97 protein-coding genes and 2 pseudogenes (1 of these 99 cut by a window edge) are annotated in these 114,289 nt (G+C 64.1%); 35 read left to right on the top strand and 64 right to left on the bottom strand.

Annotated features, from left to right (window positions below):
* The 5 genes and pseudogenes from DNK89_RS24790 to DNK89_RS16145 form a co-directional block, all read left to right on the top strand.
* Positions 1-134 (top strand): annotated as a pseudogene (locus tag DNK89_RS24790) (electron transfer flavoprotein subunit alpha/FixB family protein); the annotation flags it as partial.
* A gap of 76 nt (positions 135-210) precedes the next feature.
* Positions 211-2,001, top strand: coding sequence for an acyl-CoA dehydrogenase (locus DNK89_RS16130; protein WP_110960960.1), 1,791 nt, complete (start codon positions 211-213; stop codon positions 1,999-2,001).
* A gap of 134 nt (positions 2,002-2,135) precedes the next feature.
* On the top strand, positions 2,136-3,089 hold the full coding sequence (locus DNK89_RS16135; protein WP_015015116.1) for a nitronate monooxygenase family protein: 954 nt from the start codon (positions 2,136-2,138) through the stop codon (positions 3,087-3,089).
* 283 nt (positions 3,090-3,372) lie between these two features.
* Positions 3,373-4,503 (top strand): ABC transporter substrate-binding protein, encoded by a 1,131-nt coding sequence (locus DNK89_RS16140; RefSeq protein WP_110960961.1) that lies wholly within the window; start codon positions 3,373-3,375, stop codon positions 4,501-4,503.
* Positions 4,504-4,745: 242 nt separating this feature from the next.
* Positions 4,746-5,864: an acyltransferase gene (locus DNK89_RS16145; protein ID WP_110960962.1), complete on the top strand. Its 1,119-nt coding sequence runs from the start codon at positions 4,746-4,748 to the stop codon at positions 5,862-5,864.
* A gap of 78 nt (positions 5,865-5,942) precedes the next feature.
* On the opposite strand, the gene DNK89_RS16150 is transcribed toward DNK89_RS16145, so the two are convergent.
* The 8 genes from DNK89_RS16150 to DNK89_RS16185 all read right to left on the bottom strand — a co-directional run bounded on the left by DNK89_RS16150 (position 5,943) and on the right by DNK89_RS16185 (position 14,673).
* Positions 5,943-6,323 carry a hypothetical protein gene (locus DNK89_RS16150; RefSeq protein WP_110961301.1) on the bottom strand — a complete coding sequence of 127 codons (381 nt, stop codon included), beginning with the start codon at positions 6,321-6,323 and terminating at the stop codon, positions 5,943-5,945.
* 438 nt (positions 6,324-6,761) lie between these two features.
* Positions 6,762-7,196 (bottom strand): type IV pilin protein, encoded by a 435-nt coding sequence (locus tag DNK89_RS16155; RefSeq protein WP_110960963.1) that lies wholly within the window; start codon positions 7,194-7,196, stop codon positions 6,762-6,764.
* 11 nt (positions 7,197-7,207) lie between these two features.
* Positions 7,208-10,933 carry a pilus assembly protein gene (locus tag DNK89_RS16160; protein ID WP_110961302.1) on the bottom strand — a complete coding sequence of 1,242 codons (3,726 nt, stop codon included), beginning with the start codon at positions 10,931-10,933 and terminating at the stop codon, positions 7,208-7,210.
* A 108-nt stretch (positions 10,934-11,041) separates the two neighbouring features.
* Positions 11,042-11,875 (bottom strand): PilX N-terminal domain-containing pilus assembly protein, encoded by an 834-nt coding sequence (locus tag DNK89_RS16165; protein WP_110960964.1) that lies wholly within the window; start codon positions 11,873-11,875, stop codon positions 11,042-11,044.
* A 36-nt stretch (positions 11,876-11,911) separates the two neighbouring features.
* A complete protein-coding gene (locus DNK89_RS16170) occupies positions 11,912-12,802 on the bottom strand; it encodes a PilW family protein (RefSeq protein ID WP_110960965.1) in 891 nt (296 codons plus the stop codon).
* Between the two features lie 60 nt (positions 12,803-12,862).
* Positions 12,863-13,540 (bottom strand): type IV pilus modification protein PilV, encoded by a 678-nt coding sequence (gene pilV / locus DNK89_RS16175; RefSeq protein WP_203422310.1) that lies wholly within the window; start codon positions 13,538-13,540, stop codon positions 12,863-12,865.
* Positions 13,528-14,103, bottom strand: coding sequence for a GspH/FimT family pseudopilin (locus DNK89_RS16180; protein WP_110960966.1), 576 nt, complete (start codon positions 14,101-14,103; stop codon positions 13,528-13,530). Before DNK89_RS16180 ends, pilV begins: the two co-directional genes overlap by 13 nt.
* A 15-nt stretch (positions 14,104-14,118) precedes the next feature.
* Positions 14,119-14,673: a GspH/FimT family protein gene (locus DNK89_RS16185; protein ID WP_110960967.1), complete on the bottom strand. Its 555-nt coding sequence runs from the start codon at positions 14,671-14,673 to the stop codon at positions 14,119-14,121.
* Between the two features lie 464 nt (positions 14,674-15,137).
* On the opposite strand from DNK89_RS16185, the gene clpB reads away from it, so the two are divergent.
* The 3 genes from clpB (at position 15,138) to DNK89_RS16200 (ending at position 19,758) form a co-directional block, all read left to right on the top strand.
* Positions 15,138-17,744 carry an ATP-dependent chaperone ClpB gene (gene clpB / locus DNK89_RS16190; protein ID WP_110960968.1) on the top strand — a complete coding sequence of 869 codons (2,607 nt, stop codon included), beginning with the start codon at positions 15,138-15,140 and terminating at the stop codon, positions 17,742-17,744.
* Between the two features lie 74 nt (positions 17,745-17,818).
* On the top strand, positions 17,819-18,172 hold the full coding sequence (locus DNK89_RS16195; protein ID WP_015015102.1) for a hypothetical protein: 354 nt from the start codon (positions 17,819-17,821) through the stop codon (positions 18,170-18,172).
* Between the two features lie 146 nt (positions 18,173-18,318).
* Complete coding sequence (locus DNK89_RS16200; protein ID WP_110960969.1) at positions 18,319-19,758, top strand: coniferyl aldehyde dehydrogenase; 1,440 nt, start codon at positions 18,319-18,321, stop codon at positions 19,756-19,758.
* Here the strand turns inward: DNK89_RS16200 and DNK89_RS16205 are convergent.
* Entirely contained in the window at positions 19,730-21,628 is a 1,899-nt protein-coding gene (locus DNK89_RS16205; RefSeq protein WP_110960970.1) for a hybrid sensor histidine kinase/response regulator, read from the bottom strand. The genes DNK89_RS16200 and DNK89_RS16205 overlap by 29 nt on opposite strands.
* Positions 21,615-22,250 (bottom strand): response regulator transcription factor, encoded by a 636-nt coding sequence (locus DNK89_RS16210; protein ID WP_060986041.1) that lies wholly within the window; start codon positions 22,248-22,250, stop codon positions 21,615-21,617. Before DNK89_RS16210 ends, DNK89_RS16205 begins: the two co-directional genes overlap by 14 nt.
* A 163-nt stretch (positions 22,251-22,413) precedes the next feature.
* Between DNK89_RS16210 and DNK89_RS16215 the strand changes: the two genes are divergently transcribed.
* From DNK89_RS16215 to DNK89_RS16225, 3 genes are all read left to right on the top strand, one after another.
* Positions 22,414-23,001 carry a hypothetical protein gene (locus DNK89_RS16215; protein WP_110960971.1) on the top strand — a complete coding sequence of 196 codons (588 nt, stop codon included), beginning with the start codon at positions 22,414-22,416 and terminating at the stop codon, positions 22,999-23,001.
* 167 nt (positions 23,002-23,168) lie between these two features.
* On the top strand, positions 23,169-23,693 hold the full coding sequence (locus DNK89_RS16220) for a GNAT family N-acetyltransferase (protein ID WP_015015097.1): 525 nt from the start codon (positions 23,169-23,171) through the stop codon (positions 23,691-23,693).
* A 75-nt stretch (positions 23,694-23,768) separates the two neighbouring features.
* Positions 23,769-24,935, top strand: coding sequence for a class I SAM-dependent methyltransferase (locus DNK89_RS16225; RefSeq protein ID WP_110960972.1), 1,167 nt, complete (start codon positions 23,769-23,771; stop codon positions 24,933-24,935).
* A gap of 16 nt (positions 24,936-24,951) precedes the next feature.
* Here the strand turns inward: DNK89_RS16225 and DNK89_RS16230 are convergent, their stop codons facing one another.
* Positions 24,952-25,494, bottom strand: coding sequence for a hypothetical protein (locus DNK89_RS16230; RefSeq protein WP_110960973.1), 543 nt, complete (start codon positions 25,492-25,494; stop codon positions 24,952-24,954).
* Between the two features lie 260 nt (positions 25,495-25,754).
* Between DNK89_RS16230 and DNK89_RS16235 the strand changes: the two genes are divergently transcribed.
* Positions 25,755-26,732 carry a tRNA-dihydrouridine synthase gene (locus DNK89_RS16235; protein ID WP_110960974.1) on the top strand — a complete coding sequence of 326 codons (978 nt, stop codon included), beginning with the start codon at positions 25,755-25,757 and terminating at the stop codon, positions 26,730-26,732.
* Positions 26,733-26,737: 5 nt separating this feature from the next.
* Here the strand turns inward: DNK89_RS16235 and DNK89_RS16240 are convergent, their stop codons facing one another.
* Together DNK89_RS16240 and DNK89_RS16245 are read right to left on the bottom strand one after the other, a co-directional pair.
* Complete coding sequence (locus DNK89_RS16240; protein WP_110960975.1) at positions 26,738-28,642, bottom strand: phospholipase D family protein; 1,905 nt, start codon at positions 28,640-28,642, stop codon at positions 26,738-26,740.
* A gap of 160 nt (positions 28,643-28,802) precedes the next feature.
* Positions 28,803-30,005, bottom strand: coding sequence for an ammonium transporter (locus tag DNK89_RS16245; protein WP_110960976.1), 1,203 nt, complete (start codon positions 30,003-30,005; stop codon positions 28,803-28,805).
* Positions 30,006-30,211: 206 nt separating this feature from the next.
* On the opposite strand from DNK89_RS16245, the gene DNK89_RS16250 reads away from it, so the two are divergent.
* From DNK89_RS16250 to DNK89_RS16285, 7 genes and pseudogenes are all read left to right on the top strand, one after another.
* The gene (locus DNK89_RS16250) at positions 30,212-31,465 is read left to right on the top strand and encodes a PA0069 family radical SAM protein (RefSeq protein WP_110960977.1); all 1,254 of its coding nucleotides are present in this window, start codon (positions 30,212-30,214) and stop codon (positions 31,463-31,465) included.
* Positions 31,466-31,733: 268 nt separating this feature from the next.
* Complete coding sequence (locus tag DNK89_RS16255; RefSeq protein WP_110960978.1) at positions 31,734-32,327, top strand: TetR/AcrR family transcriptional regulator; 594 nt, start codon at positions 31,734-31,736, stop codon at positions 32,325-32,327.
* A 292-nt stretch (positions 32,328-32,619) separates the two neighbouring features.
* A complete protein-coding gene (locus tag DNK89_RS16260; RefSeq protein ID WP_110960979.1) occupies positions 32,620-32,913 on the top strand; it encodes a hypothetical protein in 294 nt (97 codons plus the stop codon).
* A gap of 287 nt (positions 32,914-33,200) precedes the next feature.
* Positions 33,201-34,202 carry an NADP-dependent oxidoreductase gene (locus tag DNK89_RS16265; RefSeq protein WP_110960980.1) on the top strand — a complete coding sequence of 334 codons (1,002 nt, stop codon included), beginning with the start codon at positions 33,201-33,203 and terminating at the stop codon, positions 34,200-34,202.
* A gap of 128 nt (positions 34,203-34,330) precedes the next feature.
* Positions 34,331-35,035 (top strand): SDR family oxidoreductase, encoded by a 705-nt coding sequence (locus tag DNK89_RS16270; protein WP_110960981.1) that lies wholly within the window; start codon positions 34,331-34,333, stop codon positions 35,033-35,035.
* 301 nt (positions 35,036-35,336) lie between these two features.
* Positions 35,337-35,562 (top strand): annotated as a pseudogene (locus DNK89_RS25040) (alpha/beta fold hydrolase); the annotation flags it as partial.
* A gap of 256 nt (positions 35,563-35,818) precedes the next feature.
* Positions 35,819-36,316, top strand: coding sequence for an alpha/beta hydrolase (locus DNK89_RS16285; protein WP_370220930.1), 498 nt, complete (start codon positions 35,819-35,821; stop codon positions 36,314-36,316).
* 43 nt (positions 36,317-36,359) lie between these two features.
* Here DNK89_RS16285 and DNK89_RS16290 read toward each other — a convergent pair whose 3' ends face one another.
* Both DNK89_RS16290 and DNK89_RS16295 read right to left on the bottom strand, forming a co-directional pair.
* Positions 36,360-36,647, bottom strand: coding sequence for a GNAT family N-acetyltransferase (locus DNK89_RS16290; RefSeq protein ID WP_110960983.1), 288 nt, complete (start codon positions 36,645-36,647; stop codon positions 36,360-36,362).
* A 113-nt stretch (positions 36,648-36,760) separates the two neighbouring features.
* Positions 36,761-37,630, bottom strand: a complete 870-nt coding sequence (locus tag DNK89_RS16295; RefSeq protein ID WP_110960984.1) for a LysR family transcriptional regulator — start codon at positions 37,628-37,630, stop codon at positions 36,761-36,763.
* 137 nt (positions 37,631-37,767) lie between these two features.
* Here DNK89_RS16295 and DNK89_RS16300 point away from each other — a divergent pair, with 137 nt between their 5' ends.
* Positions 37,768-38,802: an NAD(P)H-quinone oxidoreductase gene (locus DNK89_RS16300; protein WP_238990840.1), complete on the top strand. Its 1,035-nt coding sequence runs from the start codon at positions 37,768-37,770 to the stop codon at positions 38,800-38,802.
* 49 nt (positions 38,803-38,851) lie between these two features.
* Here the strand turns inward: DNK89_RS16300 and DNK89_RS16305 are convergent, their stop codons facing one another.
* The 15 genes from DNK89_RS16305 to DNK89_RS16380 all read right to left on the bottom strand — a co-directional run bounded on the left by DNK89_RS16305 (position 38,852) and on the right by DNK89_RS16380 (position 56,289).
* The gene (locus DNK89_RS16305; RefSeq protein ID WP_110960986.1) at positions 38,852-40,570 is read right to left on the bottom strand and encodes a phosphoethanolamine--lipid A transferase; all 1,719 of its coding nucleotides are present in this window, start codon (positions 40,568-40,570) and stop codon (positions 38,852-38,854) included.
* Positions 40,571-40,805: 235 nt separating this feature from the next.
* Positions 40,806-42,188 (bottom strand): HD domain-containing phosphohydrolase, encoded by a 1,383-nt coding sequence (locus tag DNK89_RS16310; RefSeq protein WP_110961304.1) that lies wholly within the window; start codon positions 42,186-42,188, stop codon positions 40,806-40,808.
* 69 nt (positions 42,189-42,257) lie between these two features.
* The gene (locus tag DNK89_RS24970; protein ID WP_110960987.1) at positions 42,258-43,274 is read right to left on the bottom strand and encodes an ATP-binding protein; all 1,017 of its coding nucleotides are present in this window, start codon (positions 43,272-43,274) and stop codon (positions 42,258-42,260) included.
* Complete coding sequence (locus DNK89_RS16320) at positions 43,271-44,140, bottom strand: HDOD domain-containing protein (protein ID WP_161958946.1); 870 nt, start codon at positions 44,138-44,140, stop codon at positions 43,271-43,273. The genes DNK89_RS24970 and DNK89_RS16320 overlap by 4 nt, the downstream gene beginning before the upstream one ends.
* Before the next feature lie 241 nt (positions 44,141-44,381).
* Positions 44,382-47,216, bottom strand: coding sequence for an EAL domain-containing protein (locus DNK89_RS16330; protein WP_161958947.1), 2,835 nt, complete (start codon positions 47,214-47,216; stop codon positions 44,382-44,384).
* Between the two features lie 318 nt (positions 47,217-47,534).
* The gene (gene fghA / locus DNK89_RS16335) at positions 47,535-48,395 is read right to left on the bottom strand and encodes an S-formylglutathione hydrolase (protein WP_110960991.1); all 861 of its coding nucleotides are present in this window, start codon (positions 48,393-48,395) and stop codon (positions 47,535-47,537) included.
* 173 nt (positions 48,396-48,568) lie between these two features.
* Positions 48,569-49,684, bottom strand: coding sequence for an S-(hydroxymethyl)glutathione dehydrogenase/class III alcohol dehydrogenase (locus tag DNK89_RS16340; RefSeq protein WP_015015063.1), 1,116 nt, complete (start codon positions 49,682-49,684; stop codon positions 48,569-48,571).
* A gap of 47 nt (positions 49,685-49,731) precedes the next feature.
* On the bottom strand, positions 49,732-49,998 hold the full coding sequence (locus tag DNK89_RS16345) for a metal/formaldehyde-sensitive transcriptional repressor (RefSeq protein ID WP_110960992.1): 267 nt from the start codon (positions 49,996-49,998) through the stop codon (positions 49,732-49,734).
* 218 nt (positions 49,999-50,216) lie between these two features.
* A complete protein-coding gene (locus tag DNK89_RS16350) occupies positions 50,217-51,527 on the bottom strand; it encodes a citrate synthase (protein WP_056064903.1) in 1,311 nt (436 codons plus the stop codon).
* A gap of 59 nt (positions 51,528-51,586) precedes the next feature.
* Positions 51,587-51,913, bottom strand: coding sequence for a succinate dehydrogenase assembly factor 2 (locus DNK89_RS16355; RefSeq protein WP_056747015.1), 327 nt, complete (start codon positions 51,911-51,913; stop codon positions 51,587-51,589).
* Between the two features lie 33 nt (positions 51,914-51,946).
* Positions 51,947-52,651: a succinate dehydrogenase iron-sulfur subunit gene (locus DNK89_RS16360; RefSeq protein ID WP_015015057.1), complete on the bottom strand. Its 705-nt coding sequence runs from the start codon at positions 52,649-52,651 to the stop codon at positions 51,947-51,949.
* A gap of 21 nt (positions 52,652-52,672) precedes the next feature.
* A complete protein-coding gene (sdhA, locus tag DNK89_RS16365; RefSeq protein WP_015015056.1) occupies positions 52,673-54,481 on the bottom strand; it encodes a succinate dehydrogenase flavoprotein subunit in 1,809 nt (602 codons plus the stop codon).
* Positions 54,482-54,503: 22 nt separating this feature from the next.
* Positions 54,504-54,869, bottom strand: coding sequence for a succinate dehydrogenase, hydrophobic membrane anchor protein (gene sdhD, locus DNK89_RS16370; protein ID WP_015015055.1), 366 nt, complete (start codon positions 54,867-54,869; stop codon positions 54,504-54,506).
* Positions 54,870-54,932: 63 nt separating this feature from the next.
* The gene (gene sdhC, locus DNK89_RS16375) at positions 54,933-55,367 is read right to left on the bottom strand and encodes a succinate dehydrogenase, cytochrome b556 subunit (RefSeq protein WP_056064896.1); all 435 of its coding nucleotides are present in this window, start codon (positions 55,365-55,367) and stop codon (positions 54,933-54,935) included.
* A gap of 133 nt (positions 55,368-55,500) precedes the next feature.
* The gene (locus tag DNK89_RS16380; RefSeq protein ID WP_110961305.1) at positions 55,501-56,289 is read right to left on the bottom strand and encodes a GntR family transcriptional regulator; all 789 of its coding nucleotides are present in this window, start codon (positions 56,287-56,289) and stop codon (positions 55,501-55,503) included.
* Between the two features lie 235 nt (positions 56,290-56,524).
* On the opposite strand from DNK89_RS16380, the gene DNK89_RS16385 reads away from it, so the two are divergent.
* From DNK89_RS16385 to sbmA, 6 genes are all read left to right on the top strand, one after another.
* Entirely contained in the window at positions 56,525-57,511 is a 987-nt protein-coding gene (locus DNK89_RS16385) for a malate dehydrogenase (RefSeq protein ID WP_015015052.1), read from the top strand.
* A gap of 20 nt (positions 57,512-57,531) precedes the next feature.
* Entirely contained in the window at positions 57,532-58,599 is a 1,068-nt protein-coding gene (locus tag DNK89_RS16390; protein ID WP_238990842.1) for a CoA ester lyase, read from the top strand.
* A gap of 32 nt (positions 58,600-58,631) precedes the next feature.
* Positions 58,632-59,267: a hypothetical protein gene (locus tag DNK89_RS16395; RefSeq protein WP_015015050.1), complete on the top strand. Its 636-nt coding sequence runs from the start codon at positions 58,632-58,634 to the stop codon at positions 59,265-59,267.
* An 89-nt stretch (positions 59,268-59,356) separates the two neighbouring features.
* A complete protein-coding gene (acnB, locus tag DNK89_RS16400) occupies positions 59,357-61,948 on the top strand; it encodes a bifunctional aconitate hydratase 2/2-methylisocitrate dehydratase (RefSeq protein WP_060984690.1) in 2,592 nt (863 codons plus the stop codon).
* 144 nt (positions 61,949-62,092) lie between these two features.
* Positions 62,093-64,648, top strand: a complete 2,556-nt coding sequence (locus DNK89_RS16405; RefSeq protein WP_110960993.1) for an ankyrin repeat domain-containing protein — start codon at positions 62,093-62,095, stop codon at positions 64,646-64,648.
* A 150-nt stretch (positions 64,649-64,798) separates the two neighbouring features.
* Complete coding sequence (gene sbmA, locus DNK89_RS16410; protein ID WP_110960994.1) at positions 64,799-65,794, top strand: peptide antibiotic transporter SbmA; 996 nt, start codon at positions 64,799-64,801, stop codon at positions 65,792-65,794.
* Positions 65,795-65,916: 122 nt separating this feature from the next.
* On the opposite strand, the gene DNK89_RS16415 is transcribed toward sbmA, so the two are convergent.
* From DNK89_RS16415 to cyoA, 7 genes are read right to left on the bottom strand one after another with little or no spacing between them, the layout of a single operon-like run.
* Positions 65,917-66,462 carry a response regulator transcription factor gene (locus DNK89_RS16415; RefSeq protein WP_060984687.1) on the bottom strand — a complete coding sequence of 182 codons (546 nt, stop codon included), beginning with the start codon at positions 66,460-66,462 and terminating at the stop codon, positions 65,917-65,919.
* Between the two features lie 19 nt (positions 66,463-66,481).
* Positions 66,482-67,813, bottom strand: a complete 1,332-nt coding sequence (locus DNK89_RS16420) for an ATP-binding protein (RefSeq protein ID WP_110960995.1) — start codon at positions 67,811-67,813, stop codon at positions 66,482-66,484.
* On the bottom strand, positions 67,788-68,606 hold the full coding sequence (locus DNK89_RS16425) for an SURF1 family protein (protein WP_110960996.1): 819 nt from the start codon (positions 68,604-68,606) through the stop codon (positions 67,788-67,790). Before DNK89_RS16425 ends, DNK89_RS16420 begins: the two co-directional genes overlap by 26 nt.
* Positions 68,606-69,037 (bottom strand): cytochrome o ubiquinol oxidase subunit IV, encoded by a 432-nt coding sequence (cyoD, locus tag DNK89_RS16430; RefSeq protein ID WP_110960997.1) that lies wholly within the window; start codon positions 69,035-69,037, stop codon positions 68,606-68,608. The genes DNK89_RS16425 and cyoD overlap by 1 nt, the downstream gene beginning before the upstream one ends.
* On the bottom strand, positions 69,038-69,673 hold the full coding sequence (gene cyoC, locus DNK89_RS16435; protein WP_015015041.1) for a cytochrome o ubiquinol oxidase subunit III: 636 nt from the start codon (positions 69,671-69,673) through the stop codon (positions 69,038-69,040).
* A complete protein-coding gene (gene cyoB, locus DNK89_RS16440; RefSeq protein ID WP_110960998.1) occupies positions 69,666-71,669 on the bottom strand; it encodes a cytochrome o ubiquinol oxidase subunit I in 2,004 nt (667 codons plus the stop codon). The genes cyoC and cyoB overlap by 8 nt, the downstream gene beginning before the upstream one ends.
* 8 nt (positions 71,670-71,677) lie before the next feature.
* The gene (cyoA, locus tag DNK89_RS16445) at positions 71,678-72,736 is read right to left on the bottom strand and encodes a ubiquinol oxidase subunit II (RefSeq protein WP_060984683.1); all 1,059 of its coding nucleotides are present in this window, start codon (positions 72,734-72,736) and stop codon (positions 71,678-71,680) included.
* A gap of 261 nt (positions 72,737-72,997) precedes the next feature.
* Between cyoA and DNK89_RS16450 the strand changes: the two genes are divergently transcribed.
* Positions 72,998-74,338 carry an MFS transporter gene (locus DNK89_RS16450; RefSeq protein WP_110961307.1) on the top strand — a complete coding sequence of 447 codons (1,341 nt, stop codon included), beginning with the start codon at positions 72,998-73,000 and terminating at the stop codon, positions 74,336-74,338.
* Between the two features lie 273 nt (positions 74,339-74,611).
* Here the strand turns inward: DNK89_RS16450 and tolA are convergent, their stop codons facing one another.
* The 11 genes from tolA to DNK89_RS16505 form a co-directional block, all read right to left on the bottom strand.
* Positions 74,612-75,583 (bottom strand): cell envelope integrity protein TolA, encoded by a 972-nt coding sequence (gene tolA, locus DNK89_RS16455; protein ID WP_110960999.1) that lies wholly within the window; start codon positions 75,581-75,583, stop codon positions 74,612-74,614.
* Positions 75,584-75,614: 31 nt separating this feature from the next.
* Entirely contained in the window at positions 75,615-76,037 is a 423-nt protein-coding gene (locus DNK89_RS16460; protein WP_110961000.1) for a biopolymer transporter ExbD, read from the bottom strand.
* 15 nt (positions 76,038-76,052) lie between these two features.
* Complete coding sequence (tolQ, locus tag DNK89_RS16465; protein WP_015015035.1) at positions 76,053-76,766, bottom strand: protein TolQ; 714 nt, start codon at positions 76,764-76,766, stop codon at positions 76,053-76,055.
* Positions 76,763-77,182: a tol-pal system-associated acyl-CoA thioesterase gene (ybgC, locus tag DNK89_RS16470; RefSeq protein ID WP_110961308.1), complete on the bottom strand. Its 420-nt coding sequence runs from the start codon at positions 77,180-77,182 to the stop codon at positions 76,763-76,765. Before ybgC ends, tolQ begins: the two co-directional genes overlap by 4 nt.
* Before the next feature lie 20 nt (positions 77,183-77,202).
* On the bottom strand, positions 77,203-78,387 hold the full coding sequence (locus tag DNK89_RS16475) for a pyridoxal phosphate-dependent aminotransferase (protein WP_110961001.1): 1,185 nt from the start codon (positions 78,385-78,387) through the stop codon (positions 77,203-77,205).
* 118 nt (positions 78,388-78,505) lie between these two features.
* A complete protein-coding gene (gene nusB / locus DNK89_RS16480) occupies positions 78,506-79,045 on the bottom strand; it encodes a transcription antitermination factor NusB (RefSeq protein WP_110961002.1) in 540 nt (179 codons plus the stop codon).
* The gene (gene ribH, locus DNK89_RS16485; protein WP_015015031.1) at positions 79,042-79,506 is read right to left on the bottom strand and encodes a 6,7-dimethyl-8-ribityllumazine synthase; all 465 of its coding nucleotides are present in this window, start codon (positions 79,504-79,506) and stop codon (positions 79,042-79,044) included. The genes nusB and ribH overlap by 4 nt, the downstream gene beginning before the upstream one ends.
* Before the next feature lie 19 nt (positions 79,507-79,525).
* Positions 79,526-80,647 carry a bifunctional 3,4-dihydroxy-2-butanone-4-phosphate synthase/GTP cyclohydrolase II gene (gene ribBA, locus DNK89_RS16490; RefSeq protein WP_110961003.1) on the bottom strand — a complete coding sequence of 374 codons (1,122 nt, stop codon included), beginning with the start codon at positions 80,645-80,647 and terminating at the stop codon, positions 79,526-79,528.
* A gap of 386 nt (positions 80,648-81,033) precedes the next feature.
* Positions 81,034-81,330, bottom strand: coding sequence for a 2Fe-2S iron-sulfur cluster-binding protein (locus DNK89_RS16495; protein ID WP_056064834.1), 297 nt, complete (start codon positions 81,328-81,330; stop codon positions 81,034-81,036).
* A 12-nt stretch (positions 81,331-81,342) separates the two neighbouring features.
* Positions 81,343-81,981 (bottom strand): DUF938 domain-containing protein, encoded by a 639-nt coding sequence (locus tag DNK89_RS16500; RefSeq protein ID WP_110961004.1) that lies wholly within the window; start codon positions 81,979-81,981, stop codon positions 81,343-81,345.
* Between the two features lie 563 nt (positions 81,982-82,544).
* Positions 82,545-82,826: a DUF427 domain-containing protein gene (locus tag DNK89_RS16505; RefSeq protein WP_015015027.1), complete on the bottom strand. Its 282-nt coding sequence runs from the start codon at positions 82,824-82,826 to the stop codon at positions 82,545-82,547.
* A gap of 315 nt (positions 82,827-83,141) precedes the next feature.
* On the opposite strand from DNK89_RS16505, the gene DNK89_RS16510 reads away from it, so the two are divergent.
* Entirely contained in the window at positions 83,142-84,050 is a 909-nt protein-coding gene (locus DNK89_RS16510) for an SDR family oxidoreductase (RefSeq protein ID WP_060983969.1), read from the top strand.
* 71 nt (positions 84,051-84,121) lie between these two features.
* Positions 84,122-85,648 (top strand): glutamate--cysteine ligase, encoded by a 1,527-nt coding sequence (gene gshA, locus DNK89_RS16515; protein WP_110961005.1) that lies wholly within the window; start codon positions 84,122-84,124, stop codon positions 85,646-85,648.
* A 95-nt stretch (positions 85,649-85,743) separates the two neighbouring features.
* Here gshA and DNK89_RS16520 read toward each other — a convergent pair whose 3' ends face one another.
* Together DNK89_RS16520 and DNK89_RS16525 are read right to left on the bottom strand one after the other, a co-directional pair.
* Positions 85,744-85,914, bottom strand: coding sequence for an oxidoreductase-like domain-containing protein (locus DNK89_RS16520; RefSeq protein ID WP_051022734.1), 171 nt, complete (start codon positions 85,912-85,914; stop codon positions 85,744-85,746).
* A gap of 56 nt (positions 85,915-85,970) precedes the next feature.
* Positions 85,971-86,222, bottom strand: coding sequence for a hypothetical protein (locus tag DNK89_RS16525; RefSeq protein ID WP_110961006.1), 252 nt, complete (start codon positions 86,220-86,222; stop codon positions 85,971-85,973).
* A gap of 92 nt (positions 86,223-86,314) precedes the next feature.
* On the opposite strand from DNK89_RS16525, the gene ylqF reads away from it, so the two are divergent.
* Positions 86,315-87,286 carry a ribosome biogenesis GTPase YlqF gene (gene ylqF, locus DNK89_RS16530; RefSeq protein WP_110961007.1) on the top strand — a complete coding sequence of 324 codons (972 nt, stop codon included), beginning with the start codon at positions 86,315-86,317 and terminating at the stop codon, positions 87,284-87,286.
* Positions 87,287-87,498: 212 nt separating this feature from the next.
* Positions 87,499-89,775 (top strand): bifunctional diguanylate cyclase/phosphodiesterase, encoded by a 2,277-nt coding sequence (locus DNK89_RS16535; RefSeq protein ID WP_203422319.1) that lies wholly within the window; start codon positions 87,499-87,501, stop codon positions 89,773-89,775.
* 371 nt (positions 89,776-90,146) lie between these two features.
* On the opposite strand, the gene DNK89_RS16540 is transcribed toward DNK89_RS16535, so the two are convergent.
* Together DNK89_RS16540 and DNK89_RS16550 are read right to left on the bottom strand one after the other, a co-directional pair.
* On the bottom strand, positions 90,147-91,436 hold the full coding sequence (locus tag DNK89_RS16540; RefSeq protein ID WP_110961009.1) for an MFS transporter: 1,290 nt from the start codon (positions 91,434-91,436) through the stop codon (positions 90,147-90,149).
* Between the two features lie 1,203 nt (positions 91,437-92,639).
* On the bottom strand, positions 92,640-95,783 hold the full coding sequence (locus tag DNK89_RS16550) for a WD40 repeat domain-containing protein (RefSeq protein WP_110961011.1): 3,144 nt from the start codon (positions 95,781-95,783) through the stop codon (positions 92,640-92,642).
* 105 nt (positions 95,784-95,888) lie between these two features.
* On the opposite strand from DNK89_RS16550, the gene DNK89_RS16555 reads away from it, so the two are divergent.
* A complete protein-coding gene (locus DNK89_RS16555) occupies positions 95,889-96,824 on the top strand; it encodes a succinylglutamate desuccinylase/aspartoacylase family protein (protein ID WP_110961012.1) in 936 nt (311 codons plus the stop codon).
* A 69-nt stretch (positions 96,825-96,893) separates the two neighbouring features.
* On the opposite strand, the gene DNK89_RS16560 is transcribed toward DNK89_RS16555, so the two are convergent.
* From DNK89_RS16560 to DNK89_RS16585, 6 genes are all read right to left on the bottom strand, one after another.
* On the bottom strand, positions 96,894-97,766 hold the full coding sequence (locus tag DNK89_RS16560) for a DMT family transporter (RefSeq protein WP_110961013.1): 873 nt from the start codon (positions 97,764-97,766) through the stop codon (positions 96,894-96,896).
* A gap of 286 nt (positions 97,767-98,052) precedes the next feature.
* Entirely contained in the window at positions 98,053-101,706 is a 3,654-nt protein-coding gene (locus DNK89_RS16565) for a response regulator (RefSeq protein WP_110961014.1), read from the bottom strand.
* Positions 101,707-101,730: 24 nt separating this feature from the next.
* Entirely contained in the window at positions 101,731-102,438 is a 708-nt protein-coding gene (locus DNK89_RS16570; RefSeq protein WP_110961015.1) for a histidine phosphatase family protein, read from the bottom strand.
* Between the two features lie 3 nt (positions 102,439-102,441).
* Entirely contained in the window at positions 102,442-103,620 is a 1,179-nt protein-coding gene (locus DNK89_RS16575; protein WP_110961016.1) for a two-component system response regulator, read from the bottom strand.
* 161 nt (positions 103,621-103,781) lie between these two features.
* Positions 103,782-104,732 (bottom strand): nitronate monooxygenase family protein, encoded by a 951-nt coding sequence (locus DNK89_RS16580; RefSeq protein ID WP_060986119.1) that lies wholly within the window; start codon positions 104,730-104,732, stop codon positions 103,782-103,784.
* 69 nt (positions 104,733-104,801) lie between these two features.
* Positions 104,802-105,593 (bottom strand): pseudouridine synthase, encoded by a 792-nt coding sequence (locus tag DNK89_RS16585; protein WP_110961017.1) that lies wholly within the window; start codon positions 105,591-105,593, stop codon positions 104,802-104,804.
* 271 nt (positions 105,594-105,864) lie between these two features.
* Between DNK89_RS16585 and DNK89_RS16590 the strand changes: the two genes are divergently transcribed.
* Positions 105,865-106,200 (top strand): ankyrin repeat domain-containing protein, encoded by a 336-nt coding sequence (locus DNK89_RS16590; protein WP_015015009.1) that lies wholly within the window; start codon positions 105,865-105,867, stop codon positions 106,198-106,200.
* A gap of 111 nt (positions 106,201-106,311) precedes the next feature.
* On the opposite strand, the gene DNK89_RS16595 is transcribed toward DNK89_RS16590, so the two are convergent.
* Positions 106,312-106,776, bottom strand: a complete 465-nt coding sequence (locus DNK89_RS16595) for a TerB family tellurite resistance protein (protein ID WP_110961018.1) — start codon at positions 106,774-106,776, stop codon at positions 106,312-106,314.
* A gap of 138 nt (positions 106,777-106,914) precedes the next feature.
* On the opposite strand from DNK89_RS16595, the gene DNK89_RS16600 reads away from it, so the two are divergent.
* On the top strand, positions 106,915-107,832 hold the full coding sequence (locus tag DNK89_RS16600; protein ID WP_110961019.1) for a DHH family phosphoesterase: 918 nt from the start codon (positions 106,915-106,917) through the stop codon (positions 107,830-107,832).
* 98 nt (positions 107,833-107,930) lie between these two features.
* Here the strand turns inward: DNK89_RS16600 and DNK89_RS16605 are convergent, their stop codons facing one another.
* From DNK89_RS16605 to DNK89_RS16620, 4 genes are all read right to left on the bottom strand, one after another.
* On the bottom strand, positions 107,931-109,157 hold the full coding sequence (locus DNK89_RS16605) for a DUF1501 domain-containing protein (protein WP_238990843.1): 1,227 nt from the start codon (positions 109,155-109,157) through the stop codon (positions 107,931-107,933).
* An 11-nt stretch (positions 109,158-109,168) separates the two neighbouring features.
* Positions 109,169-110,773 carry a DUF1800 domain-containing protein gene (locus tag DNK89_RS16610; RefSeq protein ID WP_110961020.1) on the bottom strand — a complete coding sequence of 535 codons (1,605 nt, stop codon included), beginning with the start codon at positions 110,771-110,773 and terminating at the stop codon, positions 109,169-109,171.
* A gap of 151 nt (positions 110,774-110,924) precedes the next feature.
* A complete protein-coding gene (locus DNK89_RS16615) occupies positions 110,925-112,247 on the bottom strand; it encodes an MFS transporter (RefSeq protein ID WP_370220931.1) in 1,323 nt (440 codons plus the stop codon).
* A 125-nt stretch (positions 112,248-112,372) separates the two neighbouring features.
* Complete coding sequence (locus DNK89_RS16620) at positions 112,373-112,810, bottom strand: thermonuclease family protein (protein ID WP_110961022.1); 438 nt, start codon at positions 112,808-112,810, stop codon at positions 112,373-112,375.
* Between the two features lie 666 nt (positions 112,811-113,476).
* Between DNK89_RS16620 and DNK89_RS16630 the strand changes: the two genes are divergently transcribed.
* Positions 113,477-113,971: a DUF2242 domain-containing protein gene (locus DNK89_RS16630; RefSeq protein WP_110961310.1), complete on the top strand. Its 495-nt coding sequence runs from the start codon at positions 113,477-113,479 to the stop codon at positions 113,969-113,971.
* A gap of 36 nt (positions 113,972-114,007) precedes the next feature.
* Here the strand turns inward: DNK89_RS16630 and DNK89_RS16635 are convergent, their stop codons facing one another.
* A protein-coding gene (locus tag DNK89_RS16635) for a dihydrofolate reductase family protein (protein WP_110961024.1) crosses the window boundary here: on the bottom strand, positions 114,008-114,289 show its 3' portion. The gene runs 273 nt beyond the window's last position; 282 of the gene's 555 nt are visible here — the last part of the coding sequence; its start codon lies off the right edge, out of view; it ends in the stop codon at positions 114,008-114,010.

The following is a 114,289-nucleotide window of genomic DNA, read 5'->3' on the forward strand; positions in this document are numbered from 1 at the left end:
TGGCTGGGATGAAGGACTCCAAGGTGATCGTGGCGATCAACAAGGATCCTGAGGCACCGATCTTCAGCGTGGCTGACTATGGGCTGGAAGCGGATCTGTTCACGGCTGTGCCGGAACTGGTCAAGGCCCTGTAAGAACGCCCCTGTGCACACAAAGGCATCGCTCGCGATGCCTTTTTTTTGACGAAATTTTGCTTTCCCGGAGACACCCATGAGCTACACCGCCCCCGTCAAGGACATGCTGTTCGCCATCGAGCACCTGGCCAACATTGAACAGATCGCGCAGATTCCCGGTTTTGAAGACGCCGGGCTGGACACGGCCTCTGCCGTGCTGGAAGAGTGCGCCAAGTTCAATGAGGGCGTGCTGGCTCCGCTCAACTGGGAAGGCGACAAGAACCCATCGAGCTGGAAAGACGGCGTGGTCACCACTACCCCGGGCTTCAAGGAAGCCTTCCGCCAGTACGCCGACGGCGGCTGGCAAGGCCTGCAGCACCCTGCCGACTTCGGCGGCCAGGGCCTGCCCAAGACGATTGGCGCCGCCTGCATCGAGATGACCAACAGCGCCAACATGAGCTTCGCGCTGTGCCCGCTACTGACGGATGGCGCCATCGAGGCCCTGCTGACAGCAGGCAGCGATGAGCTCAAGGCCACCTATCTGGAGAAACTGGTGACCGGCCAATGGACCGGCACCATGAACCTGACCGAACCCCAGGCGGGCTCGGACCTGGCCCTGGTGCGCACCCGCGCCGAGCCGCAGCCCGATGGCACCTACAAAATCTTCGGCACCAAGATCTTCATCACCTACGGTGAGCACGACATGGCCGAAAACATCGTGCACCTGGTGCTGGCCCGCGTGCAAGGCGCGCCCGAGGGCGTGAAGGGCATCAGCCTGTTCGTGGTGCCAAAGTTCATGGTCAACAAGGACGGTACGCTGGGTGCACGCAACGACGCGCACTGCGTGAGCATTGAGCACAAGCTGGGCATCAAGGCATCGCCCACGGCCGTGCTGCAGTTTGGCGACCATGGTGGCGCTGTGGGCTACCTGGTGGGCGAAGAAAACCGTGGCCTCGAATACATGTTCATCATGATGAACGCGGCCCGCTACGCCGTGGGCATGCAGGGCATTGCGATCTCCGAGCGCGCCTACCAAAAGGCCGTGCAGTACGCCAAAGACCGCGTGCAAAGCCGCCCTGTGGATGGCAGCATCGCCGCCAGCGCGCCCATCATCCATCACCCCGATGTGAAGCGCATGCTGATGACGATGCGCGCCACCGTTGAGGGTTGCCGAGCCATGGCCACCGTGGCGGCGGCGGCGTTTGACGCCGCGCACCACCACCCCGATGCCGACACGCGCAAGCAGAACCAGGCGTTCTATGAATTCATGGTGCCGCTGGTCAAGGGCTACAGCACCGAGACCAGCCTGGAGGTGACCAGCCTGGGCGTGCAGGTGCACGGCGGCATGGGTTTCATTGAAGAAACTGGCGCGGCCCAGTACTACCGCGACGCCAAGATCCTCACCATCTACGAAGGCACTACCGCCATTCAGGCCAACGACCTCGTGGGCCGCAAGACAGCCCGCGATGGCGGCCAGGTGGCCAAGGGCATTGCTGCGCAGATCGAGAAGACCGAGGCCGATCTGCTGGCCAGCGGCACCCCTGCCGCGCTGGCCGTGGCCAAACGCCTCACGGCGGCGCGCAAGGCGCTGCTCGACGTGATCGACTTCGTGGCCGGTGGCACCAAGGCCCAGCCCAACGCCGTGTTTGCAGGTAGCGTGCCTTACCTGATGCTGGCAGGCAATGTGGTGGCTGGCTGGCAACTGGCCCGCAGCCTGCTGGTGGCGCAAGACCTGTTGCAAAAGGGACAGGACGAAGCCTTCATGCGCGCAAAAATCACCACGGCCCAGTTCTACGCCGACCACATCCTGGTGAAGGCCCCGGGCCTGCGCGACAGCATTGTGGAAGGCGCGACCAGCGTGACCGAGCTGGCGCTGGAAGCCTTCTGAAGGACTGGCGTGCTGTGAGGAGACAGGCCACCTGCAGGGCAGGGGCCTTGATATAAAAATGATAGCTACGGGCGCATGATCCACTAGCGCGTCCGGCCTATTCCATCCCTATTCTTGTTCTGGAAGTTGTAGCCATGTCCAAACTGCCTCCCGTGTTGCAAAACCTGTCGCTGCCCGTCATCGGGTCGCCGCTGTTCATCATCAGCAACCCCAAGCTCGTGATCGAGCAGTGCAAGGCCGGTGTGGTGGGCTCCATGCCCGCCCTGAACGCCCGCCCTGCCGAACTGCTGGACGAATGGCTGGCCGAGATCACCGAGACCCTGGCGGCCTACAACAAGGCCAACCCCGACAAGCCCGCCGCCCCCTTCGCCATCAACCAGATCGTGCACAAGAGCAACGACCGCCTGGAGCACGACATGCAGGTCTGCGCCAAGTACAAGGTGCCAATCATCATCACGTCCTTGGGGGCGCGCGAGGATGTGAACCAGGCCGTGCATGCCTGGGGCGGCGTGGTGCTGCACGACATCATCAACAACAAGTTCGCCCACAAGGCGATCGAGAAGGGAGCCGACGGCCTGATCGCCGTGGCGGCCGGTGCCGGTGGCCATGCGGGCACCAAGAGCCCGTTTGCGCTGATCCAGGAAATCCGCCAGTGGTTCGACGGCCCGCTGGCGCTCAGCGGCTCCATTGCCAGTGGCGGAGCGGTGCTGGCGGCCCAGGCCATGGGGGCGGACTTTGGCTACATCGGTTCGGCCTTCATCGCCACGCATGAGGCGCGCGCCAGCGAGGCCTACAAGCAGGCCATCGTGGATGGCAACTCGGACGACATCGTCTATAGCAACTTGTTCACGGGTGTGCACGGCAACTACCTGGCACCCTCGATCCGTGCCGCAGGCATGGACCCGGACAACCTTCCCGAGTCCGACCCCAGCAAGATGAACTTTGGCGGCGACGCCAAGAAGGCCTGGAAGGACATCTGGGGCTGCGGCCAGGGCATCGGTGCCATCAACGCCGTGACCAGCACTGCCGAGCTGGTCGCCAAGCTGCGCAGCGAATACGAGGCAGCCCGCGCTCGCCTCAAGCTCTGACGCTGCGCTCTGCGTGAGGGGGCTGGGGCTTTTTGCCTCCGGCGCCATGCAGTCATCCCCGTACTTCACCCTGACGCCCGTTTCGCCCGCCATGTGTGCCCACACATGGCGGGCGATTGTCTTTGTGAGGGGACTTCCGCCCCTGTTCGTGCGACGGTTTAACCCAAGGGGAAACCCGAGTAGGGAGCACAAGCTCTCTACAGATAATGGTGATAAAAAATAATCAATCAAGGTCGGTGCAGTGTTCGCCGGCCTTGTCACCATGTTGCGAGGGAGATGCCCGATGTTCCGTGCTTTTGTGTGCCTGCTGGCCGTGTGCGCCACCGCCCTGGTTCATGCCCGCAATGAAGGTGTGACGGCCGATGAAATTCGGCTGGGTGCGTCGGTGGTGCTGTCGGGGCCGCTGGGGCCGCAGACGGCACAGTACGGGGAGGGCTCGCGACTGCTGTTCGACGCGGTGAACGCGCAGGGCGGGGTGCATGGCCGCATGATCCGGTACACCACGCTCGACGATGCTTTCGACCCGCAAAAGGCCGTCGAGAACACCCGTCAGCTGTTGGAAAACGACAAGGTGTTCATGATCTTCCACAGCACCGGCACGGCGCAGACGGCGGCCATCCTGCCGCTGATCAAGGAGCAGCGCACCCTGTTGTTTGGCCCCGTCACGGGCGCCTCGGTGTTCCGTGAGACGTTCAATCCCTATGTGTTCCATGTGCGTGCGGGTTATGCGAACGAGGCCAGCAAGATCGTGTCGCAACTGCGCCAGCAAGGCATGACCCGTGTAGCCGTGTTCTTTCAGGACGATGGCCTGGGCAAGACACTGGCGGGCGAGCTCAAGAAAGCGTCGGAAGAGGAGAAGCTGCCCTTCCTGGCCGAGATCAAGGTGGACCCCAAACAGCCCGACTTTGCCGCTGCCGCGCAAGCAACCGAAAAAGCCCAGCCCCAGGCGGTGATCGTGGCCACGGGCGGCACCACCTTCACCAGCTACATCAAGGCCGTGCAGGCCACGGCAGCGCGGCCTGCCTACTACGGGTTCTCGGTGGCCAGCATGGACGTGATCCAGCGCGAACTCAAGGACAAGGCGCGGGGCATCATCCTGGCGCAGATCATGCCTTCCCTGCGCAACACCACCATCCCGGTGGTGGCCGAATATCTGAGCCTGCTGCGCGCCAAGTCGCCGGGCGCACAACCGTCGGCCTCCCAGTTCGAAGGCTTTGTCCACGCACGCTTGCTGGTGGAAGGGCTGCGTCGCACGGGGCGCAACCTGACCACCGAGTCGTTCTCCAAAACGATGGAAGACGCGGGGGAAATTGCCTTTGGCCGCTTCAACGTGAAGTATTCGCCGCGCAACCACAATGGCTCGACCTACGTCGAGCTGGCCATTGTGGATGCCGAGGGCAGCCTGCGCTATTGACGGCCGTTTGGGTTGGGCCACGCAGAGGGGGGATTGGCGGTCTGCCGACCCACGCTGCGGAGGGGCGACCCGGGCGCGACAGCAGGTCGGTGCAAAAAATCCTCTAACCGAGGACAATAGAGGGTTTTGTTGCTCCGCCCCTTGTTCCGTTCGTCTCGCTGCCTGGCAGGGTAGATAACGCGGTAGGGGTGGCTACGGATGTCTGGCGGTGTTCTGTCCGCTGGAGTTCACGAACACACCCTATGTCCTCGTCCACATCCCGAACGCCGTTGATCGACATGATCAAGGGCATGGCTTGCGCCACCATCGTGTGGCACCACCTGGCTTTCTATGGCCCGATGTCCGACATCGCTCACCCTTTGGCTCCAGCCCTCATGGCCTGGCTGTACGACTACGGACGCATGGCGGTGCAGGTGTTTTTGGTGCTGGGAGGGTATCTGGCTGCTGCGAGTCTTGCGCCCCAGGGCGTTGCCCGCTTTGACCATGCTGGTACCGCTATTGCCAAGCGTTTCGTGCGCTTGGTAGTGCCTTACGCCGTGGCGCTGGTGCTGGCGGTGCTGGTGTCTGCCCTGGTTCGGCCTTGGATGGACCACCACTCCGTGCCCGACCAGCCCACTTTCTCGCAGCTGCTGGCGAACGCATTGCTGCTGCAGGACATTGTGGGTGCAGGCGCGTTGTCGGCGGGCGTCTGGTACGTGGCCATCGACTTCCAGCTCTTTGCCCTGACCGTGCTCATGCTCGCCGGGGTGCGTGCGCTGCCAATGCGCCAGTTACGGCATCAGGCGGCAGCCGTGTCGCAAGGATTGGTGTTGCTGATGGCGGGCGCCTCATTGTGGCTGTTCAACCGCATGGCGGGGCTGGACATGTGGGCGCTGTACTTTTTTGGTGCTTACGGCCTTGGCATGCTGGCCTACTGGGCGACCCGCGCTCCCCAGGCGCAGGGGTGGATGACGATGATGGCGTTGTTGGCAGGCGTGGCACTGGCCGTGGACTTTCGCGCGCGCATTGCCGTGGCTGCAGTCACGGCGCTGTGCCTTGTGGTGGCCATGCGCTCCGATCGCGTGCGCAGTTTTACCGGCGTATCACCGCTCGTTCAGCTCGGTCAGATGTCGTATTCGGTCTTCCTGGTGCACTTTGCTGTGTGCTTGCTGGTCAACGCGGTGGTCAGCCACCTCTGGCCCACTTCGCCCGTGTTGAACGCCTTGGGCATGCTGCTGGCCTTCGCTCTGTCGCTGGTCGCAGGCCGCCTGCTGTATCTGCGGGTGGAGCGCCACGTACCGTCGTGGTCCACGGCGCTGCGCTGGCAGCTGGGGCTGGTGGGGGCAGGCATGCTGGTGGTCATTACCAGCAACTGGGCGTAGCCTTTGAGTTGAAACCGCCTGGGCGAACTGACGGGGCTGCCTTTTTGAGCACGCTCCGCCCTTTCGCCGCGTGCAGTGCTATCGCAAAAGCTTGCGCTCCCGCCGCTTGCGTTGCTTGTCCAGAAACCAGGCCATGAAGGGCAGCAGCACCATCGAGCCCGGGATCACCCAGATGAAGAGATACGGACTGACCGAAGAGGCGGACCGCATCACATCGCGCAGGTGGGCCCGCTCCTCTGCACTCCAGGTGCCCTGTCGGCGTTGCTGAACCAGCCAGACCACTGAGCCTTTCATCGTGGCTATCTCTCTGCGTAAACGGCTCTTTTCCCGGCTGTTGCCGGCCAAAAAGGAGCAGAACCATTCTGGGGCTCGCTCCATGCGACGCTGGAATGCTAGCGTCGAATCCGGGTCAAACGGATCGTCGGAGCTAGGATGGGCGGAGGTGTGGTGAGGGTCCATGGCGTACGCCATTTTGTGAGCAGACCCGAGGAATGCCAAACAGGTTATGCGTCAGGCACAGCTTAAACCCATGGGGAGTAGTCTTTAGCGGTGCCTTGATGCTGTCCCCGCTTGTTGGTCGATGATCTCTGCGTATTCGCTCCTTACTTTTCTGCAAGTCACAATTGCCGGCCAAAAACTCCTCCAAGATAGGCTGGGCAGGTCTCTATTCGCCCCCGCAATAATCAATCCATAGACGGACTGCGTCACTGCCTCCGCCGTTAAAAGGGAGCGCGGTCCTCATTTCTTGTTCGAGGCGTGCGGTGATCTAGTGCCGCGCTGCCGTGCGCCACCGTTAGCTGATCGTGGTACGTGTACTCAGACGCAAAACTCTATAAAAAAAGCGCTTGGTGTAGTCCAAGCGCTCGATGAATGAGTGAGATAGCGGAGCAGCCGTGTTTATTTGTTCCAGCACTCTTCAACTGTTGTTCCACTTGAATAATTCAATGCCCCACGCACACCAGTGTTGGTAATCGTGAAATCTCCGCATTTGTCTTTAGCTTGAGCTCCTCCGGCCTTCCGGGTAGCAACCAAGGTAAATGCGGAGTTGGTATTGCCAGCTGCCAACCCTATGGTGTAGCGCTTGGTGTTGTCCGTAGCCCAAGTCAAGTTGGCAGGCAATGCGGTTGGGTACACGCCTGTGGCAGTTGCGGCACGCTCAAGCCACTGTTGCGCTTGTAGCAGTCCAGCTCGGGCATCGGCTCGGTGGCCGCGAGCTACGTATTCCATGTAGCTAGGGTATGCGATGGCAGAAAGAATGCTCACGATGACCACTACGATCATCACTTCGATGAGCGTGAAGCCGCGTTGTACTCGCTGCGATTGTCGGATCATTGTGCGGTCTCTCACTTTAATTGGCGCCAGCTGGGACGCATGGATTGTTCGGGCATGCGGTTCAAGGTGTCACGCGCACCACCACCGCCCGTCAAGTCCTGAATGCGGTCCCGCTTCGTAATCAGAATTGGAGTACCTGTCTTCACAGCCACTCGGGCTACCTTTTTATCCGCAGTGGCGTTGTAAATGCCGTTGTTGTCGGTGTCTACCAGCTGAACTGTCGGAATTTTGCCATCCATGATGTTGACAAACGTGCGGAATTGACTACCGGCGCTGGTGTCAACCTTCACAGGCACACAGCTTTCATTGATGTTATCGCTCTCGCTGTTCTTGGTGCCCGAGGGCGATTCGCTGTAGACCGCAAGAATGTTGCTGCCATCAAAGAACTGCATGGGCTTGAGCAGACGTTCCCCACCGAACGGCAGGTCCAAGTACCAGCCTTTGTAGTCCTTCCAAGTCTCCTTCTTCAGTTCTTGAGTTGCGGTCACGGTGGCGTCATCGCCAGACACGGTTGTAATGGTTTGCTTGGCCAGTGGTGCCCCGCTATTCGCAATGGTTCCCACTTGTGCCGGGGCGGGCACGCAGGTTGTAGGCGCGGTAGCACAGTCGCCTGCGCCCGGATGCACTTCAAGCGAACTCTTGTCCGTCTTCATGCGGTAGCGCGTGTTGTCGAGTACCGAATACAGTGTTTGGATGGGCTGCGTAATGTCCGTGCGACGATCGTTGGCAGTGAGGTTCCGACCTGTGCCAAAGGCAACCATCATGCCGCCGACAGGTACCGTCTTGGCGGTGGGGCCGGATCCCACTGTCATGCTTCGGTCGTTAGGACGCACGATCGGAGGCGCTGTGATCGGTTGTACCTGGTCTCGCGTGGTACTGGCCATGGTGGCTGGGCCACGTGCAGTGAACAACGGCTTGTTGTTACCAAAGGCCACCTGCCATTCGCTTTCGGTGGCACTGGTCAGATCGAATTTCCAAAGGTTGCCCAGATTGTCGCCCGCATAGACGATATCGGTCTTGCCATCACCGTCCAGGTCGACCAGTGTGGGCGATGCCAAGCCGTTGTCTTTTGCGTTTCCTGTGCCCGTGGCATCGGTGGTGGCCTGAATACGTACGAGCTTTTTGTCGGTGCCGTCAAGGTACTGCACCAGCAACACAGGGCGTTGGTTAGTGCTGTTGTAGCCATTGCCCATCACTACCGCCCACCTGCCATTGTTCAGGCGCGTGATCTGCGTAGCTTCTTGCTTGTTGGCAGGATTTCGCCCTGGCTGCGCTGTGATGTTGCCCAGATCCCGCATGTCAGCCACGTTGGTGTCGCATGCGATTTTTGCTGTACCGGACAGTGCGCTGCAGTTGGGTTCAGCTTCGCTTTTTGCGCGGGTGCGGTCCATCACTACCAGATCGGCCGCACTGGTCGTACCAAAGTTGCCGGGGTTGGTAACGTCCAGCACAAAATACCCTTTCCCCCCCGCACCCAGAGAGCCCACCAGCAGGGTTTTCCAATTACTGCCGTCCTTGATATCACCGGTCATCGGCGACCCATCGACGTAGTAGCGGTGCTGGTAGTCTTTGTCAGTCAGCTCTTTCAACCCACTGACCACGCCACGCGGCACGTAGGCGATCAACTCTTTGCCATTGGTTGCTGAGAACCCATGCAGCATGCCATCGTTACCACCCACGTAGAGAACAGGTGTGCGGCTTTTCTGGGCGGAAACGAAACTCGAGTAACCCATTGCGTAGTTGCTACTCGGGCGTCCGGTGTACCAGATTTCAGAGTTGACCACATCACCCTGACGGCTGAAACGCTCGCGCAGTGGCTTCGCGGGGGTCGTGCCCTCCAGCCTGCGGTCACCTCGGATGTAATCAACGATATTGATGCCGCTGGTCTTCAAGGGATCGGTTGTGGTGTCACCCGAGGTAACACCCAGCAATGCCCATTTCTGTTCTGTGCTGTAACTGATAGGAGTGGTGGAAGACCATTTAAAGGGAATACCACTATTGGTTGAGTCACTCCAGCTTAAAACAAGGCGACTATCTACCGCACCATCAATAGGCCAAGCTTCGTCGAGTCGATCTGCTGTTGATTTACCTTGCCAACCAGTGACGGTGTCTGGAAAGCGGATACATTTGAGATCAGGGTCTGTTGGAGTGGGGCAAGCATATTCCTCCGGCTCAACGGCTCGCGTGGCAGTAATAGAACCACTCCAGCCTCTTTTTGGGCTGTAAGTCGATGCAAAAATGCCTGCATTACTCTGTGAAACGTTATATCCGCTGGTGCTGCCACCGCCGGCTATTTCATCAGGTAACGGAGCGCTTTCCTCGTTAATTTTGCCAATGATTTCGGTAAAAGCCTTAGCCAAGTCTTGCGGCTCTTCTACGGCATAAAAGCGACCACGGCCATTTATTGCCGAATGCCAAAGATCTAATGCCCGATCAGAATTTGAGTCGCTCGTATGGTGTGTGTTGGATAGGAGGTCGGGCCATTGTGTCCAACCAGTAATCAAGTCGATAAATCCATCAGTGTAACCGAATGGAACTATCTCACTGGGTGCAACAATATCGGGGCTTAGTTTCCATTGGGTTGCTTGTGCACTGAATCCAATGGTGTAGGTCACCATGTGTGGCCAAGTGGCTGGATTATATTTTGGATTCCAGTATTTTTCCAGATTTACTGACTTGGTTTGTGTGACACTAGTTTTGCACACATTGTTGCCATCGATTTTAACCCAGTCGCCGGATTTTGCTGTGCATGCCGATTTGGTAATATTTTCAATTACATCGACTGTTTTTGTTCTGGAAAAAGTTTCTGTTGCTGGAGCCTCCTCGTAAACCTTGGATGGCTTGAGTTTGTCCGCATCCTTCAGCTTAGTGGGATCTTGTAACGGATCCATCCAGCTTTTGAAGGCCCAATCGGCCACCATATTCGCATAGCCATCACGATAGATGCGCGTTTGATCGGATGTAGTGCTGTAGGCTTTTCGATCAGCCGCGAGCGTAGTGGTGGCCCAATTCTTTCCATCTTGTTCACCGCTTTTATCGGCATCTGGTAGGCTGTTCCAGACACCATCGGTCATCATAATATGATAATTTCGGCGGCAGCCAAGATACTCATCAGCTTTGCTGCCGGTGCCTCCAGGGTCAGTGGACCATGGGCCGTTCTTATTGGGCACTGCTCGCCTCATGTAAGCATCAGCTTTTCGGAACATCTCGTGAGATGGCGTCCCATTGTTAGCGTCTAATTTGCTAACAAAATCGAGAAAATTGTCTCGATGTTTTACGGAAGTAGTCACGGCGGCGTCAATAGGACGCATGGAGTTGGTATTCAAGTTAGGGCTATCAACGCTCCCTGCTCCGCTCGATCCACCATTGTTGTGCATCGCCTGCCATGCAATGCGAAGCTTATTTTCTGGTATTAGCTCTTTGTTGCTAAAAACAGTTTTTAATGAATATTTGAGAATATTAATGCGTCTGGCATCGTTGGCCCATGTGCCATTATCGTACGGTTGTGTATAGCCTTTTCCTGTGTTTGAAGACCCATTGCTGGTGGTTTTTATGCCCCAATCCATACTCCCCGAGTCATCAATTGAAATAATGACGTTAGGCGCCACGAAAGCCGATTTAGAGGTGGGAAGAGGAGGTTCCTGTACAAGATCCAGCGCCCAGGCGGGGGTCAAAATTGCACCTATAGCAATGGCCAGCAGGTTCTTCTGAAAGGGGATACGGTTGGCTCGGGGCATGGCGTGCTCCTTCATGAATGGGATCAGCAAACGAAATGAAACAAGCCTATAGCGATTGCGCTGTAAGCATTGGTAGCTATTGGATTTGTAGTGACTGAGTCCATGGCTTCAATCTTTTGTCCGTTGTCGCGCGTATGTTTCTTGCAATACGACAGTGGTTTCAGGCTTGCGCCCCTTGGCGAGGGCGGTAATGCGGAAGACCACATACACGTCGAGGTTCAGCGGCAACTGGCTGGTGCTGGAATCGACGATCAGATTGGCGCTTTTGGCTGCATCGCTGTATCGCATGATTTCTATCCAGTACCAGCCTCCCAAGCCTGCGCCAGTTTCGGTGAGGATCGGGTTAAGGCTGTCAGTGCCATCATTTTTAGTGGGTTTTTTATTGATCGCCCCTGTAAACTGGCCGTATCGGGCGCCGACATTCATGAGATCCGAGAGCGGTACTTCTCCCAGGGCCGCGTCGGCACCGGGTGTGATCGGAGTCGTGTCTGTGGCGTAATTCCAAAAATCTTGCCGTCCGACGCGGCGCGTGCATAAACCATCCTTGCAGCGTTTAGTTTCTGCCTCCAGCGAGGTAATCAGAGGATTGATTTCATTGGTGTCGCCCGGAAACTGCATCGCTCCGCTCGTGTAGGCGCGACAAGGAGGGCCGGCACATGGGCTGCCGTCAGCCATTTCGCCACGGATGTCCAGCTCGGCGTCTTGCAGCAGTGCTTGGGCTGCTTCCAGGGCACGTTGGTAATCTGCGTCGTTGCCCACTACCATTTCGTTGAAAAGGGAGGTTCGTGAGGCCCAGAGCGCAAGCAGCATGGAGAGCATGACGAAAACGATGACCACAAACAGTGCTACGCCGCGTTGGCGAGTAGCAATGGACCGGTCGGGTTCCCTGTGGCCAACACGGTCGACTAGATAGAGAGCGTCATGGCGCTGTGGGTTTTGCATAGTGGCTGCTTTGCGATGTTCTACAAGGGGCGCACGTCAAATCAGCCCTTGGCTGCGCAATTGAAAGGTGTTACGGAACACCAGATGCATGCGGTTTTTGCGAGTGCCAGTGAGTGTGGTCATGTCGACACTGGTGCCTGAGCAGTCGGTGTAAGTGCTACCTGCGGGCATATCGATGGGCTCGCTACCGTAAAGTACCAGGCACACTTGTATGCCTTGTACGCGTCTCCAGGTTGGATCGGTTGCGGCCGTTGGCATGTCGCTTCCCTTGGTGTACTGCACTTTGGACCCGGTGGCATCGGTAGTTTGGACCACGTAAAGGGCCTGGAATTGCGCGACGTTTTGCACGATGGCTTGTGCAGTGGCGCCGTTCCCTGCGCATTGCAGTTCATTCTTGGCGCTGTCGAATGTGAAAATACTCTCGACCAACTGATCTGTGCTGCTGTTGCCTGGGGCGCCAATGCAGTTACGCGCCAGATAGTCGGTACCGAAAGCGGCTGGCGTGGATGCAGTGGCTGCAGTGCCTGCGACCATGAAAACATTGTCCGCGTAGCGACGGAAGCCGGTGGTGACCGTAGCGCTGGCGCCCGCAAGGGTGCCTTCTTGCGCAAAGCTATTACCACCGCTCACTGAGTCTGCTTTGATTTCAAAGGCCACAGGGCTGAGCACATCGGTGTTGCTGCCTCCGGTCGGGTTAGGGTTCAGGTACAGGGAACCGGTTTGGCGAAGTTGCTGGCCAATAACCCGCATCACGTACGCTCCTTGCTGCTGTATGCCGCTGGCGTCGCTCACGGTGCCAGAGATACCACGTGACACCATCAGAGCCCCCATGGCCACCGCTACGACGAGCAGGCCTATGACTATGCCGACCATCAATTCGATCAGTGTCACACCACGTTGCTGAAGTGGGGAGGGCGAAATTTTCATGGTTTAAGGCTCTTCAAATAGGCACCAGATGCTATGGTTTTTATAAATTGCAAACCAAAACTACGAGCAATAAAGCGTCTTGGTGCCGCTTCCGTCGTCATAGGGGGCGCAACGCGCCGCCACAGTGATGTATTGCAAGTGGCAAGTTTTATCGGCGGGACAGGCATTGGCCGAGTCGGTTCCTGCGGTGAGGGCCCCTGCGGTGCCGTCATTGGTAGTGGCTCGGAATTTAGTCGCGTCGATATCGTCCTTGTAGGCTGCGGCTGTATCGCGCTCGTTCTCGCGCCAAGCAATCATGATTCCCAGTTGACGGCGGTTGGCTTCGACGGTTTCTCCGGGGGCAAGAAAGATGCTGGCTTGCCCTCCTGGGAGGGATTGCTCCACCGTAGTTTTCCACTGTTTCAGGTCATAGGCTGCCTGCTCTGCTGGGGTGCAGGTGGCGCTATCGCAATTGGATGCAGTCAAATCGCTGGATTTTTTGCTATATCCAGATTCATAGCTTTTAATACTTAACAATGCGTTAGGGCTGACCTTCATGCGCTCGCTCAGGTCCTCAATCAATCGGATGGCCTGAGCGCGTCGTACCGTGGTAGACGTGTCTGTCAAGGTCCGCATCTGAACGCCCAGTATTCCTAGGATACCTAGCGCCATCACTACGATGGCCACCAACGACTCGATCAGGCTGATGCCTTGCTGGCGCCGACATGCAGCAGGGTTGATAGTTGTCAGCTGGTACATGGAATGGCCTCTGGGAGAATGGTGCGTATGCGTCCACCTGAACTCATGCAGACACCGCGAGCGCCTGGGTGCATGGTGGACTTGTCTAGGGGAACTAAACTGAAACCGAGCCAAGTGCCATCCACCAGACCCCAGCGGTTCAGCTTGATGGCGGCTCCGCCGCCCGTGCGTGTAACTTGCACTTTGGATGGTATTTCTACACGCTGAAGTACTGGCTCACTGGCATTGCAGGACCCATTGCCATTAATGTCGTGGCAGATGATCCATCCGCAGTCCCAGTCGCGAGTGCTTGTAGCTGTAGTGCATCCATTGGTGTTATTTGGCAATTTTTGCATTGCCACCAAACCCCCGCGCTTGATAGCCTCAGAACGTGCCATTTGGAGTGACGAGCGAAGCGACTCTGTGGCATTACGAACGCGCCAGCTCTCGATCATTAGGGCGAAAGAGGGGCTTGCTAAACCCGCAAGCACCGCCAGAAGAGCGATTACCACCATCAACTCGATAGCAGTAAATCCACCAGCATAGGGTCCGAGGTTCGCGGATGAATACTTGTCAAGCGTCATGGCTAGACCTACATGTCATGCCGGGCAGGTACCACCGCGTGGTACTTGGACGATTCGGCCGCCCATGCCAGCACAAAGCCGTATGGCTGCGTTGTCGGTCTGGGATTTACCTTCGGGGTAGAGCAAAAAATTCATAGCGACGGCTACGCCTCCGCTACTTTCTGTCAGCATTCCCCAGCGATCTACATAAAGAGCTGTTTTACTGTTGCTATGGGAAATAGAAACCCTTGAGGGAGCGGCATTGACTTTGATGTCTGTGCTGACTCCATTTTGGGTATGGATCAATTTCCAGCCCGTATTCCAGCCGCCCGTTGCGTCGATGGTCACGCCTCCGCCGCGTTTGATGGCCTCTGAGCGCGCCAAATACAAGCTGGAGGTCAAGGATTCGGCTGCATCGCGAACACGCCAACGCTCAATCAAGAGGGTAAAACTAGGACCAGCTAGTGCTGCAAGGACAGCGATGATTGCTACAACGACCAGCAGCTCAATGGCGGTGAAGCCATTAGGGCCCGTAAGGGGGGGAGTCGCCGCCAACTTATTGTTCGCGTGGCAGGAGATCGATGCATACATAACGAGATCCTATAAAAGGCGACATTGTCTTGCCAAGAGGCTAGGGACAGATGGTCTAAGGGTCGCGACAAGCGGTGTCAACTTGTGGGCAACTTCCACAATGAGGCCAGCTTTCGCTTGTATTTCTGCTTGTCTCCACGGCGCGGCGGCGCTTGGCCGATGCCGTTCTTTCTGTGAGGCTTGTTCCAAGAAGACGTGCGGCGGTATTTTGGTTGAGAGATGCCGATTTCCAGCGAATGCCTATTTTCGGATGGCGGCCTATGTAGTTATTTCGGTGATGGTATGCAGTCAAACGATACAACGCAATTTCTCTTCGTTGACTCGTGGGTTGTTCGGAAATGGACATGCGGAATCTCAGTGCAGAGGAGGCTCTTGGTTGGGGTATGTCAATTTGTCTGCTTGGCATTGCCTTGAAATCAGGCACCCCTTGCCTCAAGTTCAGAGCAATTCGGAGGACATAGACCATGCGTCTCGACAAATTCACCACCAAGTTTCAGGAAGCCCTGAGTGACGCCCAGAGCATTGCGCTGGGCAATGACCACGCCTATATCGAGCCCGTGCACGTGCTGCAGGCCATGCTGCAACAGGAGGACGGCCCCAGGGCTTTGCTGCAACGTGCAGGCGCCAATGTGCCTGGGCTGCTGGCAGCGGCAGAGGCCGCCGTCAAGCGGCTGCCTCAGGTGCAAGGCAATGACCAAGTACAGGGCGGGCCCGAGTTGGGCCGTGTTCTGCAAGCCACTGAGAAAGAAGCCATCAAGCGCGGTGACCAGTTCATTGCCAGTGAGCTGTTTCTGCTGGCTGTGATCGACAGCAAGGGCGATGCTGCCAAGATCGCCAAGGACAACGGTCTCACGCGCAAGAGTCTGGAGGCTGCGATTGAAGCCGTGCGCGGCGGCCAGAAGATGGACAGCGCCGAGGCGGAGGGGCAGCGTGGCGCTTTGGCCAAGTACTGCCTGGACCTCACCGAACGCGCTCGCCTGGGCAAGCTCGACCCGGTGATTGGCCGTGACGACGAGATCCGTCGCGCCATTCAGGTGCTGCAGCGGCGTACCAAGAACAACCCTGTGCTGATCGGTGAGCCCGGTGTGGGCAAGACGGCCATCGTTGAGGGCTTGGCCCAGCGCATCGTGGCGGGCGAGGTGCCCGAGAGCCTGAAGAACAAGCGCGTGCTCAGTCTCGACATGGCAGCGCTCCTCGCCGGTGCCAAGTACCGCGGCGAGTTTGAGGAACGCCTGAAAAGTGTCCTCAACGAGCTGGCCAAGGATGAAGGCCAGACCATTGTCTTTATTGATGAGTTGCACACCATGGTGGGCGCCGGCAAGGGCGAGGGCGCGATGGATGCGGGCAACATGCTCAAGCCCGCGCTGGCGCGCGGCGAGCTGCACTGCGTGGGGGCCACCACCCTCGACGAATACCGCAAGTACATCGAAAAGGATGCGGCGCTGGAGCGTCGCTTCCAGAAAATCCTCGTGGGCGAACCTACCGTCGAGGCGACCATTGCCATCCTGCGCGGCCTGCAGGAGAAGTACGAGGTGCACCACGGCGTGGACATTACCGACCCGGCAATCGTCGCAGCGGCCGAGCTGAGCAATCGCTACATCACGGATCGCTTCTTGCCGGACAAGGCGATTGACCTGATCGACGAGGCTGCGTCCAAGATCAAGATCGAGATGGACTCCAAGCCTGAGGTGATGGACAAGCTCGACCGCCGCCTGATCCAGTTGCAGATCGAGCGCGAAGCCGTCCGCAAGGAAAAAGACGAGTCCTCTCAAAAGCGCTTTGCGCTGATCGAGGAAGAGATCACCCGGCTGCAAAAGGAAATCGCCGACTACGACGAAATCTGGCAGTCTGAAAAGGCCCAGGCGCAGGGCAGCGCCCACGTGCGCGAGGCCATCGACAAGCTCAAGTTCCAGATCGAAGAGTTCACCCGCAAGGGCGACTTCAACAAGGTGGCCGAGCTGCAATACGGCAAGCTGCCCGAGCTGGAAAAGCAGCTCAAGGAAGCCCAGGCGCAAGAAGCTGGCAAGGACGGTGCGCCCGCTACGCGCCGACTATTGCGCACACAGGTGGGCGCCGAGGAAATCGCTGAAGTGGTAAGCCGTGCCACGGGCATCCCGGTCGCCAAGATGATGCAGGGCGAGAAAGACAAGCTCTTGCAGATGGAAGCCAAGCTGCACGAACGTGTGGTGGGGCAAAACGAGGCGATTGCTGCAGTGGCCAACGCCATCCGTCGTTCGCGCTCGGGCCTGAGCGATCCCAACCGTCCCACGGGCTCCTTCCTGTTCCTGGGCCCCACGGGCGTGGGCAAGACCGAGCTGTGCAAGGCACTGGCAGGCTTCTTGTTCGACAGCGAAGACCACCTGATCCGCATCGACATGAGCGAGTTCATGGAGAAGCATTCGGTGGCCCGCCTGATCGGCGCACCACCCGGTTATGTGGGCTATGAGGAGGGCGGCTACCTGACCGAAGCCGTGCGCCGCAAGCCCTACAGCGTACTGCTGCTCGACGAGGTGGAAAAGGCCCATCCCGATGTGTTCAACGTGCTGCTTCAGGTGCTGGACGACGGCCGCCTGACGGATGGCCAGGGCCGCACCGTGGACTTCAAGAACACGGTGATCGTGATGACCAGCAACATCGGCTCGCACCTGATCCAGGCGATGGTGGGACAGGACTCGGACGACATCAAGGAAGCGGTGTGGGGCGAACTCAAAAACCACTTCCGGCCCGAGTTTTTGAACCGCATTGATGAGACTGTGGTGTTCCACGCGCTGGATGCACAGCACATTGCCTCGATCGCCAAGATCCAGCTGCAGCTGCTGCAATCCCGGTTGGCCAAGATGGATTTGGAATTGCAGGTGTCCGACGCAGCCTTGGCAGAATTGGCCAAGGTGGGGTTTGACCCGGTGTTCGGTGCACGGCCGCTCAAGCGGGCAATTCAGCAGCGCATCGAGAACCCGCTGTCCAAGCTGTTGCTCGAAGGGCGATTCGCGCCCAAGAGTGTGATTCCGGTCACCGTGAACCCTGTGCTGGAGCCTGGTGTGTTCCAGTTCGGAGTGGCTCCGCAGGAGTGATGCGGGGTCGGTATGCGATTGCGGTGTGATTCGGCACCGCAATCGCATCCCAAGTTGTGAAGGAGAGGTGTCGTTTGAATGATTTTGTTGCGGGTGTCGTCAGCCTGCTGCTGCGTGTGATCGTGATTGCCATGGGGCTGGTCTTGTTTGCCAGCCTTCTGGTCGCGGCCATGTTGCTGGCGCTGGTGTGGGTGCTGCGTGCAGGTTGGGCCCGCCTGACCGGTCGGCCAGTGACGCCGTGGGTGATGGGTGTGGACCCGCGCACAGGCTTCAGCAAAGTCTTTCGGTCCACGGAGCGGTGGTCTGCGGGCCGCCGTGGCAGCAGGGCGCCGGAAGCTACCGGTGAGGACGCTGCAGCGTCGCGCCGGGGTGGCATCCTGCCGGGGGCGGCGCAGGTCACGGACGTGGAAGCGCGCGAAGTGCGTTGATAGGGTGGTGGCGGCCGCTGCACTACGGCGGCAATCAGCGCCCTCCCAAGAAAGTCCTGCTGCGCGGGCGCAAGCCAACGGTCATCAACCCTGGCGCGCATGTCTTTTTGTGACGCGCCCACCGGGGTGTCTCCTATCATCTGACCATGACACCCACCGATATCCGCGCCCATTTCGATCTTCAGTTCCAGGCCAGCCGTGCGCATGTGGATGTGCCGCTGCTCGTGCGCCGGGAGCGATTGCTGCGCCTTCGCAAATTGCTCGATGAGAATGGGCCTGTGCTGGCGGCGGCCGTGCAGGCCGACTTTGGCATGCGGTCCCCCCACCTCACGGAGGTGGCCGACTTCTTTGTGTTGCGCACCCTGCTGTCGCACACGCTGCGCCACTTGGCCAAGTGGGTCAAGCCTCGCAAGGTTCGCACGCCTATTTACCTGCAACCGGCCCACGCCTTCATCCAGCGCCAGCCCATGGGGGTGGTGGGCGTGATTGCGCCGTGGAACTACCCGGTGCAACTGGCCTTGGCGCCCGCCATCACGGCACTGGCGGCGGGCAACCGCGTGATGCTCAAACCCAGCGAGTTGACGCCCCATACCTCTGCCCAACTGGCACTGCTGGTGGCGCAGTTCTTCGCTCCCGACGAATTCTGTGTGGTGCAGGGAGATGCCAACCTGTCCGCCTTGTTCGCCTCGTTGCCTTTTGATCACCTCGTGTTCACGGGCTCCACGGCGGTGGGCCGCAAGGTGGCGCAGGCGGCGGCGCAGAACCTGACGCCAACTACGCTGGAACTGGGGGGCAAGTCGCCCTGCATCATCGACGGCCATTGCGACATGCAGGACGCAGCGCTCAAGATTGCGCACGGCAAGCTGCTCAACGCTGGGCAGACCTGCATCGCTCCCGACTACGTGCTGTTGCCGCGCGGCCGTGAGGGCGAATTTGCGCAGGCTTACCGGGCTGCGGTGTTGCGCCTGTTTCCCACCATCGAGGGCAACGCCGATTACGCTTCGATCATCACGCCACGCCACCATGCCCGCCTGCGCACGATGCTGCAGCAGGCGCAAACACAAGGGGCAGAGGTGCACACCATTGACCCTACCGATGGCAAGCAGGTGGCTCCCACGGTAGGTACGCTGGGTGACGGTGCCAGCCGCCAGATGCTGCCCACACTGGTGTTTGGCGCCACGTCGCAGATGCAGCTCATGCAGGAAGAGATATTCGGCCCCATCCTGCCGGTGATCTCGTACGAGCGGCTGGACGACGCCATCGCCCACATCAATAGCGGGCCCCGCCCGCTGGCGCTGTACTGGTTTGGCCAGAGCGAGGCCGTGCGCGACGATGTGCTGCGCCGTACCGTCAGCGGCGGTGTGACGGTGAACGACACGCTGATGCACATTGCGCACGACAACCTGCCGTTTGGCGGCGTGGGCGACAGTGGCTGGGGCGCCTACCACGGCGAGCAGGGATTCCTGCGCTTTTGCCACCAGAAGTCGGTGCTGGTGCAGTCGCGCTGGGCCATGGGCTCGCTGTTCTATCCGCCCTATGGGGCCAAGTTCGACCAGGTCATGGGGCTGCTGCGCCGCTGGTTGTAGCGCTTTGTGTGAGTTGCCCGGGTGTTGTCTGACTGTCTTCCGGTTCGTCGTCCACCATGGCCGCAGGGAGCGGCGGCTGGGTGATGAGCTGCACCATCGCATCGCGCAGCTGGCCGGTGGACACTGGTTTGTGTAGCAGCAACGCGGAGGTGGACTGCGCGTCGCGCAGGCGCTGGGGCGAGGTGTCGCCCGTCATGATGATCGCGGGTACATTGGTTCCCAGGTAGGCACGCAGCGCCTGCAGCACCTGTTTGCCGGTTTCTTCATGGCGCAGGCGGAAGTCGGTGATGATGATGTCGGGCGTCACGTCCTCCAGGACTTCCAGGGCATCCGCGCTGGATTCTGCGGTCATGCACTGACAGCCCCAGCTTTGCAGCAGTGACTGCATGCCCAGGCGCACGGTCTCGTCATCGTCGATGGCCAGCACCTTCAGGCCCATCAGGCTACGGCCGTCCTGGGGTGTGGTGGCATCGTCTTCCAGCGCACCCTGCCAGCGGTCCAGCCACAGCCTGAAGACCGATCCTTTGCCAGGCTGCGAGCGCAGCTCTACGGAGGTCCTCATCTCGCGCGCCAGGCGCTGCACGATGGCCAGGCCTAAGCCCAGGCCCTTGCGGCGGTCGCGCTCTGGGTTGCCGAGCTGGTGGAACTCCTTGAAGATGTTTTCCCACTGGTGCTCGGGGATGCCGGCTCCGGTGTCCCACACCTCCAGCGCCAGCCGTTTGCCGCGCGTGCGGCAGGCAATCAGCACACCGCCGTGGGCGGTATAGCGCAGGGCGTTGGAGATGAAGTTGTGCATCACCAGGCCGACCAGAGAGCGGTCGGCAAACGCAGCGGCTGAGGTCTCGCGGGTGCGGTACACCAGCCCGGCTGTGTCGGCCTGCACGCCAAACTCCTGCTCCAGCGCGGTGAGCAGGGGCTGCACCGCAAAAGCGGCTGGCCGTACCTTGACCACGCCCGCTTCCAGCCGGGAGTAGTCGAGCAGGGTGGTGAGCATCTCGGCCGCAGCGCCTGATGCCGCATGGGCGTGCTTGAGTACGGTGCGCTGATGGTCGTTGAGCGGGCTGCGGTGCAGCGATTCCAGAAACAGGCCCATGGCATGCAAGGGCTGGCGCAGGTCATGGCTGGCCGCTGCCAGAAAACGGGATTTGTCGCGGTCGGCCTGCTCGGCGGCCTCTTGCGCCGCCAGGGCCCGCTGCGACTCGGCCCGCAGCTGGCTGACCAGGCGCTCGTTTTCCAGCTTGAGCGCAATGCTGCGCCGCGTGGCACGGTCGGCCGTGCGAGCCTGCAGGCAGGTCAGCGCGTAGTACACCCCCGTGAGGAACAGCGCAGGCCACATCACGGGCCCCCCGGCCAGTGCCACCGACATCATCACACCGCCGATGGCGCTGGTGAGGTAGGTGACGTAGGCGCGGTACAGCGGTGCGCCCAGCCCTAGCGCCCCTGAAGAGACCGTGCTGATGATGCCGATGGCGTAGATGACGCTGTCGGAGTTGCCCCAGTACAGCACCACATAGCCCAGGCTGCCCCAGCTCAGGCCCATGGCCGCCATGCAGGCGATGAGCTTGCGCGCAGCCTGCGGCGCCGGGTCTACAAAGGGTGCAATGCTGCGCAGCGTGAGGTACACCCCAGCCACCACCAGCGTGTGCGAGACCAGCCACACCGTGATGGCCTGTGTGTCTGCCACCCGGGCCATGACCCAGAGCGTGCCCAGGGCCGTGGCCAGCGACGCCAGAAGCGTCATCGGAAAGTTCTGCCGCAGCAGGGCCACCTGTTCGCGCAGCACCTCGTCGCGCTCCCACACCGGCCAGCCCCAGCGTGTGGGCGGAATCACCGGTTCGAGGGGGAGCGGACTGGTCTCAGAGGGGGTCATGGAGCTGCGGGGTGGACAGGCCCAGGCGCTGGGCTGCCAGCAGCGCAGCGCTGCGGCTGTTGACGCCCAGCTGCGCAAAGATGGCCGCCACATGCACACGCACCGTGTTCTCGCTCAGCCCCAGGTCGCGGGCGATCACCTTGTTGGGTCGGCCGGTGCACAGCAGCGACAGCACATCCAGCTGCCGCGCCGTGAGCGACGGCGTGTCGGGTCCGCGCACCGTGGCGCTGTTGCCGCTGTTGATCGGAAAACACGGCTGGCCGGACAGCGCACAGCTGATGGCCTCCAGGATGTCCTCGGCGCTCGCAGATTTGGGCAGAAAGCCATCCGCCCCGCGCGCACGCGCTTCGTGAATCGCATCGGGCGCCACGCTGGCGGACACCAGCACGATGCGCGCCTTGGGGCAGGCCTGCCGCAGCAGCCGCAGCCCGTCCAGTCCGCTCATGCCCGGCAACTGGATGTCCAGCAGCACCAGGTCCGTGTCGGCCTGCTGCAGTGCGCAGGCATCGGCGATCGAGCCGGCCTCGGCAATGCTGCCCACGCTGGGATGGTCTTGCACGATCAGGCGCAGCCCCGTGCGGAACAAGGTGTGGTCATCCACGAGCAAAAGACGGGCAGTCATACAGGCAAGTATTGCGCACAACCGGGTGTTGCGGGCTAGTCCATTTGTGCGATGGACGCCTCTATGTGCACTTTCTAGACTTTCCGTCAAGCATTGAAAAGCACTTTGGGTGCGCACCAATGCGCAAACCTTAGTAACCACATTCCGTTTTCAAAGGGTTCCCATGACGATCAATGCACACACCCATGGCGCCGGCACCTCCGAAGCAGGCCTGCACCGCAGCGAACGACGACCGGCCGCCGACGCTGGCACAGGCCTGGGAGGCAACAGCGTGGCGCACATCGTGCAGGAGCATTGCCCCGATATGCTGGCCGCAGCAGGCGTGGTGATCGAGCACCTTGACGCCCAGGCGGGCACGTGGCAATTCTCGGCCGATGCGGGGCAGACCTGGCGCGCCATCCGCACCGACCTCATCAACCGTCCCGGCAATCTGGGCCTGGCGCTGGACCGCGATGCCCGCCTGCGGGTGCTGCCCTTCGGCGGGCACCGTGTGACGGGCGCCCGGGTGGCATTCCACACGGTGCAGCGCAGCCACGGCCAGGGCAACGGCAGCTACCGTGCCTATGCCAGCGAGGACCGCGACGGGGGCTCGCGCACTGTCACCCTGGTGCTCAGCCTGGCGGCCATCAATGGGGCCCCGCCCGCCGTGCATGTGCCCCGCCCACGCAACAAGCGCGCGATGGTGCAACGCGCGGCTGCGGCCACTGCCGCCGCGGGCAGCGCCCTGTCGGGCGCCATGGCCATGGCCTGAGGGCGTTGCCAGGGCCCTCGTTGGGAGGGGCTGAAGGGGGCGAAAAGCCGGGTGGGAAAACATGGCCTTCAGGGCCGTACTAACCGCCTGTCAGGGTGGAAAAACCGTTTGCGGCGACAATGCCGGTCCTTTTGTTTTTTCATTCCCCGTTTTCGTTCGGTTTTTTCATGTCAAGTATCCAGGTTCGTCCCGCTACGCTTCGCGATGCCAAAGCCATTGCCCAGATCCACACTGTCTCTGCCCAAGAGGCTTACAAAGGACTGGTGCCAGACGAGCAGTTGAAATCCATGTCTTCGGTCGAAAAGCGCCAGGCCTACTGGCGCGAGGCCATTGAATATTGCGAGCCCCAGGTTCAGGTGGCGGTCGACGGCGAGAAGATCGTCGGCTTTGTGGGCTACGACCGCTCGCGCGATGAAAAGTCCCGCCCCACCACCGGTGAGATCTGGGCCATCTACGCCGCCCCCACCCATTGGAACCAGGGCGTAGGCCTGGCCCTGTGGGACGCCGCCCGCGACGGCCTGCAAGAAGAAGGCTGCACCAATGTCACCGCCTGGGTGCCGTTGCGCAACGAGCGCGCACTGCGCTTTCACGAGCTGGCCGGCTTCAAGCGCGAGCTGTCCACAGCCAAGACGGCCGTGATCGGTGGCGTGAAGATTGAAGAAGTCCGCCTGAAGCGCCCGATCAACGCATAAGGTGCCACGACACCCCGCCGCGTCGCCGCGCCCCTTTCCAACCCTTCGGACTGTGCGCGGCACTGTCAGTCGCTGATGCCCACAACTCCTTCCACCATCCACTGGACCCACCAGGGCCAGCCCCGGCAAGCCCTGTGGCGCTCCGAAAGTGGCGCTGCGGCGCCGCGCAGGGTGGAGACGGCCGACGACACGTTGGCCGCCGACACCGCTTACCGCATGGCCTGCGAGGGCACGGGGTTGTTGTGGCAGGGCGATTTTCAGAACGCGCGGCACCTGCTGCAGGCGCTGATGCGCCGGGCTGACAAGAAGCCGCGCAAGGCGGCTGCCAAGGCGTCCCAGAAGCTCGCTGCGGCGACCCCAGCCGAGGCGTTTCACCTGCACCGCCAGGCGCAGGCGCAGCGCGCGCGGGTGCTGGCGTCGGTGCTGATCCCGCTCGAAGGCGACTACAGCATTGCGCTGCGCCGCGCCCCGGACTGGCGCCAGGCCTGCACCGAGGCCTGGGGGCCAGCGACCGGCGAGCGCTCGGTAGCCACGCTGCGTGAGCTGCTGGGGCTGGTGGGCGCGCACGAGTGGCGCAAGAAAGGGGTCGAAATCCCTGCGCTGGGTGCCCCGCCGCTCAACCGCATTCACCCGCACTATGGGGTGTTCTCTCCGGTGCGGGGCGAATACGTGGGCTTGGTGGCCGCAGCCCCGCTGCCCAGCAAGGCGCTGGCGTTCGACATTGGCGTGGGCACGGGGGTGTTGTCTGCCGTGCTGGCGCGCCGGGGTGTGCAACGGGTGGTCGCGACTGACCAGGACCCGCGTGCTTTGGCCTGTGCGCGCGAAAATCTGCAACGACTGCAGCTGCTGGACCGTGTGGAGCTTGTGCAAGCGGACCTGTTTCCGCCGGGCCGTGCGCCGCTGGTGGTGTGCAACCCCCCGTGGGTGCCAGCGCGCGCCAACTCCCCCATCGAACACGCCGTGTACGACGAAGGCAGCCGCATGCTCAAGGGCTTTCTGGCAGGTTTGTCGGCCCACCTGGAGCCCGGCGGCGAGGGCTGGTTGATCCTGTCGGACCTGGCAGAACACCTGGGCCTGCGCCCGCGCGAGCAACTGCTGGCGTGGATTGCCGAGGCGGGCTTGGTGGTGCGTGGCCGCCATGACGTCAAGCCGGGGCATGCCAAGGCCGCCGACGCCCAGGATGCTCTGCACGCTGCGCGTGCGGCCGAGGTCACGTCCCTGTGGCGGTTGGCTGCGGCCTGAATCCGAACTGAACGGCTCAATCCAGCAGCGCAGGCTGCGTAGCGGCAAAGTTTTCAGCCACCGGGCTGGTGGGCAGCAACTGATCCAGCCGCTCGCGCAGGCTGGCGGCGCGTTCGGCACCCGCTGCAAGAGCGACTTCCTCGAACATGGCCTCGCCCACATCCAGCATGCTGGTGCGATCCTTGGCGGCGCGCAGCGCCTCCCGAAAGTGCTGCGCCAGCACTGGGTCTCGGCGCGCAAACAGGCGCTCGCAGGTGTCAAACAGGTACATGCGCGCCCCGGCCAGCGACCGCAGGGATTCGCCAGGCGCGGGGCGCTCGATGGAGGGCGTGGGCACGGCGGTGGGCTCTGGTGCGGGCGGCAGGTCTGCCGGCCCGGTCAGGTAGCCCTGGCGCATCAGGTTCTCGACGATCTGCGCGCCGATGCCGTTGTACATGGCTTGCAGGTCTGACAGCGGCTTGCCGTCGGCCAGCAACAGCAAAGAGCGTTCGCGCAGGCTGAGGGTGCGCACACCGGGCGAGAGTTCCAGGCGGGCTTTCTCGGTTTTTTGCAGCAGCATGGGTGGCTCCGTGGCGGTCTGAGGCGGGCATTGCACCAGCCGGGCGTGACGCCGTGATGACCCCTTGGGTGTCCTGCATCACAATCACGGGCTGACCGGCGCTGCGTTGGGCGCCACGTGTCCATACATTTGCTCCTTATTTGATAGCTGCCAGCGCATATTGCACTAGCGCTTGAAGCTGTTTTTGTTTGATTTTTGCTGCTGAGTGCCTGTGGAGGCCCTCTTTCCGAGAGGGCCCATCGAGCCAGCAGCCCCCTGAGATGACCTTGCTGCTCGCCCCGATGGAGGGGCTTCTGGACTTTGTGCTGCGTGATGTGCTGACCCGTGTGGGGGGCGTGGACCGCTGCGTGTCCGAGTTCATCCGCATCACCGGCACCCTGCTGCCCGACAAGGTGTTCCTGCGCTATGTGCCTGAGCTGCGCAATCGCAGCCGCACCCTGGCCGGTGTGCCCGTGCGGGCGCAGTTGCTGGGCTCCGACCCCGTCAGCATGGCCGAGAACGCTGCACGCCTGGCAGCACTGGGCCCGGAGGGTATCGACCTGAACTTTGGCTGCCCGGCCAAGGTGGTCAACCGCCACGGCGGGGGCGCTGCGCTGTTGCAGGAGCCCGAGCGCATCGCGGCCGTGGTGGGGGCCGTGCGCCGCGCTGTGCCCGCGCACCTGCCGGTGTCGGCCAAGATGCGCCTGGGCTTTAACGATACGGGGTTGATGCGCGAATGTGCCCAGGCCATGCAGGCGGGCGGCGCGGCTGAGTTGGTGGTGCACGCGCGCACCAAGGCCGACGGCTACCGCCCGCCGGCGTATTGGGAACACATCCCCACCATCCGCGCGGCGGTCTCCATTCCGGTGGTGGCCAATGGCGAGATCTGGACGGTGGCCGACGCGCAGCGCTGCCGTGAGGTGTCGGGCTGCGACGCGCTGATGCTCGGGCGCGGCATTGTGGCGGACCCCGGCCTGGCACGCGCCATTCGGGCGGCCGATGCAGGGCGTCCGGACTCGGACACCGTGGTGTGGGCCGATCTGGTGCCACACCTGGCCGCCTTTTGGCAGCTGGTGTGTGACGACCTGGAGCCGCGCCAGCGCGCAGGGCGTCTCAAGCAATGGCTCAACCTGCTGCGCCGCCGGTTTGCCGAGGCAGAGGTGGCCTACCAGCATGTGCGCACCATGACGGACCAGCGGGCCATCACCGTGTGGGTGGCAGAGCTGCAGGCCCGGGCTGGCTGCGCCCAAGGGGCTTAAACCGGCTACAGCAGGTGGTCCGGGGCCAGCGGTCCCAGCAGCTGCAGCATCAGCCGCAGGGGGGCGCTGGCGTCGGGCTCGGTGGTGGCGTCGGGCAGCCCGCTGCCCTCAGGAGCACGCCAGCGCAGGCCCTGGTCGGTGGCTTGCACCTGCCAGGCGGACTCTTTCAGTGCCGCGTCAATCTGCGTGGTGGCCCGGCGAGACAGCTCCGTGCTGCGAATCAGCAGCGCCACCTCGGTGTTCTGCCGCTGTGAGCGCATGTCCAGATTCATTGACCCCACGACCAGCAAGCGGCCGTCCACGATCAGCAGCTTGGAGTGCAGCATGGCGCGCGAGCCGCCTTGCGAACCCACGACGCCCGCGCTGTGGTTGCCCATGCTGCCCGACACGCCCAGCGCCCCCCGCAGCACGCCGGGCAACTCGCTGTGCATCTCGTACAGCTCCACCCCCATGGCCAGCAGCTGCGGCCGGTGGCGAGCGTAGCCGGCGTGTGCAATGGGCGCGTCGTTGGAGGCCAGCGAGTTGGTCAGCACCCGCACCCGCACGCCGCGTGCGCGCGCAGCGGCGAAGGCGGCCTCCATGTCCGGCCCGGGCACGAAGTAGGGCGAGATGATGAGCAGGTCGCGCCGCGCCTGGGCCATGAGCTGCAGAAGGCCATCCACCACCGTATCGGTCTGCGCCTCGTTGGTCTCCGTGCCGGCGCGGGGCAGGGGGCTCGGTGGACTGTCTGCCGCCGCTACTTTGCGGGAGCCCGACACCAGCGCGGCGGCAGCGGCCTTAGGACTGCTGGGGCTGCTCAGGTTGCCGGGTACCCCTGCCGGGGTGCTCGCGGCAGGACTGGGTGGCGCTGGGGACACTGCAGGGGCGGCCCCATTGGGCACGCTGCCCGCCGCTGCGCTGTCGGCCGGAATCTTGGCGGGCTGGTCTACCAGGACCGCTGCTGCTGCCCAGACAAAGGGCGTGCGCTCCAGGTCCATGGGCTCGTAGTTCCAGATGCGCGCCCGCTGCGCAGCGGTGGTGCCGGGCCCCATGTCGGGCGGTGAGCGGTCGGGCGCCGTGGTGCCACCCTGGCCTGCGACACGGCGCCTCCGCCCTTCGTCGGCCACTCGGATGCTGTCGCGCAAGTGGTCGAGTTCGCTCTGGGTGATAAGCGACTGCACGGGGTAGGCGCGTTCGTTGTTCCAGTAGCTGTCAAAGCTGCGCGAGAGGTCCTGCACGATGGGGCCTGCGGCCAGCACGTCCAGGTCCACAAAGTTGCCCGAATCGGCGTTGCCGAAGTAGGCATCGCCCAGGTTGCGTCCCCCGGTGACGGCCATGGCGTTGTCGGCAATGAACAGCTTGTTGTGCATGCGCTGCTGCACGCGCGAGAAGTCGCCCAGCAGGCTCAGCATGCGGCCGATGGGCGACCCCCGGGCACCCGTCACGGGGTTGAACATGCGCATCTCGATGTTGGGCACGAACGCCAGCCGCATCACCTGCGCGTCGCGCCCGGTGCTGTGAAAGTCGTCCAGCAACACGCGCACCCGCACACCACGCTGGGCTGCGGCCATCACGCTGAGCAGCAGGCGCTCGCTGCTCGCGTCTGCGTGGATGGTGTAGTACTGCAGGTCCAGGGTTTTCTGGGCGGAGTCGACCAGGGCCAGGCGGCTGCTGTAGGCAGCCTGTGGGCCGCTGAGCAGTGCAAACCCTGAGGCATGCCGTGCCCCCTCGGCGGCCCTGCGTGCTGCGACGAGCTGCCCCAGCGGGGTATCGCCGGGGGCAGCCAGAGCAACCGACACCGGGCGGTCCACCTCCTTGGGCAAGCCCGCGCAGCCCGCGAGGGCCATGGCGACCAGCAGCACGACCCAGCGCGGCCAGCCGGGGCGGGTTGACTGGGGCGGGGTGAGGGACAAGGGGGGCGAAGACAGCATGGCGCGATTGTGACCGTGGAGCCGCTGGGGCGCAGGGCTCAGGTATAGCTGCGCGCCGGTCCATCCGCTGTCAGACAGCGCGCCAAGGCGAAGGCTTGGGCCCGCATCTGGCCCCACGCCGGGTCCCGCGCCGGTCTCAGGCCGTCGCCAGTGGGCTGGACTACCAGCTCACTTCGCGGTCGGGTGTGGCGCTGATCTTGTGGATGCTCAGGTCGGCGCCGTCGAACTCTTCTTCCTGCGTCAGCCGGATGCCCACCGTCTGCTTGAGGATGCCGTATACCACCACGCCGCCGATCAGGGCCCACACCACGCCCAGGCCCGTGCCGATGAGCTGGGCCGACAGGCTCACCCCGCCCAGACCGCCCAATGTCTTGCTGCCAAAGAGGCCCGCAGCCAGCCCGCCCCAGGTGCCACACAGCCCGTGCAGCGGCCATACGCCGAGCACGTCGTCGATCTTCCATTTGTTCTGGGTCAGGGTGAACATCAGCACAAAGATGGCCCCGGCCACTGCGCCCACCACCAGCGCACCCAGCGGGTGCATGAGGTCCGAGCCCGCACACACGGCCACCAGACCGGCCAGGGGGCCGTTGTGCACAAAGCCGGGGTCGTTCTTGCCCAGCACCAGGGCGGCGAGCGTGCCGCCCACCATGGCCATCAGCGAGTTCACGGCGACCAGGCCCGAGAGCTTGTCCACGGACTGCGCGCTCATTACATTGAAGCCGAACCAGCCCACCACCAAGATCCAGGCGCCCAGCGCCAGGAAGGGAATGTTCGATGGCGGGTGGGCCGAGATCGCGCCATCCTTGCGGTAGCGGTTGGCGCGGGAGCCTAGCAGGATCACCGCTGGCAGGGCAATCCAGCCGCCCATGGCGTGCACCACCACCGAGCCCGCAAAGTCGTGAAACTCCTCCCCCGTCACGGCCTTGATCCAGCCCTGCACACCAAAATGCTGGTTCCAGGCGATGCCCTCAAAAAACGGATAGAAAAAGCCCACGATGACCGCCGTTGCCATCAGTTGCGGCCAGAACTTGGCGCGCTCTGCGATGCCGCCCGACACGATGGCCGGAATGGCGGCTGCGAACGTGAGCAGGAAGAAGAACTTGACCAGCGCATACCCGCTGAGCTGTACCAGCGACTCTGCGCCGACGAAAAAATGCGTGCCGTAGGCCACGGTGTAACCGACGACGAAATAGACGACCGTGGACACCGAAAAGTCCACCAGGATCTTGACCAGCGCATTCACCTGGTTCTTTTTGCGGACCGTGCCCAACTCCAGAAACGCAAACCCGGCGTGCATGGCCAACACCATGATCGCCCCGAGCAAGATGAACAAGGCATCTGTGCCCTGTTTGAGTGCTTCCATAACGTCCTCGCGATAGTGATTGATCGACTCTGGTGCGTTTTCGGGATACGCCACAGATTTGCACCAAGTTGAAGCAAGAAGCGCGCCAAGAGTTGGTGCAAGGTTTTGCACTGATTTGGGGCTTGATGGCGTGAGGAAAAAATGGGTGTTCAAAATACTGTATAAATGAACAGCTTTTTTGGCGCCAAATCCACCCCCTGCTCGCTATGGGCCTCCTACCCACTCCCGAAGACGACCTTCCCGAAGAGCCGCAGGAAATCCGCGTCCCGCTGCAAGCCATTCACGGTCGAGGGGCGGCGACGGCCATGGCGCACCGGTTTGCCAAAGACCAGCGCGAGCCCGCATATGACGGGTGGAGCCCTGTCAGGGCAACTGGCAATGCGGACGGCTTGGCCCCGGGCCATGGATGCCAGGAGGGCGAAGATGAATGGGACACAGGGGCGCCGGGCGGGCCTGCTGCGTGCGACGAGAGCGATGGCGAGATCCGTCCGTCCCCCGCCACCCGCGTGCACTTCGAGACCGCGCGCAGTGCCCTGTGCGCCAACGACTCGCCCGATATCTTCTTTGAGCTATCGGTCAATCCCTACCGGGGCTGTGAGCACGGCTGCATCTACTGCTACGCGCGGCCCACGCACAGTTACCTCAATTTTTCCCCCGGGCTCGACTTTGAGACGCAGATCGTGGCCAAGCACAACATTGCGCAGGTGCTGCGCCAGGAGCTTGCACAGCCGCGCTATGTGCCGCGCCTGCTCAATATCGGCTCGGCCACCGACTGCTACCAGCCTGTGGAGCGCGACCTGAAGCTCACGCGCAGCGTGATCGAAGTGATGCGCGAGGCGCGCCACCCGTTTTCGCTGATCACCAAATCCAGCGGAGTGGAGCGCGACTTGGACCTGCTCGCCCCGCTGGCCGCGCAGCGACTGGCGGCGGTGTACGTCACCATCACCACGCTAGACGCCACACTGGCCCGCCGCATGGAGCCCCGTGCTGCCGCGCCCCACAGGCGGCTGCGCACCATACGTGCCTTGGCCGACGCCGGTGTGCCGGTGGGCGTGAGTGTGGCGCCGCAGATTCCCTTCATCACTGAAGACATGGAGCAGGTACTGGAGGCCGCGCGGGACGCCGGTGCGCGCACCGCGTTCTACACCGTGCTGCGCCTGCCGTGGGAGCTGGATGCGTTGTTTCGCGAATGGCTCACGGTGCACTACCCGCAGCGCGCGGCGCGCGTCATGGCGCGGGTGCAAGACCTGCACCACCTCACCGATGCGCAGCGCGCTGCCGGCAAGACATATGACAGCGACTTCGCCACCCGCATGAAGGGCTGTGGGCTGTGGGCCGATTTGCTGCGCCAGCGCTTTGCCAACACCTGCCGTCGGTTGGGGCTCAACCGCGAGCGTGAGGGCCTGGACCTGGGCGAGTTCAGGCCTGGGCTGTTGCGCGGGCAGGGCAGCTTGTTCTGAAGTGCGCGCCAAGTGCGCGATGGCTGCATGCACTGCTCGGTCTGTCTGCACGCCTCTCTTTCGTTGCCGGTAGCTGCAAGCGGATGCCTGCTGAAGCGTGCTGCGACAGTAGTCCCCTCCTGACTGAATTGCATGCAGCGATGGGCGAGGCATGGGGGCGTCGTGAGGCGGCGGCCCCAGGTATCGGGCGGTTGTGCAGACAAGCTTCATGAAAAGCGCTGATTGAAGAAAATATGATGTTCGTAATAATTTTTGCTACAATGCGCTTGTGCGAAATTCCACCCCTTCCCGCAAAGAGCTGAGCCATGAGCGCATCGTCGCAGCAGCAGCGCGTGCGATCCGCCGCAATGGCTTTGGCGGAGCAGGGGTTGCAGAGATCATGAAAGACGCCGGTCTCACGCATGGCGGCTTTTACGCACACTTCCCGTCTCGGGAAGCGATGCTCGCAGAAGCCGCTGACAGGGCCGGCGCAGAAACAGTGGATTTGGCCGAGTCTGCGGCCGCGTCGGCCCCCGCCGAGCAAGCGCTGGAAGCCATGCTGGGCGCCTATTTGTCCGAGCAGCATGTCAAGAACCCGGAAGCCGGCTGCCCCCTGGCGGCCCTGAGTTCGGAGCTCTCCCGCCAGGCGCCTGAGGTGCGGCATGCCGCCACCCGGCGCATGAAGGAAATGATCGACGTGGTCGCGCGGCAGTTGCCGGGCTGGGGTACCCCGGATGCCCACGAGCGCGCGCTTTTTCTGGTCGCCACCATGGTGGGGGCGGTTTCGCTGGCTCGCGCGGTGGACGATCCTTCGCTGGCCGAGAGACTTTGCAAGGCGGCTTTCAAGTACGCCCGTTCCAGCGGCGACGAGCCTTCCCAATAGCTTTTTTTTTGGGTATTTTTATGATGAGTGTCATATTATTGACGGGCGCAGCAAGTACCGATCACTCGAATCCCCGTCGAGGGCCACAGGGGACTGGTGCATCAGATTTTTGTTTGGGGTTTGAATATGACGACCATCATTTTTAGGTGGCGAATCAGGCGACAGAAGTTTCTTTTGAAGGCAATCACAACCAAGTCTTCTGCCTTCGATCCCCGCTGAGTGTTTCGCCCCAAGGCTTGACGCTCAGCATTTTTCGAGGCGCTTGAGCCTCATTTCTTTGGAGATATTCATCATGACCACTTTCACACGCCTTTTTTCTGCAGCTGCGCTGGCCGTAGTGGCGGCGACCGGTGCCCACGCCGCCGACCTGGATCCGGCGCAATTTGCGACCAAGTTTGAAGGCAATCGCACCCGTGCCGAAGTGGCCGCAGAAGCCGCGCAAGTGCCCATGACCCGAAGCCAGATTCCGTCCGGCTCCAAGCCAGAGGCGTACAAGTCCGTGGCTGACCGCGCGCTGATCCGCTCCCAGGCCGCCGACGCGGTGCGCACAGGCCAGATCTCCTCGGGCGAGACCGGCACGCGCTGAGGCGGCTTTGCAGGATGCGGTTGTTGGTTTGATTGGAAATATGACAAAAATCATATATCCAGAGAAAGTTGGCAGACCTGAGGTGCTCTTAGGCCCGTCGGGACTCCCAACCGCCTCCACGGATGCCCTATGGCCCGGCGCTCCCCGCGCAAAGGCAAGGCCCATCCCCACCCAGTCCACCGCTGGGCGGGTGGCAAGAGCGCCTGCATTCGGCGCACGGGGTGCATCGGCCTACCCGCCTGGCACCGTGTGCAGACCCTGGATACGCCAGGAATAAGGAAAGAAGCATGAAGGCATTTGTTCTGGATCGATACGGGAAGAAAGCGCCTCTGCGGATGGCGGAGTTGCCAACCCCGGAGTTGCGCGATGACGAGGTGCTGGTCCAGGTCCACGCTGCAGGCGTGAACCTGCTGGACGCCAAGGTGCGGGACGGTGAGTTCAAGCTCATCCTGCCCTATCGCTTGCCCCTGATCCTCGGCCACGATGTGGCGGGCGTGGTCACCCGGGTCGGCCCTCGCGTGCGGCAGTTCCAGGTGGGCGATGAGGTCTACGCGCGGCCCGACGACTTCCGCATCGGTACGTTCGCCGAATTCGTCCCGGTGAAGGAAGCCTCCTTGGCGCACAAGCCGAAGAACATCACGATGGAAGAGGCAGCGTCCCTGCCCCTGGTGGCGCTGACCGCGTGGCAGGCATTGGTCGAGAAAGCCCAGCTCAGAAAAGGCCAGAAGCTTTTCATTCAGGCCGGCTCTGGCGGCGTGGGGACCTTTGCCATCCAGCTGGCCAAACACCTGGGTGCCACCGTGGCAACCACCACCAGCGCCACCAACACGGCGCTGGTGAAGGGCCTCGGGGCGGACGTGGTGGTTGATTACAGGACACAGGCTTTTGAAGACGTCTTGCGCGACTACGACGTGGTGCTGCACAGCCAGGACAGCAAGGCCCTCGAAAAATCGCTGCAGGTGCTCAAAGCTGGCGGAAAGCTCGTGTCCATCTCTGGCCCGCCCGATCCGGACTTTGCCAGGCAGATCAACGCACCGTGGTTCCTGCATGTGCTGATACAGCTGCTGAGTGCGGGTGTCCGGCGCCGGGCACGTGCCCGGCGGGTCGGCTTCTCGTTCCTCTTCATGCGGGCCAGCGGTAGCCAACTGCGCGAGGTCACACGGCTGGTAGAGGCCGGCGCGATCCGCCCGGTGGTGGACCGGGTGTTCTCCTTCGAGTCCACCAATGACGCACTCGCCTATGTCGAGTCCGGGCGTGCCAAAGGCAAGGTCGTCATCAAGGTGCGATAGCCCCCTAACAACGCGAATCCCAACAAACCACCGCAGGGCACAACACGAGGCGAGTGGCGTGGCCGCAAACCAGCCGAAGCCCGCCCTTCGCAGCCCTGCACAGACACCCCTTTTTTACTGGAGCCCTTATGAAAATCGAAAACTCTGTAGCCCTTGTCACGGGCGCCAACCGTGGCATTGGCCTTGCCTTTGCGCGTGAACTCTTGAACCGCGGCGCGCGCAAGGTCTATACCGCAGCCAGAGACCCTGCGTCGATCACCCTGCCGGGGGTCCATGCGCTGCGTCTGGACGTGAATCGGCCTGAGGAGGTCGCGAGCGCCGTGGCGCAGGCCGGGGATGTGACCCTGCTCATCAACAACGCCGGAATTGCCCAGCCCGGCGGATTTCTGGCAGACGACAGCGAAGAGGTGGCGCGCCGCATTTTCGAGACCAACTTCTTCTCGATGCTGCGCATGAGCAAGGCGTTTGCGCCGGTTCTGAAGGGCAACGGCGGTGGTGCGCTACTGAATGTTCTGTCGGTCGCGTCGTGGGTGAACGGCGGAGAGTTGGCGGCCTATTCCGCCAGCAAATCTGCCGCATGGTCGCTCACCAATTCGCTGCGCAATGAGTTGCTGGCCCAGCAGACTCAGGTTCTGGGCCTGCACATGGCGTATGTGGATACCGACCTCACCCGGGGATTCGACGTGCCCAAGACCAGCCCGGAAAAGATCGTTCAGCGTGCGCTCGATGGCCTGGAAGCGGGCCATGACGAAGTGCTTGCGGACGAGCTCACCGTGATGGTCAAAAACGGCATGACGGCAGCCCGGCCCAGCTACCTGCAGCCCCTGGGCTGAGCGCGGCGGCCCCCATGTGTTTGGCTTTGCGAGAGTTCGCATGAATCCAAGACTGAAAAAAGTGACCACTACAGCGCTCGCGCTGCTGGGTCTTGGGGTGGGCCCCATCGCCCATGCCCAGCCGACCGTGCCCGACGTTGCGCCAAGCACCACTGCTGCCGCACGTGCGGAGCGATCAACATGGGCCAACGCGCCCACGCAGACCCTGTCGGCGGGTGGGGTGGAGTTTGCCTATCGCGAGCTGGGCCAACACCACGGCGGGCCGCCGCTGGTGCTGCTGACCCACCTGGCGGCGGTTCTGGACAACTGGGACCCTCGCGTGGTGGACGGCTTGGCGGCGCAGCGCCACGTGATCGCATTCGACAACCGGGGTGTGGGGGCTTCCAGCGGATCACCCGCTAAAACCATCGAACAGATGGCCGACGACGCGATCATGTTCCTCCGCGCCCAGGGGCACGCGCAGGTGGACCTGTTTGGCTTCTCGATGGGTGGAATGATCGCCCAGGAGATGGCGTTGAAGGAGACAGAACCTGTTCAAAGTCTTTTTGGAGATTGCATTGGAGTGCAATCGGGATGAGTGGATGCTTCGGATGCGCCGCATGGGCTCGTGCCCATGCAAGCGGCAGGGGCGTCCTATCGCCCGATTTCACTCCAACCCTTCGGGCAAGTGCCTTGCCGGGCGGTCTGCGGCGTTGCGGCGCTTGTGGATAGCCGAGCTATCCACTGCGCACCGCGCCTTGCATCCCATCCCGGCAAGGGACCTGTGCAACGCCAAAAAGGACTTTGAACAGGTTCTCGGCCCTGGTCCGCAAGCTCATCCTTGCCGGTACGGGGCCGGCCGGTGGCGAGGGCATCAGCGCCGTGGCAGGGGTAGCGAATGTGGACCTTCTGCACGGTTTCTTCACGGGCCAGAATCCCAAGCAGTTCCTGTTCTTCACCCGCACGCCCAACGGCATCGAGGCCGGTAAAGCGTTCCTGCAGCGGCTGTCAGAGCGTTCGGGGCACCGGGACAAGGACATCACCCTGAGGGCCTACGTGGCCCAGCTGCAGGCCTTGAATGCCTGGGGCAAAAAGGCGCCTGCAGACCTCTCCTACATCCACCAGCCTGTGCTCGTGGTCAACGGCGACAGCGACAGGATGGTCCCCACCTGCAACTCCCTGGACCTGGCGCACAGGCTCCCGAACAGCACGCTGGTCATTTACCCCGATGCGGGCCATGGGGGCGTGTTCCAGTTCCACACCCGCTTCGTCTCCCAGGCGCTGGAATTTCTCGCGCGGTGAGCAGGGCGTAGAGTGCTGGCGGGGAGTGCTGCCCACCGGCCCGTCAGGCCAGCACGTCGCGGATAGACGCGTCCTTGCCGAACTGTGCCTTGGCAAACGGGCACAGCGGGACCACCTTGGTGCCGGTTGTCCGTGCCCACTCCACCAGCGCCCCGAGCAGCGCGCGCCCCACGCCCTGGCCGCTGAGCGACGGGTCCACCTCCGTGTGGTCCACGATGATCATCGTGGCGTTGGTGCGGCTGTAGGTCATCTTGGCCAGGCGCTGGCCGTCGTGCGAGATGTAGAACGCGCCTTTGGCGTCCTGCTCCTGGTGGTGAATGGTGTGTGACATGGTGCGTTGCAGTGCAAGGATGTGCGCCAGAGTATGGAGCATGGGGTGCCGCAGCCCCGCTGGACGCAGCCCGCAGGCCAACACGCGAAGGGCTGACTCCCTCGGTGAGGGAGCTACCCGACCTGGAACGCCTCGGAGAGAAACTCTGCGGTGGCGCGCACCCGGGCGGTGCGTTGCAGGTCGGGGTGCATCACCTGCCAGACCTCGTAGTCGTTCGCCCGGCGGCGCTCGGGCCAGATACGCACCAGGCCTTCGCGTTCGCCCATCCACACCGGCATTTCGCCAAGGCCAATGCCCGCCGCCACGCCCTTGCGCACCAGCAGGCTGGAGCGTACGGCCAGCGCAATCCGGGCCTGGCGCGCAGGCACGCCCGCCATGGTCAGAAACGCGTTGTGCTCCAGGTAGGGCGCGTATGCCACCAGGTGGTGGCCGCGCAGCTCGTCCTCGGGCACGGGCATGCCAAAACGCTCGACATAGCCTGCACTGGCAAACAGGCCCACGGGCCACGACGCCACGCGGCGCACCACCAGGTCGGGGGCCTCGGGCCGCACGTTGCGGAACGCGATGTCCACCTGCCGGCGGCTGAGGCTGAGCAACTGGGTGGACACCTCCAGGTCCACGCGGATGTGGGGCCAATGATGCTGCAGGCGTTCGATGGCGGGCATGAGCAGATCGATGGCGATGGAGTCGGTGCTGGTCACACGCACCAGGCCGCCCGGGCTGGTGTCCTGACCCTCGATGCGGGTGCGCAGGTCCAGGGCCGCGCTTTCCATGCGGCGGGCGGCGGCAAGCGCTGTCTCGCCTGCAGCGGTGAGCAGGTAGCCGTCCTTGGCACGCAGAAACAGCTTGGCGCCCAGTTCGGCCTCCAGCGCGTTCAGCCTCCGCCCGACGGTGGCCTGGTCCACGCCCAGGCTGCGCGCGGCGGCGCGCAAGGAGGGCGCGCGGGTCAGGGCAAGAAAGATGCGGGTGTCGTCCCAGTTCATGGCCGTATGGAGGTTGCGGATGAGGGGTGAGTGTGATGCAAATTTGCATCGCTATAGAGCGAAATTGCTGCGTTTAAATCACTGCGTGGCGCTCTATCCTTGAAGGCACTGAAACCATTGCTTGAGGAGTAACACCCATGTCCACACCAGCGGCCGAACAACCTGCAAACCCACAACCCACCATGCAAGCCATCGTGTTCGATGACTTCGGCGGCCCGGAAGTGCTGGTGGCGCGCGAGATCCCTGTCCCCGAGGTGCGCCCGCACGACCTGCTGGTGCGCAACGCCGCCATCGGCGTCAACCGGGCCGACCTGCTGCACCGCAAAGGGGCCTATGGCCGCGCCTACTTTGGCGATGCCGACACCATGGGGCTGGAGATTGCGGGCACTGTGGTCGCCATGGGGCCCGAGGTGCAAGGCTTTGCCGTGGGCGACCGCGTGATGGGCATCGTGGGCGGCGGTGCCTACGCCGAGCTCTCGCGCATCGACTACCGCATGGCCATGCCGGTGCCTGCGGGCATGGACCTGGTGGCCGCTGGCGCCGTGGCCGAGGTGTTTGTGACGGCGCACGAGGCGCTGTTCCACCTGGCGCGCCTGCACGCGGGCGAGTCGGTGCTGATCCATGCCGCAGCGGGCGGCGTGGGTTCAGCCGCGGTGCAACTGGCCCATGCGGCAGGAGCGCGCGTGTTCGCCACGGCAGGGGGCGACAAGCGCGGCGCTGTGCTGGGCTGCGGGGCCGATGTGTTCATCGACTACCGCAGCGAAGACTTTCAGGCGGTGGTGGCGCAGGCCACGCAGGGCCGGGGCGTGGATGTGGTGATCGACTTCATCGGGGCTCCGTACCTGCAGAGCAACGTGCGGTCGCTGGCCGACGGCGGGCGCCTGGTGTCGGTGGGGCTGCTGGGTGGTGCGCAGGGGGCGGAACTGCCCATGGACGTGGTGCTGTACCGCCACCTGCAGATCTTTGGCACCGTGATGAAGTCCCGCCCGCCCGAGGTCAAGCAGGCCATGGTCCAGCGGTTTGCCCAGCAGTGGCTGCCAGCCCTGGCCGCCGGGGTGATCCGGCCTGTGATCGACAGCACGTTTGCACTGGCCGACGCCGCGCAGGCCCATCGGCGCATGGAGTCTGGCGCCAGCATCGGCAAGATCCTGTTGCTGCCCGAGGCGCGCTGAGCGGGCAGGGCGTAGCGCCCATCGCCCAGTACCCAGCTTTAGGCCCACCTCAGCCCGCTGCGGCCGGCTTGCGGCACGCGGCAAACATGTCCAGCTCGGTGTTGTACGCCTCGGTCTTCACATCCATCAGGCCCAGCACCGAGTGGAAGTAGTGGTCGTGCGTGATGCGACGCTCGCCCAGGTCTTGCTGCAGGCAGCCCGTGGTGAGGTGGGTGCGGGCTTGCATGGCGGGTGACAGCCAGGTGATCCAGGGCACGTGTTTTTGCACGTCGGGCGCAATGGAGTAGGGCAGGCCGTGCAGGTAGATGTTGTTCTCCCCCAGCGACTCACCATGGTCTGCTACGTAAATCATAGCTGTCTGGGCATGTAGTTCCTGCGCTCCCAGCCACTGGAGCACTGAATCGAGGAAATGGTCGGTCTCGACGATGCTGTTGTCGTAGGCGTTGACCACCTGCTCGCGCTGGCATTCCTGCAGCGCGGTGGAGGTGCATTCGGGGCCAAACTTCTTGTTCTCGGGCGCGGAGCGCTTGTAGTACGCGGGGCCGTGGCTGCCCATCTGGTGCATCACCACCACGGTGCCACGCTGGCGCTGCTCGGCAGGCAGGGCGGCGATCTGGGCGTCCAGGTCCTTGAGCATCACGCGGTCCAGGCACTCGCCGCCAGCGCACAGCGCCGGGTCTTTCTGTGTGCTGATGCTGGTTTCACCCACGCGGTCGCACACGCCCTTGCAGCCCGACTGGTTGTCCACCCACAGCACGGCCAGGCCGGCTTGGTGCAGCACGTCGATCAGGCTTTCGTAGTTGGCCGAGCGGCCCTCGTAGCCCGTGCGGCCCAGGTGCGAATACATGCAGGGCACCGATGCGGCGGTGCTGGTGCCGCAGGACCAGGCATTGCGTGCGCTCACCAGGTCCTTGCGGGCCGACAGGCGGGGGGTGGTGTCGCGCTCATAGCCGTTCAGACCAAAGTTGCCGCTGCGGCCCGTCTCGCCCAGCACCAGCACCAGCAGCGGGGGCTTGGCTTGGCTGGCGTAGCTTGCGCCCAGCTGGGCGTCACGGCCCAGGGGCAGGATCTTGCTGGTGTCCATGCGCAGGGGCTTGGTGGCAATGTTGCCCAGCGCGTACACGCTGTTGAGCGGGTTGATCAGGTAGCGCAGCTTGGTGTGGTTGCGCATGGTCGATGCAAAGTCCTGGAACACCAGCAGCAGGCACACCACGATGACAGCGATGGAGCCCACCAGCAGCAGCCCGTTGTGCGCCACATGGCGCAGGGCCGTGAGGCGCTGCACGGGGCGGCGGTACAGCCACAGCAGCGGCGGCGCCGCCAGGATCAGCACCGTGCCCAGCATGCGCAGGTTGAGCAGGTCGCCAGCCTCCTTCACGTCGGTCTGCATCACGTTGACCAGCATGCTGGCGTCGATGGCGATGCCGTAGGCCAGCATGAAGTACGCACCAAACGCAGCCATCAGCACCAGCACCAGCACGGCGGGCTTGAGCGTCCAGCGCCAGGCCAGCAGGCTCAGCAGCGCCGCGTTGCCCGCTGCGACGATGAGCGCAAACGCCAGCGCAAAGCCCCAGCCGCGCAGGCTGCCCTGACCGGGCAACTGGGCCACTTCTTGCCACAGCGGCACGTTGCAGGCCGTGGCCAGCCAGGTGCTGACCAGCACCACCACCCAGGCGGGGTGCATGGGGCGGGGGGCGGTGGGTGTGGCGGGTGGCTTACCGAGGGCAGCCGAAGAAAAAGGCAGGTATTGCCGTAGAGACCAGGACATGGGGCGTAGTTTGCCCTTGGAGGCTTAAGACTGCGTTAATGCGCAACGCAATACCTACAGGCCGACGGGGATCAGCGTCCCCGCGTCCTGCCTCTGGCATGCGCCGGACGTTACCAACTCTCGCGGTGGCAGAGAGAGCCGTCCACCTTGGTGTTGCATATGCCTTGTATTGGTGTTTCCGATGGATCGACCGTCGCAAAGCTGGATGGTCGAGGCGCGCCGTCCTCTTGAATTATCACGGTTTGATTGCGGTGGCGGGAACCGCCGCCGACGCAGCATCGGGACGAATGTCCAACTTGAGAGCCAAGCCTTCGACCTTTGCATATCGCTTGATGCGTCCGATCAATTCGGCCGTCAGCACATGGCCTGCCGACAGCAGCAGGACACCTTCCTGTGAAAAAAGGTCCTTGCCCAAGGCCATGCCAGGCTCCAATTGCGCCGCAGCCACCGAAAGAAGTCGCTCGGGCGCGCGTGGCGACTCTTTTTGCATGATGTGCAAAAACAGATCGATGGCCTCGGCATCGAACTGCGTGCCACGGCCCCTTTGCAACACGGTGCGTGCTTCAGTATCGGTCAGCGGAGTGCCGGTCAAGTGCCCATGCGTGAGGTCGTCAAAGGTATCAACGACAGCCAGGATTCGTGCGCCGATCGGAATTTGCGCTCCCTCCAGCCGGTCCGGAAACCCGCTGCCGTCCCACCGTTCGTGGTGCGAGCGGATGATGGCGGCTACGGGTTGGTGTTCATCCAATGCCATGAACGCCTGGGCGCCAAGCACGGGATGGCGTTGGTAGCTGATCATCTCCTCGGCATTGAGCCGGCCAACCGGTTTGTTCAGGATGCTGTCGGGAAGTGCCATGAGTCCCATGTCGTGCAGCAGCCCTGCCACGAAAACATCTTGCAGGCTACTGTCCGAAAGCCCCATGGCTTGCGCAACCTTGCGTGCCTGACTGGCGGTGCGCTTTCCGTGCCCGACGAGCAAGCCACTGCGCAGCTCCATGAGGTTGGAGAAGATTTTGATGCTGGTCAGGTAGTTGCGTCGCAGTTGATCGTTGGCATGCTGAAGTTCGGTCGTTCGCTCCTGGACGCGGTCCTCCAGACCTGCATTGAGCGTGCGCAGTTCTTCATTCTGCTCTGCTGTCAGGGCCTGCAGACGCGCGCGGTCACGCTGTAGCAAACGGTGCTCTGCAGCTTGGCGCACGGTCAGGCGCAGCTCGGCTTCGTCCCAGGGTTTGTGGATGTACCGGTAAATCTGCCCGTCGTTGATGGCCGCGATGGTGGCGTTCATGTCGGCATAGCCAGTCAGCAAAATGCGGGCGGTGTCCGGCCAGCGTGCTCTGACATGTCCGAGGAACGCAGCTCCGTCCATGCCAGGCATGCGCATGTCGCTCACCACCACATCGACGATATGCGTTTCCATCAGTTGTAGGGCTTCGGTGCCGCCCGTTGCTTGCAGCACCTGGCAGTCTTCGGCGCGCAGCACGCGCTTGAGCGCAGACAGGATGCCTGGCTCATCGTCGACGCACAGCACTGTCCAAGGCTGCGCGGATGCGTCCAAAGGATGTGGTGACGGGGCGAGCCCTTGTGCCGCCGCCAGGCTGCCGTGAGGGCGGGGCGACATGGTGGAGAGGTCCGTCGGGGTCATCTTGCGTCGTACTCCATCGCTGTGGCTGAGTGAGTGGCCGCTGGGTCATGCTTGCGGCGGTGCCATACCGTTGCGCTGCACCGGCACAGTGACGCGGAAGGTGGTCCCGTGGCCTATCTCGCTGCTCACCTCAAGGCGGCCCCCGTGTTTTTGCACGATGCCATAGGACAAGGAAAGCCCAAGGCCTGTGCCTTGGCCCACCGGCTTGGTGGTGAAGAAGGGGTCGAAAATCCTTTGCAGGTTTTCTGGGGCGATGCCTGCGCCGTCATCGGAGACTTCCACCCAGGCGTCGCTGCCCTGCGTTCCAGTGCGGATGGTGATCGTTCCGCGTTCCTTGGTGATGGCGTGGGCGGCATTGACCAGCAGGTTCATGAACACCTGGTTCAGTTCGGATGGCAGGCACTGCACCTCTGGCACGTCGCCGTACTGCTTCACCACGTCAGCCTTGTACTTGATCTCGTTGTTCACGATGTTCAGCGTGGAGTCGATGCCCTGGTGCAGATTGACGCTCTCCCATTCCTGGCGAGCGTCGACGCGCGAGAAGTCCTTGAGGTCTTGCACGATCTTGCGCACGCGCTGAATCCCGTCGCGCGATTCACGCATCAGGTTGGGAATATCTTCCTTGAGGTAGTCGATATCCAGGTCCTCACGCAGTTGCCGCACGCGTCCGAGAGCCTCAGCATCCTGCAGGCTGTTCTCGGTGTCCTCGTAGGCGGACAGCATGCGGAACAGGTCCTGCAGATATTGTTCAAGCGTGCCGAAGTTGGAAAAAATGAAACCGATGGGGTTGTTGATCTCGTGGGCCACACCTGCAGCGAGCTGTCCGATAGATGCCAGCTTTTCCGACTGGATGAGCTTGTTCCTGGCGTCTGAGAGTTTGGAGTTCAGAACCTTCAATTCCTTGTTGGCTTGGAGCAACTCGCCAACGATCGCCCGGATCTGTTCATCGGACATCTCTGCAAGCGTCATCTCCGTGGGCTGATCGATAGTGCACAGGGATGGACTGCCATCGGTCGACTCTGTTGGCGCAGCCGTATTGGCGTCTTGGGCTGTTGCAATCATGGTGTTTCCTTTCGGGGGCGAAGCACGGACTCCAGTTGCTGAAACTCTTCTTCAATGCCACGCAGGAGCACGCCTGTGCGCTGCTCCGTCAGTGCAAGCCGCTGCCATACGCTGCGGTGGATCCCGGGCACGGCTTCGCTGGCCAGTTCTGCCAAGTCCAGCGCGTGTGCCAGAGCGTCGGCCACTTGGACCACGTCGGCCAACATGGCCTTGGGCGCGCTACCTGGCTGGTGGTGGCCCGCGATGGCCTCGGTGATCTCGGGAGCAAAGTGCCAGTGTTGGCATACCCACTGTCCCAGTTCGGCGTGGTGGACGCCCGTGAGCGCCTGTTCGGCCTCGAAGTACGGCAGGTCCTGGGAGTCCGCCCATTCCATGATGACGGCGGCCTCCTCGGGATAGTGGCTGTCCACAACGAGCCGACCTACGTCATGGAGCAGGCCGGCTGTGAAGGCCGCTGCCTCGTTCATGCCATGCAGCCGTGCGATGTGCCGTGCTGCCACTGCGCACGCGATGGAGTGCCGCCAGAACGCGTCGATGTGCAGGGCCTTGCCATGCAGTTTTTCGAATTGCACGGTGAGAGCCGCCGCTAGCACCAGCGTACCCAGCTGCCGCAAGCCCAGGACATTGATGGCGTCACGCACCGAGCCGATGCGATTGGACAGACCATAGAAGGGAGAGTTGGCCAGCTGCAGCACCTTGACCGACAGGGCTTGGTCGAGCTGCAAGGTATTGGCGAAGCTGTCTATCGATGCATCGTTTTGCATCATGAGGGCTTGCAGCTGCACGACCACGTTGGGAAGGGATGGCAGCGAGCGGATGTCGTCTGCCAGCGCTTGTCGGTCCAGTGTGATGCGAGGAGGAGGCATCGAGGAGACGGGCGGGGCATTCATAAGGGGACCCCGCGGTATTGGTACAGCGCCCGCCGCAGCTCCACAGGCACATCTTCGGCGGCAATCCGCCGGAAAAGGTATTCAAGCCGGGCCGCCACGGCGTGATCGGAGAGCGCGACAGAGGCCGCCGGACTGGCTATGGACCGTGGCTGATCCAGTACGCCACCTTCAATAGCGCTGGCCGGTGGCTCGGGTGGTGGTATGGCGGTGGGTGAGGTCATGATTGCGCCTGTTGGGAAACGTTGGGGATCAGTGTCAGAACCACTCCACGCGATGCGGCGTGGTCCAGCGCACGCACCCAGGCCTGCCAGTTGCGGCCGCCCAGCGATAGCGTGACCATGCGCATGGGCTGGCCGTCAGACGTGCTGGCTGCTGCAATCAGCGTTTCGTAGTCCTGCCCCAGCGCCTGGGCTGCCGTTGCTCCCAGCATGGGGGTGTCGGTGCCCAGCACACGCTGGAGTTCCAGGTTGGTCAGAACGATGGTGCCGTGGGAGTCCACCCCCAGCAATGCAACAGGCAGTGCGTCCAGCAGGTCGCGTGCGGTGTTGGCGCGGGCAGCCTCCAGATCAATCTGCCGCTGTTGGTTGCCCAGCACCTGCTCCAGCCGTTCATTGGCACGCGTGAGGGCCTCGCTCGCGCTGACCACCTCGGTCGCCAGTCGCTTGTTTTCGTCTGCCATCTCTTTGTGGGCAAATGCCTCGCGAACATGTTCGAGAAGGCGCTCGTCGTCCCAGGGCTTGGTCAGGAAGCGATAGATGGCGCCTTCGTTCACCGCATCGGTGATGGACTGGAGTTCGGTATAGCCCGAAAGCACAAGCCGGACGGTGTCAGGGTAGAGGTCCTTGGCGCGGCGCAGGAATTCGACGCCTGTCATGCCCGGCATACGCTGGTCCGAGAGCACCACGTCCACTTCATATTCCGTCATGCGCTGCAGTCCTTCTGCCCCGCCGCTGGCAGTGACGATGCGATAGCCGTCTCGGCGGAACAGTCGCTTGAGCGACGAAACGATGCTCGGCTCGTCATCCACCAACAGCAACGTGCGTTCGCGACGGCGGGAGAGCATGCTGTCGGGCAAGCGCTTGCGTTGCGACAACATCTGGATGAATGTTTCACCATTTACGGGCGAGGCCAATACGGGACCCTGCATCCGGTCACAACCACTGGCAATCAGCAAGGTGAGTTGGCCCGTGGTTTCCACCCCCTCTGCCATGACCTGCATTTGCAGACTGTGGCCCATGTTGATGATGGCCCGCGTGAGGGAGACCGCACCCACCGCCGCTGTCACATCGGGTACGCATGAGCGATCAATCTTGATCACATCCACCGGCAGACTGCGAAGCAGCGCCAGATTGGTGAAGTTCGCGCCGAAGTCCCCCAGGGTGATTTCCACACCCAATGCCTTGAGCTGGGAGAGCGTGGGCGCCAGCCCGTCGCCACCTTCGACCAGTGCGCGCTCGCTGATCTCCACTCCCAGGCTTTGGGGTGAAAGACCGTACTGCTTCATGGTGTGCCGCACCTTTTCGAACACGTCGTGCTGCTGAAGCTCCAGCGTGCTGATCCTTGTGCTCATGCGGGGCACCCGCACCTTCGTTTGCTCCCAGATCTGCAATTGGGCGCACAGCGCATTGCGCTTCCAGTCGCCAAGGCTGACGACCAGGCCCGACTGCAGTGCCACAGGCATGAACTCTTCCACTGGCACCGGGCCCAGTTCGGCACTCGTCCATTCAAGCACTGCCTGGGCTCCAATGACTTCGCCGCTCCCCAGGTCCGCCTGCAATTGGTAGGAGAGCGTTAACTCTCCGCGTTCGGCTGCATGGCGCAAACCCGACTCGATCGCCAGACGGCGCAGGGCCATCGCCCGGGTTTCCGGCGTGAATACCGCCACTTGCTCCCCTTGTGCATCGATGCGCATGCGCGCCATCTGTGCGGCCTCCAGCAGTTCGCCGGCGGCCTCAGCATCTTGCGGAAAACGGGCGACGCCCACGCAGGCGCTGGGCACGATTTCTGATACGCCCACCCGCTCGGCATGCGACAGTGCCTGCACCACGGCCCTGGCGTGGATATGGCCCGTGGCATCCAGACGGCTGCTTTGCGGCGACACCATGATGGCGAACTCGCCACCGTCAATGCGCGCCACGATATCGCCCGGCTCCGCCAGTGCTTTCAGTCGCTCGGCCACGGCCTGCGCCATGCTGTCTCCCGCGCCGTAGCCCATCGCCTGCTTGAGCTGGTCCACCTTGTCGACCTGAATCGACAAAACCAGGAAGGTGCTCGGGTCCCACCGTGCGTGGTTCACTGCTGCATCGATCTGGTCCAGCAAAAATGTCCGGTTGCTGAGCCCGGTGATCCCATCCTGGTGGGCCAATTGTTGAATGCGTTGTTCTGCCTCGCGCTGTGCCGTGATGTCCTGCACGATCAAGTACCCGTGCAAGCGCCCGGCAGCGTCTGCCTCAACCATGCCACGCTGGAGCACCTCCATGCGGGTACCGTCCTGGGCGATCAGCCGGTGCTGAAATTCGAACGGCTCGTCGGTGATAGCGCCTTGCCAGATCGCAGCGATGTACCCACGTTCTTCTACCGGTACCCATCGCAAGAAGCTTGCGCCACGCCGGGGCTGCGGACTGAAAGGCGTGCCAAGCAGCTGGTGCAGCCCTTTGGACGCGACCATCCGGCCCGTGGCCATGTCGATTTCAGCCGAGCCGCTGCGGCCGATGGTTTCGGCCTGCTCCAGCATGCGTGCGCGCCAAGTGGCTGAAAAGCCTGGGCCTTCACGCCGGGTGTCGTCCACCAGTGTCACCACCTCGGTGCCATCCAGCAGCTTGTGGAGCGACCGGGTGTAAGCCCGGCCTACCAGCAGACTGCCGTCTGCCCGTCTGCAATGCACTGCGCGAGTTTCACTACCGATGTGCTGCAGTTGGGGCCACAGGTCGGGCCATCGCTGCTCCAGGTGCGCAGCCGCTGCGTGCGTGTCGCTGTCATCGCCACCCAGCGTGCGAGCCATATGGCGGTTGATGAACAAAGGCCGCCCGTGCTGCATGACACACAGGCCCATCGGTGTGGAGTCGAACAGCTGGGCCTTCAGCCAATCCCTGGCTATCCCGCCAGCCAGGGATCGTGACAATGGGGCTTGCGATCCTGGTGGAGCGCCATCCGCAGGAAGGCGGGGTGAGGGGGCTGTTTCGGTGGTGATCATGCTGTCCTCTACAGGCAGGCCGCGATGAAATCGGCAGCCTGAGGGACATTATCATTTTAAAATATGATAATTGAAAGCATATTTATCAAATATTTTATATTTTGAGCGCAAATCTTTCTGCCCGGACCTCGCCACGGGGTGGGGATCTGATTTTTCCCCTCGGCCCGTGGCTGAGTATCAAAGTTGCGCAGCGTGGTGCTTCAAATGATCGCCGACAAAGCTCTGCACAAAGTAGTAGCCGTGGTCGTAGTCCGCGTGCCGGCGCAGCGTGAGCGGCTGGCCGATGGCCTGGCACGCGGCCTCGAACAGGTGGGGATGCAGCTGGTCGGCCAGGAATTTGTCGTCCAGCCCCTGGTCGATGAGGATGCCTGCCGGGTAGGGCGCGATGGGCTGGTGCTGCATCAGCACCGTGGCGTCGTGTTCCAGCCAGGTGGTGCGGTCGGGGCCCAGGTAGCCGGTGAAGGCCTTTTCTCCCCAGGGGCACTGGGTGGGCGCGCAGATGGGCGCAAAGGCCGACACCGTCTTGAACCGGCCGGGGTGGCGCAAGGCGAGTGTGAGCGCGCCGTGGCCGCCCATGCTGTGGCCGAAGATGCCCAGGCGCTGCCCGTCGATGGGCAGGTGCTGGCCCACCAGGGGCAGCAGCTCTTGCAGCAGGTAGCTCTCCATGCGCCAGTGGGTGTTCCAGGGGCTCTGCGTGGCGTCGAGGTAAAACCCTGCGCCCACGCCAAAGTCCCAGCTGGCCGTGGCGCCGGGCAGGGCCGACACGGCCTCGCCGCGCGGGCTGGTGTCGGGGGCGATCAGTGCCAGGCCCAGTTCGGCGGCCAGGCGTTGGGCACCGGCCTTGATCGCAAAGGTCTCTTCGGTGCAGGTCAGCCCTGCCAGGTACAGCACGGCGGGCACAGGGCCCTGCTGTGCCTGGGGCGGCAGGTACACCGAGAACTTCATCGGCAAGCCGATGGTGGTGGAGGCGTGCTGGTAAAAGCGCTGCTCGCCGCCAAAGCAGGCGTGGCTGCTGAGCAGGTCCAGAGGAGTGGTCATGGTGATTGCTCTTGAATTGATAGCTGCTCAGGCAATAACTCGTAGCGCTTGAGGCAGTTTTCGCTTGTAGGGGCCTTAAAAGACGGCTCCAGGCCGTTTGTCATGGCCCGCCGGGGTCGGCACCCAGAATGCCCGGTTGTCTCAGGGGCTGTGGGTGCTGGCGAGTAGCCAAGTTACGCGGCGTACTTGACGACCGAGCGGATTGACTTGCCTTCGTGCATCAGGTCAAAGGCTTCGTTGATGTCCTTCAGGCCCATGGTGTGGGTGACGAACGGGGCAAGCTGGATCTTGCCGGCCATTGCGTCTTCGACCATGCCGGGCAGCTCGCTGCGGCCCTTGACGCCGCCAAACGCCGTGCCTAACCACTTGCGGCCGGTGACGAGCTGGAAGGGGCGGGTGCTGATCTCTTGCCCCGCACCGGCCACGCCGATGATGACCGACTGGCCCCAGCCCCGGTGCGCGCATTCGAGTGCGGCGCGCATCACGTTGACGTTGCCGATGCACTCAAAGCTGTGGTCCACGCCCCAGGTCGTCATCTCCACGATGACCTGCTGGATCGGCTTATCGAAGTCCTTGGGATTCACGCAGTCGGTGGCGCCAAAGGTGCGGGCCAGGTCGAACTTGGAGGGGTTGGTGTCGATGGCGATGATGCGCCCGGCCTTGGCCAACTTGGCGCCCTGGATCACGGCCAGACCAATGCCGCCCAGGCCGAACACGGCCACGGTGTCGCCTTCTTGCACCTTGGCGGTGTTTTTGACGGCGCCCAGGCCCGTGGTCACGCCGCAGCCCAGCAGGCAGACCTGCTCGGGGTTGGCGTTGGGGTTGACCTTGGCGAGCGACACCTCGGCGACCACGGTGTATTCGCTGAAGGTGCTGCAGCCCATGTAGTGGTAGATGGGTTGGCCGTTGTAGCTGAAGCGCGTGGTGCCATCGGGCATCACACCCTTGCCCTGCGTGGCGCGCACGCTCACGCACAGGTTGGTCTTGCCGCTCTTGCAGAACAGGCATTCGCCGCATTCGGCGGTGTAGAGCGGGATCACATGGTCGCCGGGCTTCACGCTGGTCACGCCTTCGCCCACTTCCACCACGATGCCCGCGCCTTCATGGCCCAGCACTACGGGGAACAAGCCCTCAGGGTCGTCACCGCTCAGGGTGAAGGCGTCGGTGTGGCACACGCCGGTGTCGGTGATCTTGATGAGCACTTCGCCCTTTTTGGGCGGGGCGACGTCGATCTCGACGATCTGCAGAGGTTCTCCGGCTTTGAAGGCTACGGCGGCGCGGGATTTCATGGGGTGGTCCTTTCGGTCAATCGGGTAGGGAATGGGTGGGGTGTGGGCTATTTGAGGTACGAGCGAAGCAACGCCAGCGTTTCGTCAATGGCTTGCTGCGACGGCGCCGGTTTTTCAGCCATCGTCTCGCGCACATGGCTGTCGAGCAGGTCAGCCATCAGTCCGTGCACAGCGCCACGCATGGCCGCCAGCTGCTGCAGGATGGGGGCGCAGTCGCTGCCCGCCTCCACCGCGCGCTCCAGCGCCTCGGCCTGGCCCTTGATACGGCGCAGGCGTGTGATGGCGCGTTGTTTGTCCTCGGTAGTGTGGGGCATGGGCAGGCGGCTGGCTGGTCGTTCATTAGGGTGTACTGGGCGGCAGTATAAAAGACAAGCGCATATGCTGATTGCGCTACAGGTATTAAAAGGGCTATTACTCAGGGGGAGTATTCAGAAATTGGCAGTGAACCCCTCTCGATGAGTCATTAAAAAAGCCCGCAGGCACTGCCTGCGGGCTTTGTGGGGTGCGGGAGCGGCGCAGTGCGCCGCTCCGATCAGCGGCTGGCCAGGGGAGGCACGTCGCGGCGCACGGAGCCGGTGAACAGCTGGCGGGGGCGGCCGATCTTGTACTCGGGGTCGCCGATCATTTCGTTCAGCTGGGCGATCCAGCCCACGGTGCGGGCCAAGCTGAAGATGCCGGTGAACAGGTTCACCGGGATGCCGATGGCACGCTGCACGATGCCGGAGTAGAAGTCCACGTTCGGGTAGAGCTTGCGCTGCACGAAGTAGTCGTCTTCCAAGGCGATCTTTTCCAGTTCCTTGGCCAGCTTGAACAGCGGGTCGTTTTCCAGGCCCAGCTCGGCCAGCACTTCATTGCAAGTCTCTTGCATGAGCTTGGCGCGGGGGTCGTAGTTCTTGTACACCCGGTGGCCAAAGCCCATCAGCTTGACGCCGGAGTTCTTGTCCTTGACCTGCTTGATGAAGTCGCCGATCTTTTCCACGCCGCCTTGGGCCTGGATGTCGTACAGCATGTTCAGTGCAGCTTCATTGGCGCCGCCGTGGGCAGGGCCCCACAGGCAGGCCACGCCAGCGGCGATGGCCGCAAACGGGTTGGTGCCCGACGAACCGCACAGGCGCACGGTGGAGGTCGAAGCGTTCTGCTCGTGGTCAGCGTGCAGGATGAAGATGCGGTCCAGCGCGCGTTCCAGCACGGGGTTGACCTTGTACTCTTCGCAGGGCGTGCCGAACATCATGCGCAGGAAGTTGCCTGCGTAGCTCAGGTGGTTCTGCGGGTACATGTAAGGCTGGCCCATGCCGTACTTATAGGCCATGGCGACCAGCGTAGGCATCTTGGCGATCAGGCGGATCGCGGCGATCTCACGGTGCTGCGGGTTGTTGATGTCCGTGCTGTCGTGGTAGAAGGCCGACAGGGCGCCCACCAGACCGGTCAGCACAGCCATGGGGTGCGCGTCGCGGCGGAAGCCACGCAGGAAGAACTGCATCTGCTCGTTGACCATGGTGTGGTTGGTCACGCGGCTGGTGAAGTCGGTCTTTTGTGCGGCGTTGGGCAGGTCACCGTACAGCAGCAGGTGGCAGGTTTCCAGGAAGTCGCAGTTTTCGGCCAGCTGCTCAATGGGGTAGCCGCGGTACAGCAATTCGCCCTTGTCACCATCGATGTAGGTGATGGCCGACTGGGTGGCTGCTGTGGACAGGAAGCCCGGGTCATAGGTGAACATGCCCGTCTGCGCATACAGCTTGCGGATGTCGATGACGTCCGGGCCGATGCTGCCCTGATAGACCGGCAGGTCCACGCTGGGGCTGCCGTTACTGAACGACAGGGTGGCTTTGTTGTCAGCTAGCTTCATTGTTACTTTCCTTGGGTAGGTTGCCGATACGAATCCGGTCTTGGTGCGAGGGCCGGGTGTCAGGCATGCACTGCCGTGGCGCCACCGCTTTGTCTCAGCATGCCGAGCACTTCACGCGCTTCTTGTGTGTCTTGGTCGCCCGAGGGCTCTCGCCGCCGCAGCAGCAGGTCCAGCAGGTCGTTGTCCGCCAGATCCATCAACGCGTTGAGGCCTTGCGCATGGCGCTGCGTCAGCGTCGATTCGAAGCGGTGGAAGAACTTCTCGATGAACAAGTCGTTCTCCAGCAAGCCGCGCCGGCAGCGCCAGTGCAGCTTGCTCAGCTCGCGTTCGTCCAGCAGCGGCGAGGCCGCCTCTGGCGCGATGGATGGGGTGGATAGCGTTTGCATGGACCGGTGTGTAGGACGATGAACGGGCCGCGCTCAGATGGCGCGGCGCACCATCAATTCCTTGATCTTGCCGATGGCCCGGGTGGGGTTCAGACCCTTGGGGCACACGTCCACGCAGTTCATGATGGTGTGGCAGCGGAACAGGCGGTACGGGTCTTCCAGGTTGTCCAGGCGCTCCGTGGTGGCTTCGTCGCGGCTGTCGGCGATGAAGCGGTAGGCCTGCAGCAGGCCAGCGGGGCCCACGAACTTGTCGGGGTTCCACCAGAAACTGGGGCAGCTGGTGGAGCAGCTGGCGCACAGAATGCACTCGTACAGGCCGTTCAGCTCTTCGCGCTCTTCCGGCGACTGCAGGCGCTCGGTTTCGGGCGGCACGTTGTCGTTGACGAGGTACGGCTTGATGGAGTTGTACTGCTTGAAGAACTGCGTCATGTCCACGATCAGGTCGCGGATGACGGGCAGGCCGGGCAGGGGCTTCAGGACCACGGTGCCGGGCAGCGTGTTCATGTTGGTCAGGCAGGCCAGGCCGTTCTTGCCGTTGATGTTCATGGCGTCCGAGCCACAAACACCTTCGCGGCAGGAGCGACGGAACGACAGGGTGGGGTCTTGCGCCTTGAGCTTCATCAGGGCGTCCAGCAGCATGCGTTCGCTGCCGTCGAGCTCGACTTCGACGGTCTGCATGTAGGGCTTGGCGTCCTTGTCAGGATCGTAGCGGTAGATTTGGAAGGTGCGTTTTGCCATGGTGGGTGCTCCTGTATCCGTTTAGAACGTGCGAACCTTGGGCGGAACTGAGTCCACGGTCAGGGGTTTGAGTTTGACGGGCTTGTAGGTCAGGCTGTTGCTCTCGCTGTGCCACAGGGTGTGCTTCATCCAGTTGGCATCGTCGCGGCCCAGGGGTGCCACTGGGTCGTCTGCGGGGCGCTCGTAGTCGCTCACGGTGTGGGCGCCCCGGCATTCCTTGCGTGCAGCGGCAGACACCATGGTGGCTTGCGCAGCTTCGATCAGGTTCTCGACTTCCAGCGCTTCGATGCGGGCGGTGTTGAACACCTTGGAGTGGTCCTTCAGGCCCACGCTGTTCACGCGGTTGCGCAGCTCGGCAATCTTCTTGACGCCTTCGTCCATGCTCGCTTGCGTGCGGAACACGCCGGCGTGCAGCTGCATGCTGGCGCGGATGTCATTGGCCACGTCTTGGGCGTATTCGCCGCTGCTGGCGCCTTGCAGGCGGTTGAGGCGCTCCAGGGTGCGGTCGGCCGCGTCCTTGGGCAGGGGCTTGTGGTTCTTGTTCTTGTCGTTGAACTCGACGATGTGGTTGCCGGCTGCGCGGCCGAAGACCAGCAGGTCCAGCAGCGAGTTGGTGCCCAGACGGTTGGCGCCGTGCACCGATACGCACGAGCATTCGCCCACTGCGTACAGACCGTTGACCACCAAATTGTCGTTGCCGCCTTGCTGCACCACGACCTGGCCGTTGATGTTGGTGGGGATACCACCCATCTGGTAGTGGATGGTGGGCACCACAGGAATCGGTTCCTTGGTGATGTCCACGTTGGCGAAGTTGACGCCGATTTCGTACACCGAGGGCAGGCGCTTGTGGATGGTGTCTGCACCCAGGTGGTCGAGCTTGAGCAGCACGTAGTCCTTGTTAGGACCACAGCCACGGCCTTCCTTGATTTCCTGGTCCATCGAGCGGGACACGAAGTCGCGCGGTGCCAGGTCCTTCAGCGTGGGCGCATAGCGCTCCATGAAGCGCTCGCCATTGCTGTTGAGCAAGATGGCGCCTTCGCCACGGCAGCCTTCGGTCAGCAGCACGCCCGCGCCGGCCACGCCGGTAGGGTGGAACTGCCAGAACTCCATGTCCTCCAGCGGAATGCCGGCGCGTGCGGCCATGCCCAGGCCATCACCGGTGTTGATGAAGGCGTTGGTCGAGGCTGCAAAGATACGGCCTGCGCCACCGGTGGCCAGCAGGGTGGTCTTGGCTTCGAGGATGTGCAGGTCGCCGGTTTCCATTTCCAGCGCCGTCACGCCCACCACGTCGCCGTCGGCGTCGCGGATCAGGTCCAGGGCCATCCACTCCACGAAGAAGTTGGTGCGGGCCTTCACGTTTTGCTGGTACAGCGTGTGCAGCATGGCGTGGCCGGTGCGGTCGGCCGCAGCGCAAGCGCGTTGCACGGGCTTTTCGCCGTAGTTGGCGGTGTGGCCGCCGAAGGGGCGCTGGTAGATCGTGCCGTCGGTGTTGCGGTCAAACGGCATGCCCATGTGTTCCAGGTCGTACACGACCTTGGGGGCTTCGCGGCACATGAACTCGATCGCATCCTGGTCACCGAGCCAGTCGGAGCCCTTGATGGTGTCGTAGAAGTGGTAGTGCCAGTTGTCCTCGGACATGTTGCCCAGCGAAGCGCCGATGCCGCCCTGGGCCGCCACAGTGTGCGAACGGGTGGGGAAGACCTTGGAGAGAACCGCAACGTTCAGGCCCGCGCGGGCCAGTTGCAGGGATGCCCGCATGCCGGAGCCGCCGGCCCCGATGATGATGACGTCAAACTTGCGCTTGGTGATGTTGGCTTGTGTGTAGCTCATTGTGTACCTTCAATCGCGGGAATCAGAGACGCCACAGAACCTGGATGCCCCAGCCGGCGCAGCTGACCAGCCAGACGATGCTGAACACTTGCAGTGCCAGGCGCAGGCCCACGGGCTTGATGTAGTCCATCAGGACTTCGCGCAGGCCGACCCATGCATGCCAGGCAATCGCGACGATCACGGAGAAGGTCAGCACCTTCATCCACTGGGCCGAGAAGATACCCGCCCATTTGTCGTAGCCGATGGGGCCTTTGGAAAAGATGACCTGGGCCAGCAGGGCCAGGGTGAACAGCGCCATCAGGACTGCCGTGACGCGCTGGCTGAGCCAGTCGCGCAGACCATAGTGGGCGCCGACGACGACGCGCTTGGAACCGTAATTGACGGACATGGAAATTTCCTCTCGTTCTTCAACAGGCGCTGACTTACAGCGGCCGCCGTTTTTGTGGGTTGATCAGTACAGGCCGAACAGCTTGGCGCCCAGCACCAGGGCCAGCCCGATGCTGATGACCAGAACGGTCAGTGCGGAGCTCTTGCCAAATTGCTTGTTCACGGCGCTGTGGCTCACGTCCATCCACAGGTGGCGCAGGCCGGCCGTGAAGTGGTGCAGGTAGGCCCAGATCAGCGCCAGAGCGACCAGCTTGATGAACCAGCCGGGCACAAAGCCGATGCCGATGTTGAAGGCCGCCGAGAATTTGGCGAACGAGATTTCGGAAGACACCGAGGTGTCGAACATCCAGATGATGAAAGGCAGCAGCAGGAACATGATCAGTCCGCTGGCGCGGTGCAAGATCGAAACCCACGCAGCAGGCGTCATGCGGTAGGTCGTCAAGTCCTTGAAGGCATTGATGTTGCGGAATTCAGGCCGTTTTTTGGCTAGTTCTGTCATTTCTGGTGCTTTCGTGGATGTAACTGCTTTGTAATTTGAAGATGCAAAGAACGCAAAATTCTATTGCAACGCAACACAAGGGTTTAGCCGGGCTTGAAATTTTCGACGTTAATGCTCGGGTGCCAGCCTGCTGTCAGCTCAATTCATTACGGTAGTGGTGGGTATCGGTGCGATACAGCCCCCGGCGTAACTCCATGGGAACATCGTTATAGGTGTAAGCGATGCGCTCGACGCTCAGCAGCGGCGTCACGGGTGTGATTTGCAGCAACTGGGCCTGTTCATCGTCGGGCAGCACGGCGCGGATTTTTTCTTCGGCCCGCACCATGCGCACGCCAAAGTCGAGTTCAAACATGGCGTAAGTCGGCCCTTGGTAATTGGCCAGCTGCTCGGCTGTGAGGCCCTTGAAGGCCTGGCCGGGCAGCCAGATGTCTTCCAAAATGGTGGGCACTCCCGCAAAAGACAGGATGCGCCGGGCCTGCATGACGGCATCGCCACTGCGCAAGGCTAGAGCACGGGCCACATCGGCGTTGGCGCGCACGCGGCGGCAATCGATCACGCGGCGCTGCGCGGGGCCCTCCACACGGGCGTCTCCGGTGTCGGGCAGCAGCTTCAGAAAGCGGTACTGCACATGCTGTTCGGCGTGGGTGGCCACAAAGGTGCCTTTGCCTTGCCGGCGCATCACCAAGTTTTCGGCGGCCAGTTCGTCAATGGCCTTGCGCACCGTGCCCTGGCTCACGCGAAAGCGCGCGGCCAGCTCCATTTCGCTTGGGATGGCCTCGCCGGGCTTCCATTCACCCTGTTGCAGGCTCTGCAGGATCAGTCCCTTGATCTGCTGGTACAGCGGGCTGAACGCTGGCGTGGCGACGCCCGCAGCGCCTTGCGGAGCGGCGGGGTTGTCGGCTGCGAACGGAAGCGATGACATGGTGTGGGTGTGTAGGTTGTGCGTGTGCTGTGGTGCGGCAGTGCGGTTGCCCCATGACAATCGGACGACAAATAGGTTGCAATCATATCTTATATAAGACATAAGACAAATTGACCGAGGTGTCCAATCGGGGGTAAACTCCAATGCTGTTTTGCGGGGCACGGGCTACTGGTGACAGGCGCTGGTGCTTGCGTTGCACTCACACCTGTTTTCCTCACTTCCTGGAGTTTTCACCATGAGCAAGAAGCCCGTTCGCGTCGCTGTCACCGGCGCCGCCGGTCAAATCGGTTACGCCCTGCTGTTCCGTATCGCCTCCGGCGAAATGCTGGGCAAGGACCAGCCGGTCATCCTGCAATTGCTCGAAGTGCCTGTCGAAGGTCCTCAAAAAGCGCTCAAGGGCGTGATGATGGAGCTGGACGACTGCGCCTTCCCGCTGCTCGTCGAAATGACCGCCCACAGCGACCCCATGACCGCCTTCAAGGACGCTGACTACGCACTGCTGGTCGGTTCGCGCCCCCGTGGCCCTGGCATGGAGCGTGCCGAGCTGCTGGCTGTCAACGGCGCCATCTTCACGGCGCAGGGCAAGGCCCTGAATGCAGTGGCATCGCGTGACGTGAAGGTGCTGGTGGTGGGCAACCCCGCCAACACCAACGCCTACATCGCCATGAAGTCGGCCCCCGACCTGCCACGCAAGAACTTCACCGCCATGCTGCGCCTGGACCACAACCGTGCTGCCAGCCAGATCGCTGCCAAGACCGGCAAGGCCGTGGCTGACATCGAGAAGCTGACCGTGTGGGGCAACCACTCGCCCACAATGTACGCCGACTACCGCTTTGCCACCATCAAGGGCGAAAGCGTGGCCAAGATGATCAACGACCAGGAGTGGAACGCCAACACGTTCCTGCCCACCGTCGGCAAGCGTGGCGCAGCCATCATCGAAGCCCGGGGTCTGTCGTCGGCAGCGTCTGCAGCCAATGCGGCCATCGACCACATGCGCGACTGGGCTCTGGGCACCAACGGCAAGTGGGTCACCATGGGTGTTCCATCCAATGGCGAATACGGCATTCCCAAGGACGTGATGTTTGGTTTCCCCGTGACCTGCGAAAACGGCGAGTACAAGATCGTTGAAGGTCTGGACATCGACGCGTTCTCGCAAGAGCGCATCAACATCACGCTGGCCGAACTGCAAGGCGAGCAAGACGGCGTCAAGCACCTGCTGTAAACAAGCTGGTGAACGACGCAATGCAGCCGACGCCTGTGGCATCGGGCCTTCGGGCCGCCCAAGCCCCCGCACCGGGACAGGGCGCTGCGTCTGTCCATCCGCGTGAAGTGTTGCTCGGCGCCCAGGCGCAGACCGGTTTTCTGCCGGTTTGCGACCACTACAGCGGCGTCGAAGCGCGCATGCGCAAGAGCCTGCAATTGCAGGCCGAGATGGCGCAGGAGTTTGGCACCTGCGTCTTTGATGTCACCCTCGATTGCGAAGACGGAGCCCCTGTAGGGCTGGAGTCCGCGCATGCAGCGTTGGTGGCAAGCCTGGCACTGAATGCAGCCCCGGGCGCACGGGTTGCGGCCCGCGTTCATGCGGTAGACCACCCTGCATTTGCCAACGACGTCGCCACCATTGCAGGCGAGGCAGGGCACAGGCTGTGCCACATCATGATTCCCAAGGTCGAGTCGGTAGACGATGTTCTGCTGGCTGAACGTGCGCTAGAGCGCGCGTCGGCGGCCCATGTGCCTTTGCACGTGTTGATCGAGTCTCCCGCCGCCGTGCAGCGTGCGTTCGACATCGCGGCCCACCCCCGCGTGCAGAGCCTGAGTTTCGGGCTCATGGATTTTGTGTCGGCCCATGGCGGTGCCATTCCCGCGCAGGCCATGACCTCTGCCGGGCAGTTCACGCACCCGCTGGTGGTGCGAGCCAAGCTCGAAATCGCCTCGGCCTGTCATGCGCATGGCAAGGTGCCGTCCCATTGTGTGGTCACCGAGTTTTCGGACATGGCGGCCTTGCAAGGTGCTGCCGGCCGCGCGTCGCGCGAGCTGGGCTACACACGGATGTGGAGCATCCATCCAGCGCAGATCCGCACCATCCTGCAGGCCTTTGCACCCCAACAGGACGATATCGACACCGCATCCCGGATCATTGCGGCGGCAGTGTTGGCAGACTGGGCCCCCATCAGTGTGGATGGGGTATTGCACGACCGGGCCAGCTACCGCTTCTATTGGCAAATTTTGGAGCGCGCCCACCGTACCGGGCGCGCGCTACCCTTGGCGGTGCGTCAATGGTTTGATGCATCAGCTTTCGTTCCATCGTGAACACCCCTGGACATTTCCTCGCAGGACTTCCTATGAAATTCGTCATTGCCTCCGCCCTCATGCTGCTGGCCCCGGCCTTCGCCCTGGCGCAAACAACAGCCCAGCCAGCGGCCAAGTCCGACACCAAGGCTGCCGCTAAACCCGCTGCCAAGCCAGCCGCCAAGACGGCGGCCAAGCCTGCAGAGGGCAAGACGGCGGCCAAGGCTCCTGCCAAGAGCCATGCCAAGGCCGAGCCCACCAGCAGCCGCACCCAACTCAAGAGCGCCACCAACCAGGTGGCGGCCGGCATCATCGCCGCCGAAGCAGCCCTGTCGCCCGCCGAACTGGCGATTGCCGAGCGCGTGCATGTGGGGCGCATGCCCTGCGAACTGGGCGCTTTTGTCACGGTGACCGCAGACCCCGCAACCCCCGGCCACTTCCACGTGGAAGGCAAGGGTTTCAAGTATTACATGTCGCCGGTGGCCACGACCACAGGCACGGTGCGCCTGGAGGACGCCAAGGGCGGCGCCGTGTGGCTGCAGATCGCCAACAAGTCCATGCTGATGAACCAGCGCGCGGGTCAGCGCCTGGCTGACGAGTGCATGAGTCCCGAGCAGGTCGTGGTGGCTGAAGCCATCAAGAAGAACCCGCCCGTGAGCGTGCTGGACCCGCTGCCCGCTGCCAAATAAAAAGATCGCGCGCACCTCTCAACGACCGGTGTGTGCCGGGCCCTCCGCCACACGCTACGCCCCACTTTAGAACGCAACTGGAGAAAACAATGTTGAAAGCCTACCGAGACCATGCTGCCGAACGCGCTGCACTGGGTATCCCGCCCCTGCCCCTGGACGCCAAGCAGGTGGCTGAACTGATCGAACTGATCAAGAACCCACCCGCCGGTGAAGAGGCCTTCCTGCTGGACCTGCTGACCCATCGCGTGCCACCGGGCGTGGACGACGCTGCCAAGGTCAAGGCCAGCTTTCTGGCGGCCGTGGCGCATGGCGACATCAAGGTGGGCCTGATCTCCAAGGCCAAGGCCACGGAACTGCTGGGCACCATGGTGGGCGGCTACAACGTGCACCCGCTGATCGAATTGCTCGACGATGCCGAAGTGGCCGGCGTGGCCGCAGAAGGCCTGAAGAAGACCCTGTTGATGTTCGACTTCTTCAATGACGTCGCCGCCAAGGCCAAGGCCGGCAACGCCAAGGCGCAGGAAGTCATCAAGAGCTGGGCCGATGCCGAGTGGTTCACCACCCGTCCTGAAGTCGAAAAGAAGATCACGGTCACCGTGTTCAAGGTGCCTGGCGAGACCAACACCGACGACCTGTCGCCCGCGCCGGATGCCTGGAGCCGCCCCGACATTCCGCTGCACTACCTCGCCATGCTGAAGAACACCCGCCCCGATGCGGCGTTCAAGCCCGAGGAAGACGGCAAGCGCGGTCCGATGCAATTCATCGAAGACCTCAAGAAGAAGGGCAACCTCGTGGCCTACGTGGGCGACGTGGTGGGCACCGGCTCCAGCCGCAAGTCGGCCACCAACAGCGTGATCTGGGCCACTGGCCAGGACATCCCGTTCGTGCCGAACAAGCGTTTTGGCGGTGTGACCCTGGGCGGCAAGATCGCTCCCATCTTCTTCAACACGCAAGAAGACTCGGGCTCGCTGCCGATCGAAGTCGATGTGTCCAAGCTCGAAATGGGCGACGTGGTCGACATCCTGCCCTACGACGGCAAGATCGTGAAGAACGGTGCTACCGTGGCCGAGTTCAAGCTCAAGAGCGATGTGCTGTTTGACGAAGTGCGTGCGGGCGGCCGTATCAACCTCATCATCGGCCGTTCGCTGACGGCCAAGGCCCGCGAGTTTCTGGGCCTGCCAGCCTCCACGCTGTTCCGCCTGCCCCAGGCACCTGCCGCTTCGAAGGCTGGCTTCACCCTCGCTCAGAAGATGGTGGGTCGCGCCGTGGGTCTGCCAGAAGGCCAGGGCGTGCGCCCCGGTACCTACTGCGAACCCAAGATGACCACCGTGGGCTCGCAAGACACCACCGGTCCGATGACCCGCGACGAGCTGAAAGACCTGGCCTGCCTGGGCTTCTCGGCCGATCTGGTCATGCAGTCGTTCTGCCACACGGCGGCCTACCCCAAGCCCGTGGACGTGAAGACCCACCGCGAACTGCCTGCGTTCATCAGCAACCGTGGTGGAGTGGCTCTGCGTCCTGGCGACGGCGTGATCCACAGCTGGCTCAACCGCCTGCTGCTGCCTGACACCGTGGGTACAGGCGGCGACTCGCACACGCGTTTCCCCATTGGTATTTCTTTCCCCGCAGGCTCTGGCCTGGTGGCTTTCGGCGCTGCTACGGGCGTGATGCCTCTGGATATGCCCGAGTCGGTGCTGGTGCGTTTCAAGGGCGAAATGCAGCCGGGCGTGACGCTGCGCGACCTGGTGCATGCGATTCCGCTGTACGCGATCAAGGCGGGTCTGCTGACGGTGGCCAAGGCGGGCAAGAAGAACATCTTCTCGGGCCGCATTCTGGAAATTGAAGGCCTGCCCAATCTGAAGGTCGAGCAAGCGTTTGAGCTGTCGGACGCTTCTGCAGAGCGCTCCGCTGCCGGTTGCACCATCAAGCTCAACCCCGAGCCGGTCAAGGAATACCTGACCAGCAACGTGGTGCTGATGAAGAACATGATCGCCGACGGCTACGCAGACGCCCGCACGCTGCAGCGCCGTATCGAGAAGGTCGAGGCCTGGCTGGCCAACCCCAACCTGCTCGAAGCCGACAAGGATGCGGAATACGCCGCCGTCATCGAGATCGATCTGGCCGACATCAAGGAACCCATCCTGTGCTGCCCCAACGATCCAGACGATGCCAAGACCCTGTCGGAAGTGGCCGGCACCAAGATCGATGAAGCCTTCATCGGCTCTTGCATGACCAACATCGGCCACTTCCGCGCAGCCGCCAAGCTGCTCGGCGGTAGCCGTGACATCCCTGTCAAGCTGTGGGTGGCACCGCCCACCAAGATGGACGAAAGCGAACTGATCAAGGAAGGCCACTACGCCAACTTTGGTGCCGCCGGTGCTCGCACTGAAATGCCCGGCTGCTCGCTGTGCATGGGCAACCAGGCACAGGTGCGCGAAGGCGCCACGGTGGTGTCCACCTCCACCCGCAACTTCCCCAACCGCCTGGGTAAGAACACCAACGTGTTCCTGGCCTCCGCCGAGCTGGCCGCCATTGCGTCCAAGCTGGGCAAGATCCCCACGGTGGCCGAATACCACGAAGCCATGGGCATCGTGAACAAGGATGGCGCGTCGATCTACAAGTACCTGAACTTCGACCAGATCGAAGAGTACGCAGAAACCGCCAAGGGCGTCACCGCCTGATCCTCGCGTTCTTTGCGCAACAGAAGCGGCCCTCAGGGGCCGCTTTTTTTTGGCCCACCTTGGGTGTCACACAAACGTCATCCATTCGTCACTATGCTGGAGTCCATAACAAGACATCCATAACAACAACAAAAGGAGGGAGCCATGGGCAACACAATGGGACGGGGGGTTTTGCTGGTTTTCTGCGCCATCTTTGCAGTGGTGTTCGGTGCCGGCGGGTATTGGGCAGGTTTGCGGCCCTTGGCTGAAACGGCGCTGGCAGCCTGGACGGTGCGCTCATGGAAGCCTGTACCGGCCCAGGTGCTGGATGTGCAACTGAAGCAGCACGCGGGCAGCGAGGGCGGCACCACCTACCAGGTGCTGGCCCGGTACCGCTACACCGTGGCGGGCCAAACGTACGAAGCGCAGCGCGTGGGGCTGGACCCGAACTCCAGTGCCGACAACGTGGGCGACTGGCAGGCGCAATGGCACCGCACCCTGCGCCAAGCGCAGGAGCGGGGCGAATCCATCACCGCCTGGGTCAACCCCCAGGCCCCAGCCCAGGCTCTGCTGGACCGCAGCATCCGCTGGCGGCTGCAGATTTTTCGGCTGCCGTTTGCCCTGGTGTTCACCGGCGTCGGGGTGACTGCTGCATGGTTGTTTCTGCGCATCTTGAGGCGCCCCCAGGACGATGTACCAGACCTGGAGCCAACCCATTCCCTGGCCAAGGGGCAGGGGGCGTTGTGGTTCTTCGCGGTGTTCTGGTGTGGCATCGCTTTCCCCATGGCCGCCTTGTTCTGGTCGGACGGCAAAGGGCCCTGGTGGGCCAAGGGCTTCATGGGCGTCTTTGTGGTGATCGGCGTGGGCTTGGTCGCTGCCGCCTGGCAAAACAGCCGCAAGGCCTGGTGCTACCAGGGGGTTGGTATGACGGCCCTGCCTTCGCGGCCCACGGCGGGGAGGTCGGTCGAAATCACGCTGGTGCTGCCTGCGCGGGCTGTGCAGCAAGCTGCGGCTGAAAACCTGCGCCTGCAAGTGGCGCAATACCGTGTGGACGAATCCAGCTCCGGCTCGCCCGAGCGCCAGGTGGAGGTGCTGAAGGCCACGGCGCGGCGCCAGCCGACGGGCGAGGGCGGCATGCGCTTGGTAGCTCGTTTTGACCTGCCTGATGACGCCCCCACCCACGGTGCGCGGCGCGGTGGCGACCGGGTGGACTGGCGGCTGGAACTGGTGCGTGCCGATGGTGCGCTGGAGCTCGCGTACGACCTGGCGGTCCAGGCTGTCACCCCGTCCTGTGCGGAGGCCGCTTCGGTACCAGACCGCGTTGACCGGCGGGCACAGTGGGAGCAGGAAGTCCCCATCGAAGCACCCGCGTTGGGGCGCGATGCCGCTTCTCAGCCGTTGGATTCGCTGGGTACGGTGAAGTCCGCTGAATCTCCAGGCTTTTTTCCCCCTGGCGTGCGTTTGAGCGAAACGCCAGACGCCTGGTCCCTCGCGTTCGAGCAGACTGCTTGGCGCTGGTCCGCGGCGGTGGCCGTGGCTTTGCTGGCGTTGGAGTGGTGGGTGAACGACCGCATCCAGCCCGGCGCCCTGGTGCTGCCGAGCGGCTTTTGGGGTTGGTTGGCTTTGTTGGTGCTGCCCGCCTGGGCCTTGCATGCCGCCACCCGGCGGTGGACGCTAAGGGTGCAAGATGATGGCCTGGTCGTGCGTCGCGGCTCGTGGGTTTGGTCTCGCGTGGCAACGTTGCCAGGCGAATCCAGCCAGTCGCTGGTGCACAAGCTGCAGTTCACGGCGGGGACCCAGGCTTACCACGCGGTGCTGGGCAAGGATGTGTCAGGGCATTCGCAAATGCTGACGCCAGGGCTGAGCGGAACGGCTGCCGCGCAGGCCGTGGGCCAGGCGGTGGCACGTGCGTGGCTGGATCGGCGAGGGCGCTTCACGCCAGGGGCGCAGCGGCCCCAGGTGGCGGCCCATTCACGTGCAGCCTGGGGTGGCTGGGCATGGCTTTTGGCTTTTGGCTTGCTCGTATGGTGGGCCCATGGCGGGCGTGCGGTGTGGTGGGCAGGTCGCAGCGCGGTGCTGCAAGCCCCTGCGGCAGTGGCCTCATCGCGCATTTGGGCGCCTGCAGATGCCCGCCTCATGGACGCCCAGAATGCGGGCGATGCCAGCGCATTGGCGCAGGCCCTGCGCGATGGCGCCAACCCCAACCTGCTGGCGGACTCCGGCTCCTCCGTGCTGATGCTGGCCGCCCACCGGGGGCAGCTGGCGCATGTGGAGGCGCTGTTACAGGCTGGGGCCCAGCCCGATTTGCGGCAGACGGCCAAAGACAGTGAGCGTGGTGACACGGCCCTGCTGCGGGCTTTTTATGGCGGCCATCTGGTGGTGGCGCAACGCCTGGTGCAGGCAGGTGCCAGCCTGCAAGCCCGCAACCGCTGGGACTGGGGGCCCGTGCACATGGCCGCGCAAAGCGGCTGTGTGCCGTGCCTGGATTGGCTCAAAGAGCAAGGGCAATCGCTGACCGAACCCGCCCCCGCCAGCCGGGGCGAGACCCCCGCCATGCTGGCTGCGGCCAAAGGAAAGGTGGCCGTGCTGCGTTGGCTGGATGAGCAGGGGGTGGATCTTTCGCAGAAAGACCCGCACGGAAAGAGCGCGTTGGATTGGGCGCGCTGGGGTGGGCAGCAGGCGGCTCAAGATTGGCTGGAGGAAAGGGCCCGGCCGCGCTAGCCAGAGGCTGGCGCCGGGTCTGTGCTCGGTGCGAAGGCTGATTGGCCGGTGTCTGCACTTTAGACAGATGATCGGCGGCGTTGTTTGCCGCGGAACGATCATTGCGTGTGGCACTCAGAATTCGCAGAACCATTCCAACACGGCACCACGATGTTCAAGTCCTTCTTTTTCGCCCGCCGCTGGTGGGCCTGGTCACTCCTCGGTTCTGTCGTCATTCTTCTGGCCACCGCTTACCGTGTGCAGCTGGACGTGCAGATCAACGACTGGTTCGGCAGCTTTTATGACCTGATCCAAGAGGCTCTGGGCAAGCCCGGCAGCATTACCGCAGAGCAGTTCTGGGGGCAGCTGTCGACCTTTGCACGCATCGCCATGATCTATGTGACGACGGCAGTGCTGGTGGATTTTTTCAGCAAACACTACATCTTCCGCTGGCGTCAGGCGATGAATGAGCACTACATGGCGGCCTGGCCACGCCTGCGGCACATCGAGGGCGCGGCACAGCGTGTGCAGGAGGACACCATGCGTTTCGCCCGCACCATGGAGGACCTGGGCCTGAGCTTCATGCGCAGCCTCATGACGTTAGGCGCCTTTTTGCCGGTGCTCTGGACGCTGTCCGACAAAGTCACTGCGCTGCCCCTCATCGGTGCCGTTCCGCATTCCCTGGTCTGGGTGGCACTGGCCTGGTCCTTGGGGGGCACGCTGCTGCTCGCCTGCGTGGGCGTGAAGCTGCCAGGGCTGGAGTTTCACAATCAGCGGGTCGAGGCGGCGTACCGCAAGGAGCTGGTACTGGGCGAGGATGACCCGAGCCGGGCTTCTCCGCCCACGGCGGCCGAGCTGTTCGCAGGCGTACGCCGCAACTACTTCCGGCTGTTTTTCCATTACCTGTACTTCGATGTGGTGAAGTGGTCCTACCTGCAGGTGAGTGTGCTGGTGCCCCTGGTGGCGTTGGGCCCCACGCTGATCGCGGGGGTGATCACCCTGGGAGTGATGCAGCAGATTGCCCGGGCCTTTGACAAGGTGCTGGAGTCGTTCCAGTTCCTGGTGCTGAACTGGAGCACGGTGGTGGAGCAGATCTCGATCTACAAGCGCTTGCGCGCTTTCGAGCAGCAGATGCTCAAGGCAGAACCTGAGGCTGCCAGCGCCTGAGGCTGCCTGAGTACGGTTCAGAAACCTGCGGGGGGGCATGGTCATGGTGGACGCACAGACTGTGCCCCACCTGGATGGCCGAGTACCGACGCAGGAGAGGGCGACCCCCAAGGCCGCTTGCGCTAGCGCACCTGTTTCTTTTCGAGCTTGCGCGTGAGGGTGCGGCGGTGCATCCCCAGGCGCCGCGCGGCCTCCGACAGGTTGAAGCCTGTTTCTGCCAACACCTCGTTGATGCGTTCCCATTCCAGGGTCTTGATGGAACTGGAGCGGTTGGTCAGTTCCACCTCGGCATTGCCTTCCCTGAGGCCAAATGCCGCTTCGATGTCGTCGGTGTTGGAGGGTTTGGCGAGATAGTGGCAGGCGCCCAGTTTCACGGCTTCCACAGCGGTGGCAATGCTCGCAAAACCCGTCAGCACCACGATCAGCATCTCTTCGTCAGCAGCATGCAACGTCTGCACGCAGGCGAGACCGGAGGCCTCACCCTTGAGCTTGAGGTCCACCACCGCATAGCCGGGTTGGTACTGTTCCAGCAACACCTCCACGTCGGCCAGGCTGGCTGCCTGCAACACGCTGTAGCCGCGCCGTTCAAACGAGCGGGCCAGCGTGCGCGCAAAGGCTTCGTCGTCTTCGACGATCAGCAGCTGTCGTTGCGCTTCTTCAGTGTCCACAGTGGGTTCTTTCGTTCATTCATACCTTCTGGGGCAGCGCAATCGAGGCCAGGGGCAATTCGATGGTCACCTGTGCGCCGCCTTCGGGCCGGTTGCGCGCCTCCACGCTGCCACCCAGGGTGCGGGCGACATTCAGCACCAGATACAGCCCCAACCCTCCGCCAGGGCGGTTCTTGGAGGACTGGTACGGCGTGCCCAGCTTGGACAGCATGTCGGGCGCAAAGCCGGGGCCGGCATCGGTCACGGTCATGCACAAGGCGTCTGCATTGCGCGTCACCGCCAATCTCACCCAGCCTGGAGAGGCATCTCGTGCATTGTCCAGCACATTGAAAACCATTTGCTTGAGGGTGGTGTCCGACACCATGGGTGTGTCGGTGCCGAAGTCGTTGTCGTAGTCAAACTGGGGGATCGTGCGGGTGCTGCGCCATTCGTCTGCCAACGCATCCACAAACGTGCGCACGGTGGTCTGCACCGACGCCTCGCCGCGCGTTTCACCCGCCGACAGCAGGATGCCGCTCACGATGCTCTTGCACCGCTGAACCTGCGTCTGCATCTCGGCAATGTCTTCCTTGAGTGCGGCATTGCTGGTCAGCCGCTTGTCGTGCTGCCAGTCGCCCAGGATCACCGCCAGGGTGGACAGGGGCGTACCCAGCTCGTGTGCTGCCCCCGACGCCAGCAGGCCCATGCGCACGATGTGCTCTTCTTCCACACGGCGCCGGCGTGCGGCCGCCAGGCGGGCATCGCGCTCGCGCAGGTTGCGGTGGATGCGGGTGATGAACACCATCACCAGCGTGGCGTTGAGCACAAAGCACACCAGCAGCCCGAGCACATACAGGCTCGACAGGCCCTGGTGCAGGTCCTGCGGCAGGGCCAGCGGCAGGTGGTGGTCTGCCAGTGCCGCAAAGCACAGCACGGTGATGATCACGATAGACCAGATGTAGGCACCCCGCAGCAGCACGGCGCCCAGCGTGATCTGCAGCAGGTACAGAAAAACGAAGGGGTTGCTGGTGCCGCCACTCAGGTACAGCTGCACCGTGAGCACCGCCACATCAATCAGCAGTGCCAGAAACAGCTCCACGTTGCGCACCGCGCGGCCCGTGCGCAGACGCAGCAGGCTCACCACGTTGAAGACTGCCAGGCAGCCGACGACGAGCAGCATCTCCTGCAGCGGCAGCTTCAAGCCCAGGCTGTAGTGCGCCATCTCGATGGTGAACACCTGGCCCACCACCGCAATCCAGCGCAGCTCAATCAGTTGCTGCAGGTTTTTGATACCGGCGGCTGCGTCAGCGGAGCGTGCGTTGCGCGGCGCAGTGGCCAGCGCAGGGTCAGGGCGTGGTGGGTGGGTGTTCATCGTGGGTCGGGAGGCGGCTGGCGGCCCGTGCGCCCATGCGGCGCTCATAGCGTGCCACATACCAGCCGGCAACGACAACCATGAGCGCAAGACCATACCAGGTCAGGGCGTACACCAGGTGGCTGTTGTGAAACCGGATGACGGTCAGGCCAGCGCGGGGCCAGCCAGAGACGGCTGAAGGAGCCGCTGCGGTACCGGGTAGCCCGGCATCCACAAAAAACGGAGCCGCCCGGGGCAGACCCAACGCGCTGCTGATGGCGGCCACATCACGCGAGTACCAGCGCTGCTGTGCCGGATCGTTGGTGCGTAGAAAGCCGCCACCGGGCTCGGTCATCCGCAACAGCCCCTGGACGGTGGCCGGGCCATCGGCGTTGGGCGGGGCCTCCAGCCATTGGGCACGTTGCTCCTGGGGCACAAAGCCCCGGTTCACCAGCACCTGGGCGCCGTCGTCCTGTTGCAGGGCCGTCATCACCCAGAACCCCGCGCCCAGCTCGGTGACGGCCTGGGTCAGCACCGTCTTGCCCGGCAGCCAGCGGCCCTGAAAGACCACTGGCAGGTACTCATACTGTGCCGCACTGATGCCGGGCCATTGCGCCACGGGGGGCAAGGCGACCGGTGCGGCGTGTACTCGTTGGTCCACCCTTTCGATGAGGTCCAGCTTCCAGGTGCGGCGCTGGACCTGCCAGGTGCCCAGCGACACAAAGCCCAGGAACAAAGCCATGCCCAGCACCAGCAGGACTGCGCGGCGCAAGCCCCGGCGCGGCACTGCCATGGTGGTGGGGGCTGCGTCCATCAGGGCGTGGAGTGTCCGGGCGCCTCGTGCGTGGGCGGCGTGGGCGTGGGGTGATCCGGCATCATGTTGGCGTTCATGTGGAACATCACCCACAAGGTGCCCGCAATGGCGATGGCCACGAACACCACCGTGAAGATGGTGGACAGCAGCGTCCAGCCGCCTTCGATCTTGCCGTTCATGTGCAGGAAGAACACCATGTGCACCAGGATCTGGATCACGGCGAAGCCGCCCAGCACCAGCACGGCGGTGTTGCGGTCCGCAATCACCTTGGCCATCACCAGCCAGAAGGGAATGGCCGTGAGGATGACGGACAGCACAAACCCCGTCATGTAGCCCGAAAAGGTGCTGTGGGGGCCATCGTCGTGGTGGTGATCGTCATGCCCATGTGCATCGTGTGCACCGTTGGCGTGTGTTGTGTGTTGTGCGCTCATTTACAGCACCCCCATCAGGTACACAAAGGTGAAAACGCCGATCCAGACCACGTCCAGGAAGTGCCAGAACATGGACAGGCACATCAGGCGGCGGTTGTTTTCGGGGATCAGGCCATGCTTGCCAATCTGGACCATCAGCACCACCAGCCAGATCAGGCCGAAGGTGACGTGCAGGCCGTGGGTGCCCACCAGCGTGAAGAACGCCGACAGGAAGGCACTGCGCTGTGGGCCTGCGCCCTCGTGCAGCAGGTGAGAGAACTCATACAGTTCCAGGCCCAGGAAGCACAGGCCAAACACGCCCGTGACGGCCAGCCACAGCAGTGTGCCCTTCACATCGCCCAGCTGCTTGCGCAGCATGGCAAAACCGAAGGTGATGGACGACAGCAGCAGGAACGCGGTGTTGATGGCCACCAGGGTCAGGTCGAACAGCTGCGCGCCGGTGGGGCCTGCGGCATAGCTGCGGCCGAGCACGCCGTAGGTGGCGAACAGCGCTGCAAAGATGAGGCAGTCGCTCATCAGGTACAGCCAGAAACCCAGGGCCGTGCCGTTTTCAGGATGGGGCTCGTGCGCGAGGTGGTACTCGCGCGGAGCCAGGGCGCCTGCTGCGGCGCCAGCGTGGATGCGGATATCAGACATGGCGGGCCAGTTGGAGTGTGCGGGCTTCTTCAGTGGAGATCACTTCGGATGCCGGGATGTAGAAGTCACGCTTGTAGTTGAACGTGTGGATGATGGCGGCCAGAACGACAGCCGCAAACGAGACGGCCGCCAGCAGCCACATGTGCCAGATCAGCGCAAAGCCGAACACCAGCGACAGCCCCGAGATCACCACGCCAGCGCCGGTGTTGGCCGGCATGTGGATGGGCTGGAAGCCCGCCAGAGGACGCTTGTACCCGTGCTTCTTCATGTCCCACCAGGCGTCAATCTCGTGCACCACAGGGGTGAAGGCGAAGTTGTAGTTGGGCGGGGGCGACGAGGTAGCCCACTCCAGCGTGCGGCCGTCCCAGGGGTCGCCCGTCCAGTCGCGCAGTTGTTCGCGCTTGAGGAAGCTGACCACCAGCTGGATCAGGAAGCACCCAATGCCGGCGGCAATCATGGCCGCGCCGATGGCAGCGATCACGAACCAGATCTGCAGCGACTGGTCTTCGAAGTGGTTGGCACGGCGGGTGACACCCATCAGGCCCAGCACATACAGCGGCGTGAACGCCACCCAGAAGCCCACCAGCCACAGCCAGAACGAGCGCACGCCCCAGGTGCGGTCCAGCTTGTAGCCAAACGCCTTGGGGAACCAGTAGTTGATGCCGGCAAACATGGCAAACACCACGCCGCCGATGATCACGTTGTGGAAGTGGGCGATCAGGAACAGGCTGTTGTGCAGCACGAAGTCGGCCGGGGGTACGGCCAGCAGCACGCCGGTCATACCGCCGATGGCAAACGTCACCATAAAGGCCACGGTCCACATCATGGGCAGCTCGAAGCGGATGCGGCCCTTGTACATGGTGAATAGCCAGTTGAAGATCTTCGCGCCCGTGGGGATCGAGATGATCATCGTCGTGATACCGAAGAAGGTGTTCACGCTCGCGCCCGAGCCCATGGTGAAGAAGTGGTGCAGCCACACCAGGTACGACAGGATGGTGATACACACGGTGGCGTACACCATGGAGGTGTAGCCGAACAGGCGCTTCTTGCTGAAGGTGGCGACCACTTCGGAGAACACGCCGAAGGCCGGCAGCACCAGGATGTAGACCTCAGGGTGGCCCCAGATCCAGATCAGGTTCACGTAGAGCATGGGGTTGCCGCCCAGCTCGTTGGTGAAGAAGTTGGTGCCCACGTAGCGGTCCAGCGACATCAGCACCAGCGCAGCCGTCAGCACGGGGAAGGACGCCACGATCAGTGCGTTGGTACACAGGGCCGTCCAGGTGAATACGGGCATCTTCATCAGGCTCATGCCCGGCGCGCGCATCTTGATGATGGTCACGATCAGGTTGATGCCCGAGAGCGTCGTACCCACCCCGGCAATCTGCAGCGCCCAGATGTAGTAGTCCAGACCGGTGCTGGGGCTCTGCGCCCCCAGGTTGGACAGCGCCAGCCAGCCGGACGTGGAGAACTCGCCCAGGAACAACGACACCATCACCAGCACGGCGCCGGCCGTTGTCATCCAGAAGCTGAAGTTGTTCAGGAACGGGAAGGACACGTCGCGCGCGCCGATCTGCAGCGGCACCAGGTAGTTCATCAGCCCGGTGACCAGCGGCATCGCCACGAAGAAGATCATGATCACGCCGTGGGCGGTGAAGATCTGGTCGTAGTGGTGCGGCGGCAGGTAGCCCATGTTGTCGCCAAAGGCCATGGCCTGCTGCAGGCGCATCATCACCGCGTCGGCAAAGCCGCGCAGCAGCATCACCAGGCCCAGGATCATGTACATGATGCCGATGCGCTTGTGGTCAATGCTGCAGAGCCAGTCGCGCCACAGGGGGCCCCACAGGCGGAATTTGGTGATACCCGCCATGACGACGAGGCCGCCCAGGACCACGGCAATGAAGGTCCACAACACAATGGGCTCGTGCGCCATGGGCACGGCGTCCCAGCTCAGGCGGCCCAGCGCCCAGTGGGATGGAGAAAGGGTTTCGGAGGTCATAGGGAAGCTCATTGACGGATGCTGGCGCCGGATGCGGAGGCCGGTGCGTTGCGGGATTCGAGTGCGGCCACCACCTGGGCGGCGTTTTGCACGGTGCAGACGTCCTGGGGCAGGTTCAGCCCCATGGCGCGCACATAGGCGTCGCCGCCCTGGGCATCAATTGCCATCATGTGGTGCATGCACATCTTTCCGTCTTCGACGCAGCGGTTGAGCACCTTGTCGTACAGGCCTTCTTCCACCGAGGCGAAGCGCTGCACCGGGTCGCGCTCGCTGGGCTTGACGAGGTTCAGGTAGGTGCCCTTGTCGAGCGGCTTGCCTTCGGTCTTGGCTTTCTGCACCCACTGGGCAAAGTCTTCATTGCTCAGGCCATGGAACTTGAACGTCATGCCCGAGAAGCCCGCGCCGCTGTAGTGCGACGACATGCCCTTGAACACGCCAGGCTTGTTGATCACCGCGTTCAGCTCGGTCTGCATGCCGGGCATGGCGTAGATCATGCCGGCCAGGTCGGGCACGTAAAACGCGTTCATGGTGGACGTGGCCGTCAGCTTGAACAGGATGGGGCGGTCCACCGGGGCGGCCACTTCATTGACGGTGGCGATGCCTTGCTCGGGGTAGAAGAACAGCCATTTCCAGTCCATGGCCACCACCTGCACTTCGAGCGGCTTCACATCGGCGGGCACGGCGCGCTGCGCGTCGATGCGGTCGAGAGGCCGGTAGGGGTCCAGCTTGTGGGTGCCGATCCAGGTGATGGCGCCCAGCGCAATGATGATCAGCAGCGGCACCGTCCAGATCACCAACTCCAGCGTGGTGGAGTGGTGCCATTCCGGGTCGTACTCTGCCTCGGTGTTGCCCTGGCGGTATTTCCAGGCAAACAGCAGGGTGAGCGCGATCACGGGCACGATGATGATCAGCATCAGCAGCGTGGCTGTGATGACCATCTGGCCCTGCTGGGCAGCGACGTCACCGGCCGGGTTGAGCACGACAGCCTTGCTGCAGCCTGCCAGGCTGCCCAGCGCTGTCAGGGCGAGCAGCCAGGTGGGCCCACGAAGTTGGGGAAGTTTGAGCATGTGAAGAGCGCGATCAATGCGTTTCAGGGTAAACGCGGATAACGGGATGTGTGCGAATGTACTAGCGCTAGCTTTTTTGTCGATTGGACATTTTGTCCAAGGTCAAACGCGCAGGCTGTTTTTGCACCAATGTGGTGCATTCGAGGGCTTTGAAGGACATTTCCTGCAGCCGGCATAGTGAAACCGCACTTGTGGCTCACAGAAGTTGCGTGTAGAACGGAACGGTCTGAGTTAGCTACACAACGTCAAGGAGCCATGTTCATGAGCAGCCCCGCCACTGCCACTTACCCTGCGGCCGGTTTTCACGAAAGCGCCGCCTCTCTCTCGCGGGCTGATACGCATGAGGACGTCACCCCCAGCGAAATCGCTGTGGGCGTGATCATCGGACGCTCGTCCGAGTATTTCGACTTCTTCGTTTTCGGGATCGCCTGCGTTCTTGTCTTCCCATCCTTCTTGTTTCCCTTTATGTCTCGCCTGGACGGTACGCTGATGGCCTTTGCGCTGCTGGCCGTTGCGTTCGTGGTGCGCCCGGTGGGTACCGCCATCTCCATGGCCATCCAGCGGCGCTGGGGGCGGGGCACCAAGCTGACCATTGCGCTGTTCATGCTGGGCGTCTGCACCGTGGGCATGGCGTTTTTGCCGGGCTACAAGGATGCGGGCACCGCCGCCATCGTGGCCTTGCTGATCCTGCGTGTGGGCCAAGGGCTCGCACTGGGCGGGTCGTGGGACGGCCTGCCGTCGCTGCTGGCCATGTCGGCCCCCAAGGAGCGCCGGGGCTGGTACGCCATGATCGGCCAGTTGGGCGCACCGCTGGGCTTTGTGCTGGCTGCTGGCCTGTTTGCCTACCTGTACAGCAGCCTCACGGTGCAGGAGTTTCTGGCCTGGGGCTGGCGCTATCCGTTTTTTGTGGCCTTTGCGGTGAACGTGGTGGCCCTGTTTGCGCGTCTGCGCCTGGTGGTGGGGCAGTCGTACTCTGAACTGCTCAAGGAGCGTGAGTTGCAGCCGGTGCCGGTGAGCCGCGTCATGCGCGACGAAGGCAGCAACGTGCTGCTGGGGGCTTTTGCTGCACTGGCCAGCTTTGCGCTGTTCCATCTGGTCACTGTGTTCCCGCTGTCGTGGATCACCCTGTACTCCGAGCAGCCCGTGACCCAGATCCTGGGCGTGCAGATCGTCGGCGCGTTCCTCGCGGCGGGCGCCATCATGGTGTCCGGCTGGCTGTCAGACCACCTGGGCCGCCGCAAGCTGCTGGGCGGCATGGCCGTGTTGATCGGGGTATTCAGCTTCATGGCGCCGGTGTTGCTCAACACTGGTGAAGTGGGCAGCACCATGTTCCTGCTGCTGGGCTTTGTGCTGCTGGGCCTGTCGTACGGCCAGGCATCGGGCACCGTCACAGCCAATTTCTCGCCCCAGTACCGCTACACCGGTGCGGCCCTGTCGGCCGACCTTGCGTGGATCATCGGCGCAGCGTTTGCACCGCTGGTGGCTCTGTATCTGTCGTCGCAGTTCGGTTTGCTGGCGGTGACGGTGTACCTGCTGTCGGGCGTGGCCTGCACGCTGGGTGCACTGAACCTGAACCGCCGCATGGAGCGACGCGACCGCTGATGCACAACGGTGGTTTGCTATTGAATGTATAGCGTGCGGAGCATGTTCCACTAGCGCTACAGGCGTAAAAAGCAAAAAAATGCGCCCGGTTCTGCCGGGCGCTTTGCTTTGGGGCCTCACGGGTCACGGCTCAGTCCACAGCGTGCCAGTGCCAACTGCTACGGGGTTTCAGTCGCAGGCGGTGAGCGCGTAGCGCGTGCGCCTGGGCAGCGCATCGGCAGGGCCGGGGATCCGCTACGGAAGGGCAAGCCCGTTCAGGGCTCGGAGCTCCGCTCAGTCCTGGGGCCTGAAGCCAATGGTCAGAGAGGGAGGTACCCGCCCATCCACATCGCGCGGCAATGTTTCGGTCTTGTCCAGGGCCCGCAGCACCGCGTCGTCCCAGGCTTTGTTGCCGCTGGACTGCACCAGGCGCTTGCCCACAATGGTGCCGTCGGGTGACAGCCGCACTTCCACCTCGGCACGCGGGTTGCCCGAGATCGCGTCGGGGTACACGATGTTGGGCTTGACCTTCGCCGCCACCTTGCCGCCGTAGCTGCCCGAGGGGCCCGCGCTGCGCTGGGCCGTGCCGGTGGCGTTTTCGGCCCCTGTGGCACCGGCCAGGCCCTGCATGCGGCGCATGTTGTCTTCGCGCATCTTGGCCAGCTGCTTTTCTTCCGCCTCGGCCTTGCGCTTGGCGGCCTCGTCAGCCTTGCGCTTGTCTTCGGCCAGCTTCTTCTGCTTTTCCTGCTCGGCCTTCTTCTGCTCGGCCAGCTGCTTTTCGCGCTGTTCCTTTTCTTTTTCGCGTTCCTTCTGTTGGCGCTCTTTCTTCTCCTGCTCCAGGCGTTCGCGGCGCTCTTCTTCCTTGCGCTCGCGCTCCCGCTTCTCGCGCAGCTCTTGCTGCTCGCGGGCCTTCTTTTCCTGTTCCAGGCGCTTCTTCTCGCGCTCGATGGCAATGTCTGCCTCGCGCGTGTCCGGCGGCTCTGTGGCCCGTACCGGCGGTGGCGGCGGGGCGGGCGGGGTGGCCGGCTGCACGGGAGGGGGGGGAGGAGGTGGCGGGGGCTCCACGGCGCGTGGAGCTGCTTGCGTGGGCACAGCGGCCCACAACTCAGCCTCTACGGCGGGCTGGTCGGCCGTGTTCTTCCAGTTCACGCCCCAGGTCAGCGCGCCGATCAGCACTGCGTGCACCAGCACCGCCAGCGTGATGGCGCGCAGGCGCGCCGGTGGGCGGGGCGGGGCAAACTGATCGCGGTCGGTGTGGGCGTGCATGGGCGTCTGAGCGGTGCCGGGCTGGTTCGGTTCAACCGCCTTGCTTGACCGACAGGCCGACGCGTTGCACGCCTGCCTTTTGAAGGGCGTCCATCGCCTTCACCACGGTTTCGTACTGCACGCCCTTGTCGGCGCTGATGACCACGGCGCTCTCACCGCTTTGCCCCTTTTGCCAGCGACTTGCAGCATCGCCAATTTCGCGCTGATTCAGGGTGCGGGTCGCTTCGGGCGTCTTGAATTGCATGGCGCCGTCTTTGTTGATGACTACCGTCGCAAAAACCTTGGGTGGCTTGTTGCTCTTGCCCACGCTAGGCACGTCCATCATGCCCGGTGTAAGCATGGGCGCCGTCACCATGAAGATGATGAGCAGCACCAGCATGACGTCAATGAACGGGACCATGTTGATCTCGTTGATGGTGCGGCGGCCTCGGCCGCGGGATGCCATGGCGGGCATGGGGCGCCTCCCGGATCAGTGGCCCGAGGCCGTGTGGCCTGTGGACGCGGGCTGTGCGCCCAGGTTGCGCTGCAGGATGTTGGAGAACTCTTCGATGAAGGTCTCCTGGTGAGTGGCTACGCGGTCGATGTCGCGCGCAAAGCGGTTGTAGGCGATTACGGCCGGGATGGCCGAGAACAGGCCGATGGCGGTAGCGACCAGCGCCTCGGCAATGCCGGGGGCCACGGTGGCAAGCGTCACTTGCTCCATGCCGGCAAAGCCGGTGAAGGCGTGCATGATGCCCCACACGGTGCCGAACAGGCCCACATACGGCGACACGGAGCCGACCGAGGCCAGGAAGGACAGGCTGGACTCGACCACATCCATCTCGCGCTGGAAGCTCGCGCGCATGGCGCGCCGAGCGCCGTCCAGCAAGGTACCGGGGTCGGTGATGCGGCGTTCACGCAGCTTTTGGTATTCGCGCATGCCGCTGGCGAAGATGCGTTCCATGGGGCCGGCCTGCTTGGCGTTTTGGGCGGCCGCGGCGTACAGGTCGTTCAGGCTGGTGCCCGACCAGAACTCGCGCTCGAAGTCCTCGTTCAGTGTCTTCACGCGCTTCAGGGCAAACAGCTTGCGGAAGATGGCGGCCCAGCTGGCCACCGACACGCCCAGCAGCAGCAGCATCACGAGTTGCACCACCCAGCTGGCGTGCAGCACCAGGGAGATGATGGACATGTTTTGGGAATTCATGGTGTGAGTTGTTCCAGGAGGGTGCTGGGAATTCTGGCGGGGCGCATGGTCGCTGCGTCCACCCATCCGATGCGGATGGTGCCTTCGGTCAACAAGGTCGGGGGCTGGTCGGTCATCTGCTCTGGTTTCAGGAGCGCCTGCTGCACTATTGTCAACGATGCGCGGCCACTGCTTTGCAGGGCGGCAGTAACAATCAGTTCATCGTCCAGCCGCGCGGGGCGGTGGTAGCGCAGCTGCGCGTCGGTTACGACAAACATGCCGCCAGTTTGTTCCCTGAGCCGCTGCTGGCCCACACCCAGCGACCGCAGCCATTCGGTGCGCGCGCGCTCAAAGAACTTGAGGTAGTTGGCGTAGAACACGATGCCGCCGGCATCGGTGTCTTCCCAGTAGATCCGGATAGGAAATTCAAACGCCATCGTGGGGTCGCTCGCCTTGGTCATCCGAGCAGCTTGCGCAGCCGCTCCACGGACTCCTGCAATTGCGCCATGGAGTTGGCAGTCGAGAAGCGGATGAAGCGTTCGGGCTCGGCCGTGCCAAAGTCGCGCCCCGGGGTGACGGCGATGTGCGTGCGGCGCATCAGCTCAAACGCAAAGTCCCAGCTGCCGTTCACACCAAGCTGTTGCGCGGCCTGTGTGCAGTCGGCCCAGGCGTAAAAGGCGCCGTCGGGCATCACCGGTACCGTGAGGCCCAGCGACTGCAGGGCGGGTATGAAGAAGTCGCGCCGCGCCTTGAACTCGGCACGGCGGCGTTCGTATTCGGCAATGCTCTCGGCCTCGAAGCAGGCCAGCGCTGCATGCTGCGACACGGTGCTGGCGCAGATGAACAGATTCTGCGCCAGGCGCTCGACCACGGGCACCATCGCGTCGGGCACCACCATCCAGCCCAGGCGCCAGCCGGTCATGTTGAAGTATTTGCTGAAGCTGTTGATGCTGATGATGTTGTCGTCGATGGCGAGTGCGGTGTGGCCAAACTCTTCCTCGTACGACAGACCCAGGTAGATCTCATCGATCATCGTGATGCCGTCGTGCGACCGCACCACGTCGTGGATGCGGCGCAGCTCGTCGGGTGCAATCGAGGTGCCGGTGGGGTTGGACGGCGAGGCCAGCAGAACGCCGCGCGTTTTTTCATTCCACGCCGCACGCACCTTGTCGGCGCTCAACTGGTAGCGCTCTGCCGCCGTGGTGGGCAGCAGCACGGCCTTGCCTTCTGCGGCGCTCACAAAGTGGCGGTTGCAGGGGTAGCTCGGGTCGGGCATCAAAATTTCGTCGCCCGACTCGATGAGTGCCAGGCACGCCAGCTGCAGCGCGGCCGATGCACCTGCGGTAACCACGATGCGGCGCGCAGGCACGTTGACGCCAAAGCGGCTCTGGTACCAGCCGCTGATGCGTTCGCGCAGCGCATCGAGGCCCAGCGCATTGGTGTACTGCGTGGCGCCGTTGTGCACGGCGCGGGCAGCGGCTTCTTGCACCAGGGGCGGGGCGGTGAAGTCGGGCTCGCCGATGTTCAGGAAGATCATCGGCTCGCGCGTGCCCGCCACCTCGCGGGCCAAGGCCTGCGCGGCCTTGGCGACCTCCATCACATAGAACGGTTCAATGCGCTCGGCGCGCGTGGAAAACTTCATGGAATGGCATCCTGCCCCGACCGGGCGCCTTGTGGACGTGGTGGCGTGAGGGCGTAGAAAGAAAAGAAACCAAGCCGCCCCGGTTCAACGGGCAGGGCGGCAGCGGGGCAGGGCAGGTTCAGGCAGCGCCCGCGCCTGTGGCCTTGTCGGCGGCCACTTCCACCGCGCGCAGCTTCGGGGCCAGGCCGTTGAGCACGGCGTTCACGTACTTGTGGCCGTCCGTGCCGCCGAACTCCTTGGCGAGTTCAATGCATTCGTTGAGCACCACGCGCCAGGGCACATCCAGGCAGTTCTGGAACTCGTACACGCCGATCCACATGGTGGCGTGTTCGATGGGCGAGATCTCGGCCATCTTGCGGTCCAGCAGCGGGGTGATCAGTGCGTCCATGCTGGCGGCGTGCTCGATGCAGCCGTGCAGCAGCGCGTCATAGTGCGCCGAGTCGGCCTTGTGAAAGCCCGCCAGGTCGCGCGTGAACGCATCGATGGCAGTAGCGTCGTTGCCGCCCACCAGGTGCTGGTAAAGCGCCTGCAGCGCGAATTCGCGTGCACGACTGCGGTTGGACTTGGAGGCGGCCTTGCGGGTGCCCGTGCTTTTGAGGCCGGTGCGGGTTTGCTTTGGCGGACGTGCCGACGATGGCGTAGGGGTGTTTTCGCTCATGACAGTTCGTCCAGCAGGTTGGCCATTTCCACCGCCACGCGGGCCGCGTCCACACCCTTTTCGGTCTGGCGGGCGATGGCCTGTTCCATGTTCTCGGTCGTGATGATGGCGTTGGCAATCGGGATCTGGTAGTCCAGCGACAGGCGCGTGACGCCCGCGCCAGATTCGTTGGCCACCAGCTCGAAGTGGTAGGTCTCGCCGCGGATGATGCAGCCCAGCGCGATCAGCGCGTCGTACTCGTCGCTCTCGGCCATGGCCTGCAGGGCCACGGGCACTTCGAGTGCGCCGGGCACCAGCACGTGCTTGATGTGCTTTTCTTGCACGCCCAGGGCCAGCAGCTCTGCGCGGCAGGCGGCGGCCAGGGTGTTGGTGATGCTCTCGTTGAACCGGGCCTGCACGATGCCGATGTGCAGCTTCTTGCCGTCCAGTTTGTCTGCGGTGCCTTTGTCTGCGCCAAACATAGTGATCCTGTTCCTGTCTTTATTCTTTGGGGATGAAGCCGGTGATTTCGAGGCCGTAGCCTGTCATGCTGGGCATGCGGCGTGGCTGGCCCATCAGGGCCATCTTGTGCACGCCGCATTCGCGCAGGATCTGCGCGCCCACGCCGTAGGTGCGCAGGTCCATGCGGCCGCGCTCGGGCGCCTGGGCAGAGCGGGCGGTGCCTTCAAACTGTGCCAGCAGTTGCGCGGCGCTTTCGCCGCAGTTCAGCAGCACGGCCACGCCCTTGCCCTGTTTGGCCAGGTATTGCAGGCTGGTGTCCAGGCCCCAGGAGTGCATAGAGCGGTTCACTTCGAGCGCATCGAACACCGACAGCGGCTCGTGCACGCGCACGGGCACCACGTCGTCGGCGCTCCATTGGCCCTTGACCAGTGCCAGGTGCACGGCCTGGCTGGGTTGGTCGCGGAAGGCGTGGGCGGTGAACTCGCCATACGCCGTCTGTAGTGTGCGCGTGCCGACCTTTTCGACCAGCGACTCGTTGCGACTGCGGTATTCGATGAGGTCGGCGATGGTCCCGATCTTGAGGCCGTGCTCAGCGGCAAACAGCTGCAGATCGGGCAGGCGGGCCATGGTGCCGTCGTCCTTCATGATCTCGCAGATCACCGATGCGGGGCTGCAGCCCGCCATGGCGGCCAGGTCGCAACCGGCTTCGGTATGGCCGGCGCGCATCAGCACGCCGCCGTCCACCGCTTGCAGCGGGAAGATGTGGCCGGGCTGCACCAGGTCGCTGGGCTGGCTGTTGCGGTCCACCGCCACCTGCACGGTGCGGGCACGGTCAGCGGCCGAGATGCCGGTGGTCACACCCTCTGCCGCTTCGATGGAGACGGTGAACGCCGTGCTGTACACCGTGCCGTTGCGCGCTGCCATGGGCGGCAGCTTGAGGAACTCGCAGCGCTCGCGGGTGAGCGTCAGGCAGATCAGGCCCCGGCCGAAGCGGGCCATGAAGTTGATGGCCTCGGGCGTCACATGGTCGGCGGCCAGGACGAGGTCGCCTTCGTTTTCGCGGTCTTCTTCATCCACCAGGATGACGATGCGCCCGGCGCGCATCTCGGCCACGATGTCCTCGACGGGCGAGATCGGCACGGGGGTGAGGGGGGTGTTCATGGAAGATTGGGGCTTTCTGTGGGAGCCTCTGGCGGTGTGCCAGCTGGCGGTGTGCTGCAGCACAGGTCCCCGTGGCCGAGGGCAGCTGGTGTGCCCCCAAGAAACCGCCCCAAAGAACATGCGATGCGGCGCTGCCGCACGTCAAAGGGGCTGGGGAGCCTATGCATGAATCATCGCACCGCGTGCATCTGCGGTCTCGGGCGGTCTGCTGCGTTGCAAATGCTCGCAATAGCCCCGCTATTGCTGTGCTTTGCGCCTTGCAACCCATCCCGATCCGCAGCGCACACGCCGCGTCATTCATGCAGAGGCTCCCTGGCCCCCGAAGCCTTGGATTTTAGTGCACCGGGGCCTGCTTGGCTTCTGAAAGGTGCCGCGCCTGATGCAGATCAGATGGCGCTGCCCTGCAGCACCACGTCCGACGTGGGGTAGGCCACGCAGGGCAGCACGCAGCCTTCTTCCTTTTCTTCGGCCGTGAGGCCTGGCCATTCGATGGCGTAGCGCACGGTGCCTTCGACCAGCTGGCCCAGGCAGGTGCGGCAGGTGCCGTTGCGGCAGGAGCTGGGCCAGTCGATGCCGCCTTGCTCCATAGACAGCAGCAGCGGCTGCTCGGGCCAGGCGTCGCACTGGGTGCCGTCGGGCTCGACCTTGGCGATGAAGAAGGGGGCGGCGGTGGGTGTCGTCATGGGCGTGTCACTTCAGGGTTGGTGGGCGGCGTGGGTCCACACCAGCAGCAGGTTGTTGGCGGGCATGGCGTGCCGCGCGGCCAGATGCAAGCCGGCGTGGGCGGCCACGGCCATTACGTTTTCGATGCGGCGAATGCCCCAGGCGGCGTCTTGCGCGCGCAGGCTGGCGTCAAAGGCCAGGTTGCCCGGTGCGGTGGGCACGCCGTCTTCGAGGTAGGGGCCATACGTGACCAGGCGACCGCCCTGTGCCAGGTGCCGCGCCGCGCCCTGCATCAGCCCGGTGCAGCAGGCCCAGGGGGCGATGTGCAGCATGTTGGCGCAGTAGACCAGGTCAAACGATGCGGCGCCGAATGCCGGGCCCTCGCTGGGCCAGCGGTCGTGCAGCACGTCCAGCCGCCGTGGCGCCTGCACGTTGCGGGCACCAGACTGCGTGGCCCAGCCGGTGATGGAGCCAAAGTGCGTGTCGTGCAGGTCGGTGGGCTGCCAGGTCCAGTCGGGCAGGGCGGCTGCAAAGTGGGCCGCATGCTGGCCGGTGCCGCTGGCGATCTCCAGCGCAGTGCCGGTGGGGGGCAACAACGCCAGCAACTGGGCCAAGATGGGCCCCTGGTTGCGCTCTGCGGCGGGGCTGTGCTGAAGGGGCGGGGTGGACACGAGGATATGGAGTGTTTTGGGCCGCTAGCGCTAGTGGATCATGCGCGGGCAGCTATGAAATAAAGAGCGGTCAACAAAGAACCGCCGTGGACTGTACCTCAGACGCCTTACCCACCGTAGCTGCCTGTTTTTTCAGCGGCACAAGAAGTTTCCTTGTAAATCAATGACTTAAAACTGTCATACAAGGCTTGTTCACAGTTATCCACAAGATTGTCCAGTGCAGACAGGGATAACCAGGGGTTTTGGAGCCTTCTGTGGAGCAGTGGGATAGGCCTGCCCACAGCGGGTTGTGAGTGCCTGTTTTTTGAGCGACACAAGGATATCCTTTGTAAATCAAGCACTTAAACCTGTCATACAAGGCTTATCCAAGGTTATCCACACTATTGTCCAGTGCCTGTTGGGATAACCCGTGCCATGACTTTGTAAATTGCCTAAAAATGAGGCAATGCAGTGCATTCCCTTGCAAATCAAGCACTTGGCGTTGTCATACAGGACTTGCCAAAACTTATCCACATGATTGTCCAGCGCGCGCAGGGATAACCTGCAGAGGGGGGCTGGCCGTTTCAGGCCGTGACCTTCACGCCCTTCCAGAACGCGACGCGGCCCTTGATCTCGGCGGCCTCGGGCTTGGGGTCGGCGTAGAACCAGGCGGCGTCGGTGTTCATCTCGCCGTTGACCAGCAGCGACAGGTAGCTGGCCTGGCCTTTCCAGGCGCACGTGGTCTTGTGGTTGCTGAAGGTGAAGTACTCGCGGTGCAGCGCGCTTTCAGGGAAGTAGTGGTTGCCTTCCACCACCACCGTGTCATCGCTTTCGGCAAGCACTACGCCGTTCCAGATGGCTTTCATGGGAGATCCTTGAGTCAAAGTGGCCGGTAGCGCTAGTACTGCATGCGCTAGCAGCTATCAAAAAATGAGCGAGGGAGGGATGCGCAGCCACTCTTGGAAGCCTGCGCAGCTGCCCATTATTCCCAATGTGCCGCGTTACCGCGCGCCATGTTCTGGCTCTGGAATGGGTTGGTGCGGTACCCAGTCGCCTGCGCAACGCGCACGGGCCCCGCAGTGGCTTACAGTGCAGCGCGCGGCATCCGTACCTGCGGTGGGGTGCCAGGGGTTTTTGCGTTCCACACATTCATCGACCAAGACAACAGGAGAACCTTCACCATGGGTATTGATTTCCAAGGCCGCGTGGCCATCGTGACGGGCGCAGGCGGTGGCCTGGGCCGCCAGCATGCACTGGCTCTGGCCAAGCGCGGCGCCAAGGTGCTGGTCAATGACCTGGGCGGCGCGGTGGACGGCAGCGGCGGCACGGTGACGGCCGCGCAGGCTGTGGTCGACGAGATCCGCGCCGCAGGCGGCGAGGCGCTGGCCAATGGCGCGTCGGTCACCGACTTTGCGGCTGTCGAGGCCATGGTGCAGCAGGCCATCGACGCCTGGGGCCGGGTGGACATTCTGGTCAACAACGCAGGCATCCTGCGCGATAAGTCGTTCGCCAAGATGGACATGGCCGACTTCCGCCTGGTGGTGGATGTGCACCTGATGGGCGCCGCCAACTGCTGCAAGGCCGTGTGGCCGCACATGGTGGCCCAGCAGTACGGCCGCATCGTCATGACCACCTCGTCCACGGGCCTGTACGGCAACTTTGGTCAGGCCAACTACGGCGCGGCCAAGCTGGCCCAGGTGGGGCTGATGCAGACCCTGGCCATCGAAGGCGCCAAGTACAACATCCACGTGAACGCCCTGGCCCCCACGGCCGCCACGCGCATGACCGAGGGCCTGATGCCCCAGGAGGTGCTGGACGCCCTGAAGCCCGAGGCCGTGGTGCCCGCCATGCTGGTGCTGGCGCACGAAAGCGCGCCTTCGCGCACCATCCTGTGCGCCGGGGCAGGCACGTTTGAAGCCGCTCACATCACGCTCACGCAAGGTATACACCTGGGCATTGGCGCCGATGTGCCCGAGCAACTGGCGGCCCGCCTGGCCGAGGTGACCGAGCGCGCGGGCGAGCAAGTACCACAAAGTGGCGCAGCGCAGGGAACCAACGAGGTTGGACGCGCTTTGGCCGCAAGGGCTTGACACCCCTGTGGGCGGGCCAGCGCTCAACGTGCTAAGTTCCGGGCCGACAGAAGTTGGATCGGTATAAACATATGAGCAAACTGCACGAGAGACTGGCCGCCTACCCGGCGGACGCCCTGGGGGGGATTCGCCGCGGCATTGAAAAGGAAGGGCTGCGTGTGCTGCCCACCGGCGGCCTGGCCCTCACGCCCCACCCGCTGGCGCTGGGCTCGGCCCTCACACACCCCCTGATCACCACGGACTACAGCGAGTCGCAGCTGGAGCTGATCACCGGCGCCCACAAGGGCGTGCAGCAGTGCCTGGACGAGCTGACAGAGGTGCACCAGTTCGTGCACCACACGCTGAAGGACAGCGGCGGCGAGCTGCTCTGGGCCTCCAGCATGCCCTGCGGCCTGCCCACGGACGAGACGATTCCGATTGGCCGCTACGGTAGCTCCAACGTGGGCCGCGCCAAGAGCGTGTACCGCATGGGCCTGGGTCACCGCTATGGCCGCCGCATGCAGACCATCTCGGGCATTCACTACAACTGGTCGCTGCCGGGGGTGGACAGCGAACAGTATTTCGCGCTCATCCGCAACTTCCGCCGCCACGCGTTTGTGCTGCTGTACCTGTTTGGCGCATCGCCCGCGCTGTGCCCCTGTTTTGTGGAAGGGCGCGAACACCGCCTGCAGCCCATGGAGGGCGGCAGTGCCTTGTACCTGCCCCACGCCACCTCGCTGCGCATGGGCCGCCTGGGCTACCAGAGCGACGCGCAGGCCACGCTGGCCGTGAGCTACAACGGCCTGACGGGCTATGCCAACTCGCTGCACGAGGCGCTGACCAAGCCGTACCCGGCCTATGAGGCCGTGGGCATCCGCAACCCGGGTGGCGACTACAACCAGCTGGGCACCAGCCTGCTGCAGATCGAAAACGAGTTCTACGGCACCATCCGCCCCAAGCGCACGGTGCGCACCGGCGAGCGCCCGCTGCACGCGCTGCGCGAACGCGGGGTCGAATACGTCGAAGTCCGTCTGATGGACCTGGACCCGTTCGTGCCTGTGGGCATCACCGCGCCCACCATGCGCCTGCTGGATGTGTTCTTGCTGCACTGCCTGCTGTCTGACAGCCCGCCGGACACGCCCGCAGAAATTGCCGAACTCAAGCAGAACCAGCACCTGACCGCAGAGCGGGGCCGCGAGCCCGGCCTGCGCCTGTCGCGCAACGGCCAGAGCGTGCTGCTCACCGAATGGGGCGCCGAGGTGCTGGCGGCGTGCGAGCCTTTGGCGGCAGCGCTGGACGCCACCCATGGCACCGACGACTACAGCGCCGCGCTGCGCGATGCCCGCGCCTTGATGGCTGCGCCCGAGCGCACCCCCTCAGCCCGCGTGCTGGACAGCATCGTGCAAAGCCACCAGCACAGCTTTGAAGCCTTTGCGCGCCAGCAATCCATGGCCGCCCGCGACGCGCTGCTGTCGCTGCCCTGGACGGCCGAGCAGCAGGCGCGCTACGTGGCCATGGCCGATGAGTCGATTGCCGCGCAAAAAGCGATTGAAGCGGCAGACACGCTGCCGTTTGAGGTATGGCGCGAGCAGTACATGGCGGTGGAGCAGCTGGGCTGAAGGTGCGATCAGGGGCAGGTCAAATTGATCTGCTATTGAATTGGTAGCTGCTCGGGCTTATTGCACTAGCGCTACCAGCCCAAAACGCTTCAAAATCAGTCTTGCAGCTGCAGCAAGGCCTCTTGCCGCCAGTATTCGGCGGCGCTCAGAAACCCCTCCCACACGCAGCCGTTGCAGCCGCGCCCGCAGCAGGTCGTGGGCTCGGGTGGCGGGTTGCGCAGCGTGATGCCAAGAGCGGCCGCGCGCTGCTGCAGTACCGCGAACATGGCTTGCGCCGTGGCGCCGTCCACCGCCGGGGCCGGGGCTGTGTCCTCAGGCAAGGTCACGGCTGGCGGCGCCCCGCCTTGGCGCGGCGCAGGCCGTACTGCACGCCAAACGCAATGCCCAGCACCAGCGCAAACCAGCCCACCAGCGCCACCTGGCCCATGAGGTCGCGCACGCTGGTGGAGCGGGCCACATAGGGCGCCAGCAAGATGACCAGGCCGATGAGGGCCAGGGTCACGCCCTTGAACAGCAGCTCTTTGTCGGCCTTGGTGGCCTTGGGCGTGCGCGAGGTGTCGAGAGGGGCTGGCATGCAGATAAAAACGCCGTGGCGTGGGCAGAAGGAAGACCGCGATTATCCTTGCCACCCTCGGACCCCTCAGAACAACGTAGAAAGTACCCCGCATGGCCATCCAGTGGTTCCCCGGTCACATGCACCTGACCCGCAAAGCCATCACCGAACGCATCAAGGACATTGACGTGGTGATCGAGGTGCTGGACGCGCGCCTGCCCGGCTCCAGCGCCAACCCGCTGCTGGCCGAGATCACGGGCCACAAGCCCACGCTCAAGGTGCTCAACAAGCAGGACGTGGCCGACCCCGAGCGCACGGCGCTGTGGGTGGACTGGTACAACGCCCAGAGCGACACGCGTGCGTTGCCGCTGGATGCATCCGACCCCGCCCCGACGCGCAAGCTGATCGACGCCTGCCACCTGCTGGCGCCCAACCGGGGCGGCATGGCCAAGCCCATGCGGGTGCTGATTTGCGGGGTGCCCAATGTGGGCAAGTCCACGCTCATCAACACGCTCAGCAACAAGCGCCAGGCCAAGACCGGTGACGAGGCGGGCATCACCAAGCTGGAGCAGCGCATCACCCTGGCCGACGACTTCTACCTCTGGGACACCCCCGGCATGCTGTGGCCGCGCATCGTGGTGCCCGAGACCGGCTACAACCTGGCCGCCAGCGGCGCCGTGGGCCGCAATGCGTATGACGAAGAACTGGTCGCGCTGGAGCTGCTGCGCCGCTTGCAGAAGCACTACGCCCCCTTGCTGGAGGCGCGCTACAAGCTGGGCCTGCCCGAAGGCGCAGTGGCCGCGATGCACGACGAAGAACTGCTCGAAGCCATTGGCCGCAAACGCGGCGCCATGCTGGGTGGCGGGCGCGTCAATCTGCAAAAGGCGGCCGAGATTGTGATGACCGATTTCCGCAGCGCCATCCTGGGCCGCATCACGCTGGAGGCCCCCGCCGAGTTCGAGGCCTGGCGTGCTGCCGGCCTGGCCGAGGACGCCAAGCGCCAGGCCAAGAAAGACGCGCGCGCCAAGGCCAAGGGCAAAGGCTCTGGTGTGCGTGAACCCGCGCCGGACAGCGACGCGGACTGAGTGACCCGGCCTGCGCCTGCGGGCCAGCAGGCGCTGTAGGCCATCCCGTGCCGGCGCTGGCGACGGTACCGGGGGCGCAACGTACAGATGCCGACGGGGGAGCCGAAGGGATGCCGACGGGCGGGCGATGCAGCCACGCCAGCGGCATTTTGTTCATAGGCGTTTTCTATGCCTGCGGTTACGATGGTTTCCTCCCCGCACTTCCCGTCGCCATGGCCGAAGCTCCCTCTGTTCCGCTGCCAGACCACGAAGACGCCACAACGCGCCACCTGGTGCGGGTGGCGGGCTGGTCCGTGATGTTGCTGGGTTTTGTCATCGGCCTGCTGCTGCTTTGGGACCAGCCCGTGCAGCCGATGCGCGTGGCGCTCAACTTTGTTGCGGGCTGCATTGGCGGCACCGCACTGCTGCTGGCGCGCTGGCGGCGGTGGACGCTGGCCACCCATCTGCTGGTGTGGGGCGTGTGGGTGTCGGTGTCGCTGGTGGCGGCCCGCAATGGCGGCGTCAATGGCCCCAATCTGCTGAACTACCCCGTGATCGTTGTGCTGGCCGGATGGCTGCTGGGCGTGCGTGCCACGCTGACGCTGGTGGTACTCACGGCCCTGCTGTTCCTGGGCTTCATCTGGGCGGACATGCAGGGCCTGCTCAAGCCGGTGCAGGTGGCCAACCGCGTGGCGGGGGCGGTGTACCTTGCGGGCATTCTGGTGCTGACCGCCGCCGCCACGCTGCTGTCGCGCCGCAACTACATGAGCCGGGTGCGCGAGGCCCAACAGACCGCAGCCAATCTGGCAGCCAGCGAGGCGTCGCTGCGCAAGCTGCTGCGGGCCGTGGAGCAAAGCCCCGAGGCCATCGTCATCACCGATCTGCGCGAGGACATCGAGTACGTGAACGAGGCCTTTGTGCGCCGTACCGGCTATGCGCGCGACGAGGTGGTGGGCCAGGCCTCGGCCCACTACTCCAGCAACGGCCTCGCGCCCGCGCAGCGCGAGGGCCTGCGCACCACGCTGGCGCGCGGTGACAGCTGGGCGGGTGAGCAGGTCAACTACCGCAAGGACGGGCAACCGCTGATCGAGTCCGTGGTGGTGGCGCCCATCCGCCAGACCGATGGCCGTGTGAGCCACTTTGTGGAACTCAAGCAGGACATCACCGAACGCAAGCGCGCCGCCGACGAGATCCACCGCCTGGCGCATTTCGACAGCCTCACCAGCCTGCCCAACCGGTCCACGCTGATGGAGCGCCTGCATGTGCTGCGTGGGCGCCCCGGCCGTGTGTTGTCCACCCAGCATGCCCTTCTGCTGCTGGACCTGGACCGGTTCACCACCTTCAACGATGCGCGCGGCAGCGAAATGGGCGACCGCCTGCTGTGCGCCGTGGCGCTGCGCCTGTCCGAGATCCTGCCCCCGCAGGACCTGTTGGTGCGGGTGGCGGGCGACGAGTTTGCCGTGGTGCTGCATGGGCTGGGGGCCGACGCCTCGCTGGCCGGCCGCCACGCGCTGGCCTTTGCCGAAAAGCTGCAGACCGCCTTGTTGCGCCCCCTGCGGCTGGAGGGCGACGCACAGGACGCCCAACTGGGCGCCAGCATCGGCATCACCCTGTACCCCCAAACCTCGGACGATGTGGCGCACGACGCACTGCGGCGCGCGGGCACCGCCTTGCACCGGGCTAAGCAGGCCGGTGGCGGCCAGGCGGCGTTTTTTGAGCAGGGCATGGGCGAGGCGGCCGAGCAGCGCTTTCGGGTGGAGCGCGAGCTGCGCCACGCCATTGGCGCGGGCGAGTTGCGGCTGCACCTGCAGTCGCAGGTCGATGTGTCGGGCCAGGTCACGGGGGCGGAGGTGCTGGTGCGCTGGCAACACCCGCGCGACGGGCTGGTGGCGCCGGGCGTGTTCATCCCGGTGGCCGAAGAGTCCGACCTCATCGTCAGCCTGGGCGAGTGGGTGCTGGCCCATGCCTGTGCGCTGCTGGCGCAGCCGGCGTTCCGCGAGCGGCGCTTGCGGCTGTCGGTCAACCTCAGCGCGCGGCAGTTCCGGCAGGCAGGTTTTGTGGGGCAACTGCGGGCCGTGCTGGCCGCCACAGGGGCCGACCCCCGGCTGCTCACGCTGGAGGTGACCGAGGGATTGGTGATCGACGACTTTGACGATGCGGTGGCCAAGATGCGCGCGCTGGCTGCACTGGGCGTGGACATGTCGCTGGACGACTTTGGCACCGGCTATTCATCGCTGGCCTACCTCAAGCGCCTGCCGATCCAGGAGATCAAGATCGACCGGTCGTTTGTGCACGAGGCCCCCACCAATGCCGACGACGGCGTGCTGGTCGAGGGCATCCTGTCGGTGGCCCGGCACTTTGGCCTGCGCGTGGTGGCCGAGGGGGTGGAGACCCAGGCCCAGGCCGACTTCCTGCGCCAGCGTGCGCCGGACATCGTGTACCAGGGCTACCTGTTTGGCCGGCCCGAGCCCGATGTGCAGTGGCTGGAGCGGCTGACCCAGCCTGCGTGAACGAGGGGGGGGCGGTGCGCGCCGGGTGCAGCGTTGTTGATATGGAGTTTTAAGAAAAAATAGCTGCAGGCGCTTGTTGAATATGCGCCTGCAGCTATTGATTTGATAGCGCTTCGCCTTTTGGGGCGGCAGCGCACTGTGTTGGCTTACCTGTTTTTGTCTTTGCCCTTGGGCATGACAGTGGTCACGGGCGGCATGGGCCGGTCTGATGCGCTGTGTTCCTTGGGTGGCGAGGTGTCCTTTTTGGGTTTCTTCGCCATCTTGTTGCTGCGCTGTTCGCCTTTGGCCATTGGGCCTCCTTGAAAGGTCTCGGGATGGGACCGTACAAGCATGGTACGTCACAACGTGCGTCGTTGGCGGTCACCACGCGGCTACATCCCCGCGCCTTGAGGCGCATGCGGCGCCGCCGCGCCGCTGCGCGCCCGCCGGGCCAGCCGCTGGTCATGCGCCAGTGCCAGCGCGTTCAGCACGGCAAGGCACAGCCCCAGCGCGCAGGTGGCGCCCCAGCCGCCCCACAGCCAGGCCACCGACCCCATGGCTGAGCCCGTCGCAGCACCCACAAAGTAGCTGGTCATGTACACCGCGTTCAGCCGCGCGCGGGCCGTGGGGTTCAGGCGGTAGATCACGTTCTGGTTGCTGATGTGCACGCCCTGCAGCGCCAGGTCGGCCACCAGCATGCCCACCACAAACCACGCCAGGCTGCTCGCGCCCAGCCACAACGCCACCCAGCCCAGCAGCAACAAGCCCACCGACAGGGCCGTGGCCACTTGTGCCTGCCCCTGGTCTGCCATGCGCCCGGCCACACTGGCCATCAGCGCACCCGCCACACCTGCCAGCCCCACCAGCCCGATGCCTGCATCACCCAGACGGTGCGCAGGTCCCGCCAGCAGCAGCGCCATGGTGGAGAACAACACACTCACCGATGCAAACGACAGCGCACCCAGCAAGGCCCGGCTGCGCAACCTGGGGTGTCGCAGCGCCAGCGTGCCCAGCGACCGCAAGACCTGGCCATAGCTCTGCGTCTGTGCCGATGCTGCATTGCGCGACACCGGCATCACCCACCACAGCGCCAGCGCCACCGCCACCATGGCAACGCCCGCCACACGGTACACCAGCGTCCAGCCCCCCACCTCCGACAGCAGCCCCGCCACGCTGCGCGCCGCCAGAATGCCGGTCAGCAGCCCGCTCATCACCAGCCCCACCGCCCGGCCGCTGCGCCCTGGTGTTGCCAGGGTGGCCGCCAGCGGCACCAGCACCTGCGCCGCCACCGAGAACAGACCGGTGAGCAGCGTGCCCAGCGCCAGCATGGCGTAGCTGTGCGCAAACCCGCTGGTGAACAGCCCGAGGGCCGCCAGCAGCATCAGCGTGACAATGAGCCGCCGCCGCTCCAGCAGGTCGCCCAGCGGCACCAACAGCAGCAGCCCCGCTGCATACGCCACCTGCGCCAGCGTCACGATGAGCGCTGCCGACGCATCGCGCACCTGCAGCTGCGTGGCAATGGAGTGCAGCAGCGGCTGGTTGAAGTAGTTGCTGCCCGCACACAGGCCGCAGGCCACGGCCATGAGCAAGAGCACGGGGGTGCTGAGGCCGGGGGCGCCAGGGGGCTGTGCGTTTTGGGATGGGTGGGCGGCAGAGAGGGGGGCTGAAGCGGACGAGGTCATGGAGAGTGCTGGTGCATATCGCGGACACATGCAACGCCCATGCCATGAGCCGTGAGGCACCCGCTTCGATGGTTACCGGCTTCTCGTTTGGCGCACTCCAGCTGGCTTTTTGTCCCAGCGGGGTGCCCGGAGTGACTTGGGCAATGCGCTTGCATGGGCAGGATACCCACCGCAAGGGTTCGAGTCCTGCGGCTTTGGCATACAGATCGCTCCCCCCACTTTCGCGACAGAAGCGGATGCCGAAGCACCGGCCAGCGAGGGGTGGACCTGGGTTGGGGTGCTGTGTTCCAGCGCTTTCACGGTGCCGGTCGATACGTGTTGGTTGGAAGGCTGAATGAGGGGCGGATGTGGGCCCAAAGCAGACTCCCGAGAAATGGCCCGTTAGCGCTCAATCAACGCAGCTTGCTTCCTTCATTTCTCCGCGAAGTCGCCACTTCATAGGCCCCCCATAGCGTGAGCATCAAGCCGATCAGACCGAAGCCGATCGCTACCCCATTGGCGCCCAAGTGTGAGTACATAAACTCTTTGAGCCAACCCCATCGACCCGTAAAAGGTCTCGTGGACGGCTCGTTGTATTCGAGCCAAGTCAACAACCCCACAGACACGCCCAATCCAACCTCTGCCCAGCCTCGCTCCCTGGCACTAAAGGGGCGCCGCAGGTGCTTGGTTACAAGATCGTTGTCTACACTCATCTCGTCCTTTCCTAGGTGGCTGCTCCTGGCCGGATTCTGTCTCACAGCGAAGGACGCTTGCGGGCCATGACTGGTCAAAGTTCAGGCTCAGAGCACCCATTGTCGAATAAGCTGCCTCAGAGGCCGTTAAAAGAACTTGTGGTGGAGAGCAAGATGCCGGGCAGATTTCGTAAGGTTAGAGCAGTTAAGGCATTGAAAAAAGAGGTGGTTCGAAAGCCAATGAGGCTGCCATTTCGAAATGCCATCAAGAGACTTTCGCTAGGTCAGATTGCGTTTCTTGTTTTTGCGCTGTTCATCGCGGGGATTTCAGCAATTGCGTGGTTGCTCCCGCCACCAAAAGACGCAGAGGCAGAGTGCAAGGCGCAGTGCGCTCCGTTCATTGGGCAAGTTGGCCCCGACAAGGATTACCCGATGTCTACGCGAGGAAACTATAGAGAAAAGTGCATTTGTTCGTGACGGTAGACACTCGCCCGTGAATGTCTGCTTCTGGCCGTCAACAGCCTTTCTCCCCCTACCACCGCACCGGCCCTGCCTCGTCCCGCCAGAATATCCACCGCCGCGTCTCTACATACGGCGACGTGCCAATCGAATACGGGTCCATGCCCGTCTCGCGGCGCTCCATCCGCACCAGGTAGCCGCCGTAGCTGGCCGCCCACAGCGTTGCGCCGTCGGGCGATACGTCGATGGCGCTGATCGTGCTGCCGATGTGGTGGCGCCACAAGGCTTGCCCTTCGTCGCTGTAGGCGTGGAGGTAGCCGTCAGCGTCGCCGAGAATCACCAAGCCGGGCAAGGCGGCGGACGCGTACACGCGGCAGTGTTCGTCCAGTGGCGGGGTGTCTTCATCCGTGTCCCCCGCTTCTTGCGATGCAACGCCGATCGGAATCGAGCGCGTAGCGCCCCAGTACAAGTGACACGAATTGGCAAATAGGCGTGTGCCGTCGTGCGAGAACACGGCGTGGTGGGGGTAGGACGACAGGGGCTCATGTTCCGCCACCAAAGCGCCGTGCGTATCCAGCACGATGTGTGGGCTGTCCTGGTCGCCGACCGCGATATGGCGTTCGTCGGTTGATAGGGCCATGTGCAGCATGTCCAGCGCCAGCACCGTGACCGTCTCTCCTTCGACCTCTTCGTCCATCTGGTTCTTGGGCCAGGTGTAGGGGCCGTCTTCGTCAAAAGTCTGTGGGTGCAGGCGTTGAATGGTGCTCTCAGCGCCTGGCGCTGTGCAGGTCAGCAAATAGACCCCCGTGGGGTTGCGCAGTAGCACGCGCAGGCCATCGTTGAACGGGATGATGTCATCGCAGCGCTGACCCAGCGGGCCGGCCGACACCTGCACCTGCGGCGGCAGGGCTTCGTTGCCGCGCGGCAGTGTGAACCGTGCAATCACCGGGCCATTCCATCCCTGGTGGGTGGTGATGTGCTGACCGTCGCTTTGGGCGAAGCACTGGCGATTGGGCGAGCGGCCCACGCCACGGATGCTGGGCAGCAGTGCGTGCTCGGTGCCTTGCAGTACCGCCCAGTGAGCGCCGTCGTCATGGGCAGCTCCGATGCGCGCGATCACGCGGTCATCCTCCAGCACCCATACGGGGCCGATGAATTGCCCGGCTTTGGCAGCGCGATTCACGTACGCGTCCGGGGCAAAGGCAAAGCGTTGGCGAAAGCGCGTGGCAAGCTCTTCGTCGGCCCAGCGGCTCACCACGCGTGCCAGTTGCAGCACGGTGGGCGCGTCGGCCTTGCGCGGGTCTTCGGGCAGAGCATCTTCGTCCTCCGCGTGTTCTTCGTCTCCCCCAAGGGCTGCGGAGGCGTCGGCAGGGTCAGCAGGGTCGGCAGTATTGGCGTCGCGGGCCAGCTGGCTCGCGCGGATGGTCTCCACGTAGGCTTGCCCATCAGCCTGCCACTGCTCCGACAGGGTCATGAGTTCGACAGGAAACACGGCTGCATCGGGCAGGTCGGGCAGCAAGGGTGGGGTGACCAGCAGTTGCACGGCAGCTTCGATGCGGCGGGCCTCGGCCTGCTGGGCCTGCGCCTCTTCGTGCCGTGCGTGGATACGGGCCTGCACCCGGCCGTGAAAGCGCAGTAATCGGGTAATGTGGTCGGCGGCGCAGCGGGGTAGGGGGGCGCGGCTGTCGCTCTGGCGCTGGGTGTAGCTGAACTCGACCGCAGCTGGCCCTTCGCGCGCCTCGTCCACATCGATCTGGTAGGCGCTGTGGGCGTTGTCTTCGTCGTCGCCCGGTGCGTCGTCACCGTTGCGCCAGCTGTACTTGAGCGCGCGGCCCCAGGGTTCGCCGTCGTGCATGCAGGGCTGGCGCGCGCCCACCCAGACCTCGCCCTCCCAGTAGCCGTTGCGGTCGCTGTCCCACCAGTCGTTGTACTGCTCGGTGAACACGGGCAGGCTGGTGAAGGCCTCGATGTGCTCGGCAGTCATCGTGGCTTGCAGGCGCTGGTAGAGGGGGTACCGCGCACGGTGCTGGCCCACGGCCTTGCGCACATAGTCCAGCACCCCGCGCCAGGCGTGTTCGCAGGCCTTCCAGGCGTCGGAGTCGTGGCCGGGCTCGTTGGGGGGCGCCAGCACCTGCCAGTCGCCAGGCTCCCCCTGCGTGTAGCGGCGGTACAGCAGCGTGCGCTGGGCGACTGTGGGGGCCGCGTGGCGCCACAGCTTGGTGGCCACGCGCTCCAGCCAGTTGCGGGGCGCGGGCACCTGCTCCACCGACAGGTAGAAGTCCCAGGTCTTCCAGACGGTGATGAACACGTTGTCGTCGCGCGCGTCGCCCTCGTCGTCCACATGCCGCTGGCAGAGCGAAAAATCGGTCTGCTGAAACCAGCCGTAGGCCTTGTGCTCCTTGTGCGCAATCACCGGCGTGCGCACCACGGTCAGGATGTTGTCGATGCTGATGGCGTCGCCGGCGCACAGGTCGTGGGCCACGGGCTGGTCGGCGTGGATGTCGGCACTGCTGCGCACCGCGCTCTGGCCTGCCCGCACAGCGGCAAGCACCTGGCGGCGGTTGATCATGGCGGCCAGGCCGTCTTCGCCAGCATCCACGCCCTCGTGGAACTCGGGGGTGAACACGGCACCCACGATCTCGGTCGAGAACTCTGCACGGTTGGGCACACCGCGCACCTCGTCCAGCAAAAACTCCACCTGTTCGGGGCCTGCGATGTCCACGTGGTACTCGTCGGTGAACAGCGCCACCCGGGCCTGCAGCCCCCCGCGCACACGCAGCTCGCCATGGTTGTAGTGGCCCCACAGCAGCTCGTTCACCTGCAGCGCGCCCTGAACGTACACCAGCTGCCCACCCACCACGGCGTTGTGCAGATGCGCGTTGCCGGTGACGATGAGGTGGGTGGTTCCGTCGGTGTCCGCGCTGGTCAAAGCGCCGTCAATGCGCAGGTCTCCGTCCACCAGGATCAAAAACGGTGCACGGGGCACCGAGGCATCACCGGTGCCGTCTGGAACGTCATGCAGCCACTGGCGCAGCGGGCTACCTGGGGCCAGGGGGGCGTCGAGGTGCAGCGCAGGCCAGTGCACAGCGCCCGTGATCCACAAGGTGGTTTCGTCCGCCAGGGCGTCGGGTTCTTCCGCCAGGCGCTGGGCGATCCAGCAGTCGGCAGGGAGGCGGTGGGCCACTTCGGCCAGCGGGCAAAGTCGGACAGTGGTCATGGGGCGGGGCACGTGAGGGGCTCAACCGGCGGGCATCGTACACCGCACCCTGCAGCGATCCGGCTTTGCGCCGACAATGATGTGTCATCTTATTAATTCACCGCCATGACGCAGAACCCCCCCGTTTTTGAAGTCCTCCCCCGCGACCTCTCGGCCTACCGCCAGGGCAATGTGGGCATCGACTATGTGCACCGTTTCGAGTCGGGCAAGCCTGGCCCGCATGTGCTCATCAACGCCCTCACGCACGGCAACGAAATCTGCGGCATGGTGGCCGCCACGCACCTGCTGGACACGGGCGTGCGCCCCCTCATCGGCACGCTGACCATCAGCTTTGCCAACGTCGCGGCTTACGAGTCTTTTGACCAGAGCCGCCCGTTCGAGAGCCGCCAGCTGGTGCACAACCTCAACCGCATCTGGTCGGCGGCCGAGCTGGACGGCACGGCGGACAGCCCCGAGTTGCAGCGCGCCCGCATTCTGCGCCCGGTGGTGGCTGCGGCCGATCACATCCTCGACATCCACTCCACCAGCCAGGACGTGCAACCGTTCTGGGTGTACCCGGCCTACCCGCGCAATGCGGAGGCGGCGCTGGCCATTGGCCGCCCGCCGGTGCACCTGGTGATGCCCAGCGGCCTGGGCTCGGGCACGCCGCTCATCCAGCACGGCCGCCACGGGCAGGCCGACGGGGGCGGTGTAGCGGTGGTGGTGGAATGCGGCCAGCACTTCCGCCAGTCGGCGGCCGACCTGGCCACGGCCGTGGCGCTGGACTTCCTGGCGCATTTCGGCCTCATCGCGCCGGTGGCCGACCGGCCCGCACCCGCCGAGCAGCGCCGCTACGAACTGCTGGAGACCTGCATGGTGCGCACTGCGGACTTCCGCTTCACGCGGCCCGTGCAAGGGTTTGAAGTGTTTGCCAAGGGGGACCTCATCGCCACCGATGGCCCGCACGAGATCCGCGCGCTGTGCGACGACTGCACCATCCTCATGCCCACCCGCGAGCCCATCGTGGGCCGCGAGGCGGTGTACCTCACGCGGCCGATCTGACCCGGCTGGTACGACGCCAGACCTGCGGGCATGTCGTCTGCAGGCCTGGCAGCCATGGTCTGAAGTGGTTCAGGGCGGAACCACCGCCTGCGTGCGCTCCTGGCGCACGAGGTACAGGCCGCTGCCGATGATGATGGCGCCGCCCAGCAGCGTGCTGTAGCCAGGCACCGTCTGCCACAGCACCCAGTCCAGCCCCATGCCCCAGGCCAGGGCCGTGTATTCAAACGGGGCCACCACCGAGGCCTGTCCGTGGCGAAACGCCTCGGTGATCGCCAGCTGCCCCGCAAACCCGGTCACCGCCAGCCCTGCCACCAGCGGCCAGTGGGCCTGCGCCACGCCCACCCACTGGGGCCACGCCAGCGCGCCGGCGCCCAGTGCCAGCAGCGTGGTGGTCCAGAACACCAGGCTGGCGCTGGAATCGGTGCGGGTGAGCATGCGCCCCGTGATGGCCGATACCGCATAGCAGGTGGCTGCTGCCAGCACCGCCAGTGCGCCCAGGGAAAAGAACGCCTCCTGGTTGGGCCGCAGCGCCACCAGCACCCCCACCATGCCCAGCACGATAGCCACCCAGTGGGCGGGGCGCACCTTTTCGCGCAGCACCACGGTGGACAGCGCGGTGATGAGCAGCGGGGCAATGAAGAACAGCGTATAGGCCTCGGCCAGCGCCAGTTCACGGATGGCAAATGCAAACAGCGCCAGCATGGCCACGTTGAGCCCGCCGCGCAGCAGGTGCAGCGGCCACCGCACCTTCAGCAGCCGGGGCACTTCGCCACGCCACAGTGCGTACAGCGCCACCAGCGGCAGCGCCGCCCAGCCCCGCAGCGCCGCAACCTGCATGGCGGGGTAGTGGGCGCTCAGTGTCTTGAGCAGCGCATCCATCAGCGAGAAGAAGCCCACGGCCGCCACCATGGCCAGAATGCCGCGCAGATTGCCCGAAGGCATCGCCCAGCCTGCAGAGGCGCTCGGCCGCGCCTCAGACATTCTGTGGCCCTGTGGCTGCGCGCGAGCCAGCGAGGCCTCGCTGGCGGTCATGGGGGGCAGGAGCCTGCGCAGAGAAGAAAAGGCGCGGGAAAAAGCGCGGCAATGGCGGGCTGGGCAAAGGCATGGGAAGGTGGGCTCCGCAGGACTGGCGCTTGGAGAGGCCAGACCATGGCGGCGCATGTGCGGCAAGGCCAAAAAGTGTAGCGCAGGCACGCCGCGCCGCTTTGCTGAGTTTGGTCAGCCGCGCTTACCCTAATGATGGGGTGGGCGCGGGCGTGTTGGCCGGGGCGGTATCGCTGCTGCCTCCGCCGTCCGCTGTGGCGAGGATGGCGTCGAGCAGCGCCAGCGCCTGCACAAAGTCGAAACCATCGATGGCCTGGGCCAGCGCCTGGGCGCGGTCCGGGTAATGCTGCAGCATGGCGGGGTGCAGCCCGGCGTAGGCGGCGCTGGCATCGAGGTCGTCGCTGGCCAGCAAGGGCCGCAGTGCCCGCAAGCCTGCTCGCAGATGGTCGGCATCGGCTGCAGGGGCCGCGCTGGTCGCCTCTGCGGCAGCATCCAATACAAAGTGCAGGGATTGCACCAGTTGTTGCAGTCGCGCATCCAGGTCTTGCAGCGCGTGTTGGGTGTCGGCATCCACACCCCCTTGCGGTGTGGCTTGCACCCTGGCCTCGGCTTGCTGCGCGGCCACCTGCAAGCCGGTAAGGCCGGCAGTGCCCGCCAGGCCCTTGAGCGTGTGCAGGATGCGCTGCGTTTCGGCCAGGTCACCGCTTTGCCAGGCCTGCAACGCCTTTTGCGCGTCGTGGGGGTGTTCCACCACCATGCGTTGCAGCAGACGCACCAGCGCCGCAAAGTTGTTGCCCAGCGACCGCAGTCCCTGCTCCAGCTGAAAGCCTGCCACGCCCTGGAGTTGGGCCCGCATCTGTGCTTCGTTCTGCAGCGTGGGGGTCGATGTTGCAATGCTGGGCGTTGGGGTTGCGCCCGTGGCGTCCACGGCATGGGGCAGCAGGCGTGCCAACACGCGCGCCAGTTGTGCCGGGTCCACGGGCTTGGGCAGGTGGTCGTTCATGCCTGCGGCCAGCGCGGCGGCGCGGTCTTCGGCGAAGGCGTTGGCCGTCATGGCCACGATAGGCGTCTGCGCATGGCCTGGCAGCGCGCGGATCTGGCGCGTGGCCTGCAGGCCGTCCAGGTGGGGCATCTGGATGTCCATCAGGATCAGGTCGTAGTGACGTTCGCGCGCGCGCTCCACCGCAATCGCCCCGTCGCCCGCCATATCCACGGCAAAGCCCAGTTGGCGCAACAGCTCACCCGCCACCTCCTGGTTCAGCGTGTTGTCTTCGGCCAGCAGCAATTGCAGCCCCGGGGTGAAACGGACGGGCGCATCGGCGGCCAACGCGGGTGCAGCGGCCTCCGGCAGTTGCGCATGGTTCCACACGCGCACCAGCACGTCTTCGAGTGCGGTGGGCAGTACGGGTTTGGGCAGGAAGGCCGCAAACGGACCGGCATCCACCTCGTCGGCAGGGCAGCTCAGGCTGCCGCTGACCAGAATGCAGGCGGGGCGGTGTTGGAGCGGCAAGGCGCAGATCTGTTGCCAGGTCTGGGTGCCATTCAGGCCCGGCATCAGCCAGTCGGTGAGCACCAGCTCGTAGGGGTCGCAGAGTTCGTCAGCCTGTGCCACCGCTTGCACGGCCTGCGCGCCGGACGACACCGCGTCGGCCCGCGCTCCCAGGTGGGTGAGCATGTCGGCCAGCAGCTCACGGGCTTCTTCCATGTCGTCCACCACCAGGACGCGGGTGCTGGGGGGCAGGGCCTGCACATGCTGCGGTGCGGCAGCCTGGGAGCTGATGCCAAAGGGCGCCTCAAACCAGAAGGTGCTGCCCTTACCGGGCTCGCTGCGCACACCCACTTGCCCGTCCATCAGGTCGGCCAGGCGGCGCGAGATGGCCAGCCCCAGGCCGGTACCGCCGTGGGTGCGAGTGGTGGAAACATCGGCCTGCTGAAACGCCAGGAACAGCTTGCCCTGTTGCTCGGGGCTCAGCCCGATGCCGGTGTCGCGCACCTCAAAGCGCAGGCGCACCTGGTTGGCTTCGCGGTGGGTGACAAACGCGTGCAAAGACACGCTGCCGCGTTCGGTGAACTTGACTGCGTTACCCATGAAGTTGGTCAGGATCTGACCCAGCCGCATGCCGTCCCCATGCAGGATGGGGGGCACACCTGCAAGTTCGGCCATCACCTCCAGGCCCTTGGCCTCGGCCTTGTCGCCGGTGATGGTGAACACGTTGCTCACCACCTTCTCCAGCTCGAAATCGGTCGGGTCCAGGGCCATCTTGCCCGCCTCGATCTTGGAGAAATCCAGGATGTCGTTGATGACGGCCAGCAAGTGCATGGCCGCGCCCGACACCTTGTCGAGTTGCTGGCGCTGGTGCGGGTTGGTGGTGTCGCGGCGGATCAGGTGGGTCAGCCCGATGATCGCGTTCATGGGCGTGCGGATCTCGTGGCTCATGTTGGCCAGGAAGGCGCTCTTGGCCTGGTTGGCCTCGTCGGCCATGGCCTTGGCGCTGCGCAGCTGGGCATTGGTGTGCTGCAGTTCCAGCGTCTGCTGTGCGAGGGCTTGGCTGGTCTTTTCGAGATCGAGCGTGCGCTCGGCCACCAGTTGTTCCAGCTCGTCGCGGTAGCGGGCCAGTTCCCGCTCGGACTGCTTGCGGCTGGTGATGTCCACCCAGATGCCGGTCATACAGTCGCGGTCATGCAGGTGAAGGGGGCGCATCGAAACCCAGAAGTCGCGGACGCTGCCGGCCTTGTCACGCCGCTGGGTCTCGAAGTCCAGGCCGCCCTGGGCCTGAATGCGCTGGAGCTTTTCATCGACCTTGCTTCTGTCCGGGTCCAGTTGCAGGTCGTAGAGGTTCATCAACGAAAACTCTTCGCGCGTGTAGCCCAGCGATTCGTAGGTGGCATCGTTGAAGCTCACGAACTGCAGGGTCTGCATGTCCAGCACCACGATGCCGATGGGCGCCTGGCTGATGATGTTGGCGTGCAGTTCCTCCCGGTCGTGCAGCTCTGCCAGGGCCAGACGGCGTTCGTCCTGTGTTTTCTGAAAGGCCAGCACCGCATTGGCCATGTCCCCAATGAGCGTGCCTTCGCGTGCGGCCATGGCCTTGATGCGGGAAAAGGTCTTGTAGTCGCTCAAGCCGCTTTCGCCGCGCGACAGCTTTTGCAGGATGGTGTTGAGCCGGTCCAGCTGGCGGGATGTGGACCGCGACAGCACAAACCACAGGGCCAGAAACACCAGCGCGGCCAGCGTGCTGTAGAGGCGCATGCGGCGATCGAAATCCTGCAGCTGGTTGCGCGTGCTGGCAGCGTTCTCTATGGCGTGGTCCATGAAGGTTTTGGCAATGTCGCCCATGCGCAGTGCGAACACACCGTAGTGCGCCGTGGCGCTGATCAGGTGCTCGCCTGCCGCTGACTGGTCGATGGCCATCTGGTCCGAACTCATCAGCGCAAACTGGCGAAACTCTTGAAAGGCTCTGAGCGCAGCGGGGTAGTGGGTGCTGACATGCGAGAAGTCGTGGGCTGTGGTCAGCCCCGTCAGGTCCTTTTCGAGCGCGGCCATTTCGTCCACGATGAGCCCGTGGAGCTGGTAGGCCTTGGCTTCGTCCACCTCGCGGTATTTGGAGACAGTCAGGGTCTGTGTCAGCCGCAGCTTGATCTCCAGCAGTTTTCGGCTGATGGCCTCCGCCTTGGCGGCCACCTGGATGTCTTCCTCCTGGCTTTGCAGTGCTTTGCGCTGCACGGTTTGGGTGTGCTGCTGCACTGCGTAGTCAAACCCCATGCCCACCAGAACGGCCAGCACCACTGGCAGAAAGAAACGCAGAAAAAACCGTTGGCGTTTGAGCAGGAGGAGCATGGGCGAGGGGTGGCGCGAGATGGGTCAGCGCTTGGAGGAGGCGGGCAGCAGGGCGGCCCAGTGAGACGGCGGAATGCTGCCCAGGTATTCAAACCGCGACTGCCCCAGCGGACGCAGCACCACCATCGTTCCCTCGGGCTTGACGAAATAACCCATCAGGTCCGCCATGTTGGGCGCGTGGGCCACGATGACGCGGTTGGTGCCTGCAGGAACCGGGTTGGATACCAGGGCCCGCGTGGCGGCGATCACCGGCTTTTTCTGCTCGCTCGTCAGGTTGGCGGTGTAGGCCAGAAGGGGCTCTGCGCGCAGCAACTGGGGCTGCGTGGCAAAGGTGAGCTGTGCGCTTTCGCGCGCCCTGCACAGCGGGCTGTGGATGACCTCGCCCACGGGAATGCGGGCACGCTGCAGCGTCACACCCAGTTCGCGCGCCTGCTGCCGCCCGGCATCACTGAGGACCCGCTGGGTATTGCAGTCGTTCAGGTCCACCTGCGGGGCCTGGTCCACCCGGCTGCTGTCGGTGGCGCCATGGCGCAGGTACAGCACAAAACCGCCCCGGCGCATTTGCGCCAGCAGGGCGGGGCTGACGAGAGTTTCCTGAAAGTCCTGGTCCTGTGCGCTGCATCCCCCAGGCCACCCTGCCGCCGCCGCAACGGCCAGCACACAAGCACCCACCGTGGCCCGGCAGACGGGCGGGCTGCCGCGCAGTGCGATGGCCGGGGACAAGGCAAGCATGCTTCACGGCTCCAGCGCGGGCACCGGGTGGTCTGCAAACTGCTCGGCGATGGCTGCAAACTGCGGCACCAGCTGTACGAACGCATCACAGATGTCGGGGTCGAAATGCTGGCCACGGCCGCTGCGGATGATGTCTACCGCATCGTCCAGCGTGAACGCGCGTTTGTAGTGGCGACGAGAGATCAGCGCGTCAAACACATCGGCGATGGCCATCAGCCGTGCGGGCAACGGGATGGCGTCGCCCTCCAGTCCGTCGGGGTAGCCCGAGCCATCCCACTTTTCATGGTGGCCTGCCGCGATCTGGCGTGCGGTCTCCAGGAACTCCAGCGCCGAGTTTCTGGGGGCGCTGGCCGGATGGGCCGGCTGCTGGCGCCCCATCTGCAGCACGCTGCGGATGGCCTCGTCGATGGCGTCGGCACCAATGCGGGCATGGGTCTTCATGATCTCGAACTCATCAGGGGTGAGCTTCCCCGGCTTGAGCAGGATCGCGTCGGGGATGCCCACCTTGCCGATGTCGTGCAGGGGCGCGGCCTTGGCGATTTGCTGGCGCTGGTGGGGACTGCCCAGCAGGTGCTGAAAGCGCGGGTGGTCCTGCAGGTGCAGCATCAGTGCCTCGATGTAGGCCTGCGTGCGGTGCAGGTGGTTGCCGGTTTCGTTGTCGCGCTTCTCGGCCAGCGTGGCCATCGCGTGCAGGCTGAAGTCCTTGATGAGCTCGTTTTCGGCCATGCGCCGCTGCACCTCGGCGTCCAGGTAGCTGTTCTGGTCGGCCAGCCAGTCGCGCGCGGCCTTCAGCTCAAGATGGGTGCGCACCCGCGCCAGCAGCACGGCGGGCTTGATGGGCTTGGCCACATAGTCCACCGCGCCCGCTTGCAGGCCGCGTTCTTCGTCCGCGATGGCGTCGAGGGCGGTCACGAAGATCACCGGGATCTCACGGGTCTCCGGCGCGGCACGCAGGGCGGCCAGCACCTCGTAGCCGTCCATCTCCGGCATCATCACGTCGAGCAGGATGATGTCGGGCACCGGCTGGGTGTGGGCGACCTGCAAGGCCCGCTGTCCCGAGTTGGCCACGCGCACGTGGTAGTACGGGCGCAGCAGCTGGCCGATGACGGTCAGGTTTTCGCGGGTGTCGTCGACGACCAGAACCGTTCTGAGCAGGGCTTTGTCATCGGTCGGCAAAAACATGGTCGGGGTGCTTTCGGGCTACCACGCAGAGAATTTGCTCTGGTGTAAGTGCATGTTACTGCCCTTACAGAAGCTGACAAGCTTTCCGTGGTGCGGTGGTCGGGTAGCACATCGCATCCATGCGTTGCCGCCGCAGCACTTGTCGGGCCGGGACGCCCCTTTTAGCCAAACGACCGCGCCGCAGCCAGGGCGCCCATGCGCCGGCTGATGGCAAAAAACTCCGCCACGGTGTCGTCAATGATCTGCTGCGCGGTCTTGACGGAGTCAATCAATCCCACGGTCTGCCCAGCCAATGCAGGGGCCGCCTCCATGTCACCGTCAAAGTACACGCGCTGGATGCCTGCAAAGCTGTCGGCGGGCATCAGGCCCGCCTCGTGGATGGCTTGCGTGCGCTGCGACTTGAGCGCGCGGATGCAGGGGCTGGCCTTGGTGTTGAGCATCCAGGTGCCGGTGACGCCCGCATCGACGATGGCGTTCTTGTAGTTGGCATGCACGGGGCTTTCGGCGCAGCTCACAAAACGCGTGCCCATCTGCACGGCCTCGGCACCCAGCGCAAAGGCTGCGGCCATGCCGCGCCCGTCGCAGATGCCACCGGCTGCGACCAGCGGCACGTCCACCTGCGCGCGAATGGCCTGCAGCAGCACCAGGGTGGAGACCTCTTCGGGGTTCTTGAAGCCGCCGCCTTCACCGCCTTCGACCACCAAGCCGTCAATGCCTGCATCCACACATTTCAGCGCTGCGTCCACCGTGGGTACCGCGTGATACACGGTGATCCCCGCGTCCTTCAGCGGCGCAATGAACTTGGCCGGGCTACCCGCCGAGGTGGTCACAAACCTCACGCCCGACGCGCACACAAAGCGCAGCATGGCGTCGTCCTTCAAAAAGCGGATGGGCAGGTTCACGCCAAACGGCAGGCCCAGCGCGCTCATCTTGGTGATCTCTGCCTGGCAGTTGGCGGTTTCGCCGGACGATGTTTCGATGATGCCCAGCCCACCCGCGCGCGACACCGCCGAGGCCAGCTGCGTGCGCGCAATCCAGCCCATGGGCGCCTGGATGATGGGGTAGCGCGCACCCGTGTGGGCAAGGACGCGGTTGGTGGCGGGTGCGGTCATGGGTGGTGTCTCCTGTTTTTTGGGAGCGCCCATTATTTCGACGGGTGTGCCGTCGCCGTGTCGCCCGCGTTACGGGGGCGGGGCGGGTGTCTCTTGCCAGGGCAGCTGCGCAAACAGCCGCTGCCAGTCAACGCAGGGCGGCACAGCGGAATCGTCGGCGGGGAGGTATCCGCAGCCCCAGCCTGCAGGTCCCGGCCAGCGCAGCCCGCTGTCAAAAGTCATCGCCGCCCCCGTTACGGGGTGGGGCACCCTGAGCTGCCAGGCATGTAGCCACAGCCGCTGCTGGCCCAGTCGCTCGGCCCACCAGCGGTTGAGCGGGCCCTTGCCATGCGTGGCATCGCCAATGATGGGGTGGGCCACGTGCTTGAGGTGGCGGCGGATCTGGTGGCGCCGCCCGGTGGTGGGAAGTGCCTCGACCAGCGACGCGCGCGTGGTGGCAAAACGCGCATCGCTGGCCTCGGGCAGCGTGAGCTGCGCCAGCCGCCGAAAGCGTGTGTGGGCGTCCTGCACGGCGGCATCGGTCGGGGCGTCATCGGGCTTGAGCGCATGGTCCACCTCGATGGCCTCAGGCGCCCAGCCACGCACCATCGCCAGGTAGCGCTTGTGCGTGGCGCCCTGCTCAAACGCTTGCGACAGTGCCCGCGCCGCATCGCTGTGCAGCGCCATCACCAGCACGCCGCAGGTGCCCTTGTCCAGCCGATGCACCGGAAACACATGCTGGCCCAGCTGGTCGCGCAAGGTCTGCATCACAAACCGCGTCTCGCCCGCGTCCAGCCCCGTGCGGTGCACCAGCCAGCCTGCGGGCTTGTACACGGCCACCAGGTGCTCGTCGCGCCAAAGGATGTGCAGGGGAGGGGGCATGGAGGAATGTGTGTGTGCCATCGCGGGCTAGGGATCCTCTGCACGAATCAAGCGGCAAGTGAGCGCAGCGGATCGGGAGGGGTTGCAAGGCGCAAAACGCAGCAATAGCCGTAGCTATTGCGAGTATTTGCAACGCAGCAGACCGCCCGAGGCCGCTGATGCGCACGGCGCGCTGATTCGTGCAGAGGATCCCTAGGGGAAGGCGCGGATTGTGCCGCACGCGCCGCTGCCTACACTGGTCCCGTTCAACGCTTACAAAGGATGCCCGTCTATGTCCGCAGGAGACTGGAAAGACATGTACGCCGCCGCCGTGGCCGGCGACCTGGCGCTGGTGCGCCACCACATCAGCGCGGGCGTGAACCCCAACTACCAGCATCCCGAGATCCTTTGCACACCGCTTGTGGCCAGCCTCATCCACGGCCACGATGCCATTGCGCATTACCTGTTGGCCCATGGGGCGGACCCGATGCTGCGGTCCGACTTTGACGACATGACCCCGCTGGAGGCTGCGCGCCGTTATCGGCGCACCGAGTTCATTGGCATGCTGCAGGCGCAGGGTGCGAAGGAGGAGCGCAAGCCGTTCTGGTGGCGCTGGTTGCCGGTGTGAAGGCGAAGTGTGGGCACATCGGTACAGCCCGCGCAGCCCGGACTAGCGGCCGCCGTGTAAGGCCTCTGCCGCACCAGCGGCGTATCCCTTGGAGGAAAACCGCGAAGCGAATCAATGGGGGCTTGTTTCCTTCGCACGCATCTTGGCGCCGATGTACTCGCCGTGCGTCACATGCAGCAGGCCCGCCACCTTGCTGATGGTGTGCATCTCGTTCTCATCCGGCCGTGCGTCCGCATAGGCCACCTGCCACATGGCTTCGACCAGCCGGATCTTCTCGGCCTGCGTGAAGTGCTCGTTCAACTGGCTGGTGAAGTGCTGGTAGTCGTAGGCCGTCCGGGAGGTGGTGGTGGCCTGGTCCAGCAGGGCCTGTAGTTCTTCGTCCGTCAGCGCAAACTGCTGGCGCAGTGCGCTCTCCATCACGCTGCGCTCAGCGTCGCCCAGGGTCGCCTTGGTGCGCACCACCTCCACCAGCAACACGGCGGCTGCCAGTTGCAGTGCCCGTGCACGCTCGGCCAGCGATGGCGTGGGGTGCAAGGGAGCAATGCTTTCCAAAAGGTCTTTGAGGGCTTGGAACATCGTGGGCTTACGAGGCTGCGTGAATGGGATGGATGCGTCGGGGGCGGCGTTGGTTCCGCTGCTTTGACGGGGTAGGGGAGCCCTGGCTGCGCAGATTGCGCTCGGTGCCTTGCCATGCCCCGGCGACAATCAGGGGTCATGACGAAGAAAACCATACTCCCCCTGCAACTGCTGGTTGCCCCCGACAAGAACGACCCCGCGCCGCTGATCCTCTACCACGGGCGCAATTGCCCCGATGGCTTTGGCGCGGCGCTGGCGGCATGGCTGTACTACGGCGACCAGGCTGAATACGTGGGGCTGGACCACGGCGATGTCAAGACCGTGGACGACCTGCCGCCCCTGCAAGGCCGCGCGGTGTACATCCTCGACTTCTCGTTTGCCAACGAGGTGATGGCCGCCATCGACGAGCGTGCCGCCAAGCTGGTCATGCTGGACCACCACAAGAGCGCCGCCGAAAAGCTCACCGGCTTTGCCTGCCGCTGCGGCGTGGTGCACTTTGACATGAGCAAATCGGGCGCTCGGCTGGCGTGGGAGTTCTTTCACCCCCATGCACCCCTCCCCGCGCTGCTGCAATACGTGGAAGACCGCGACATCTGGAAGTGGGAGTTTGCCGAGAGCTCGGCCTTCCTGTCGGCCCTGGACATGGAGGAACAAGGCTTTGCGCGCTGGCGCGAGATTGCCGACTTCACGCCCGAGCAGCTCCAGCAGTTCATGGTGCGCGGCGAGGCCATGGACCAGAAGTACCGCAAGCTCTGCGCCGACATTGCCGAAGGCGCGCAGCCACTGGTGTTCAACGGCATCATGGGTCTGATGGTCAACGCCCCGGGCATGTTCCACAGCCTGGTGGGCGACATCCTCTCGGCCAAGACCGGCACCTTTGCGCTGATGTGGAGCGCGGGCGAAAAGGGCGTGAAGGTGGGGCTGCGCTCGCAGCGCAACTTTGACTGCATCGCACTGGCCGAAAGCATGGGCGGCGGCGGCCACGCGCAGGCCTGCGGCTTCAAGATGAAGGTGGAGCGCCTGCCCGAACTGTTGACAGGCACCTTCAACGCGTAGTGCTGGGGTGATTTGGAGAGAAAGTCGCCTGAAGCGCTACAACTGCATGCCTCAGAAGCTATCAAAAGTATAGTGAATGGCGTGGGCCGCGAGCGCGGCTAGACCAGTCGCAGGTCCGCGCCTTGGGTCCCTGGAAACACCCGCCCCAGGGCCGCGGCGTTCAGCCCGTACATCCGCGCGAACAACCCGCCGAGCACACCCCGGTAGTCGTTGAGCACGGGGTAGTCGCGGTTCTGGAACAGCGTGGTGGCCGTGAGCGCCTGCTGCTCGCCCGCAATACGGCCGCCATTCACCCCGCCGCCCAGCACCCAGAACACTGTGCCGTGGCCGTGGTCTGTGCCCCGGTTGCCGTTCTCGCGGAAGGTGCGGCCAAACTCGCTGATGACCACCACCACGGTGGACTTCCACGCCGGGCCCATCTCGTCGGCAAAGCCTGCCAGGCCCCGGCCCAGTTCCTCCAGGCGGTTGGCCAGCGCGCCGGTGGCAGCCCCTTGGCCCACATGGGTGTCCCAGCCGCCCACGTCCACAAAGCCGATCTGGTAGCGCGACTGCATCAGCCGCGCCATGCGCCGGGCCGTGCCCTCAAAGCCCTTGGTGCTCAGCGCATTGCGGCTGGCGGCTTCCATCTCGCCCTGCATGGTGCGGGCCACTTCGTCGCGGGTGGCAAAGCCTTCGTTCACCGGCGTGGCCAGCGCTGTACCCCGGTACATGGAGGCGATGAGTTCGGCCTGCCGCGCATCCACACCGCCCCGCCCGGCGCCTGCGCTCAGCGCGGTGTTGGGCACATCCACCGCCCCGCGCAGCACCAAGGGCAGGGTGCTGGTAAACGCCATGGGTTGCAGCGCCGCTGCAGTGCTGTCGGCGCGCGGGTTCAGCTCGGCCACCAGCCGGTTCAGAAAGCCCGATCGGTAGTCGCGCCGCCCGCCCAGGGGCTGGCCCAGCTCAATGCTGTCCTGCGTGTCGAAGTGGCTGCGCGAGATGTCGTCGGTGCCCGCAAACGGCACAAAGGCCAACTGGCGCTGCTGGTAAAGCGGCAGCATCGATTCCGCCAGTGCCGGGTGCAGGCCCCAGTCGGGCGTGAGCGGCAGGGCGCCGCCCTCCTGCCCCGGCCGGGGGATGGCGATGTTGGGCCGCGTCTCGTAGTAGTAGCTGCTGGCCGTAGGCACCAGCAGGCTGGCGCAGTCATAGCCACCGCGCAAGAACACAAGCAGAAAGCGCGCGTCCTGCGCGCGGGGTGCGGCGAGCACGCTGGCGCTGTGCACGCCCAGGCCCGCACCAAGCGCGCTGGCGCCCAGGGCCTGGAGAAGATTTCGTCTGTGCAGCATGAAGTTTTCTTTCATCCGTGCATGAACTCGGGGGATGCGAGGAACAGCAGGTTCCATTCGCGCGGTGAGGTGGCCTGCGCCAGTGCGTTGCGTGTGGCAGGGGACCAGGTGGGCTCCATGGCGCGCACGTAAGCCGTCTGCGCCAGGGCGGGCGGCATGCGCGGCGCGGCACGGGGCGCTGCGTCATCGTTCGCTGGCGGGGCTGCCAGAGCGCCTGCACCCAGGGCCCGCGCCATCTCAAAGCGCGTGCTCATCTGCCCCGAGCCCGACCACGACGCGGAGTCCAGCGGGTAGCCATCGGGCGTGACGCGGCCATACAAAGGCTCGGCCAGCCGTTGCAGCCACGCCAGTGCCGGGTCGGTGCTGGGCAGCACAGCGTCGCCATGGGCCAGGCGCAGGCCCGCCAGCGCATAGTGCACCGGGTCCCGAAACCGCTGGCCGAGAGATGCGCGGAATTCTGGCGTGTTGAACAGCGTTTCCAGCACCGCTGCAATGTCGCCGTCGGTGCGTTCAAAGCTGCGGGCCAGGGTCTGCAGCAGCGCGGGCGGCGGGTTGTCTCCCACCAAAAAAAGCGCGATCTTGCGCGTGATGAAGCGCGCGGTGGCAGGCGCGCGGGCCAGGCGGTCCAGCGCTTCGTCCACCTCGGCCAGGCCTTCGGTGCGAAGCGGCTGGCCGAGCAACGTCTTGGGCTCCCAGTCATGCCGCTGGGGGTTGAACTCGAACAGGCCGTCGCGCACGTAGTGGCGTCGCAGCGCGGGCTTCATGCGTGGAGGCTCGTCGCCCGGCGGCCGCTGCGACACGCCCACGCCGGTCAGCACGCGCGCCAGCTCCTGCACGTCCTGCTGGCTGTAGCCGCCGTCCACGCCCAGCGTGTGCAGCTCCATCAGCTCGCGCGCGTAGTTCTCGTTGATGCGGCCTGCGGCGTTTTGCGCGTTGTCCAGGTAGCGCAGCATGGCCGGGTGGCGCGCGGTGGCGCCCAGCAGGTCGCGAAAGCGGCCCAGTGCGTGGGGGCGTATTGCGCGTTCCTCGTAGTCACCCACCAAGGCGCGCAGGTTGCCCTTGCCGGCAAACACGTTGAAGTGGTTCATCCAGAACCAGGTCATCTTCTCGCGCAACTGGGTGGGCGAATACAGCGCGCGCAGCACAAACCGGGCGGCCGCCTCCTGCTGCAGGGCGCGCATGTCCTGCTGCCAGGTCTTGAGCGCAGCCTTGCGCTCGTCTTCGGTAGGCAGGGCCTTGGCGGCGCGGTGGCGGGCTTCCATGTCGGCTGCCAGCGCTTCGATGGGGGTGCGCGAGATGGTCATGGCATCGATCTGCGCCTGGGCCTCGCGCGGCAGCGGTGCATTGGCACTGGGGCGCAGCTGACTTGTCAGGTAGGCGCTGATGCCCAAGCCACCCATTGCTTGCACGCCCTGGCCGGTGCAGCCCCAGGTCACGCGGTCGAGCAGGTGGGCCTGTGTGGCTTCGTCGGCGGACGCCCAGCCGCCGGTGCTTAAGGAGTTGGCTGATGCAGGGGGCGCAGCCTGGGCCGAGGGCGCGGCGCCAAAGGCTGCAAAAGCCGCCATACCCAGCAGCAGGGTGCGGCGGTGGAGGGGCGGGGAGGTGTGGGGAATCATGGGGCCTCGCTGGCTGCCAACCAATGGCGGCCCTCATGGTGCCGCTGCGATCCACCGGGTGCAAGGCGGCGCAGCGGGTTTTACCTGCGCGATACAAACGCCAGCGAGGATGTATCGAGGGGTTTCGCAAAGCGCCCCTGCAGGAGGCGTTTTACGGCGAAGGTGCAGCGCCCGTGGCCTGCGCGGCCTCTTCAAAACGGTCCACCTGGCGCAGGGTCTGGAACGCCAGCATCCAGCCACCCACCACCCCCAGGGTGCACAGTCCGCCCACGATGGCGGCAGGCACCACGCCCAGCCATGCGGCGCTCGTACCTGCGCGGAATTCGCCCAGTTCGTTGGACGAGCCGATGAACAGCATGTTCACCGCGTTCACCCGGCCACGCATGGAGTCGGGCGTGGAGAACTGCACCAGCGCGCCGCGGATGTACACGCTGACCATGTCGGCGGCGCCAGCCACCAGCAGCGCCGCAAACGACAGCCAGAACAGCGTGGACAGCGCAAACACCAGGTTGGCCACGCCAAATACCGCCACGGCGATGAACATGGTGCGGCCCACATGGCGGTTGAAGGGCCGCATGCTCAGGTACAGCCCGGCGCTGACCTCGCCGACCGCCATGGCACTGCGCAGCGCGCCCAGGCCTGCCGGGCCCACATGCAGCACCTCTTGTGCGTAGATGGGCAGCAGCGCCACCACGCCGCCCAGCAGCACGGCAAACAGGTCCAGCGAGATGGTGCCCAGAATGATGGGCCGTGTGCGGATGAAGGTGATGCCCGCGCCAAAGCGCTCCAGCATCGTGCCCTGTGCAGGGCCGGGCGCCGTGGCATGGGCCACCACCACGCGCAGCAGCAGCGCCACGCCCAGCACAAAGCAGGCACAGCAGATGGCATAGGTCAGCTCGCCCCCGCCCAGCGCGTACAGCAGCCCGCCCAGCAGCGGCCCGCCAATGCTGGCCACGCGCATCAGCATGCTGTTGGCAGCAATGGCCTGGGCCAGTTGCGCGCGCGGCACGATCTGTGGCAACAGGCTCTGCATGGCCGGGCCCGAGAACGCGCGGGCGCAGCCATACAGCACCAGCACGGCATAAATACCCGCCACGCCGCTGCTGCCATGGCCCGACAGCCACCACAACAAGGCGCTGCACACGCCGCCCACCGACCAGGCCAGCGCCAGGATGCGCTTGCGGTCAAAGCGGTCGATCAGGTCACCCGCTGGCAGCAGCAGGGCCAGCATGGGCAGAAACTGCGCCAGGCCCACATAGGCCAGTGCCAGCGGCTGCCGGGTCAGGTCGTACACCTGCCAGGCCACCACCACGGCCTGCACCTGGGTGGCAACCACGGCCACCACGCGGGCGATCAGGAAGGAAACAAACCCTGCATGGCGGTAGACGTTGGCAGGTTCGGCGGGCGCGGCAACAGCGGCGCTCGGGGTGATGGGCTCGGGCGTGGGCATGGGTGGGGTCAGCGGGGGGGGCATTCGCTCAGTGCGGCGATGCGCCCAAACGGCGGGAGGCCAGATGCTAGCGGTTGTCGCGTCGGGCTGCAGTCAAGCGCTGGTAAAGCCTCGCAGCGGGTGCGCCGATGGTGGGGTATGCGATGGCGTCAACGACGATGCCGGTGCCGGTAGTCCCACGGCGCCAACGGGCGCTTTTGGGACCACAGGCCCGCGTGCTGCGCCTGCGCAGAACGCTGCAGGGGCGCCAGGTGGGGATAGCCGCTGGCGTACGGCGTGTAGACCCAGGCCATGCCCGCGCGCACCTGGGCCGTTGCTACGTCCGTCCCGCCGCAGCGCACCTGCGCCACCATGCGGCCATAGCTGTCTTCGTCCACCGGTTGCAGCGTGGCCCGTTGCCGAAAGCACAGTTGTGCCAGGTGCTGTCGCGACTTCTGCCCAAACGCCTGACGGGATTCGGGCGCGTCGATGGCGGCGATGCGCACCTTGACCTGCTGGTAGGCACCGGGGGCGCCGCAGCGGGCGGTGAGGGTGTCGCCGTCGCTGATGGCGACGACCAGGCAAAGCAGGGAGGCGGCGAGGGGCACTGGGGGCTTGAATGTGGGTGGGTGGGCGCCGGCGGCGGTGTGGGGGCTGCAGCGGGCTGATTGTGGCCGGATGCGCTACGGCAGCGTGCCTTGATAGCTATGAATAGTATAGCGTTTACGGTCGGCCGGAATGTGGTTGCAGGCAGACAGCGGGCGCTGGCGCGACGCGCCTATTCGATGCTCCGAAGTCCTTCCTGGCACTTCGCGCAGCGCCGGTTTTTTTTGCTTCAAGGTGTTACCACACCGATGTGTACACAGCACGAAGAATATGGGGAACCGGGAGCAGTTACTGCCGTCAGACACCCCAGGCGCTGTGACAATGGGGTGCATTGCCCAGCGCGTTCGTTTCGCGTTTGGTTTGAGCTTGTTATCGTCGGCACTAGTGTGCTGTCCCGCAAATAGCTGCACGAAATGAAATCGATGGCATCGCGCCCAGGGCGAGGCGCAAACCGCAGTGATAGCCGTAGCTATCGCGAGGATTTGCAACGCAGCCCTGGGGGTGAGGACGCGATTTCATGTGCAGTTATTTGCGGGACAGCACACTAGCCACCCACCACCCAAGGAGTCCCGGTTTTGCGTTTCCCCTGGTCCACAGAATTCCATGCCTCCCCACCCGCGCTTGTGCGCGCCGCCGCCGTGGCCCTGGCCTGTGGCGCGACCTTGGTCATGGCAGGCTGCACCAGCACGGGTGTCAAGACGTTTGGCGTGCAGGAGAACTTTGGCTCGGTTGCCACCTATTCGCGCCTGTTTGATGCCACCCCGGTCCAGACCTGCGAGGCCTCGCGCCGCGCGCTGCTCAGCCAGGGCTACGTCATCTCGTCCAGTTCGGCCGATCTGGTAGAGGGCAAAAAGAGCTTCCAGCCTGAGCCCGAGTCGCACCTGCAGATGGTGGTGCGCGTGGTGTGTGTGCCCGAGGCCAACGACGGCAAGGTCAGCCTGGGCTTTGTCACCGCCACGCAGGACACCTACGCATTGCGCAAGACCAACAACTCCGCCAGCGTGGGCGTGGGCGCCATCGGATCGGTGTCGCTGCCGTTCTCGTCCAGCAGCGAATCGCTGGTCAAGGTGGGCAGCGAGACCATTGCCAAAGACACCTTCTACGACAGCTTTTTTGACTTGGTCAAACGCTACCTGGTCATCGACCAGGCGTTGGCGGACTGAGCCGCCCTGGCGGGACAGTCGCCCGCACTCAGGCACTCAGCGGTCGGGGCGTGGCGGTACCCGGTAGCGCAGCTCGGCAAACACGCCGCCCAGCGTGGTTACGGATTGCAGCTGCAGCGGCGGCTGCACCACACGGCGCGGAAACAAAGGGGTGCCCACGCCCAGCGTGACCGGCGCCACCTGCACGATCAGCTCGTCCAGCAGGCCCGCATCATCAAACTGCCCCACCAGGTCACCCCCGCCCACCACCCACACATTGCGGCCTGCTGCGGCCTGCACCATGGCTTGGTGCACGGGCCGCACATCGCCACGCACAAA

Source organism: Acidovorax sp. ST3, assembly GCF_003231145.1.
Classification (GTDB): domain Bacteria; phylum Pseudomonadota; class Gammaproteobacteria; order Burkholderiales; family Burkholderiaceae_C; genus Acidovorax.

Excerpts from the sequence above, each read along its gene's own strand:
- ribH (WP_015015031.1), bottom strand. The coding sequence starts at position 79,506 with ATGTTTGGCGCAGACAAAGGCACCGCAGACAAACTGGACGGCAAGAAG.
- sdhD (WP_015015055.1), bottom strand. The coding sequence starts at position 54,869 with ATGTCCGTCAATTACGGTTCCAAGCGCGTCGTCGTCGGCGCCCACTAT.
- DNK89_RS16525 (WP_110961006.1), bottom strand. The coding sequence starts at position 86,222 with ATGCCAGCCCCTCTCGACACCTCGCGCACGCCCAAGGCCACCAAGGCC.
- DNK89_RS16495 (WP_056064834.1), bottom strand. The coding sequence starts at position 81,330 with ATGACGACACCCACCGCCGCCCCCTTCTTCATCGCCAAGGTCGAGCCC.
- gshA (WP_110961005.1), top strand. The coding sequence starts at position 84,122 with ATGAGCAAACTGCACGAGAGACTGGCCGCCTACCCGGCGGACGCCCTG.
- DNK89_RS16615 (WP_370220931.1), bottom strand. The coding sequence starts at position 112,247 with ATGCCCCCCCCGCTGACCCCACCCATGCCCACGCCCGAGCCCATCACC.
- DNK89_RS16390 (WP_238990842.1), top strand. The coding sequence starts at position 57,532 with ATGCAGCCGACGCCTGTGGCATCGGGCCTTCGGGCCGCCCAAGCCCCC.
- DNK89_RS16225 (WP_110960972.1), top strand. The coding sequence starts at position 23,769 with ATGCCCACAACTCCTTCCACCATCCACTGGACCCACCAGGGCCAGCCC.
- DNK89_RS16250 (WP_110960977.1), top strand. The coding sequence starts at position 30,212 with ATGGGCCTCCTACCCACTCCCGAAGACGACCTTCCCGAAGAGCCGCAG.
- DNK89_RS16565 (WP_110961014.1), bottom strand. The coding sequence starts at position 101,706 with ATGCTCCTCCTGCTCAAACGCCAACGGTTTTTTCTGCGTTTCTTTCTG.
- DNK89_RS16570 (WP_110961015.1), bottom strand. The coding sequence starts at position 102,438 with ATGCTTGCCTTGTCCCCGGCCATCGCACTGCGCGGCAGCCCGCCCGTC.
- DNK89_RS16605 (WP_238990843.1), bottom strand. The coding sequence starts at position 109,157 with ATGCTGCACAGACGAAATCTTCTCCAGGCCCTGGGCGCCAGCGCGCTT.
- DNK89_RS16145 (WP_110960962.1), top strand. The coding sequence starts at position 4,746 with ATGTCCTCGTCCACATCCCGAACGCCGTTGATCGACATGATCAAGGGC.
- tolA (WP_110960999.1), bottom strand. The coding sequence starts at position 75,583 with ATGCACGCCCACACCGACCGCGATCAGTTTGCCCCGCCCCGCCCACCG.
- DNK89_RS16215 (WP_110960971.1), top strand. The coding sequence starts at position 22,414 with ATGACGATCAATGCACACACCCATGGCGCCGGCACCTCCGAAGCAGGC.
- DNK89_RS16270 (WP_110960981.1), top strand. The coding sequence starts at position 34,331 with ATGAAAATCGAAAACTCTGTAGCCCTTGTCACGGGCGCCAACCGTGGC.
- DNK89_RS16235 (WP_110960974.1), top strand. The coding sequence starts at position 25,755 with ATGACCTTGCTGCTCGCCCCGATGGAGGGGCTTCTGGACTTTGTGCTG.
- DNK89_RS16610 (WP_110961020.1), bottom strand. The coding sequence starts at position 110,773 with ATGATTCCCCACACCTCCCCGCCCCTCCACCGCCGCACCCTGCTGCTG.
- cyoC (WP_015015041.1), bottom strand. The coding sequence starts at position 69,673 with ATGTCTGATATCCGCATCCACGCTGGCGCCGCAGCAGGCGCCCTGGCT.
- DNK89_RS16520 (WP_051022734.1), bottom strand. The coding sequence starts at position 85,914 with ATGTTCGCGGTACTGCAGCAGCGCGCGGCCGCTCTTGGCATCACGCTG.
- DNK89_RS16180 (WP_110960966.1), bottom strand. The coding sequence starts at position 14,103 with ATGACGCTTGACAAGTATTCATCCGCGAACCTCGGACCCTATGCTGGT.
- DNK89_RS16540 (WP_110961009.1), bottom strand. The coding sequence starts at position 91,436 with ATGACCTCGTCCGCTTCAGCCCCCCTCTCTGCCGCCCACCCATCCCAA.
- DNK89_RS16385 (WP_015015052.1), top strand. The coding sequence starts at position 56,525 with ATGAGCAAGAAGCCCGTTCGCGTCGCTGTCACCGGCGCCGCCGGTCAA.
- DNK89_RS16245 (WP_110960976.1), bottom strand. The coding sequence starts at position 30,005 with ATGGAAGCACTCAAACAGGGCACAGATGCCTTGTTCATCTTGCTCGGG.
- DNK89_RS16380 (WP_110961305.1), bottom strand. The coding sequence starts at position 56,289 with ATGTCATCGCTTCCGTTCGCAGCCGACAACCCCGCCGCTCCGCAAGGC.
- DNK89_RS16595 (WP_110961018.1), bottom strand. The coding sequence starts at position 106,776 with ATGTTCCAAGCCCTCAAAGACCTTTTGGAAAGCATTGCTCCCTTGCAC.
- ylqF (WP_110961007.1), top strand. The coding sequence starts at position 86,315 with ATGGCCATCCAGTGGTTCCCCGGTCACATGCACCTGACCCGCAAAGCC.
- DNK89_RS16150 (WP_110961301.1), bottom strand. The coding sequence starts at position 6,323 with ATGGACCCTCACCACACCTCCGCCCATCCTAGCTCCGACGATCCGTTT.
- DNK89_RS16555 (WP_110961012.1), top strand. The coding sequence starts at position 95,889 with ATGACGCAGAACCCCCCCGTTTTTGAAGTCCTCCCCCGCGACCTCTCG.
- DNK89_RS16360 (WP_015015057.1), bottom strand. The coding sequence starts at position 52,651 with ATGGCAAAACGCACCTTCCAAATCTACCGCTACGATCCTGACAAGGAC.
- sbmA (WP_110960994.1), top strand. The coding sequence starts at position 64,799 with ATGTTCAAGTCCTTCTTTTTCGCCCGCCGCTGGTGGGCCTGGTCACTC.
- DNK89_RS16345 (WP_110960992.1), bottom strand. The coding sequence starts at position 49,998 with ATGCCCCACACTACCGAGGACAAACAACGCGCCATCACACGCCTGCGC.
- fghA (WP_110960991.1), bottom strand. The coding sequence starts at position 48,395 with ATGACCACTCCTCTGGACCTGCTCAGCAGCCACGCCTGCTTTGGCGGC.
- DNK89_RS16535 (WP_203422319.1), top strand. The coding sequence starts at position 87,499 with ATGGCCGAAGCTCCCTCTGTTCCGCTGCCAGACCACGAAGACGCCACA.
- DNK89_RS16135 (WP_015015116.1), top strand. The coding sequence starts at position 2,136 with ATGTCCAAACTGCCTCCCGTGTTGCAAAACCTGTCGCTGCCCGTCATC.
- DNK89_RS16355 (WP_056747015.1), bottom strand. The coding sequence starts at position 51,913 with ATGCAAACGCTATCCACCCCATCCATCGCGCCAGAGGCGGCCTCGCCG.
- DNK89_RS16295 (WP_110960984.1), bottom strand. The coding sequence starts at position 37,630 with ATGAACTGGGACGACACCCGCATCTTTCTTGCCCTGACCCGCGCGCCC.
- DNK89_RS16310 (WP_110961304.1), bottom strand. The coding sequence starts at position 42,188 with ATGTCGCCCCGCCCTCACGGCAGCCTGGCGGCGGCACAAGGGCTCGCC.
- DNK89_RS16160 (WP_110961302.1), bottom strand. The coding sequence starts at position 10,933 with ATGCCCCGAGCCAACCGTATCCCCTTTCAGAAGAACCTGCTGGCCATT.
- DNK89_RS16170 (WP_110960965.1), bottom strand. The coding sequence starts at position 12,802 with ATGAAAATTTCGCCCTCCCCACTTCAGCAACGTGGTGTGACACTGATC.
- DNK89_RS16425 (WP_110960996.1), bottom strand. The coding sequence starts at position 68,606 with ATGGACGCAGCCCCCACCACCATGGCAGTGCCGCGCCGGGGCTTGCGC.
- DNK89_RS16510 (WP_060983969.1), top strand. The coding sequence starts at position 83,142 with ATGGGTATTGATTTCCAAGGCCGCGTGGCCATCGTGACGGGCGCAGGC.
- DNK89_RS16155 (WP_110960963.1), bottom strand. The coding sequence starts at position 7,196 with ATGATCCGACAATCGCAGCGAGTACAACGCGGCTTCACGCTCATCGAA.
- DNK89_RS16305 (WP_110960986.1), bottom strand. The coding sequence starts at position 40,570 with ATGTCCTGGTCTCTACGGCAATACCTGCCTTTTTCTTCGGCTGCCCTC.
- tolQ (WP_015015035.1), bottom strand. The coding sequence starts at position 76,766 with ATGAATTCCCAAAACATGTCCATCATCTCCCTGGTGCTGCACGCCAGC.
- DNK89_RS16395 (WP_015015050.1), top strand. The coding sequence starts at position 58,632 with ATGAAATTCGTCATTGCCTCCGCCCTCATGCTGCTGGCCCCGGCCTTC.
- DNK89_RS16580 (WP_060986119.1), bottom strand. The coding sequence starts at position 104,732 with ATGACCGCACCCGCCACCAACCGCGTCCTTGCCCACACGGGTGCGCGC.
- DNK89_RS16405 (WP_110960993.1), top strand. The coding sequence starts at position 62,093 with ATGGGCAACACAATGGGACGGGGGGTTTTGCTGGTTTTCTGCGCCATC.
- DNK89_RS24970 (WP_110960987.1), bottom strand. The coding sequence starts at position 43,274 with ATGATTGCAACAGCCCAAGACGCCAATACGGCTGCGCCAACAGAGTCG.
- DNK89_RS16420 (WP_110960995.1), bottom strand. The coding sequence starts at position 67,813 with ATGAACACCCACCCACCACGCCCTGACCCTGCGCTGGCCACTGCGCCG.
- DNK89_RS16200 (WP_110960969.1), top strand. The coding sequence starts at position 18,319 with ATGACACCCACCGATATCCGCGCCCATTTCGATCTTCAGTTCCAGGCC.
- DNK89_RS16550 (WP_110961011.1), bottom strand. The coding sequence starts at position 95,783 with ATGACCACTGTCCGACTTTGCCCGCTGGCCGAAGTGGCCCACCGCCTC.
- DNK89_RS16205 (WP_110960970.1), bottom strand. The coding sequence starts at position 21,628 with ATGACCCCCTCTGAGACCAGTCCGCTCCCCCTCGAACCGGTGATTCCG.
- DNK89_RS16320 (WP_161958946.1), bottom strand. The coding sequence starts at position 44,140 with ATGCCTCCTCCTCGCATCACACTGGACCGACAAGCGCTGGCAGACGAC.
- DNK89_RS16140 (WP_110960961.1), top strand. The coding sequence starts at position 3,373 with ATGTTCCGTGCTTTTGTGTGCCTGCTGGCCGTGTGCGCCACCGCCCTG.
- DNK89_RS16220 (WP_015015097.1), top strand. The coding sequence starts at position 23,169 with ATGTCAAGTATCCAGGTTCGTCCCGCTACGCTTCGCGATGCCAAAGCC.
- DNK89_RS16265 (WP_110960980.1), top strand. The coding sequence starts at position 33,201 with ATGAAGGCATTTGTTCTGGATCGATACGGGAAGAAAGCGCCTCTGCGG.
- DNK89_RS16165 (WP_110960964.1), bottom strand. The coding sequence starts at position 11,875 with ATGCAAAACCCACAGCGCCATGACGCTCTCTATCTAGTCGACCGTGTT.
- DNK89_RS16450 (WP_110961307.1), top strand. The coding sequence starts at position 72,998 with ATGAGCAGCCCCGCCACTGCCACTTACCCTGCGGCCGGTTTTCACGAA.
- DNK89_RS16630 (WP_110961310.1), top strand. The coding sequence starts at position 113,477 with ATGGCAGGCTGCACCAGCACGGGTGTCAAGACGTTTGGCGTGCAGGAG.
- DNK89_RS16560 (WP_110961013.1), bottom strand. The coding sequence starts at position 97,766 with ATGCCTTCGGGCAATCTGCGCGGCATTCTGGCCATGGTGGCGGCCGTG.
- cyoD (WP_110960997.1), bottom strand. The coding sequence starts at position 69,037 with ATGAGCGCACAACACACAACACACGCCAACGGTGCACACGATGCACAT.
- acnB (WP_060984690.1), top strand. The coding sequence starts at position 59,357 with ATGTTGAAAGCCTACCGAGACCATGCTGCCGAACGCGCTGCACTGGGT.
- DNK89_RS16240 (WP_110960975.1), bottom strand. The coding sequence starts at position 28,642 with ATGCTGTCTTCGCCCCCCTTGTCCCTCACCCCGCCCCAGTCAACCCGC.
- sdhC (WP_056064896.1), bottom strand. The coding sequence starts at position 55,367 with ATGACAGAACTAGCCAAAAAACGGCCTGAATTCCGCAACATCAATGCC.
- DNK89_RS16340 (WP_015015063.1), bottom strand. The coding sequence starts at position 49,684 with ATGAAATCCCGCGCCGCCGTAGCCTTCAAAGCCGGAGAACCTCTGCAG.
- DNK89_RS16210 (WP_060986041.1), bottom strand. The coding sequence starts at position 22,250 with ATGACTGCCCGTCTTTTGCTCGTGGATGACCACACCTTGTTCCGCACG.
- DNK89_RS16130 (WP_110960960.1), top strand. The coding sequence starts at position 211 with ATGAGCTACACCGCCCCCGTCAAGGACATGCTGTTCGCCATCGAGCAC.
- DNK89_RS16505 (WP_015015027.1), bottom strand. The coding sequence starts at position 82,826 with ATGAAAGCCATCTGGAACGGCGTAGTGCTTGCCGAAAGCGATGACACG.
- cyoB (WP_110960998.1), bottom strand. The coding sequence starts at position 71,669 with ATGACCTCCGAAACCCTTTCTCCATCCCACTGGGCGCTGGGCCGCCTG.
- DNK89_RS16585 (WP_110961017.1), bottom strand. The coding sequence starts at position 105,593 with ATGCCCCCTCCCCTGCACATCCTTTGGCGCGACGAGCACCTGGTGGCC.
- sdhA (WP_015015056.1), bottom strand. The coding sequence starts at position 54,481 with ATGAGCTACACACAAGCCAACATCACCAAGCGCAAGTTTGACGTCATC.
- nusB (WP_110961002.1), bottom strand. The coding sequence starts at position 79,045 with ATGAGCGAAAACACCCCTACGCCATCGTCGGCACGTCCGCCAAAGCAA.
- DNK89_RS16575 (WP_110961016.1), bottom strand. The coding sequence starts at position 103,620 with ATGTTTTTGCCGACCGATGACAAAGCCCTGCTCAGAACGGTTCTGGTC.
- cyoA (WP_060984683.1), bottom strand. The coding sequence starts at position 72,736 with ATGCTCAAACTTCCCCAACTTCGTGGGCCCACCTGGCTGCTCGCCCTG.
- DNK89_RS16475 (WP_110961001.1), bottom strand. The coding sequence starts at position 78,387 with ATGAAGTTTTCCACGCGCGCCGAGCGCATTGAACCGTTCTATGTGATG.
- DNK89_RS16600 (WP_110961019.1), top strand. The coding sequence starts at position 106,915 with ATGACGAAGAAAACCATACTCCCCCTGCAACTGCTGGTTGCCCCCGAC.
- DNK89_RS16590 (WP_015015009.1), top strand. The coding sequence starts at position 105,865 with ATGTCCGCAGGAGACTGGAAAGACATGTACGCCGCCGCCGTGGCCGGC.
- ribBA (WP_110961003.1), bottom strand. The coding sequence starts at position 80,647 with ATGAACACCCCCCTCACCCCCGTGCCGATCTCGCCCGTCGAGGACATC.
- DNK89_RS16460 (WP_110961000.1), bottom strand. The coding sequence starts at position 76,037 with ATGCCCGCCATGGCATCCCGCGGCCGAGGCCGCCGCACCATCAACGAG.
- DNK89_RS16260 (WP_110960979.1), top strand. The coding sequence starts at position 32,620 with ATGACCACTTTCACACGCCTTTTTTCTGCAGCTGCGCTGGCCGTAGTG.
- clpB (WP_110960968.1), top strand. The coding sequence starts at position 15,138 with ATGCGTCTCGACAAATTCACCACCAAGTTTCAGGAAGCCCTGAGTGAC.
- pilV (WP_203422310.1), bottom strand. The coding sequence starts at position 13,540 with ATGTACCAGCTGACAACTATCAACCCTGCTGCATGTCGGCGCCAGCAA.
- DNK89_RS16290 (WP_110960983.1), bottom strand. The coding sequence starts at position 36,647 with ATGTCACACACCATTCACCACCAGGAGCAGGACGCCAAAGGCGCGTTC.
- DNK89_RS16300 (WP_238990840.1), top strand. The coding sequence starts at position 37,768 with ATGTCCACACCAGCGGCCGAACAACCTGCAAACCCACAACCCACCATG.
- DNK89_RS16185 (WP_110960967.1), bottom strand. The coding sequence starts at position 14,673 with ATGTATGCATCGATCTCCTGCCACGCGAACAATAAGTTGGCGGCGACT.
- DNK89_RS16350 (WP_056064903.1), bottom strand. The coding sequence starts at position 51,527 with ATGAAGCTAGCTGACAACAAAGCCACCCTGTCGTTCAGTAACGGCAGC.
- ybgC (WP_110961308.1), bottom strand. The coding sequence starts at position 77,182 with ATGGCGTTTGAATTTCCTATCCGGATCTACTGGGAAGACACCGATGCC.
- DNK89_RS16330 (WP_161958947.1), bottom strand. The coding sequence starts at position 47,216 with ATGGGCCTGTGTGTCATGCAGCACGGGCGGCCTTTGTTCATCAACCGC.
- DNK89_RS16230 (WP_110960973.1), bottom strand. The coding sequence starts at position 25,494 with ATGCTGCTGCAAAAAACCGAGAAAGCCCGCCTGGAACTCTCGCCCGGT.